The following is a 113851-nucleotide window of genomic DNA, read 5'->3' as shown; positions in this document are numbered from 1 at the left end:
CCCTTGGTCAGCACGCCCTCGTCCACCGTGCTGCGCCCGACCCCGGCGATGTCCAGATGCGCCCACGGCCGCTTGCCGGCGAACTCCCGCAGGAACAGCGCGGCCGTGATCGACCCGGCGCCGAAGCGGTTGCCGCTCTCGATGTTGGCCAGGTCGGCCACGGACGACTCCAGCGCCGGCCGGTAGTCCTCGATCAGCGGCATGCGCCACAGCCGGTCGTCGCTGGCCTGACCGGCGGCGAGCAGCTCGCGGGCCAGGTCGTCCGTGGAGGCGTAGACGGCGCCCACGTTGCGGCCCAGGGCCACGCTGATCGCGCCGGTGAGCGTGGCGATGTCCACGATGGCGTCGGGAGCGAGCCGGTCGTCGGCGTAGGCGAGGGCGTCGGCCAGGACCAGGCGGCCTTCGGCGTCGGTGTTGAGCACCTCGACCGTCCGCCCGCCGTAATGGGTGATCACGTCGCTGGGCCGCTGCGCGCTGCCGGAGGGCATGTTCTCGGCGGCGGCGACCAGCCCGGTGACCCGGACGCCGGCCCCCAGCTTGGCCAGGGCGGAGACGACGGCGATGACGACCGCGCCGCCGGCCATGTCGGTCTTCTGCACCTTCATGTTGTCCGACGGCTTGAGCGAGAGCCCGCCCGAGTCGAACGTGATGCCCTTGCCCACGAGCACCACGTGCCTGGTGGCGCCCGGCGGGTCGTAGGAGAGCTGGATGAGCCGCGGCGGGTGCGCCGAGCCCCCGCCCACGCCGAGGATGCCGCCGAAGCCGCCGGCGCGCAGGTCGGCCTCGTCCCACACCCGCACCGGCAGGCCCTGCTCGGCGGCGCGCTCGGCCATCCAGGCCGGGTTCTTGACCGACGCGGGCGTGTTGGCCAGGTCGCGGGCGAGCGCGACGGCCTGGGCGACGATCTCGCCCCGCCGTACCGGCTCCTCCGCGGCGCCGGCGAACACCAGCGCGCCGACCGGCTTCTTGCCGGGCGCCGAGGTGACCTTGAAGGTGTAGGCGGCGAGCAGCGCGGCCTCGGCGAACGCGGCGGCGTCGCCGTCGGGAACCACGACGGTGAGCTCGGCGCGGCCCTTGGCCCGGCGCGTCAGGGCCGCGGCGGCCTTGCGCAGAGCCTTCGGCGAGCCGTCGCCGACGCCGTAGAGCAGCACCCGCCCGACGCCCGTGCCGCGCGCCACGGGCACGTCGACGATCTCGCCCGCCTCGCCCTTGGCCTCGTAGTGCGCCAGCAGCGCCGCCGCCGGCAGGGGAAGGTCGGGGGCCGCCGCCGGGCTCAGGTCGGAGGTGTACGGCACGGCCAGCAGTTCGGCCTCGGCGGGGGCGGCTGCGACCACGGACGCGGTGGTCTCGATGGGCACGGGTTCATCTCTCCAAACACATCAATGGCCCTGGCGCGGAGGCACGCCAGGGCCCTCGATCGAAGCTTTCTCGGGCAGTCTCAGCCGACGACGTTCTTCAACGCCTCGCCGAGCGCCTGTGCCTCGTCGGCGGAAATCTCCACGACGAGCCGGCCGCCACCCTCCAAGGGGACCCGCATGACAATGCCGCGTCCTTCCTTGGTGACCTCGAGCGGACCATCGCCGGTCCGCGGCTTCATCGCCGCCATGCGTGTATCCCTTCCTGCCTTGGGCTCCCGCGGCCCGCGACCGCCGGCCCCCCAGGAGGGCGGTCGGCGCATTCACGTCTTCTGTGATGTCCTATTCTCCCGCATCGAGAGCCCTCATGGGTAACGATCTCCTCCCAGAATGCGTTGTCCAGGGGTGCGAAGACGGCCAAACTGGACTTCGTGCACGCTCGCGCCGCTCTGTTCGACCTGTACGGAGACCACCTGCGATCACGCGGTGGACAGGTGTCCGTCGCCGCCCTCGTACGGCTCATGAAGCCCCTGGAAATCGCCGCTCCGGCCGTGCGCACGGCCGTTTCGCGCATGGTCAGGCAGGGCTGGCTGACGCCGCTCAGGCTGCCGAACGGACCCGGCTACGGACTCACTCCGAAGTGCGTCAGGCGTCTTGATGAGGCAGCACTGAGAATTTACCGAGCTGGGACGCTCGGGTGGCGGGGCCGCTGGCACGTGATCGTCTTCGGGCCGGTCAGGGACCGTCCGCGGCGGGAGCGGCTGCGCGCGGACTTGACCTTCCTCGGGTACGCGGCGTTGTCGGAGACCACGTGGATCGGTCCACGCTCCTCGGTCGAGCTGGACATCCTGCTCGAGGGCGAGGGAGTGGTGGCCGACCGCTTCGACGCCGCGCTGGAGGGCGACCCGCGCGAACTCGTGGCCCGCGCCTGGGATCTGGACGCGATCGCCGCCGCCTACGAGCGCTGGCTGGCCGAGGCGGAGACCCTGGTGGGCGCGCTGCCGGACGACGCGCCGGACGATCGCGTCTTCGCCACGAGAAGCCTTCTGGTGCACGGCTGGCGCAACTTCCTGTTCCGCGACCCGGGCCTGCCCGCCGAGCTGCTGCCGTCGGGGTGGCCGGGCGAGAAGGCGCGGGCATATTTCGAGCAGGAGGCCGCTCGCCTGCTGCCCAGAGCCGCCGCATTCGTCGACCACAACCTGGAGATGCTGTGATCCGATACGACCTCACCGACGGGGTGGCCACCGTCACGCTCGACCGCCCCGACGCGATGAACTCGCTGACGGCCGAGCTGAAGACGGCACTGCTCGACGCGCTGCGCCGGGCGGCGGAGGATCCGGCGGTGCGGGCGGTGCTGCTGACCGGCTCCGGCCGGGCCTTCTGCGCGGGCCAGGATCTGCGTGAGCACGCCGGCAACCTGGAGGCGGGCCGCGGCCTGGCCGGGACCGTGCGCGAGCACTACAACCCGATCGTGGAGCTGATCACCACGATGCCGAAGCCGGTCGTGGCGGCGGTGAACGGCGTGGCCGCCGGGGCGGGCGCCTCGCTGGCCTTCGCCTGCGACCTGCGGGTGGCCGCGGAGAAGGCGAAGTTCGCGATGGCGTTCTCCGGGATCGGCCTGGTCCCGGACTCGGGCGCCTCCTGGACGCTGCAGCGCCTGGTCGGCCCGGGCCGCGCGGCCGAGCTCCTGCTGCTGGGCGAGCCGCTGGAGGCCGGGCGGGCGCTGGAGCTGGGTGTGGTGACGCGCGTGGTGCCCGCGGAAGACGTGCTGAAGACCGCCCACGAGCTCGCCGTACGGCTGGCGCAGGGCCCCACCAAGGCGTATGCGGCCACCAAGCGTTCGCTCGCCTACGCCGCCACCCACACGCTGCCCGAGGCGCTGGAGCTGGAGGCGGTGCTCCAGGACGAGTGCGCGGCCACGGAAGACCACCTCAACGCCACCCGCGCCTTCCTCAACAAGCAGAAACCCGCCTTCGAGGGACGCTAGACACCGACTTTGGTCGGTCCCCGCTAGCCCGACGGCCGATCCGGACCGCCCGCCGTACTGCCTAGGGTCGGAGGCATGTCACTCAAGGGCCTGCCACCGGCGCTGGGACTGCTGGTCCTGGCTCCGCTCTGTGCCGAGTACCTCAGCGGCTACGACGCGGCCGCCCTGCCGATCCGCGAGGCGGCTCGCCGGGCGGGCCGGGGCTGGCGGCCTGAGCGCCTACCTGTCGCTGCACTGGATCGCCGGGCACGTGATCTTCAGCATCTGCGCGCCGATCCCGATCGTGGAGTCGTTCGTGCGGCCGGAGCGCAGGACCACGCCGTGGCTCGGCTGGTTCGGCACGCTCGTCACGGCGGTGGCCTTCATCGGGGCCGCCCCGTTCGTGGTCCAGCGGCATCTGGAGACCGAGGACTTCGTCCCGTCCACCGGTCAGCTGGCCGGCGCGGGCGCGGTGGTGCTGGGCAGACTGGTCCCCGGTCCATCGGCTGGCCACCGCGGGCGCGGCGCTGCCGATCTCGGCCGTGGGCGCGTTCGTCACCGAGCCGCTGGGTGACGTCTCCACCGCGGCCAAGCTGGGGCACAATATCGCCTTCGCCCTCGGGCTGGTCATCCTGATGGTCCTCGCCCGAATTCTTCTCGCACGAAAGAAAGCACGATGCCTTCCTCCTCCGACCCGACCGTCGTGACGCTGCCGGTCCTGCACCGCGTCCTGATCTGGCTCGGCGCCCCGCTGGTGGGCGCCGTCCTCGGCTGGCTGCTGAAGCTGGCGATCGAGTGGGCGGCGACGTGGCCGTGGGTCCCGTTCGAGAAGCCGATCAAGCTCGTGGCCGGGCTGAGCGAGCCGCACCTCACGATCGGCGCGCTCGCGCTGGGCCTCGTGGCCGGGCTGGTGCTGGCGTTCCTGTTCATCGCCGACTACGTGGGCGTCGTGGTCGATGACGACCGGGCCGTGTTCACCCACGGCGACGACCGCCAGGAGGTACGGCGGGCCGAAGCGGCGGCCGTCTTCCTCGACGGCAAGCACCTCGTGGTCCAGGGACACCAGACGGAGGAACTGGTCAGGACGCGCGGCGAACTGCCCGAAGCGGCCGACCTCGAGCGTGCCTTCCTGGCCCACGGCTACCCGTGGGTGAGCGGGGACCCTCTGGCGGCCGAGTTCCGGCTGTGGGCCGACGGCCATCCCGACCTGGACGCCGCCGCCCACTCCTACATGCGGCTGCGGGCCAGGGCCCTGGAGAAGGACCAGAAGGACGACGCCGGCGAACTGCGGGGCGAGCTGGCCCGGCTCGGCGTGGTGGTGCGCGAGGAGGGCAAGAAGCAGTACTGGCGCCGGCTGCCTAGCGGCCCGTCCTGACCACGCAGCCGGCGATGTGGTCGTTGACCAGCCCGATCGCCTGCATCAGCGCGTAGGCGGTGGTCGGGCCGACGAAGCGGAAGCCGTTCTTCTTCAGTTCCTTGGCCAGCGCCTTCGAGCCCGGCGTGATGGCGGGGACGTCGGCCATCGACGCCGGCACCGGGGCGTCCGGGTCGGCGTGGCGCCACACCAGCTCCGACAGCCCGCCGGGCAGGTCCAGCGCCGCCTGCGCGTTGGCGATGACCGCCTCGACCTTGGCCCGGTTGCGCACGATGCCCGCGTCGGCGAGCAGCCGCTCCACGTCCCGCTCGGTGTAGGCGGCCACCTTCTCGATCACGAACCCGTCGAAGGCGTTGCGGAAGTTCTCCCGCTTGCGCAGGATCGTCAGCCACGACAGCCCCGACTGGAACGCCTCCAGCGAGACCCGCTCGAACACGAGGTCGTCGCCGTGGACGGGGCGGCCCCACTCCTCGTCGTGGTAGGCGGTGTACATCGGGTCCGCCATGCCGGTCCACCAGCAGCGGATCACCTCGGTCACGGACGCTCGTCCTCCGCCTTGGGCTCGCCCTTGTGCACCAGCACGTCCCCGGGCCGCGGCTGCGTTCGGTCGGAGGGCTCGTCCACGGGCGCTTGGCCGGAGGCGTCGGCATGGGGCGCGGTGCCGTCCTCAGGTGCTGTAGTGCCTGTAAGACCGTCCTGGGGCGGGGCGTCGCCAGGCTGAAGGTCCGCGCCTTCCCCGACCGGCGGCGCCTCCACCTGCTCGGCAGGCTGCGTGTCCGCGGGCGCTGCGGGCTCGCCCTGCTCGGTCAGCGTCCGGTCCACCGCGGGCGGCTCGTGCTCGGTGCGGATCCCGGCCCCCGGCGCCGCGTACACCTCCTGCCGCGCCTGCAACCGCCCGGCCAGCAGTTCGGAGACGCGCTGCTCCAGCACGGCGATCCTGGTGTCGCGCTCGCTGATGGCGCTGGCCGCCCGCCGCAGGGTCTCATCGACGCTCTGCGTGTGGTATCCGACCAGGTTGACCGGCAGCTGAAGCGCCATGAAGTCGACCGCCGTCAACTGCCCGGGCTCGGGCAGATCGAGCGGCGGGACATCCGGCGGGAACTCGGTCAGCTCACCGCCCTTGCCTAGGGAGACCAACACCACACAGGCGAGGATGGCGAGCGCGGCGATGGCGAGTACGACCAGCACATTGGCATCGTACTCATACGATCGAGACATGCAGCCCACAGTTCTCGCGCCGGGCACGCGAGTCGACCCCTCCTGGACGCCGGTCAGCTCCCCCGCCGAAGCCGCCCACCTGGTCTCGGCCGGGGTGACCGTGGTGGTGGAGCTGCCGTCCGGCCTCAACGCGGCCCTGGCCGTGGCCTCCGTCTTCCGCTGGTACGGCGCGCAGGTCTTCGTCACGGCCCATCAGGACGAGGTACGGCAGGCGCTGGACATGACCGACTCCCTGGCCGGCCGCCGCCCGCCCGCGCTCACCCGGCGGGGCCTGGCCTAGGGCTCCTCGAGCTCGGCGACGCTGGGCCGTACCGGCTTGGCGCTGCCCTCGAGGTGGGCGAACGCCTCGTCGACGGTCGTGGTCCAGGCGATGGCGTCGAAGACGTCGGCGCGCGTGAACCCGGCCTCGTGCATGTTCTCGATCAGCCGGCGGAGCGGGTCGTAGAGGCCCCAGGGGTCCAGGATGACGAGCGGGCGGTCGTGGATGCCGAGCACGCGGGCCGTCCAGATCTCGAACAGCTCCTCCAGCGTCCCGATGCCGCCGGGCAGCACGAGGAAGGCGTCCGAGCGGGCGTCCATGGCGGCCTTGCGCTCGCGCATGCCGGTGGTGACGATCAGCTCGTCGGAGTCGTTGTCGGCCACTTCGATGTCGACCAGCACCTGCGGGATGACGCCCACGGTGCGCCCGCCGGCGGCCCGGGTCGCGGCGCCGACGGCTCCCATGCAGGAGACGGTGGCGCCGCCGCTGACGAGCGTGTGCCCGCGGCCGGCCAGCTCGGTGCCCACGTCGGTGGCGAGGTCGATGTACTTTTGGTCAATTTTCTGGCTGGAAGCACAAAAAACGCAGACATTCACGACATGTCAGCTTATGCGGCCTTGTTGACCGGCTACTGCGGCTCGGCGGGCTGGGCGGCCACGGCGCGCAGTTCCTCGCGGCGGGCGGCATCGGCGTCGGCGATGATGCGGACGGCCTCGTCCACGTCGTCGGTCAGGTGCATCAGCTCGAGGTCCTGAGCGGCGATCTTGCCGGTGCCCAGCAGGGTGGTCTTGATCCAGTCGACCATGCCGCTCCAGAAGGACGTGCCCATGAGCACCACCGGGAACGAGGTCACCTTGTGCGTCTGGACCAGCGTCAGCGCCTCGAACAGCTCGTCCAGCGTGCCGAAGCCGCCAGGCAGCGCGATGAAGCCGCACGAGTACTTCACGAACATCGTCTTGCGCACGAAGAAGTAGCGGAACTCGATCCCGAGGTCCACGTAGTCGTTCATCTTCTGCTCGAACGGCAGCTCGATCCCCAGCCCCACCGAGACCGCGCCGTCCACCTCGGTGGCACCCCGGTTGGCCGCCTCCATCACGCCGGGACCGCCGCCGGTGATGACCGCATAGCCGGCCTCGGCCAGCGCGCGGCCGAGGTCCACGCCGAGCTGGTAGTCCTCGGCGTTCTCCGGCGTGCGGGCCGAGCCGAAGACGGTGACCGCCGGCGGCAGCTCGGCCAGCTGCCCGAAGCCCTCCACGAACTCGGCCTGGATGCGGAGCACCCGCCACGGATCCATGTGCACCCAGTCGGTGCTGCCCTGCCGGTCGAGCAGGCGCTGGTCGTGGGTGGATTCGGGGACGAGCTTTCCGCGTACTACCGCCTGACCCTGGCGGCGCTCGGGACGTGACTGCTTCATGCGGGTCACGCTATCCCTCCGGGCCGCGCATCCGGGCGAATCCCGGCTTACGGCCGCACGAAGAGGGCGAAGCCGCAGGTCAGCGCCCAGGTGAAACCGATCAGAAAAATCTTTGAGGAAGGAGGAACCGAAATTCGCGGACCCTGCGTCTAATCGGCGAGGGTGCTGCTCGGGACTGAAAGTGGCTCTCCCCGCCAAATGGCCGGCGAGGAGAGCCACTTTCACGTTTAGGCCCGGATCCTACGCCAGCCAGTCCAGCATCGCACGCTCTCCGTCGGCGATCTGGGCCAGCGACACGTACTCCCCTTGCTGATGGGCGAGGTTCGGATCCCCGGGACCGTAGTTCACGGCGGGGATGCCCAGCGCGGAGAAGCGAGCCACGTCGGTCCAGCCCAGCTTGGCCCGCGGCTCGCCGCCCACCGCGGCCGTGAAGGCCGCCGCGACCGGATCGGTCAGCCCGGGACGGGCGCCGGGGGCGGCGTCGGTGAAGCTCACCTCGAAGCCGTCGAAGACCTCCAGCACGTGCCGCTGCGCCTGCTCGACCGTGAGATCGGGGGCGAAGCGGTAGTTCACCGTCACCACGCACGCGTCCGGGATCACGTTGCCCGCCACGCCGCCGCGCACGGCGACCGCGTTCAGCCCTTCGTGGTACTCCAGCCCGTCCACCACCGGCAGCCTGGCCTGGTAGGCGTTGAGCCTGGCCAGCACCGGCTCGATGCCGTGGATGGCGTTGACCCCGAACCACGACCGGGCGCTGTGGGCGCGCTTGCCCGGCACGTGGACCTCGGCCCGCAGCGTGCCCTGGCAGCCGCCCTCGATGACGCCGTCGGTCGGCTCCATGAGCACGGCGAAGTCGGCGGCCAGCAGGTCCGGGCGCTCGGCGGCGACCCGGTTGAGCCCGTTGCGCTCGGCCTCGACCTCCTCGCAGTCGTAGAAGACGTAGGTGACGTCGCGGTTCGGCGCGGGCAGCAGGGCGGCCAGCCGCAGCGCGACGGCCACGCCCGCCTTCATGTCGGAGGTCCCGCAGCCGTAGAGGCGGTCGCCCTCGACCCGGCTGGGCAGGTTGCCGGCGACCGGGACGGTGTCGAGGTGCCCGGCGATCAGCACCCGCTCCGCCCGCCCGAGCGCCGTGCGCGCCACGACCGTCTCCCCCAGCCGCTCCACGCTCAGGTACGGCAGGGCGCGCAGGGCCTGCTCGACCAGGTCGGCCAGGGCCTTCTCGTGCCCGCTGACCGACTCCACGTCGACGATCGCGGCGGTCAGCGCGCCCGCGTCCAGGCTCAGGTTGAGCATGAGTCCCCTCTTCTCAGGCGTTGACGCCGTGCTCACGCAGCACGTCGTTGAGCGCGGCCTTGTCGTGCCGCTCCCCGGGCTCCAGCTTCTTCAGCACCAGCACGCAGGGCAAGCCGAAGGTGCCGCCGGGGAACTCCTTCTGGCGCGTTCCACCGACGGCCACGCACCAGTCGGGGATGCGCCCGCGGCCCAGTTCCTCGCCGGTCCGCACGTCGATGACCGGGATGGAGGCCGACAGGATCGTGCCCGCGCCGACCACGGCCCCGCGGCCCACCCGGGCGCCCTCGACGATCATCGCCCGGCTGCCGATCAGCGCGTCGTCCTCAACCACCACCGGCACCGCGTTCGGCGGCTCCAGCACGCCGCCGATCCCGGCCCCGCCCGACAGGTGCACGTTCTTACCGATCTGCGCGCACGAGCCGACCGTGGCCCACGTGTCCACCATCGTGCCCTCGTCGACGTAGGCGCCGATGTTGGTGAAAGAGGGCATGAGCACCACGCCGGGCGCCAGGTAGGCGCCCCAGCGCGCGATCGCGCCCGGCACCACCCGCACCCCGTCGAACGTCGTCTTCAACGGCTGCCTGTCGTGATGCTGGAAGTCGCCGACCTGCGACCTGGCCATCTGGAGCACCTTGAAGCTGAGCAGGATCGCCCGTTTGGCCCGCTCGTCCACCAGAACCTCGCCGTCCTCCACCCGGGCCACCCTCGCCTTGCCGGTGTCCAGCAGGTCGATGGCGGAGACGATCACGTTGCGCGCCGTGAGGTCGCCCGGCGACAGCTCCGCGCGACGCTCCCACAGCTCATCGACCGCGGAAGGCAGCGGAGAGGACATGCTCTGGTGACTCATGGCCCCGGAGCCTATCTGGCCGGGTAGGTTTTTCAGGGTGCGCCTGCGCTACTCCCGTGGAGTCCTGACCATCGCCGCGATCGTCGTCGTGCTGGCGGTGGCCATCACCGTGGGCTTGATCAACTTGCTCAGGACGGTGACGCCTCTGCGCGAGGTCGTGGCCGGCTGCACCGTCCGCACTCCCGAGGGCGAACTCGACCTCGACGTCGAGCAGGCCCAGGTCTCCGCCACCATCGCCGCCGTGGCGGCCCGCCGTAAGCTGCCCGAGCGGGCGGTGGTGATCGCCTACGCGACGGCGCTGCAGGAGTCGAAGTTGTTCAACCTCGACCACGGCGACCGCGACTCGCTCGGCGTCTTCCAGCAGCGCCCCTCCCAGGGCTGGGGCAAGCCCAAACAGCTGATGGACCCGGTGTATGCGACGAACAAGTTCTTCGCCGCGCTGGTGAAGGTGAAGAACTACCGCAAGCTCCCGCTGGCCGAGGCGGCCCAGGAGGTTCAGCGCTCGGCGGGAGGCTACGCCTACGCCCCGCACGAGCCCGACGCCAAGATCCTGGCCGCCGCCTTCACCGGACGGGTCCCGAGGGCGCTGCACTGCACCTACCCGGAGCCGGCCGCCACCCCGAGCCCCGCGGCCCGGCCCCGCACCGACGAGGCCCGCCGCCAGCTCGCCCGCGCGCTGGGCAGCACGGCCGTCACCACGGAGAAGCGGGGCTGGCTGGTGGCCGCCTGGTCGGTCGCGCACGCCCAGAAGTACGGCTTGCGGAGGGTCGATTACCGCGGCGTGTCCTGGCGGGTCGAGGAGGTCAGCGACGGCTGGAAGCCCGGTGGGAAGTCCTCCACCACCGAAGTCGTCCTGTCCTGAATCCCCCGCCTCCGGGCACGGGCTGCGAGGTTGCCCGCAAGGCCGGGCAATGCGCGGCATTTGCCGGCAATCGCGCAAGGATTGCGCTAGGGACCGGTGCTGACGATGGCGATCGAGCCCGGGGTGAGCGGCTGCGCGTAGGCGGCGGTCCAGGGGGCGCCCTGGACCCGCTCGAAGGAGAGCAGGCGGCCGTCGGCGGCGCGGTAGTCGGCGAAGTCCAGCAGGCCGCGGTCGGGGTGGCCGGTGTCGCCCTCCGAGCGGAAGGCGGCGGTCCCCCGATCCACCGGGAAGAACTCCACACCCTCCATGATGATCATACTCTTGGCCGGGATCATGCCCTGCGTGGGCACCTCGGTCCAGACCAGGACCTCCAGGTGGGGCGGGTCGCCGGAGACCAGGCCCTGGCGGACCTCCACGGTGAGCCAGCGGGCGACCCGGCTGCCGTCGTCCAGCAGGAACTCGGTCCACTGCTGGCCCTGGAGGGAGACGTGCAGGGCGCCGCGCACCCGCGACCGGACGCCGTGCACCTCGACGCGGTCGCCGACCCGGATCTCCCGCGGATCGTCGTAGTCGGCGCCCGTCTGCGCGGACGCGCTCACCGGAGCGGGCATGGGGCTCGGCACCACCACGGACTCGATGGACGGAGGCGTGGCCGAGCGGCCCCTCCTGTCCTGCCGCATGGTGGCGACGAAGGCACCCAGCAACAACAGGACGGTGGCGATGCTCAGCCCGAGTACGACCCAGGAGGTCACGCTCATCGTCCAGCTCGCTCCGCTCGCGGTCTGCCTCGGCAAACGCCCTGTATCTACTTATGTCTACGTACGACGCGCGATCCTACTGGAGGCGGCGCACCGCCGCACCGATGCGCTCGTCGGTGGCCGTTACCGCGATGCGAACATGCCGTTCACCTGCGGTTCCATAGAAATCCCCCGGCGCGACCAAAATCCCTATTTCGGATAGCCGTCCCACCTGGTCCCACGCGGGCTCGCCGTTCGTGGCCCACAGGTACAGCCCGGCGGTCGAATGCTCGATCTGCCAGCCCGCCTTCTCCAGCGCCGGACGCAGCAGCGCACGCCGCGCGGCGTACCGCTTCCGCTGCTCGTCGGCGTGGGCGTCGTCGCCGAACGCGGCGGTCATCGCCGCCTGGACCGGCCGCGGCATCAGCATGCCCGCGTGCTTGCGCACCTCCAGCAGCCGCTTGACCAGCGCGGGATCACCGGTCACGAACCCGGCCCGGTATCCGGCCAGATTGGAGCGCTTCGACAGCGAGTGCACCGCCAGCAGCCCCTCGTGGGAGCCGTCGCAGACGTCCGGGTGAAGGATGGAGATCGGCCGCTCCTCCCAGCCGAGCTCGAGATAGCACTCGTCGGAGGCGACCACGGCGCCACGCTCACGCGCCCAGGCCACGACCTTGCGCAGATGCTCGGCGGGCAGCACCCGGCCCGTGGGATTGCCGGGCGAGTTCACCCAGACCAGGTCGACCGGCTCCGGCCCGAGCGCGAGCAGCCCGTCGGCCGCGGTGCCCTCGGCCCCGGCCAGCCGCGCGCCGACGTCGTAGGTCGGGTAGGCCAGCTCGGGAAAGACCACCCGCCGCGCCCCGAGATAGGTCGGCAGCCAGGCCACGAACTCCTTGGACCCGATCAGCGGCAGCACGTCGTTCTGCGCGACGCTCACCCCGTGCCGGCGCGCCAGCCACCCGGCCGCCGCCTCCCGCAGCTCCTTGGTGCCATGGGTGAGCGGATAACCGGGGCTGTCGGCCGCCTCGACGAGGGCGTCCTGCACGATCCGCGGCACCGGGTCGACCGGGGTGCCCACGGAGAGGTCCACGATCCCGTCGGGGTGCGCGGCGGCCCGCGCCTTGTGCGGCTCCAACCGGTCCCACGGGAAGTCAGGCAGGCTGTTCACGCCCCTCACCCTAGTGGCAGCGCCGGGCTCGTTCTTTCCTTACGGCGAAGCCCTCACGCCGCCTGCCGGCTCCTCCTTTACGGCGAAGCCGCCCCCACGCCACCCGCCGCAGCGGGCGGGCGCCGATCGTAGGGTCGCTTCTCACGTCGGACGGGGTCCCCGCCGCCACGGCGCACCTGAGCCATGGCGACGGGAACCCCGTCCTTGCCGGTCGAAGCCGGTGAAGTCGTTGCCCACCCAGGTGGTCAACGTGAGCCGTTGCGGCGCTCAGCCACGTCCGACGTGAGAAGCGACCCCCACGACCTGGGCCCGCTCACGGCGGCGGGTGGCGTGGGGGCGGCTTCGCCGTACCGGATAGCGCCACGATCGGCGGCGCTGTCACGACGGCGGGGCGCCGGAACGGCTAGTGCTCGTCGGTGGCCTGGGGTGGCAGGGCCGCGATCAGAGGATGGTCGCTTTCGATCTTGCCGACCTTGGACGCGCCCCCGGGCGAACCCAGTTCCTCGAAAAAGTCGACGTTGGCCTTGTAGTAGTCCTTCCATTGGTCAGGAAGGTCGTCCTCATAGAAGATCGCCTCGACGGGGCACACAGGCTCACAAGCGCCGCAGTCCACGCACTCGTCGGGGTGGATGTAAAGCATGCGCTCGCCCTCGTAGATGCAATCGACGGGGCATTCCTCGATGCACGCCTTGTCAAGGACGTCCACGCAAGGCTGCGCGATGACGTAGGTCACCTCGAGCTCCTTCTTCTCCGCACCATGGCATGACTTCGACCGCGGTTTGCTAGCCCTAGTATTGCCGGGCCAGCCCGGTGGCCGGAACGGAGGGTGCCAAACTCATGGCCGCTCGCTTCACAATCAGGGTGACACCTGCGGATGTTGGGGGACGGATCACCACACGGAGGCGGGTTCCGGGCGGGTTCCGCGATGCGGTAGGAATTCTCGAATCGTGGGACGACGGTGTGCTCAAGGTTCGTAAACGGGACGGCACGCTTGTGGAGATTCCCGAGGATTCCCTGGTCGCGGCCAGGGTGGTCCCGGCCGCGCCTCCTCGACCTGGGCGGATGTAGCGGCAAGTATTCGTTGTGTGACAGTACGTACCTGCGCCGCCGTAACCGCCCTTCTCGTCAGCGCCGGGTGCGGCGCGTCGACGACCCAGGAGAAACCGCTGCCGCCGGTGAACGTGAAGGCCGCCTCGATGAAGGACGGGTTCACGAACATGGAGCGGCTCGTCCAGTCCGCCCAGAAGGAGGGCGCGCTCAACGTCATCGGGCTCTCCCGCGACTGGGTCAACTACGGCGAGATCATCGACACCTTCGCCGACAAGTACGGCATCAAGGTCAACGAACTCGAGCCCAAGGCCAGCAGTGCCCGCGAGATCCAGGCGGCGGCGCAGCTGAAACCGGACGTGTTCGACCTGACCCTGGACGTGGCCGTGGCCGGCGCGGCCGGGTTCGCGCCCTACAAGGTCCAGGACTGGCAGGATCTGCCGGACCACGTCAAGGACCCGAAGGGCGCCTGGTACGGGGCCTACGGCGGGTACATGTCGATCGGCTACGACCCCCGCAAGGTGAGCGCGCCGGCCTCGTTCGCCGACCTGGCCCGCCCCGGCTACACCGTCGCCCTGGCCGGTGACCCGCTCAAGGCGGCCTCGGCGTTCAACGGCGTGATGGCCGCCTCGATGCGGTCCGGGCCGCCGATGCCGGAGCGCGGCGTGGACCTGTTCGCCAAGCTCAAGCAGAGCGGCAGGCTGACCGAGCCGGCCACGGCCAACGTCGTCGTGGACTGGGATCACCTCAACGCCGCCCGCGCCGCCGAGAACCCGGAGGCGTGGAAGGTCACGATCCCGCGCGACGCCGCGCTCGGCGGCTACTACGTGCAGGCGATCAGCAAGGAGGCGCCGCACCCGGCGGCCGCCCGGCTCTGGCAGGAGTTCATCTTCTCCGACGAGGGCCAGAACCTGCTGCAGAAGGGCTTCGCCCGCCCGGCCCGCGGCGAGGCGATGCTGATGCGCGGCACCCTCGACACCGAGCAGGCGGCCAAACTCCCGGTTGCGCCGGGTCCGCCGCTGCTTCTCACGATTCCGCAGGCAGATGCCGCAAAGTCCTATCTGAAGCGTGAATGGACTCACAACGTGGGATGAGACCCATGTGACGGGATATGTCGTGAGAGACGTTCAGCATCTACAGTGAGCGACAGCACGGCCACGGGGGCCCGATGTCTGAGATTGTGAGCTGATCGTCTTGCGATACGACGCACCGAGCTTGGAGCGGTGGACCAGTCGCACATTGGACAACAGCTTCGGCTACGTCTCCGCCAGGGGCGCGCCCCTGGTCGACCTGCTGGACCCGCGACCCGGCGAGCGTGTGCTCGACCTGGGCTGCGGGACCGGCGTCCTGACCGCCGAGATCGCCCTGCGGGGGGCCGCGGTGCTGGGCATCGACGGCTCCCCCGCCATGATCGAGAAGGCGCTCGCCCAATACCCCGGCATCGACTTCATCGTCGGCGACGGGCACGACTTCACCGTCGCCCAGGCGTACGACGCCGTCTTCTCCAACGCCGCGCTCCACTGGATGAGCCGCGACCCCACCGCGGTGATCTCCAGCGTCCGCGAGGCGCTCCTGCCCGGCGGGCGCTTCGTCGCCGAGATGGGCGGCGCCGGCAACTGCGCGGAACTGACCGCCGCCATGCTCACCGCCTGGCGTGAGTACGGTCTGCGCGAGCCCGACCTGCCGTGGTACTTCCCCACGCCCGCCGAGTACGCGGCCCGCCTGGAGCAGGAAGGCTTCGTCGTCCGCCTGCTGGAGTACTTCGACTGCCCCACCCCCATCGACGAGTGCCCCGGCGGAGCCGCGGACTGGGTGCGGATGTTCGCCGGCTCCGTGCTCGACGGCGTCCCCCTCGACCTGGTCGACCCGCTGTTGCACCGGGTCAACGAGCTGGCCGCCCCCGCCCTGCGCAGAGAGACCGGGTGGATGGCCGACTACGTGCGTCTACGCTTCGCTGCCGTTAAGCGCTGATGCGTAGTCCATGATGCGTAGGGGCGTTTTGCCAGACTATGGTCTGTTGCGTGGGCTGCGAATGTATGGCGGTACTCCTACGCCGTCGTGAGGGACGGGTGAACACAACAGGATGAATTTCTGCCTGAGCGACCTCGTACCACCGCTGAGGTGGAGCGACGCGTCGGCGATCACACTTCTCCACGGGCAGCCGGACCTGCCCGAGGCCTGGTGGCGTAGCCTGCCGATGCCGCGCGTCCTGGCCGCGATCGGGCCCGAGTCCCTGGGCGAGCTGCTCACGGAGATCGCGCTGGAGCACTGGCCGGCGGCCGCCGTCGGCGACGTGCTGCCCGCCCTCCACGTGCTCGACCCGGACGACGCCGACGAACCCCAGGTCGCGATCGCCCTCGACCGCGCGGGCTCCTGGCCCGGGCTCCTGGCGCTGACCAGCCGGGAGCTCATGGACCAGCCGTTCATCCAGGCGCGTCCGGTGCTCGCCACGCTGTTCTCGGCAGTCCTGGTACGGCTGGCGCCGTCCGGCCGGGTGGAGCGCGCGCTCACCCGGGCCCCGCAGCCGGTGCCGGAGAAGGCCCCGGTCGTCGCCGGGCAGGAGGAGCCCGAGCCCACGGTCCCGGACGAGGCGGAGGAGCGCGAGAGCGCCGGGTCGGCGCGGGAAACCCCGGCCGCCGAGCTCGGCCAGGAGGCTCCGGCCGAGGAGGAGGCCGACGCGGCTGCGGACGCCGAGCCTGCCCAGGTCGCCGGTTCTGCCCAGGTCGCCGGCCCTGACCAGGTCGCCGGCCCTGACCAGATCGCCGCCCCTGCCGAGGTCGCCGACGCTGACCAGGTAGCCGACCCCGGCGAGGAGACCGGGCCTGCCGAGGAGGCCGCGTCTCCCGAGGGGGCGGTGCCTGCTGACGAGGCCGGAGCCGCCGACGCGCCGGAGCCCGAAACCCAGCCTGAGCCCGGCCCTGAGCCGGAACCCGAATCCGAGCCGGAGGCCGAGCCTGGCCCGGAGGCCGGACCCGAGGCCGAGGTCGAGTCCGAGGCCGAGGCCGAGGCCGGCCTCCAGGCTGAACCCGAGGCCGGGCCTGGGCCGGAGGCCGAGGTCGCGCCGGGTCCCTCGCTGCCCGCGCTGATCGAGGCCGCCTTCGCCGACCTGGACGACAAGAGCTGGGCCGTCGCCCAGAACCGGGTCTTCACCCACCAGCCGTCGGCCGTGGAACAGCTGGCCAAGCTCTTCGCCGTGACCCCCGCCGAGATCAACGCCACCGAGATCGCCTTTCGTTCACGTGTCGACCGGTGGCTGGCCAGCGACGAGGCGGCGCCGTACCGGGAGCATCTGGACGCGCTGCGCGGCACGGTCGGCGAGTCACCGGCCCGGGAGCAGCTGGTGGGCGCCGCGGAGTGGCACGCGGTGGAGATCAGGGCGCTGGAGGTCCCGGCGTGGCAGTTCGTGATGGCCACGCTCGCGAGCACGTCCGGCGCGGCGGCCGCGGACGTTCAGGCGCCCACGCAGGCACCGGAGCCAAGCCACTCGGAGCCGGTCACCCCCGGCCATTCCGAGCCTGCGCCCCCTGAGGCCGCGCAGGCGCCCCAGGAGCAGGTCAGGTTCGGCGCGTTCGACCCGCAGGAGCAGGTGGAGCAGAACGGCGAGCCGGCCCATCAGTCGTACCAGCCGCTCAAGGACGTCTCCCAGACGCGCCGCTGCTTCCGGCAGCCCGACGGCCGCTGGTATCTGCGGGTGGACGTGACAGGCGAGCACCTGAACGGCGGCGAGTGCCTGCTGCCGACCGGGTTCGCCGCATATCTGGGTCTTTCGCCGGGCGAGAGCCGTACGGTCAGAAGTGCGGCGGGCGAGTTGACGATGAGCTGGCACGGCCGCCCGGTGCTGGAGTCCGTCGCGCGGTTGCTGCTGGACGTGGGGGCGAAGGAGGGCGGGCACGTGTTCCTGACGCTGTCGGACGAGGGCGTGCTGCGGGCGCGGCACCTGCCGGTGGCGGCCCCGAGCGCCGACAAGATCACCAAGGCGCTGCGGCTGGTCTGCTACACGGCGCCGGACGCGGGGCTGGAGGTGGCGGCGAGGGTGATAGCGACCAGGATCGGCATGACGGGGCCGGTGGCTCTGAAGGATGTGCTGGCCAGGCTCCGCGAACGCGGGGACCGCGACCTGCTCGCGCTCTTGGACTGAGCCCATGCCGCGCCTCGCGATAGGCCCCGACTTCCCGCGCGGACTCAGCGCACTGGCACTGCCGGAGCGCGCGATCGCCGTGAACGCCTTGCGGCGGTTCCTGCTGACCGAGAACGGCGCGCCGCATCCGGAGCGGGTGCGGGGCGCGCGGGACGCCAGGGTGGCCACGCTGCGGCTGGCCCAGGGTCGGCGTGGCGTGCTGGTACGGCAGCGCGAGGTGTACTGGCTGCGTGCCCTGCTGCCGGACCCGGAGGCGTGGTCGTTCGCCCAGAGCCACCGGTATGGCGTCAATCCGGTGATCGGGGTGCTGGAGGAGTGGGACGCGGCGGCGCTGGAGCGGGTGGAGCCTGCCTTGCGGCGGTCGGCGGGCGCCTCGCGGTTGTTCGACCCGATCTGCGACGGCGACCTGCTGGCGCTCGGGCTGGATCCGCGGGTGTTGCCGCTGGTGCGGCTGATCACGACCGAGGCGGACGTGGCGGCGCTGGAGCCGCTGCTGCCGCCCACGCAGCACCTGCCGCTGGCGGTGCTGGGCCGCGGGGGTTCGATGTCGGAGGCGTGGCGGGAGCTGGACGGCTGCCGCGCCGTGGACGATGACATCAGCCGCGTCGACCAGGACGACCTGCACGCGGCGCTGGTGCGCAGCCCGGACCGGGCGGTGTTCGCGGCCGACACCGACGAGCTCGACCGGGTGCTGACGGCCCCCGACTGGTGCACGTTCCTGCATCCGCCGCAGCACCGGCTGGCCAAGGCGGCCCGCTACGACCACCCGGTGCTGGTGGTCGGCGGCGCGGGCACCGGCAAGACGCTGCTGGCCCTGCATCGCGCCGCCCATCTGGCCGAGCACGGCGGCGGGCCGGTGCTGCTGGTGACGTTCTCGCAGAGCCTGTGCGAGGACCTGTCGGCCCGGCTGGACCAGATGATCCAGGACGAGATGATCCGCAAGCGGGTCGAGGTGGACAACGCCGAGCGGCTGGCGGTGCGGATCGTGGCCGACGCGGAGGGGCGGCGACCGGCTCTGGTGGGGCCGAAGGCGCGCTCGCTGGCGCAGCTCACGGACGAGGCGCTCCGGCTGCTGTCGATCGCCACGGGAGATCTGCTCGACGATGTGGATCCCGGGCGCAAGCCGTACCGTCACATGGTTGTGGACGAAGCGCAAGATGTCTCTCCTGCGCAGTGGCGGCTGCTGCGGGCGGCGGTGCCGCACGCGCCCGACGACCTGTTCGTCGTCGGCGATCCGCATCAGAGAGTGACGGACACGCGGGTCTCGCTGAGCTCGGTGGGGATCCCGGCGGTGCAGCACGCGCTGCACGTGTCCTATCGGCTGCCGGAGGAGATCCTCGCGTTCGGCGTCAGGCTGCGCGGTGGCGGGCCCACGGATGGGCTGGTCAAGGGGCTGGCGGCGATGTTCGGGCTGCGGGGGAACGGGCACGCGCAGCGCCCGCGGGTGCTGGCCTACGACACGTTCGAGGCGGAGCTGGCCGGGCTGGTGGCCACGGTGCGCTCCTGGCTGGAGGAGGGTGTCGCGGCGGGCCAGATCGCCGTGGCGGCGCGGACGATGAAGCTGGTCAGGGCGGCCAAGAAGGCGCTGGGCGGGCTCAACGTGGCGGTCGCGCCGTTCCATCACCTCAAGGGGCTGGAATTCGAGCGTGTCGCGCTCATCGGGGTGACGGAGGGTGTCGTACCGGAAACCCCGCCGGAGGACCCGGCCGCCCGTGCCCGGGCGCTGCAGCGCGAGCGAAGCGTGCTTTACGTGGCCTGTACCCGGGCCCGCTCCATGCTCTATATATCCCATTCGGGAAGAGGAAGCCCATTTCTCTCCCTCTGATCACATAGTCTGAACTGCGGATACTTCCCTTTGCCGGTTGGACCCCAATGAATCTCAGCTTGAGCGACCTCGCGCCTCCGCTGCGCTGGACATCCCCCAGCCAGATCGCGCCGATCGCGGAAGAGCCACAGCTGCCCGAGGCATGGTGGCACGCGATCCCGATCGACCGTGCCTGCCTGCTGGCCGGCACCCCGACCGTCGCGGGCAACCTCGCCGACCTCGCCGTGGCCTTCTGGGGGCACCTCCCCCTGGGAGACATCCTGCCGTTGCTGCGTTTCTCCGACCCCGTGGAAGCCGAGCGCACCCCGGAGTCGCTGGGCCGCGACGCCGTGCTCAAGTTGTTCGTGCGCGTCTTCGAACGGCTGATGGAGCCCGTGCCCGAGCCGCAGCAGGCCCCCCGGGCCGACCGGCCGGTGCCCGAGCTGATCGACGCGGTGTTCGCCGCGCTCGACGAGCGGCAGCGTGCCATCGCCCGCGACCGTCTCTACGCCGCCCACCGCGCCACCCTCGACGAACTGGCCCAGCGCTTCTCCGTGACCCGCGAGCGCATCCGGCAGATCGAGCGCGACCTGCGCGACCACGTGGAGAACTGGCTGGGCAGCCCGGAGGCGGCGCCGCTGGTGGCGCACGTGACGTGGCTGCGCGGGCGGCTGGGCTCCGCCGTACCCGCGGACGACCTGGCGGCGGCGGTGCCGTGGCACCGCGGCGAGCTCACGACGCTGAACATCCCCACCTGGCGCTTCGTGCGCACCCTGCTGACCGGCTACGAGCAGGCCGACGACTGGCTGGTCGCGGGCGGCGGCGACGAGCTGCGGGAGAAGACCCGGCAGTTGTTCGCCGACGGGCCCCGGCCGATGGGCGAGGCCGTCTCCATGGTCACCCAGCTCGGCGTGCGCGAGGACGTGGCCGAGCGGTGGATCCTGGCCGTGCCGCAGCTCCGGGTGCTCGACGGGCACGTGGTGCCGTGGCCGCGCAGCATCAACGAGAAGGCCGAGGCCGTCCTGGCCGTCGCCGGGCGGCCGCTGTCGCCGGAGGAGATCCAGGAGCGCATCGGCGAGGACTACAGCCTCGTCGGCATCCGCAACCAGCTCACCGCCGACGAACGCTTCCTGCGCGTGGACCGGAACAAGTACGGGCTGACGCGCTGGGGCGGCGACGAGTACCTGGGCATCCGGGAGATGATCGCCCGGGAGATCGAGCGGGCCGGCGGCGAGGCGTCGGTCAGCACGATCGTCACCAACCTCACCTCCAAGTACGACGTCAGCGAGAGCTCGGTGCGCGCCTATTCGGGCGGCCCCGGGTTCGAGCGCACCCAGCGCGGGTGGATCAGGGTCGCGGGTACGGCGCCGCCGGGTGAGGCCGCGGCCGAGCCGTACCAGCCGCGCAAGGACGTCTCGGAGACCCGGCGCAGCTTCCGCAGCCGCGACGGGCGCTGGTGGCATCGGGTGGACGTCAACGCCGAGCACCTGCGCGGCTCGGGTTCGCCGCTGCCGACGGGGTTCGCGGCCTATCTGGGGATGGCGCCGGGCGGGCAGCTGACCGCCTCGACGCCCTCCGGCGACGTGGTGATCAGCTGGCACAACCAGCCGACCATGGGCTCGATCCGCAACGTGCTGGCCGACTTCAAGGCGGGCGAGGGTGACCACGTGTTCCTCACCGTCTCCGACGGCGGCGAGTTGCTCACGCGGTTCCTGCCCGCGGCCAACCTGGCGCTGACGCCGCTCGGCCGGGCGTTGCACCTGATCGGGTACACCGCGCCGGTGAACTCGGAGCTGGAGGGGCTGCAGCTCATCGGGGCGCGGATCGGGCTGCCGGAGTCCTCGACGCGGGACGAGGTCATCGGCCGGCTGCGCGAGCGGGGAGATCGGGACATCCTGGGTTTTCTGGGGGTGTGAGTTCTAAGCTCGGGTCATGTTGCGGATCTATGACACGAGGACCAGGAAGGCGGAGACGATTTCTCCCACGTCCGGCGTTGTCCGGATGTACTCCTGTGGTCCGACCGTGTATCGGTTCGCGCATGTGGGCAACCTGCGCACCTACCTGCTGTCGGATCTGATCCGCCGGGTGCTCGAGGCACGCCGCATGCGCGTGCGCACCTGCCAGAACATCACCGACGTGGGCCATCTCGTGGACGACGCGGAGACGGGCGAGGACAAGATCCTCATGCAGGCGCGGGCCGAGGGGAGGTCCACGCTGGACGTCGCGCGCTTCTACGAGGACGCCTTCCGGCGCGACTGCGCGGCCCTCAACGTACGGCCGGCCGACGTCACGCCCCGGGCCACCGAGACCATCGACCTGATGATCGAGCTGATCGTCAAGCTGATGGAGAAGGGCCATGCCTACGCGGTGCCCGACGGCTCGGTGTTCTTCGCCGCCGAAACCTTCCCCACCTATGGCGAAATTTCCGGAAACCGGCTTGACGCCCTCAAGCCCGGCCACCGCGAAGGCGTCGACCCGCGCAAACGCTTCCACGCCGACTGGGCGCTCTGGAAGCAGTCCGACCGGGACTTCACCTGGCAGACCCCGTGGGGCGGCACCGGCTTCCCCGGCTGGCACATCGAGTGCTCGGCCATGTCCATGCGCTTCCTGGGCGAGCACATCGACATCCACACCGGCGGCATCGACCTGCGCTTCCCCCACCACGAGGACGAGCGGGCCCAGTCCGACGCCGCCGCCGGCCACGAGGTCGTGCGGCGCTGGGTGCACGGCGAGCACCTGCTGTTCGACGGCAGGAAGATGGCCAAGTCCACCGGCAACGTGGTGCTGCTGCAGGACGTGACCGACGCCGGTCTGGATCCCCTGGCGCTGCGGCTGGCGTTCCTGGAGCAGCGCTACCGCCAGCAGGTCAACCTGAGCTGGGACATCCTGCGGGCCGCCGACCGCACCCTGCGGCGCTGGCGGTCCCGGGTCGCCGAGTGGGCCGAGTCGCCCAGCGCCCCCCTGTCGGCCGGGCACGCCACGCGGGTACTGGACTCCTTCGAGGACGACCTCGACACCCCGGCCGGGCTGCGGGTCCTGCGCGAGCTGGAGCGGGATCCCGCGGTGCCGCCGGGCGCCAAGTTCGAGACCTTCCTGCATCTCGACCACCTGCTCGGGCTCGACCTGTCCAGCGAGATCGGCAAGGCGCCCGCGCTGCCGCCGGGCGCCGCCGAACTGCTCGACCGGCGGGCCCGCGCCCGGGAGGCGCGTGACTGGGCGGCCGCCGACCGGCTCAGGGACGAGCTGTCGGAGATGGGGGTGAAGGTCGCCGACACGCCCGGCGGGCAGACCTGGGCTATCGAACGATGACCGGCGCCTTCGGCTGCTCGGCCAGAAACGCCTCCCACGTGCGGGCGCCGCGCTCGCCGTCCGCCGTGAGGTTGTCCCCGGCCCGGTAGGCCCTGCCCGCCTTGCCCGGCATGCGAATCGGCAGGGTGAGCCGTCGCCGGCCGGTGGCGGCCAGGTAGCCGGTCAGCAGGTCGGCCAGGCCGTACACCGTGGGTCCTGCGAGATCGGGCACGAGGCCGGCCGGGCTGCCCAGGGTGAGCTCGGCCAGGCGGGCGGCGACGTCGCGGGCGTCGACCGGCTCGAAGCGCAGCCCGCCCGGGATCGGGACGACGGGGAGCTTGGCCATCGCCTTCACCACGTTGAGGGCCAGGTAGTGGAACTGGGCGGCGCGCAGGACGGTCCAGGGCAGGCCCGAGCCCATGATCTCCCGCTCGGCGGCGAGCTTGCCGCGGAACCAGGCGAGCGGCACCCGGTCGGCGCCGATGACCGAGATGTGGACCAGGTGGCGCACTCCGGCCCGCTTCGCCGCCCGCACGAGGTTGCGGGCGGCCACGTCGTCGCCCTTGGCGCCGCCGGCCAGGTGGAGGATGGTGTGGACGCCCTCGACCGCGGCGTCCACCCCTTCGTCCTTGAGCAGGTCGCCGCGGACGTAGGTCACGCCGGGCTCGGCCGGGCGCTCGCCACGCGTCAGGACGCGGAGTTCCTGACCGGCTTCGCGCAGGAGCGGCAGGACGAGCCGGCCGAGGGCGCCGGTGCCACCGGTGATCAGGATGGTCATGACTGTCTCCAAGGTCGCGCTGTGTGCTTCTGTCACGTTGACGGAGCGCGTGGGAGAAACGTGACGGCCGTTCCTCCCTGATATGGCCATGCCGGTATGGGCACCCTCCGGCATTTCCCCAGGAAAGCGGTGATCTCGGCAACCTGCATGCAACGTCGCCCTGCTTACGTTGCCCAATGGCGCACTGTCCTCCGCGCCCCCGCAAAGAAGGAGGCGTGCGCCCTCGGGCGGACGGTCCCTGCCATGCCGTCCGCCCGAACCCGGATCAGGGCTTCTGACCGGTCTCCTCCACGATCGTGCCTTTCGGGTGTCCGTCATGACACGCGTTATTGCCCCGGGCCGCGCGGCTGGTTTCCCCATATTTCCGGATGGCAGAGATCCTCTCCGCATCGGCCTTCGCACTCACTCGCTGGTGCCACACTGGTGCGAGCTGGCGAGATGGAGGTATTCGTGAGGGTTAGGCCCTATGCGGGGTTGCCATGGCCGCTGCGGTGGCTGGCGCGGCTGCTGACGGTGGTCCTGGCACTGGGCCTGGTGCTCGCGGGAGTCGTCGTGGTCATCGTCCGGCAGTCGTTCCCCCAGGTGGAGGGGGAGCTCAAGATCGCGGGGCTGACCGGGAGCGTGGAGGTCAAGCGTGACCGCTCCGGCGTCCCGCACCTCTACGCCGACACCGCCGAGGACCTCTTTCTCGCCCAGGGCTTCGTCCACGCCCAGGACCGCTTCTGGGAGATGGATTTCCGCCGCCACGTGACCGCCGGCCGGCTGTCGGAGATGTTCGGCGCGGCCACGCTCGGCAACGACAAGGCCATCAGGACCATGGGCTGGCGCCGGATCGCCGAGCAGGAGCTGTCCATGCTCAGCGAGCGGACCCGGCGCTACCTCGACTCCTACGCCAAGGGCGTCAACGCCTGGCTGGCGGCCAACCCCAACGCCTCCGACCGCAGTCTCGAGTATTCCGTGCTCAAGCTCCAGAACTCCGCCTACCGGCCCGAGCCCTGGTCGAAGCTGGACTCGGTGGCCTGGCTCAAGGCGATGGCCTGGGACCTGCGTTCCAACATGGAGGACGAGATCGACCGGGCGCTGGCCGCCGCCAAGCTGCCCAGGGAGCGGGTCGATCAGCTCTATCCCGGCTACCCGTTCGCCAAGCACCAGCCGATCGTCACCCAGGGCGCGATCGCGCAGGACCGCTTCGACGAGAAGGCCGAGCCGCGCGTCAAGGGCGTGTCCGCGCTGACCGGGGCGGCCGAGGCGTTCGACGCCGTGCGCAGCACGATGGGCACGCCCGAGCGCGAGGGCATCGGCTCCAACTCGTGGGTGGTCTCCGGCGAGCACACGGTGAGCGGCAAGCCGCTGCTGGCCAACGACCCGCACCTGTCGCCCGCGATGCCCTCGGTGTGGTACCAAGCCGGGCTGCACTGCAGGAAGAAGTCGGAGGCGTGCATGTACGACGTCACCGGCTTCACCTTCTCCGGCGTGCCCGGCGTCATCATCGGCCAGACCGACAGGTTCGCCTGGGGCTTCACCAACCTCGGGCCCGACGTCGCCGACCTGTACCTGGAGCAGGTCAAGGACGACACCTACCTCTACAAGGGCGAGTGGGCCAAGCTCGAGACCAGGAAGGAGCAGATCAAGGTGGCCGGCGGGGCGCCGGTGACGATCACGGTCCGCTCGACCCGGCACGGGCCGCTGGTCAACGAGGTCATGGAGAGCGTCAAACCCACCGGAGAGGCCACCGCCGTGGCTCTGCAGTGGACGGCCCTGATGCCGGGCCGTACCGTCGATGCGATCTTCGACCTCAACCAGGCGACCGACTGGCACGAGTTCCGGGCGGCGGCGGCGTTGTTCGAAGTCCCCTCCCAGAACCTGATTTATGCCGACACGGAGGGCAGGATCGGCTACCAGGCGCCCGGCCGCATCCCCGTCCGGGAGAAGGGCGACGGCACCTGGCCGGTGCCCGGCTGGACCGGCGAGTACGAGTGGAAGACCGCGCCCATCCCCTATGACCAGCTCCCGACGGTCTCCGACCCCTCCGAGGGCTACATCGTCACGGCCAACAACGCCGTCATCGACCCCGGGCGCTACAAACCGCTGCTCACCAAGGACTGGGCGTACGGCTACCGCTCCCAGCGCATCGCCGGCCTGCTGGAAGCCGAGATCAAGAAGGGCAAACTGGACGCCGCCGCCATGTCCCGCATCCAGCAGGACACCCGCAACGGCTTCGCCGAGACGCTGGTGCCCGCGCTCATGAACGTGAACCTGGCCGGCCCCGCCGTCGAGGCCCGCCGGATGCTGAAGGACTGGGACGGCTCCCAGACCCTCGACTCGGCCCCGGCCGCCTACTTCAACGCCGTCTGGCGGCACCTGCTCAAGGGCCTGTTCGACGACGACCTGCCCGAGGCCGCGCGGCCGGCCGGCGGCGACCGGTGGTACGAGGTCGTGGGCGACCTGCTGGAGCGCTCCGACGACCCGTTCTGGGACGACACGACCACCAAGGAACTCACCGAGACCCGCGACGGCGTCCTGCGCCAGGCCATGGCCGACGCCTACCAGGAGCTCGCCGACCGCCTCGGCGCGGACGTCAGGCAGTGGCGCTGGGGCGAGCTGCACACCCTGACGCTGACCAACGCCTCCTTCGGCGCCTCGGGCATCGCTCCGATCGAGATGTTGTTCAACCGCGGCCCGCTGAGCCTGCCCGGCGGCAAGGACGCGGTCAACGCCACCGGCTGGAACGCCCAGCGGGGCTACGAGGTCAACGCGGTGCCCTCGATGCGCATGGTCGCCGACCTCAGCGACCTGGGGAAGTCGCAGTGGATCAACCTGACCGGCGCCTCCGGCCACGCCTTCCACGACAACTACGGGGACCAGTCGGAGGTGTGGGCCCAGGGCCGGCTCATCCCGATGCGCGCGCCGGCGGCGCACACGCTCACGCTCCGCCCGTGAACCCCCGCGTCTCCCCCACCGCCAGGTCCCACAGGGCCTCCCGGGGGAGTCCCTGCTCCGTCCAGGCCGCCCGCGCGGCCTGGACCGGGGCCAGCAGCGGCTCCCCCGACAGCAGGAACGTGCCCCAGTGCATGGTGGCCATCCGCCGCGCGCCCACGTCCAGGAAGCCCTGGACGGCCTCGGCCGGGTTGACGTGGGAGGTCTTCATGAACCAGTTGGGCTCGTAGGCGCCGACCGGCATCAGCGCCACCTCGAGGTCCCCGGCGTACCGCTCGCCGATCTGCTTCAGCCGATCGCCGTAGGCGGTGTCACCGGCGAAGTACACCGAGCCGCCGATCACCCAGCCGCCCCACAGGGTCTTGCAGGTGTCCCAGATCGTGCGCCGGCTCCAATGGTGGGCGGGCACGAAGTCGAAGCGCACCTCGCCGAGGTAGGCCGACTCCCACCAGTCCAGCTCGTGCACGCGGCGGAACCCGCGCCTGGTGAACCAGGGGCCGAGCCGGGCGGGCGCGAAGATCGCGGTGTCCCTCGGCAGCCTGCGGATCGTGGGCGCGTCGAGGTGGTCGAAGTGATTGTGGCTGATCACCACGGCGTCGACCTTGGGCAGGTCGCTCCAGGCGACGCCGGGCGGCGTCAGGCGCTGCCGGGTACCGGGGATGCGGCGCGACCACACGGGGTCGGTCAGGATCGTGAGCCCGCCGACCTGCAGGACGAAGGTGGAGTGGCCGACCCACGTGACCGTCGTCTGGCCGGTCCCGGCGCGGGGCAGGCCGCCGTTGCGCAGCACGGGGATCTGGTCGGCGTCGCCGGTGTCGGGACGGAAACCGCCGTGCCAGGCCGCGCTCAGCAGTTCGCGGAACTCGGGCAGGGGGCCGGTGAGCCGGTCGCGGAAGTCCTCCGGCCACTGCGGCCTGTGAACGGTCTGCGTCATGAGCTGCCCCCTGCTCCCTGTCACCGAACTGTCACCGAGCGATCACACTTGTTGATCCCCATTTGGGCGTCTTCTCCACCAGGGGGCCTTCCTGGGGTATCCGCCGTCCTCAAGGTTGGCGAGGCGTTCGAACACGTTGTAGGAGGCCTGGTGTCCACAGATGAGCAGGGAGGTGAACATGGCGAGCAGATAGAGCGGGAGCATGGGCAGCCCGGCGCAGCACGCCCACTGGGTGGCGTGGCGGCCTTCGTGCCGGATGAGGCGTTCGTCCAGGCTGTGGTGCCTGGTGAGGACGACGTTGCCCACGGTGAAGGCGCCCGCGATCGGGAAGCGGTAGCGGTAGCCGAAGGCGAGGATCAGCCCGTCGGGACCAGGCTGCCTGACGGCGCCGCCGGCCTTGGCGATGAGCAGGCCGAGGGGCGTCGCGAGGGTCACGAGGTTTACCGCCCGGCGAATCCGGTAGGTGATGTTGAGACTACTCACCCCTTGACCAATCTTGACAAGTCGGAATAATGATCCACGTCCTGAAATCTCCCCAAAGAGCAGGATCATGCGATTCACCACCTGGACCGCGGTAGCCGGAACGGTGGCTCTCGCCACCGTCGGCGGCGTCGCGGTCACCCAGACGTCAGCATCGGACCCCCTACGAGACGCCGGCCACCCCATCGGCGCGCAGGTCGCCTTAGCGGCCACACCGAGCGCGACCCCCTCGACTGGGACGTACACCGCCAAGACGAAGGTCGTCAAGAAGAAGGGCGTCTCCTATCTGGACGTCGCCATCCGGTACGGCGGAGCCGCCCGCTTCACGGTCAAGCAGCGGGTGTGCAAGGCCAAGTCATGCCGGACCGCGACCGCGGAGCTCCCCGTGACGACCGGGGCGGGGCAGGCCAGCAAGAAACTCGGCAAGGGTTCGTTCAAGAAAAAGGGCAAACCCGCTGTCAGCATGAAGAAGCTGCCGTGGCCCACCAAGACCGTCACCGCGACGGCCCCGGCTCCGCCCGGCGCCACCGTCACGGCCACGGTCACCGCGCCGCCCGTCACCAGCACCGTCACCCAGACCGTCACGGTCACCGAGCAGGCCCCGGCGCCGCCGCCCGAGACGGTGACGGTGACCGCGACGTTCACCTGCCAGCCGGCTCCGCCCGTGCCCACCGGCACCGCTACCCCCGGCCCCGGCACACCGGGGACGCCCGCCGTACCCGCACAGCCCGGCGTGCCCGACGCGAGCACCCCGACCCCGACCCCCACGCCAACCCCGACTCCGACCCCGACTCCGACCCCGACCGGCACTCCGACGCCGAGCGACCCGGGCACTCCGACGGATCCGGGCACCCCGACGGACCCGGGGACCCCGACCGCCACCGACGTCCCGACGTGCCCGGACCCGACGGCCAGCGTGCCGCCGACCGAGCCGACGCCGGAGCCCACCGAGCCGACGCCGGAACCCACGCCTTCGGTTCAGTAGGTTCCGCCAGACCACGAGGGGGCAGCCGCCCGCAGACCGGCTGCCCCCTCGTCCTATTGCGGGTTGCCCGGCTCGTGGCCGCGCAGCAGCCACGACCCGGAGGCCGGTGAGGACGGCGCCAGCAGAAAGGCCACGACCAGCGCGACGGCGCCGCCGTACAGATAGACGTAGCCCGCGACGTCGGCGGCGATCACCAGATCGCCCGCGGCGCGCTTGATCGAGAACAGCATCGAGACCAGCAGCCAGCCCACGGCGATCGCGGCGGCGGCCAGCTTGGCGCGCATCATCCTGCCCGCCCCCAGGCACGCCCCCAGCAGCAACAGCACCCAGACGATCGCCGCGGCCGGGACCGGCCCGAGGTACCACGCGTGGGTGAACCCGCCGACCAGGCCCATCGCGAGGCCCAGCACGAACAACATGCCGTAGGCCGCGCCACCCAACGCCGACTGCTCCATGGCGAACGAGGTTAGTGGATGCCGGAGAACAGGTCGCTCTCGCGGGTGTACGGCTCGCCCAGGCCGCCGGCCTCGACCGGGGCGCCGGGCAGGGCCCTGCCCTTCTCGCCCCGGTGCAGGATGAAGTGTTCCACGCCCGCCGCGCGCTGGCCGATGGTGTTGGACAGCGCGAAGAACGGCTCCTTCACGATGATCTGGGTGGCGTGCGCGCGCATGGCGTCCAGCTTGGCGCCCAGCCAGGGACGTGCGTCGATCTCGGTGGTGATGTCCTCGTCGGCGCAGCCGAACGGCTGGTCGTCGGGGTCCTCGACGAGGAAGCCGGTGCCCGCCTCGCGCAGCGCCTCGGCGTCGCGGCGCATGACCGACTTGGCGGTGGCCGTGTAGTAGAGCTTGGCGACCTGCCACGGCTGCCCGGAGCCGTGGGCGGGGTCGGCGGCCAGCTCGAACGCGCGCACGGCCACCCGGTTGGCCTGGATGTGGTCGGGATGACCGTAGTAGCCGTTGTCGTCGTAGGTGATCAGGACCTGCGGGCGCACCTCGCGGATCACCTCGGCCACGCGTCCGGCCGCCTCGTCCACGTCCGCGCGCCAGAAGGCGGCCTCGAGGTCGTTGGCGGCCGCGCCCATCATGCCGGAGTCGCGGTAGCCGAGCAGGCGGTGGTCCTCGACGCCGAGCGCCTTCAGCGCCTCGGCCAGTTCCCTCGCGCGGTACCCGCCCAGGTCGGCGGAGCCCTCCAGATGGGCCAGCCGCGGCGGGATCACCTCGCCCTCCTCGCCGAGTGTGCAGGTCACCAGCGTGACGTGGGCGCCCTCCGCCACGTACCGCGCCATCGTCGCCCCTGTGCCGATCGTCTCGTCGTCCGGGTGCGCATGCACGAGAAGCAGCCGCCGATCAGTCATATGCCAGAGACTAACCAATCCCCCCTTGCTGGCAGGATGAGGACCATGAGTGAGAGTTTCCCGCGCCTGTCGGCCAGGACCCGCCGCTTCACCCTCGGAGTGCCGAGGGGCTTCACGATCTCTCCCGACGGCGGGCGGGTGGTCTTCCTGCGCACCCAGTCGGGTGTGGACCCGGTGACCTGCCTGTGGGAACTCGACACCGCCACACACGTCGAGCGCCTGGTCGTCGACCCGCGCAAGCTCTCCGGCGCCGACGAGGAGAACCTCCCGCCCGAGGAGCGCGCCCGCCGCGAGCGCAGCCGTGAGCAGGCCGGCGGCGTGGTCGCCTACTCCACCGACGCCGACGTCACGCTGGCCGCGTTCGCGCTGGCCGGCGGGCTCTACCTCACCGAGCTGGCCTCAGGCCGCACCAGGAAGATCGAGACGGCGGGCGCGGTCGTCGACCCCCGCCTGTCCCCCGACGGCCAGAGCCTCGCCTACGTCTCCGGCGGCGCCTTCCACGTGCACGACCTGGCCTCCGGCCGCGACCGCGCACTGGCCGCCCCCGAGTCCCCGACGGTGACGTACGGCCTGGCCGAGTTCATCGCCGCCGAGGAACTCGAGCGCATGCGCGGCTACTGGTGGTCGCCCGACGGGGACAAGGTGCTGGTCGAGCGGGCCGACGAGGCGCCGGTCCCGGAGTGGTACATCGCCGACCCGGCCAATCCCGACCGCCCCGCCGTACCTCAGCGCTATCCCGCGGCGGGCACCCGGAACGCGCGCGTCGAACTGTTCGTCCTCGGCCTGGACGGCTCGCGGGTGGCGGTGCCGTACGACGACGAGTATCTCGCCGCGGCCGCCTGGGACTCCCACGCGCTGTCGATCGTGACCATGGCCAGAGACCAGAAGTCGCTGCGCCTGCTGACCGTCGACCCGCTGACCGGCGCCTCGGCGATCGTGCGCGAGGAGCGCGACGCCGCCTGGGTGGAGGCGTTCGGCGGCGTGCCGGCGCACCTCGACGACGGTTCGCTGGTCTGGATCGGGGCGCTGGACGGCGGCAACCGCCTGTTCGTGGGCGAGCGCGCCGTCACCCCGCCCACGCTGCAGGTGCGCGAGGTGCTCGCCGTCGACCACGACAGCGTGCTCTTCCGCGCCAGCGGCGGCGACCCCAGCGAGATCCAGCTCTGGACCTGGGACGGCGCCTCCCTCCTGCCGGTCTCCACGCGCTCGGGCGTCTTCACCGGCCGCATGGCCGGCGGCGTGGGCGTGCTGAGCGAGCAGACCCTGGACAACGAGGGCGTCTCGACGACCGTGGTCCGCCGTGACGGGATGGCGGTCCCGATCCCGTCGCTGGCCGAGCGCCCCGGCCTCGACCTGCGCGTCTCGCTCGGCCGCTCCGGCCGCAGGGAGCTGTCCACCGCGGTGGTGCTGCCCTCGTGGTACGAGTCCGGCTCCGGCAAGCTGCCCGTCCTCATGGACCCGTACGGCGGGCCGCACGCGCAGCGGGTGCTGTCGGCCCACGGCGCCTACCTGGCCAGCCAGTGGTTCGCCGAGCAGGGCTTCGCGGTGATCGTGGCCGACGGCCGGGGCACGCCGGGCCGCGGCCCCGCCTGGGAGCGCGCGGTGCTCAACGACCTGGCCGGGCCGGTGCTGGAGGACCAGATCGACGCCCTGCACGGCGTGGCCGAGCAGTACGCGGGCGACCTCGACCTGACCAAGGTGGCGATCAGGGGCTGGTCGTTCGGCGGCTACCTGGCCGCGCTGGCGGTGCTGCGCCGGCCGGACGTCTTCCACGCGGCCGTGGCCGGCGCCCCGGTGACCGACTGGCGGCTGTACGACACGGCTTACACCGAGCGCTACCTCGGTCACCCGGACGAGCAGCCGGAGGTCTACGACCAGTCGTCGTTGTTCGCCGACGCGGCCAAGCTGGAGCGCCCGCTGCTGCTGATCCACGGTCTCGCCGACGACAACGTGGTGGCCGCGCACACGCTCCGGCTCTCCTCGGCGCTGCTGGCCGCCGGCCGTCAGCACAGCGTGCTGCCGCTGTCGGGAGTCACCCACATGACGCCGCAGGAGGTCGTGGCGGAGAATCTGATGCTGCTCCAGGTGGAGTTCCTGAAGCGGTCACTGGGCGTGTAGGGATTTGTCGGTACCGGCGGCTAGTCTGCGCCGGTGCGCGAAACCATCACGATTGTCGGGGCCAGGGAGCACAACCTCAAGGATGTCTCCCTGGAGATCCCCAAGAACCAGATCACCGTGTTCACCGGCGTCTCCGGCTCCGGCAAGTCCTCGATCGTCTTCGACACCATCGCGGTCGAGGCTCAGCGCCAGCTTTACGGGACTTTCAGCTGGTTCATCCGTAACCAGCTGCCCAAGTACGAGCGCCCCCACGCCGACTCCATCAGCGGGCTGACCACGCCGGTCATCGTCGACCAGAAACCGGTCAGCGGCAACGCCCGCTCCACCGTCGGCACCATGACCGACATCATGCCGATGATCCGCGGCCTGTTCTCGCGGGAGAGCGGGCTGCCGGTCAACCTCTTCTCCTTCAACGACCCCAAGGGCATGTGCCCGGAGTGCGATGGCATCGGGCGATCGGTCCAGCCGATCCTGGAGCTGATGGTCGACCGGGACAAATCGCTCAACGAGGGTGCGATCCTGCTGCCGGGTTACAAGGTGGGCGGCGCCGCCTGGCAGGTGTACGGCAAGCACGAGCGGCTCGACCCCGACAAGCCGGTCAAGGACTACTCGCCGAAGGAGGAGCACGAGTTCCTGCACGGCACCGGCAAGGTCTCGGTCGGCGGCATGTTCAACATGACCTACGAGGGCCTGCTGGACAACTTCGTGCGCACCAAGCTCAAGCGCGAGACCAGCGAGAAGACCCGCGAGCAGATCAGGCCGTTCATCACCGAGGGCGTCTGCACGCTGTGCCGCGGCGCCCGGCTCAGCCCCGAGGCGCTGGCCCCGCGCGTCAACGGCAAGAACATCGCCGAGTACGCCGCCATGCAGATCACCGACCTGATCGAGCACCTGGGCGGGCTGGGCAACCCACTGGCCGACGGCGCCCGGGTCGCGCTGGAGCGGGTGGCCGGCATCGGGCTCGGCTACCTCAGCCTCGACCGCGCCACCGCCACGCTCTCCGGCGGCGAGGGCCAGCGGCTGAAGCTGGTCAAACACCTCGGCAGCACGCTGATCGGCGTCACCTACATCTTCGACGAGCCCAGCACCGGCCTGCACCCGCGCGACGTGGGCCGCCTCAACACGCTGCTGGCCGCGCTGCGCGACCAGGGCAACACCGTGCTGGTCGTCGAGCACGACCCCGACGTCATCGCGGTGGCCGACCACGTGGTCGACGTCGGCCCCGGCGCGGGCGCCCACGGCGGCACGATCGTCTTCCAGGGCACGGTCGAGGAACTGCGCGCGGCCGACACCCGCACCGGCGCCGGCCTGCGCGCCACGGGCACCCTGAAGGAGCGGGTCCGCACCCCCGACGGCAAGCTCCCCATCGAAGGCGCGAGCCTGCACAACCTGAAGAACGTCTCGGTCAGCATCCCGACCGGCGTCCTGACCGCGGTCACCGGCGTGGCGGGCTCCGGCAAGTCCAGCCTGATCGCCGACGTCTTCATGACCACCTACCCCGAGTCGATCTTCGTCGACCAGTCGGCCATCGGCGCCTCCACCCGCTCCACGCCCGCCACCTACATCGGCGTGATGGACACCGTCCGCTCCTTGTTCGCCAAGGCCAACGGCGTGCCGCCCGGGCTGTTCAGCTTCAACTCCGACGGCGCCTGCGAGGAATGCCAGGGCAGAGGTGTCATCATCACCGAGGTCGCCTACATGGACCCGGTCACCACCCACTGCGACACCTGCGACGGCCGCCGCTTCAAGGAGGCTGTGCTGGCGCACCGGCTGCGCGGCAAGTCGATCGCCGACGTGCTGGAGATGCCCGCCGAGGAGGCGGTGGACTTCTTCACCGAGAAGGCCGTGCGGCCCAAGCTGCAGGGGCTGATCGACGTCGGGCTGGAGTACCTCAGCCTCGGCCAGTCGCTGAGCAGCCTGTCCGGCGGCGAACGCCAGCGCATCAAGCTGGCCACCCAGCTCCAGCGCACCGGCGGCGTCTACGTCCTCGACGAGCCGACCACCGGCCTGCACATGTCCGACGTCGGCACCCTGTTGGCGCTGATGAACCGCCTGGTCGACCAGGGCAACACGGTCGTGGTCATCGAGCACAACCTCGACGTGATCATGCACGCCGACTGGATCGTCGATCTGGGTCCCGACGGCGGCAAGGACGGCGGTGAGATCGTCTTCGAGGGGACCCCGGCCGACCTGCTGGCCTTCCCCGGCTCCCTGACCGGCGAGGCGCTCCGCCGTACCGTGGGCTGACATACCCCAGTCGGACCACGGCCTGTTTTCTTCAGACCGTGGTCCGACGCCCTCCCAGGCCGCTTACCCGGATCCTTGACGGCATGCTTCGAACCCTGGCCACCGTGCTCCTGGCCCTGACCCCCGCCCCCACGCCGTCTGCCCTGCAGTGGACCCCATGCCCGGGCGACAAGATCGGCATGGAGTGCGCCGACCTGACGGTCCCCGCCGACTGGCACAAACCCGACGGCCGCACGATCACCCTGAAGGTGGGCCGCCTGAAGGCGACCGGCAGGTCCGAGGGATCCGTCCTGATCGCGTACGGCGGGCCCGGCGGCCCCGGCATCGCCCTGACCCAGCGCACGGCCGAGAGCTGGGCCGGCCTGCGCCGCCGCATGGACCTCCTCACCTGGGACACCCGCGGCTACGGCGAGCAGTTCCAGGGCCTCAGCACCGGCCTGTCCTGCGTCTGGACCAGGATCCCGCTCTCCCCCGTCCCCCGCGACGACGCCGAGTTCGGCCGCCTGGCCGCCACCAACCGCAGCTACGCCGAGACCTGCCGCAACAAGGACCCCGAGCTCTTCGCCAACATGAGCTCCGCCGACCACGCCCGCGACATGGAGGCGATCAGAAGGGCGACCGGCGGCGCCAAGCTCAACTACTACGGCGCTTCGTATGCAGGCTTCTACGGCCAGGCATACGCCCGCCTGTTCCCCGGCAACGTGCGCACGATGGCCCTGGACGGCACCTGGAACCACAGCGCCGCCGACTGGAGCACCGAGCAGGACGCCATGGCCAGGACCAACGAGCAGTTCGCCGCCCGCTACTTCACCTGGAAGGGCAGCGGCTCGGCCCGCCGGTGGCAGTCGCTGGTGGCCGCCGCCAACCGCACCCCGATCCCCGCCAAGAGCTCCCCCGGAGTCGCCTACAACGGCCGAGACCTCCAGAACCTGTTCCTGGGCCTGACCCGTGGCGGCCCCGCGGCCTGGGGCAAGCTGGCCAAGGCGATCGACGACGCCCGCCGCGGGGATGCCTCCGGCTTCGTCCCCGAGCAGGGCGGCCGCTACCCCGACCAGCTCACCGGCGTCACGGAGTGCACCGACTGGCCAAGGGCCACCACCCGCGCCTCCCTGACAACCGAGGTGAATCGCCTGAGGAAACTGGCCCCCAGCACCGGCGAAGCCGGCACCTTGGCCGCCGGCACCCTGGCCTGCATAGGCTGGCCGGCAGGGGTGACCAACCCGCCCACGCCACTGCCCAAGGGACTGCCCCCGCTCCTGGGCACCGGAGCCTGGGGGGAGTCGGACGCGGTGCAGCGCGTGGTGAACCAGGTCCCGGGCAGCGCGGTGGTCCGCCACGAAGGCCCCGGTCACACGCTGTACGCGTTCAACCCCTGCGCCCGCACCCACATAGACCGCTACCTGACAGACACGAGACTCCCCCCGGCCCCCGACACGAAATGCTGACGAAAGTAGAGCAACCCACCTGCCGATAGAGGGATGCCCCGGCCTCCGCCCCCTGGGCAGAGTCGCCCCCATGCTCCTCCCGGGAAACCGCATCGCCGCACTGACCCTGATCGTGGGCCCGCTGACCTGGTGCGCCGGCCTCCTCCTCCGCTACCTGCTCACCGAGGTCATCCTCACTCCCGGCCAACGCCAGTGGGCCGCAGCCCAGGACTTCGCCGGCCCAGGCCAGCTCCTGGCCTACTCCCTCAACCCCGACCTGGTCACCCTCGCCTACGCCGTCTTCGTCCTGGGCGTAGTCCTCCTGTTCCCGACTTACCTGACCCTCGCCCAGCTCATCGGCACCCGCCTGGCCTACTGGGGCGCCACGCTGGTGATCGCCGGCCTGTTCGCCCGCCTGTACTTCGCCGGCGCCGACCAGACCGCCTTCCAGCTAACGGAGGTCCTGGGCGTAGCAGAGGCCACCACCACCGTCATGTCCCAATACGTCGACATCTCCTACGGCCCTTGGCGCGTCCCCGTCTGGTGCTCAGCAGGCCCCTTCCTAGGCGGCATCCTCCTGGCCGCAGCCGCCTGGCGCACCGGCCTGTTCGGCACCGCGCGCGCCCTGCTGATCGTCCTACCCCACCTCACCTGGATGGGCGTCCTGAAGGCCGCCACCCTCTCCGACCCCATCGTGACGATCCTGCTCACCGCCATCCTCGCCCCCATCGCCCTCCACCTCCACCGCTCCGGCCCACCACCCCTCCCCAAAACCCGCCCCACCCTCCTGAGCTGGTGAACCCCGCCTCCTTGACCCCACATCCCCACTCGCTCGCGCCCTTGTGGATCCTGCCGCGCCCTGGTTTGGGACCGGCCGTGCCCTTGTGGGGACCTGCCGCGCGCCTATTGGGACCTGCCGTGCCCTTGTGGGGACCTGCCGTGCCCTGGTTGGGACCTGTCGCGCCCTGGTTGGGACCTGTCGCGCGCCTATCGGGACCTGCCGTGCCCTTTCGGGTCCTGGATCACGAACCCTCTCCGAGACCACCACCCGCCTGCCTTGGTCTACCTGGCCTCGCCGCTCATCCACCTGACCCGGTATGCCCACCTCGCCCACATGCCGTTGTTGCCGTCCAGCTCTGCCCCACCTTGCTCGTCCCGCTCCGCCCTCACCCTTCCCGGCCAGCTCCGCCCACCCCGCCCCCTCGCCACGCCCCCCGACTTTGCCCACCCCCGTCACACCCCGCTGGCGCCCGTCACACCCCGCTGGCGCCCGCACACTGTCCGCGCCCTCCCGCCTGACTCCGCGCCGCCCAGGTTTGCCCCGCCCACCTCACGCAATCCCTGTCCCGCCTGCCCCGGGCCCCTGACTTGCCCCACCCACCTCGTGCTATCCATCTCCCAACTGCCTTCGGGCCCCGACTTGCCTCGCCCAACTCGTGGCGTCTGTCTCCTGCCCTGCCCGGCACCGTGGCGCCTCCCGCCCTGGCCGACCCCACGGCGCCTCCCGCCCTGCCCGGCACCACGGCGCCTCCCGCCCTGCTCGGCCCCGCGGCGCCTCCAACCTGCCCCCTCCACCCACGCAGTCGACCTCCCATCGCCTAGCCCCGCGCCCCCGAACCTGACCCCACCCCGAACTGACCCCACCACCCACAGCTAACCGCTCTCGGCCAGCCGCAGCCCGATCCGGCCAGCACACAGGAACGGCCGGGACCCAGGGGTGGGTCCCGGCCTTCGGAGGCGGTGAGTCCAGGGGCTGGCGCTCGTCGGGGTGGAGGTGGTTGGGGTGGAGATGGGGTGGTCTGAGGGGGCTGGGGTGGCTTGTGGGGGTGGGAGGGGTTAGCGGGTCCAGGTGGGGGTGCGGCCGAGGTAGCGGAGGAGGGTGGCGACGGCGTCGTCGCCGGTCTCGGGCTCGAGGGCGGCGGCGAAGTAGCCGTAGGCGCGGGGGCCTTCGACGATCTGCTGGGCGATCGGGAGCAGGTCGCGGGCCAGGTCGGCGGTGAGCGGGGAGGGGCGGCCGGTGGCGACGGCGATGTCCCAGGCGTGGACGGCCGCGTCCAGGGCGCAGGCGCCTGCGCCCACGGGGGCCGGGAGGTTGAAGGGCGGCACGGGGACGGGGACGTCTTGGGCGTCGCGGTCTACGGCTGCCCATGCGGAGCTGGCGGCCTGCAGGGCGTTGTCCAGGAGGTCGCCGGCGGGGGCGGACAGAGTGCCGGAGGGGGCGAACGGGTCCTCTTCGGGGCGCGGGGTGTCGCTCAGGAAGCTGGCGTAGCCGAGCTGGTCGCCCACGGCGTGCTGGAACACCTGGGTGACGGTCCACTCGGAGCAGGGGGTGGTGAGCTGCCAGCCGTCCTGCGGGATGCCGGCGACGGCCTGGCGGAGCGCGGTGTGAGCCTGGTCGAGGATGGTCCACTCAGTCATCAGGGTTCCCTTTCGGTGCCGTTCGATGGCTCTACTATATCAGAACGGAATGCTCTATTCCAATAGCTGAGCTGGAGAAGAGTGAAGCCACATGATGCCTTCTTGAAGAGGTACTCGGCGCGCTCGTACGACAGGCGGCCACGGCCCGTGTCCGGGCACAGATCCTCGGGCCTGGGCATGCGGGCGGGCACCGGCCGCCGGTCCGCCAGGAACAGCGGGCCCCTGCTGCGCCCGGACAGCAGGGAAGGCAACAGGGCAGCCGTCTCGTCACCCCAGGTCAGCCAGCCCTTTCCAGCACCAGGGGCGCGGCGGGCAGCCAGGTCCAGGTCCTCCACGTTGAGCGCGAGGACCGCACCGGCCCCGCCGCCCGATTCGTAGATCAGGCGCCACAGCGTCCTTTCTCGCAGCGACGGGTGCTGCCACAGGTCCGCCAATCGGCCGGCGTCCACGGGCGGGCGGCGTTCGCGGGTCTCCGGCCTGCGTTCCAGAGCGGCCGCGAGGTCCGAGATGTCCCCCCATGCCTGCGCGTCCCCCCAGGCCACCGAAACCGCTGAGGCTGCCGCGTCCGCCGAGGCCGCTGCGTCGGCCGAAGCCGCCGAAGCCGCCGCGTCCGCCGAAGCCGCTGAGGCTGCCGAGGCCGCTGAGGCCGCTGCCCAGGCCGAGAAGGAGCGTACGGCGGCGCGGTGCCGATTCCAGGTCTTGGGCGCCGCCGTACCCCATGCGAGGGCGAAGACCTGGGCTACCTTCGCCGGGGTCACCTCGGAGAGCGGCGTACGCGGGCCGATGTCCATGCGCAGGCGGCGCATCGTCTGGCCGTAGGAACGGATGGTCTGTGCGTCCAGGTCGTCCCGAGCCAGGAACCGCTCCGCCGCTTCACCCAGGCCGATCGCAGCACCGGCGCCACGACCGGCCGCCTCCCCCGACGCAGGCGCAGGGGCAGGCGCAGCGTCTGGGACCAGACCGGACTCCTGGCCCGGGACGAATGCGCCGCCTGCGGCCAGGCTGTCCACTTCGCCCGAGGTGAGAGCGCCGCCTGCGGTCCGGCTGTCCACTTCGCCCGAGGTGAGAGTGCCGCCTGCGGCCAGGCTGGCGGCGTCGCCCACGGTGGAACCGGTTGCCTCGGTGCCCGGGGCGGGGATGCCACCGGACTCCTGGCCTGGGGTGGGTGTGGTGCTGGGGGGATCGGGGTGCGGGGGCAGGGGGGTGGTGGCGCGTTTGAGGAGGAAGGCGCGTTCTGCGGTGTTGCGGGTCAGGGCGGCGGCGCGTTCGAAGGCGGTGCCGGCCTCGGCGTGGCGGCCGAGGCGGGCCAGGAGGTCGCCGTGGACCACCGAGAGCGGGTGGTAGTCCTTCAGGGCCGGGTCGGTGGTCAGGTCGGTCAGCAGGTCCAGGCCGGCTTCCGGGCCTTCTGCCATGCCTACGGCTACGGCTCGGTTGAGCTGGACCACTGGGGAGGGGACCAGCCGGACCAACGCGCCGTACAGGGCGGCGATCTGGGGCCAGTTCGTCTCCTCCGCGCTGCCCGCCTGGGCGTGGGAGACGGCGATGGCGGCCTGGAGGACGTACGGGCCCAGGGCGCCCCCGGACTCGCGGGCGCGCAGCATGGAGGCGAAGCCCTGGGCGATGAGGTCGCGGTCCCACTGGGAGCGGTCCTGCTCGTGGAGTTGCACGGGTTCGCCGGAGGGTCCGGTGCGGGCGGCGGCGCGGGACTGCTGGATCTCCATGAGGGCCACCAGGCCGTGGACTTCGGCCTCGGACGGGGCCAGCCCGGCCAGCAGGCGGCCCAGGCGGAGGGCTTCCAGGGCGATCGCGGGGCGCATGAGGTCGTCGCCCGCGGTGGCGGAGTAGCCCTCGTTGAAGATCAGGTAGATGACCTCAAGGACGGAGGCCAGGCGGGCGGCGAGTTCGGCGGCGGGTGGGAGTTCGAAGGGGATCTGTTCTTCGGCCAGGGTGCGTTTGGCCTTGGCGATGCGCTGGGCGACCGTCTGCTCGGGGACCAGGAACGCGCGGGCGATCTCCTGTGCGGTCAGGCCGCCCAGCAGGCGCAGCGTGAGGGCGGTCCGCTCCTCGGTGGGCAGGACCGGGTGGCTGGAGACGAACATCAGCCGCAGGATGTCGTCATCCAGCACCACCCCGTCCCAGCCGTCCCGCCCCGGAACCGTCTCGTCTTCGCCGCCCTGCGCCGGGGTCACCTCGTCGCGGGCGTCCTGTTCCAAGGTGCGGGCGAGTTCGGCGTGTTTGCGGTCCTGGCGTGCGGTACGCCGGAGGTGGTCGACGGCCCGGCGCTTGGCGGTGGTCATCAGCCAGGCGCCGGGGTTGCCGGGCACGCCGCGATCCGGCCATTGTTCGAGGGCGGCGACCAGGGCGTCCTGGGCGAGTTCCTCGGCCAGGCCCACGTCGTGGACCATCCGGGTCAGGCCCGCGATGATCCGGGCGGACTCGGACCTCCAGACCGTGTTGATCGCCGCGTGGACGTCGCCCGTCATCCGTAGATCTGCTGGATGCGACCCTCGCCGTCACCGATGATCGCGAAGAAGCGCTTGGAGAGCTCCAACGCCTCCTCCTTGGAACCGACCTCGATCAGGGCGAACCCGCCCGCCATCTCCTTGGCCTCGGCGAACGGCCCGTCCGTGACCGTGATCTCGCCGCCCACGGACGTGATCACGCTGCCGCCCAGCTCCATGCCGCCGGTGGCGATGAGCATGCCCGCCCGGGTCAGTTCCTCGACGAACTTGCCCATCTCGATCTGGAGCGTCTCGTCGGAGTTCGCCGTGCCCACGCTCGTCATCAGAAACCTCATGGGCCCGACCTTAGCGTTCCCTGTCACATCGCCGGAACGACGCGTAGACAGAAGCCACCGAAAGGAACCCGGACCATGAACACCACCACCACCGCCTCCACCCGCCCCCTCCTGACCGCCGCGGCCCTCGCCGCGCCCGTGTGGGTGGTCGTCTGCCTGGCCCAGGTCCTCACCCGCGAGGGCTTCGACCTCACCCGCCACCCCCTCAGCCAGCTCGCCACCGGCGGCCTCGGCTGGATCCAGATCGCCAACTTCGCGACCGTGGGCGTGTTGTTCATCGTGGGCGCGTTCGGTCTGCGCGGTGCCATGTACGGCAGGCCCGGCGGCACCTGGACCCCGCGCCTGGCCGGGATCGTGGGCGCCGGGATGATCGCGGCCGGGGTGTTCACGATGGACCCGGGTGACGGCTTCCCCGCCGGCACCCCGGCCGGCCCTCCGGCGGGCATGAGCTGGCACGCGATCGCCCACATGGCGAGCGGGTCGGTCGCGTTCATCGCGCTGGCGGCCGCCGGGTTCGTCCTGGGGCGCTACTTCAGCCGCGCCGGTGACCGCACGGCCGCGGTCGTCTCCCGGCTGGCGGGTGTGGCGGTGATCCTGGGCGACGGCTGGGCCATGAGCGGCGGCCGGATGGGTTCCGTGACCCTGGCGGCCGGCGTCACCTCCGCCCTGGTCTGGCTCTCCGTGGTCGCCTACCGCCTGCGCGGGGACGCCTGAGGCCACGTGGGAAAGAGCCCCGCTCCGCACACCGGAGCGGGGTTCTCCACGTCGAACAGGGTCAGCGTGGCGCCGGGCTTCCGTGCCAGCTCGACCACAGGGCCGCGTAGGAGCCGCCCTGGGCGACCAGCTCGTCATGGCTGCCCAGCTCGCTGATGACACCGTCCTCCACCACCGCCACCCGGTCGGCGTCGTGGGCCGTGTAGAGCCGGTGGGCGATGGCGATCACGGTGCGCCCTTCCAGCACGGCGGCCAGCGACCGCTCCAGATGCCTGGCCGCCCGCGGGTCGATCAGGGACGTGGCCTCGTCGAGCACCAGCGTGTGCGGGTCGGCGAGCACCAGCCGGGCCAGCGCGAGCTGCTGGGCCTGCGCCGGTGACACGCTGAGCCCGCCGGATCCCACCTGGGTCTCCAGCCCGTCGTCCAGGGCCGACACCCAGTCGAGCGCGTCCACGGCCGTCAGCGCCTGCCGTACCTGATCGTCGGTGGCGTCGGGGCGGGCGATGAGCAGGTTGTCGCGGAGGGTCCCCTTGAAGACGTGGTGTTCCTGGGTGACCAGGGCGACGTGCCCGCGTAGGTCGTCCAGGGGCAGGTCCACCAGGGGGACGTCGCCCACGGTGACCGAGCCGGTGCGCGGGCCGTGGATGCCGGCCAGGAGGCGGCCGAGCGTGGACTTGCCCGCGCCGGACGGCCCGACCATGGCCAGGCGCTCGCCGGGCGCCACGGTCAGGGTGACGCCGTGCAGGACGTCGCGGCCGGCCCGGTAGGCGTACCGGACGTCGGCCGCCTCCAGCCGTTCCCCGGCGGGCCGGGCGCCGGTGGCGGCGCGGTCGTCGGGGACGTTGGCCACTCCCAGCAGGCGGGACATGGCTGCCCCGCCGACCTGCAGCTCGTCGATCCACATGAGGAAGCGGTCCAGCGGGTCGATGAGCTGCTGGGCGTAGAGCATGCCGGCGGTGACCTGGAACAGCTCGACCCAGCCGTTGACGTAGAACAGGCCGCCGAACAGGAGGCTGGCCACGACCGGCAGCACGTAGCCGAGTTCCACGGAGGGGAACCAGACGGTGCGCAGGCCGAGGGTGTACCGTTCCGCGGCGTACGAGGCGGAGATGTCGCGGTCGGTACGCTCGGCCCGGCGGGCCTGCAGGCCGAGGGCCTCGACGGCCCGGGCGCCTTCGACGGTTTCGGTCAGCCCTTCGGTCATGTCGGCGTATGCGGCGTTCTCCCGCAGGTAGCCGTCGCGGGCCCGCCTGAGGTACCAGCGCGTGGCGATCCACAGGATGGGGACGGCGATCAGCATCGGCAGCATGAGCAGCGGCCCGACCAGGATCAGCGCGCCGAGTGTGATCACGAAGGTGACGGCCGCGATCAGGGTCTCGGGTACGGCGTGCCGCACGGTCCTGGACAGCGAGTCGACGTCCCGTGAGGTCCGGGTGATGAGGTCACCGGATCCGGCGCGTTCCACGGTGGACAGCGGCAGGCCGAGCACCCGGTCGACGAACTCCTCGCGCAGCTCGGCCAGCACCCGCTCGCCCAGCCGGGAGGAGGCGAGGACGGCGAAGCGCACCAGCAGCGCCTGCATCAGCAGGAAGCCGCCGATGGCCGCACCGACCAGCCAGACGTTGACGTCGACGCCGTCCTGCACGTTCTGCACGAGCCGGCCGAGCTGCCACGGTACGGCGAGGCCGGCGACGGCGGCCAGGCCGTGCAGTCCCAGGGCGACCGTCAGCTCGCGCGGGTACTTGAGCGTGAGCCGGCGGGCATAGGCGCGAACCTGTTTCTCGTCCGCGACCGGAAGGATCTCGCGGGCCATCTCTAGTCCTCCCCTCTCGTGACGGTTCCGGCGTAGGCGGCGGAGGTGGCCAGCAGCTCGCGGTGCGGGCCTTCGGCGAGGACGCGGCCGCCCTCGACGTAGACGACGTGGTCGGTCCGGTCGAGCACGAGCGGGCTGCTCGTGCAGATCAGCGTGGTACGGCCGGCGCGGGCCTTGGCCAGCCGGTCGGCGATGCGGGCCTCGCTGTGGGCGTCCACGGCACTGGTGGGCTCGACGAGGATGAGCACCTCGGGGTCGGCCAGCAGGGCGCGGGCCAGGCGCAGCCGCTGCTGCTGGCCGCCGGAGAACTCACGGCCGCTCTCGGCGACCACGGTGTCGAGGCCGTCGGGCAGGGCGTCCACGATGTCCTCCGCGCAGGCGGTGCGCAGTGCCTGCCGTACCTCGTCGTGGCTGGCGTTGCCGCGCACGTCGAGTTCGTCGCGCAGGCGGCCGGAGAACAGCCGGGCGCCGTTGTCGGCGACCAGGATGCGCTCGCGCACCTCGGGGATGGGCAGGTCGGCCAGGTCGACGCCGCCGAAGGTGACGTCGCCCGGCACGTAGCGGCCGAGGCGGTCGGCGATGTCGATGGCCTCCTCCGGAGTGGCGGCGGCCAGCGCGGTCACGGCGCCGGGCTGAAGCGTGACGCCGCTGTAGGAGTCGCGCAGGACGCCACCGTCGGTGGTGCCGGCGCCGCCGCTCACCTCGGGTTCCATGCCCAGGATGCGGATGACGCGGCGGGCGGCCACGTGGCCCTTGGTCAGCTTGTCGGCGGCCTCGGTGAGGGTGCGCATGGGGCCGATGAGGAAGACGGCGTAGCCGTAGAAGGCGACGAGCTGGCCGGGGCTGATCTGGCCGCCCAGCGCGAAGGAGGCGCCGATGCCGGTGACGACGGCGATGAGCAGGCCGGGCAGGAAGATCTGGGCGCCTTCGAGCAGCGACTCGATGCCGGCCACGCGCACGCCGGCGTGGCGCACGCGCTGTGACTCCTCCCGGTAGCGCTCGGCGAAGACCTGCTCGCCGCCGATGCCGCGCAGTACGCGCAGGCCGGAGACGATGTCGGCGGAGCGGGTGGACAGCTCGCCGAGCAGGTTGCGGTGGGTCTTCTGGCGCTTGTGCAGGGGCTTGAGCAGCGGGCCGACGGCGACGGCCATGAGCGGGACGCCGAAGAGCACGAGCAGGCCGAGCGGCAGCGAGGCGGAGATCAGGTAGACGGTGACGGTGATGATCGCCACGATGGAGCCGGTGCCGCGCAACAGGATGTCCATCGAGCCGCCGATGTGCGCGATGTCGGAGTTGCCGACGCTGACCACCTCGCCGGTGGACAGCCGCTTGGGCAGCGTGGCGCCGAGGCGGGCGGCGTGGCGGGCGGTGACCTGGACGGTCCGGTAGGCGGCGGCCAGCCAGTTGGTGACGGCGAAGCGGTGGCGCATGATGCCGGCGAATGCCTGGAGGAGGCCGAGGCCGAGCAGGATCGCCGACCAGATGAGCAGGTCGCGGGTGTTCTTGGCGGTGAGGGCGTCGATGCCCTTTCCCAGGACGGCGGGGACGAGGGCCTGGCCGAGCCACCAGAGGGTGGCGAAGCCGATGCCCGCGGCGAGCGCGGACTTCTGCCGCCGCGCGTTCCACAGCAGGTAACGGAAGGGCGTGCGTATGTCAGGGGTGCCGGGATCGGCTTCAGGCAGGGAACGCATAGCCCGTCAAGGCTGTCAAAAGTCATCTTGACCAGGCAAATCATTTTCCGAAGGCGCGGACCGTGTACGTCACGGCGACCAGGGCGGTCAGCGCGAGCAGCAGGTAGCCGATCGTGTAGGCCCCGGTCGCGGTGTAGACGGCGCCCATGACCAGCGGCGGGAAGTACCCGCCGAGGCCGCCTGCGGCGCCGACGAGCCCGGTGACGGTGCCGACGCGCGGGGCCTCGACGAGCCGGGCGACGAGCGCGAAGACGCCGCCGGTGCCGAGGCCGAGGAAGAAGGCCATGAGCACGAAGCTCGCCCCGGCGGGGATCTCCAGCGGCGGCTTCAGCGCGAGGACGAGGGCCATGACGAGCGCTCCGGCGAAGGAGATCGTCAGCACGCGGATCGGCCCGATCCGGTCGGAGAAGATGCCGCCGAGCGGGCGGGCGATCACGGCGGCGATGGAGAACCCGGCGGTACGCAGGCCGGCCTCGGTCTGGGCGAAGGCGTAGACGTTCTGCAGCAGCGTGGGCAGGTAGGTGGAGAAGGCGACGAACCCGCCGAAGGCCACCGCGTACAGGAAGGCGCACTGCCAGGTGGCCTTGATCTTGAGCGCGTCCTTCATCCTGGGCAGCGCGGGCTCGGCGGACGGCGTCCAGCCGGGCGCGTTCCGGCCGAGGGCCAGCACGATGACGCCCGTGACCGTAAGCGCCGCCGCCATGATGACGTGCGTGGTGGGCCGCCCGAATGATTCGACCAGCCGTGGCGTGAAAAATGCGGACAAGGCGGTGCCGCCCATCCCCGCCCCGAACACCCCGGTCGCGAACCCCCGCCGCGCCGGCTCGTACCAGGCGTTGACGAACGGGATCCCGATCGCAAACGACGTGCCCGGAATGCCCAGCAGGAACCCCCAGAACAACAGCCACCCGTAGGAGCCCGCCCAGCCGACGCACAACACCGGCACGATCGAGACGAAGCAGACGATCGCCAGCATCAGCCGCCCGCCGAACCGGTCGGCCAGCACCCCCGCCGGGATCCGCCCCAGCGAGCCGACCAGCACCGGGATGGCGACCAGCATCGACGTCTGGGTCGGCGACAGGTGCAACGCCTTGCTGTAGCTGCCGGACAGCGGGCCGATGAGGTTCCACGCCCAGAAGGTGACGGCGAAGGCGGCGGTCGCGAGCACCAGGTTCCGCACACGCATGACACCCTGTGTAACAGATCGCCACACAGTGTGATGAAGTGGGGGTATGAGCGAGGCGGATGACTTCCTCCTGAAGACCGGCCGTTTCTTCCGCAGGGCGGACACGGGCCCGGACCTGCGGACGGTCTATCTGTCCGGCGGGCGGGAGGGCGACGCCTACTACCGGGACCGCTGGAGCCACGACAAGGTCGTCCGCTCCACCCACGGCGTGAACTGCACCGGCTCGTGCTCGTGGAAGGTCTACGTCAAGGACGGCATCATCACGTGGGAGACGCAGCAGACCGACTACCCCGGCGTCGGCCCCGACCGCCCCGAGTACGAGCCGCGCGGCTGCCCGCGCGGCGCGGCCTTCTCCTGGTACACCTACTCACCGACCCGCATCCGCTACCCGTACGCCCGCGGTGTCCTGGTCGAGATGTACGGCGAAGCCCGAAAAACCGGCAAAAATCCAGTAGAAGCCTGGGCCGAAGTCACGACAAATCCGGAAAAACGGGAGATCTACCAAAGCGCCCGCGGCCACGGCGGCCTCGTCCGCATCACCTGGGACCTGGCCACCGAGATGATCGCCGCCGCCCACGTCCACACCATCAAAACCTACGGCCCCGACCGCGTCGCCGGCTTCTCACCCATCCCCGCCATGTCCATGGTCTCCCACGCGATCGGCTCCCGGTTCATCTCGCTGATCGGCGGCACCATGCTCAGCTTCTACGACTGGTACGCCGACCTGCCCGTCGCATCCCCCCAGGTGTTCGGCGACCAGACCGACGTCCCGGAGTCGGCCGACTGGTGGGACGCCGCCTACCTGATGCTCTGGGGCGCCAACGTCCCGGTCACCCGCACCCCCGATGCCCACTGGATGGCCGAGGCCCGCTACCGGGGCCAGAAGGTCGTGGTCATCGCCCCGGACTACAACGACGCCGCCAAGTTCGCCGACGAGTTCCTCGCGATCAACCCGGGCACCGACGGCGCCCTGGCCATGGCGATGGGCCACGTGCTGCTGAAGGAGTGCTTCGTCGACCGCCAGGTGCCCTACTTCCAGGACTATGTCAGGAAATATACGGACCTCCCGTTCCTGGTACGGCTCCGCGAACACGACGGCGCCTACCTGCCCGACAAGTTCCTGACCGCCGCCGATCTCGGCGACACCGGGGAGGCGGCCGAGTGGAAGACGGTCGTCCTCGGCGCGGACGGCGAGCCCGTGGTGCCGAACGGCTCGGCGGGCTTCCGCTGGACGGAATCCGGCACGGGCAGATGGAACCTCGAACTGGACACCGTCCCCCGGCTCACCCTGGAGGACGCGGAGCCGGTGGAGATCCGGCTGCCCCGCTTCGACGCCGACGGGGTGCTCACCCGCGCCGTCCCGGCCAAGCGGATCGGCGGCCATCTGGTCACCACCGTCTTCCACCTCATGCTCGCCCAGTACGGCGTGGGCGCGAGCTACGACGACGCGGCGCAGCCGTACACGCCGGCCTGGCAGGAGCCGATCACGGGCGTCCCCGCCGAGCGCGCCGTCAGGATCGTCAGGGAGTTCGCCCGTACGGCGGAGCAGACCCAGGGCCGGTGCATGATCATCCTGGGGGCGGGCACCACCCAGTGGTTCCACGGAGACACGATCTACCGGGCCTTCCTGGCGCTGCTCATGCTGACCGGCTGCCAGGGCCGCAACGGCGGCGGCTGGGCGCACTACGTGGGCCAGGAGAAGTGCCGCCCGCAGACCGGCTGGGCCCAGCTCGCCTTCGGCCTGGACTGGAGCCGCCCGCCCCGGCAGACGCCGGGCACGCCGTTCTTCTACCTGCACACCGATCAGTGGCGCTACGACCGCTTCGACGCCGGCGAGCTGAGCTCCCCGCTCGGCCCCGGCGTCTTCCGCGGCAGGCACACCGCCGACCTGGTGGCCGAGGCGGTCCGGAACGGCTGGATGCCGATGGCGCCCGCGTTCGACCGCAACCCGCTGGAGCTGGGTGAGGCGGAGGATCCGGTCGAGGCCACCCGGGAGGCGCTGGAGAACGGCACCCTCAGGCACGCGGCGCAAGACCCGGACGACCCGCGCAACTGGCCGCGCGTGCTCACGTTGTGGCGCTCCAACCTGCTCGGCTCCAGCGCCAAGGGCAACGAGTACTTCCTGCACCACCTGCTCGGCGCCGGGTCCAACCTGCCGGCGCCGGACGAGCGGGCGCCACGCGGCAAGCTCGACCTGCTGCTGACGCTGGACTTCCGGATGACCTCCTCCACGCTCTTCTCCGACATCGTGCTGCCCGCCGCGACCTGGTACGAGAAGCACGACCTGTCCTCGACGGACATGCACCCGTTCGTGCACGCGTTCAACCCGGCCATCGCGCCGCCCTGGGAGACCAAGAGCGACTTCCACGCCTTCCACGCCGTCGCCCGCGCCTTCAGCACGCTGGCCAAGGAGCATCTCGGGGTCAGGAAGGACGTCGTGGCGCTGCCGTACCAGCACGACACGCCCGGCGAACTGGCCTGCCCCGGCGGCCGCGCGCCCGATCGGCCCGTGCCCCAGCTCGCCGTGGTCGAGCGCGACTACGGCGCGATCGCCGAGAAGATGGGCGCGCTGGGCCCGCTGGCCGAGCGCAAGGGGCTGGCCGTCAAAGGCGTGGTGTTCACGCCCGACGAGGAGGTGCGCTGGCTCGGCGAGCGCTGCGGGCTGGTGCCGCGCGGGGTGGCCAAGGGGCGGCCGATGCTCGACACCGAGGCGAAGGCGTGCGAGACGATCCTGGCGCTGTCGGGCGTCAGCAACGGCCGGCTGGCCGCGCAGGGCTTCGCGCAACTGGCCGAGCGGACCGGCACCGACTTCGGCGAGCTGATCCACACCGACCACCGCATCGTCTTCGCCGACACCCAGTTCCGGCCGGTCCACGTCGCCTCCAGCCCGGAGTGGTCGGGCAAGGAGGCGCACGACCGGCGCTACTCGCCCTTCACCATCAACGTCGAGCACCACAAGCCGTGGCACACGCTCACCGGGCGCATGCACTTCTTCCTCGATCACGACTGGATGCACGAGTACGGCGAGGCGCTGCCGATCTACCGGCCGCCGCTGGACATGGCGGCCCTGTTCGGCGAGGGGCAGGAGAAGGACATGCTGGTGGTGCGCTATCTGACGCCCCACTCGAAGTGGTCCATCCACTCCGAGTACCAGGACAACCTGCTCATGCTCTCGCTGTCGCGCGGCGGCCCGACGATCTGGATGTCGGTGGCGGACGCGGCCAGGATCGGCGTGGCCGACAACGACTGGGTCGAGGCCGTCAACCGCAACGGGATCGTGGTGGCCAGGGCGGTGGTCTCCCACCGGATGCCCGACGGGACCGTGTACATGTACCACGCCCAGGACCGGGTGATCGACGTGCCCAAATCCGAGGCGAACGGCCGGCGGGGCGGCATCCACAACGCGCTCACCCGGGTGCTGATCAAGCCCACCCACATGATCGGCGGCTACGCCCAGCTGTCGTACTCCTTCAACTACCTCGGCCCCACGGGCAACCAGCGCGACGAGATCACCGTGATCCGGCGGCGCACGCAGGAGGTGACGTACTGATGCGCGTGATGGCCCAGCTCGCCATGGTGATGAACCTGGACAAGTGCATCGGCTGCCACACCTGCTCGGTGACCTGCAAGCAGACGTGGACCAACCGGCCCGGCGTCGAGTACGCGTGGTTCAACAACGTCGAGACCCGCCCCGGCCAGGGATACCCGCGCCGCTACGAGGACCAGGACCGCTGGCGCGGCGGCTGGCAGGTGGACGCCAAGGGCAGGCTGCGCCTCAGGGCGGGCGGCAGGCTGCGCAAGCTTCTCGGCATCTTCGCCAACCCGCTCATGCCCACCATCCAGGACTACTACGAGCCCTGGACCTACGACTACGAGAACCTCACCCGCGCCCCGCTCTCCGACGACGTGCCGGTCGCCCGGCCGCGCTCGCTGATCAGCGGCGAGCCGACGGCCATCCGCTGGAGCGCCAACTGGGACGACGACCTCGGCGGCGACCCGTCGCCCGACCCGGTGCTGCAGAAGGTCGGCGACCAGGTGAAGCTGGCGTTCGAGCAGGCGTTCATGTTCTACCTGCCGCGCATCTGCGAGCACTGCCTCAACCCGGCCTGCGTGGCCTCCTGCCCGTCCGGCGCCCTGTATAAGCGGGAGGAGGACGGGATCGTGCTGGTGGACCAGGATCGCTGCCGCGGCTGGCGGATGTGCGTGACCGGCTGCCCGTACAAGAAGGTGTACTTCAACCACCGCACCGGCAAGGCCGAGAAGTGCACGTTCTGCTACCCGCGGGTCGAGGTGGGGCTGCCGACCGTCTGCTCGGAGACGTGCGTGGGCCGGCTGCGCTACCTCGGGGTCATGCTGTACGACGCCGACCGGGTGGGCGAGGTGGCCGCGACGGCCGACGACAAGGACCTGTACGAGGCGCAGTTGTCGGTGTTCGTCGATCCGGACGACCCGGCCGTGGCCGCCTCCGGGCTGCCCGCCGACTGGATCGAGGCGGCCCGCCGGTCGCCGGTGCGCGAGCTGATCGTGCGCCACCGGGTCGCGCTGCCGCTGCACCCGGAGTACCGCACGCTGCCGATGGTCTGGTACGTGCCGCCGTTGTCACCGGTCGTGGACGCGCTGGCCGGCACCGGGCACGACGGCGAGGACGCCGGCAACCTGTTCGCCGCGATCGAGGCGCTGCGCATCCCGGTCGCGTACCTGGCGGAGTTGTTCACCGCGGGCGACCCGGCGCCGGTCTCCGCGGCGCTGCGGCGGCTGGCGGGGATGCGCTCCCACATGCGCGCGGTCAACCTGGGCGAGCAGCCGCCGGAGACCGGGATGCGCCCGGACGACGTCCACGACATGTACCGGCTGCTGGCGCTGGCCCACTACGACGAGCGCTACGTGATCCCGTCCGCCTACGGCGGCACGCCCGGCGCGGTGGAGGAGATCGGCTGCAGCCTCGACTACGACGGCGGCCCGGGGGCGGGCGGGCCGTTCGGCGAGGGGTCGGGCCGCCCGGTGCCGGTGTCCATCGAGAGCTTCCACGGGCTCAAGCAACGCCAGACCGCCGAGGAGAGCACGCACGAGCGGGTCAACCTCCTCAACTGGGACGGCAGAGGCAAACCCGCCGGGCTGTTCCCGCCGAAGAGGGGGGAAGAGGACGCGTGAAGTACACCGAGCCGCTCTTCTGGGTGATCGTGCCCTACCTCGTGCTGCTGACGCTGGCCGGAGGGCTCGTCTGGCGCTACCGCTACGACAAGTTCGGCTGGACCACCCGCTCGTCGCAGCTCTACGAGTCGCGGCTGCTGCGCGTCGCCTCGCCGCTGTTCCACTACGGGCTGCTGTTCGTCATCGCCGGGCACGTGATCGGGTTGTTCATCCCGGCCTCGTGGACCGAGGCGATCGGCCTGTCCGACCACGCCTACCACCTGCTGGCCCGGATCTTCGGCGGCGCGGCCGGGCTCTGCGTCCTGACCGGGCTGATCCTGCTGATCTACCGCAGGCGGCGCACCGGGCCGGTCTTCCGCGCCACGACCGGCAACGACAAGGTCATGTACGCGGCGCTGGTCGTGGCGATCCTGGCCGGGCTGGCCGCCACGCTGTCGGGGGCGGAGTACCGCGACAGCGTCTCGCCGTGGTTCCGCAGCATCTTCGTGCTCCGGCCGGACGCCGAGGTCATGGCCGACGCGCCGCTGCTGTTCAAAATCCACGTGGCGGCCGGGATGGTGATGGTGGCGCTGTTCCCGTTCACCCGGCTGGTCCACGCGCTGTCGGCCCCGGTCGGCTACCTGTTCCGGCCCTACCTCGTCTACCGGAGCCGGGTTTAGGGCGCGCGTCGTGTGCCGTGTGCGACAGAATCGACTGCTGTGAGGCATGGCTACACCAACAGCACGTTCGGCGACGGCGCTCTCGTCGTGAAGTGCTATCTGGGTCCGGGCGCCGCCCATCGGCTGGACACCGAGCGGAAGATGTTGCGCCGCCTGCGCGGCCGGGTGCCCGTCCCCGCGGTGCAGTCGGTCACCGACACCAGCCTGACCACCAGGTTCGTCCCCGGCATCCACGGCCAGGACCTGCTCGACGAGGGGATGGCCAAGGAGGTCATGACCGCCTGCGGCCGGACGCTGGCCGCCATCCACGCCATGCCCGCCGCCCGGGGCCGTGTCCTGGTCCACGGCGACTACGGCCCGAACAACCTCATCATCGACCCGATGACCCACGAGACCGCCGCCGTCCTCGACTGGGAGTGGGCGCACCGGGGCGAGCCGGTGGAGGATCTGGCGTGGTGTGAGTGGATCATCCGGATGCATCACCCGGAGCACGTGGAGGCGCTGCCGTACTTCTTCGAGTCCTACGGCGGAGAGGTGCCCGAATGGCCGCGGCGGCACGAGGCCATGCTGGCCCGCTGCCGGGAGCTGCTGGAGTTCGCCGCCGACTGGGGCCGCGAGGCCGTGGAGCTCTGGGAGGAGCGCCTGGCCACGACGGCCGCATGGAGCGCGTGAGGCTCAACCGACCTGCCGGCGGGCCAGGCGGGCGCCGCGGGGGTGGTTCCAGCCGACGGCCGCGGTGACCGCCTCGCCGTTCTCGGCCAGGGCGACCCAGCGCGGCTGCTCTGGGTCGCCGTCGGTCCAGCGGATCCGGTCGTGCGGGCCGATCGTGCCGTGGACCTGGATCTTGACGCCGTACTGGTCGCTCCAGAAGTACGGGATCGTGGAGAACGGGCGCTCCTCGCCCATGATGTTCGCGGCCACGGTGAGCGCCTGCTCGGTGGCGTTGGTCCGGCTCTCCACACGTCCGTGCGGGTAGCGGGCCACGTCGCCGACCGCGTAGACGTCCGGGGCGGCCCTGCCGTACGCGTCGCACTCGACGCCGTCGTTCAGGCCCAGGCCGGTGCCGTTCAGCCAGCCGGTCGCCGGGACCGATCCGGCGGTCACCACGACCAGGTCCGCCGGGACGGTCCCGCCGCCGGTCAGCTCCAGGCCCTCGACGCGGGCCGTACCGAGGAAGGAGGCGACGCCCGTGCCGAGGCGCAACTCCACGCCCTGCTTCTCGTGCATCGCGCCGACCATGCGGCCGAGCGTGGTGCGGAGCTGGCGGGCCATCGGCACCTGCGCCGGATCGACGAGCGTCACCGGCAGGCCGAGCGTGCGGGCGGCGGCGGCGATCTCGCAGCCGAGCACGCCCGCGCCGGCCACCGCCACCCGCGTCGCGGCGTGAAGGGCCGCCCGCAGCGCGATCGCCTCGTCGATGGTGCGCAGCGTGTGGACGCCGGCCAGCAGCCGCTGGCCGGGCAGCCGCCGCGGGGTCAGCCCGGTCGCGATGACCAGCCGGTCGTACGGCAGGCGCCGCCCGTCGTCCAGAGCCACCTCGCGCACGCCCAGATCCAGATGTACGGCCCGGCGTCCCAGCACCAGGTCGCAGTCCGGCGGGTCGTCGCCGCGCAGCAGGGTGCGCTCCATCGGCCAGGACTCCGTGAGGACCTCCTTGGACAGCGGCGGCCGGTCGTAGGGACGGTGGCGCTCCTCGCCGACCAGCCGGATCATGCCGTCGAAGCCCTTGGCACGCAGCGCCTCCACGACGGTCAGGCCGCCGACCGAGGCGCCGATGACCAGCACGTTCATCAGCCCGCGTCCTGGATCTGGATGGCCGCGGCCGGGCAGACGAGCGCCGCGTCGCGCACCGCGCGGTGCTGATCGGCCGGGGGCTCGGCGTCGAGGACGATGCCGATGCCGTCCTCTTCACGCTGGTCGAAGATCTCCGGCGCGACCAGGACGCACTGACCGCCGCCGATGCACTTGTCCTCGTTGAGAGTGATCTTCATGGTCTTCACTTTCCGGGGTCGCGGTTGTAGAGCCTCTTGGCCCACAGGTAGCCGAGCAGGGCGATGACGGCGCTCCAGATGGCCGAGTGCAGGAGGCTGTCGCCGACCGGCGTGCCGTTCAGCAGGGCGCGCAGGGTCTCGGTGACGGGGGTGAGGGGCTGGTTCTCGGCGAACCAGCGCACGGCCGAGGGCATCGACTCGGTGGGGACGAAACCGCTGCCGAGGAAGGGCAGGAGGAGCAGCGGCATGGGCAGGTTGCTGGCGGCGGTCACGTCGTCGGTGACCATGCCGAGCGCCGTGGCGAACCAGGTGAACGCGAAGCCGACCATCGCCAGCACGCCGAAGACGCCCACCCACTCGACGACGCCCGCGTTCGGCCGGAAGCCGACGAGCAGGGCGGCCGCGATGACCGCGACGATCGCGATCATGGTCTGGATGAGGCTGCCGATCACGTGCCCGGTCAGCACGGAGACCCGGGCGATGGCCATGGTCTTGAACCGGGCCACGATGCCGTCGGTCATGTCGGTGGCCACCGAGATGGCGGTGCCCTGGGCCTGCGCGACGATGGTCATCAGGATGATGCCGGGCGCGAGGTAGTTGGCGTAGGCGGTGCGCGGGTCGCCGGCGCCGTTCTCGATGCCGATGCCCATCGTGCCGCCGAAGACGTAGACGAACAGCAGCAGGAAGATGACCGGGACGCCGGCCGCGGTCAGGGTCAGGGCCGGGTAGCGCCAGATGTGCCGCAGCTGGCGGCGCAGCATGGTCGCCGAGTCGGTCAGCGCGCGAATCATCGGGACTCCGTGAGGGCGAGGAAGACGTCGTCGAGGTCGGGGGTGTGCACCGACAGCTCCTCGACCTTGATCGCGTTGTTGTCGAGCCATTCGGTCAGGCCGCGCAGGGTCGTGGTGCCGCCGCTGTTGGGGACGAGAAGGGTCAGCGCCTCGTCGTTGCGGGAGATCGGGCCGACGCCGCGCAGCGCGAGCTGGTAGCCGGCGGAGTCGGCGAACTTCAGGCTGATGTGGCCGCCGGGGACCAGCCGCTTGAGCTCCTGCGCGGTGCCCTCGGCGACGATCCGGCCGCCGTTGAGCATGGCGATGCGGTCGGCGAGCTGGTCGGCCTCCTCCAGGTACTGCGTGGTGAGGAAGATGGTGACCTTGTCCTCGGAGACCAGCTCGCGCACGATCCCCCACATCGAACGGCGGCTGCGCGGGTCGAGGCCGGTGGTGGGCTCGTCGAGGAAGATGAGCCGCGGGTTGCCGACCATGGTCATGGCCAGGTCGAGGCGGCGCCGCATGCCGCCGGAGTAGGTGGAGGCCCGCTTGCGGGCAGCGGCGGTGAGGTCGAAGCGCTCCAGCAGCTCGCGGGCCTTCTTGCGGCCCCTGGACCGGCCCAGGCGGTGGAGGTCGGCCATCAGGCGCAGGTTCTCCTCGCCGGTGAGCAGGCCGTCCACCGCGGAGAACTGGCCGGTGACGCCGATGGCGGCGCGCACCGAGTCCGGCTTCGTGGCCAGGTCGTGCCCGGCCACGGTGACCTGGCCCGCACTGGCCTTGATCAGCGTGGACAGGATCTGCACCGTCGTGGTCTTGCCCGCGCCGTTCGGGCCGAGCAGGGAGAAGATCGAACCTTCCGGGATCCGCAGGTCCACCCCGTCGAGGACGCGGTGCGAGCCGTACGACTTCTGCAGGCCGGAGACCGTGATCATGTCAGGCCCAGTGGACATCGATGTCTCCGTAAGTCGTGCGGGCGTAGATGTCGGCCTTGGCGTCGGTGTGGACGGGCGCGCGGCCGGTGTCGAGCGTGTCGCGCACCTGGCCGTGCGCGGAGTTCACGTCCACGTCGGCGGTGGTGGTGCGGGGGATGCCGACGGAGACGCTGCCGTAGCCGGCCTCCAGGACGGCGTTGCCGGCGGCCAGCCGCCCGATGCGGATGCTGCCGTGCGAGGCGGTGGCCTTGACGTCGGCGCGGGCGCGGTCGATGACGATGTCGCCGTTGCCGGCGGTGATCGTGATCGTGGAGCCGGCGTCGCCGATGCGGACGGTGCCGTTGGTGGCGATGTCCACGGGCCCGATCGGCTTGTTGACGATGATGTCGCCGTGCTCGGAGCTGGCCCGCACGGTGGCGGTCTCGTCCAGCGAGATGTCGCCGTGCGAGGTGTGCACCCGGGTGTCGCCGAGGCTGCCGGCGACGCGGATGGCGCCGTAGTAGGCGTCGGCGGTCAGCTCGGACTCGGCGGGAAGCTGGACGGTCAGCACGACCGACGGCGGCTTCTTCGGCGACCAGCGGCGCGAGGTCTCGCGCGGCGCCCGCACCAGCAGCTTGCCGTCGGCGTAGGAGATCTCGGTCTGCTGGGCCAGTTGCTGGTCGGCGGCCCGGTCGGGCTCGGCGGGACGCACCTCGACCAGTGTCTCCTGCCGGTCGCCGGCGTTGACGCGAACCTCGCCGGAGCCGAACTCGATGGTGGCCTGGATGGGTCCGGGCGTGTCGAAGGTGGGCATGTCATGTCCTTTCAGCGCGGTGATGGGGAGCGGTGGTGAAGGCTGGCCCTGAGCTGGGCGCGGCCGCGGTGGATGCGGCTGCGGATCGTGCCGGTCTTGACGCCGAGCGCCGCCGCGACCGCGTCGTACGGCAGGCCCTCCACGTCGCACAGCACGACCGCGGCCCGATGGGCGGGAGTGAGCGCCTGGAGCGCGTCCTGGATGTCGGGCTCGAAGTGCAGCTCGTCCCAGACCTGCTCGGGTGTGGGCCCGCGGGCGGGCAGCCGTTCGGCCGACTCGTCGCCGAGCAGGTTGACGTTGACGCGGGCGCGCCGCCGTACCCCGTCGAGGAACAGGTTCGTGGTGATCCGGTGCAGCCAGCCCTCGAAGCTGCCCGGTTTGTAGGTCGCCAGGGACTTGAAGACCTTGTAGAAGACCTCCTGGGTCAGGTCTTCCGCATCGTGCGGGTCGCCCGTCAGCCGGAAGGCGAGTCCGTACACGCGGGCGGAGTGCGTCCGTACGATGGCCTCCCAGCTGAGGGCCGCGGTCACCAGGTCACCGGGAGGCGGTGCACCCCGAAGATGTCCTGACCGTCCCGCATGGGGACTTCCTCCACCGGTACGGCCAGCCGCAGCCCCGGGAAGCGGCTGAGCAGGGCCGGGAAGGCGGCGCGCATCTCGACCCTGGCCAGTTGCTGGCCGAGGCACTGGTGTGCCCCGTGGCCGAAGGCGAGGTGGCCGGTGGTCTCCCGGCGCAGGTCCAGGGTGTCGGCGTTCGGGAAGCGGGCCGCGTCGCGGTTGGCCGCCTGGACGGCCAGGGCGACGGTCTGCCCCGCCTTGATCTGCTCGCCGCCGATCACGACGTCCTCCGCGGCGGCGCGGGCGACGACGTTGACGATGGTGAGGTAGCGCATCAGCTCCTCGACGGCGTTGCCGATCAGCTCCGGCTCCCGGCGCAGGATCTCGAGCTGGTCGGGGTGCTCCAGCAGGGCGAAGGTGCCCAGCCCGATCATGTTGGCGGTGGTGTCCAGCCCGGCGCTGAGCAGGAAGATGCCGAGTCCGACCAGTTCCGCGTCGCTCAGGTCGCTGGTGGTCAGGTCGCTGAACACGTCCTCGGCCGGGTTGGCCCGCTTGGACTGGACCAGCTTGCCGATGTACTCGACGAGGGAGCCGTAGGCGGCGTACTGCTCCTCCGGAGGGGCTTCGACACCGCTGAGCGTGGCGGTCCACGCCTGGAACTCCGCCCGGTCGGCGTACGGCACGCCCAGCAGTTCGCAGATCACCATGGCCGGCACCGGCTTGGCGAATGCCTCCACCAGGTCGGCGCCGGGCCCGTTGGCCTCCATGGCGTCCAGGTGCTCGGTGACGATCTGCTCGATCCGCTCGGTGAGCTGGGCCATGCGGCGCACGGTGAACTTGCCGGCCAGCAGCTTGCGCAGGCGGGTGTGCTCCGGCGCGTCCATGTTGAGCAGCTCACCGGGCTCGGCCGGCGGCATCTCGATGGCGGCCGCGTGGTAGTGCCGCAGCTCCTGGCGGGCGCTGAAGCGCGGGTCCGCGACGATCTCCCGGACCACCTCGTGGCCGACCGCCAGCCAGCCTTCGTGGCCGTCGGGGAAGGTGAACGGCCACAGCGGCTTCTGCTCGCGCAGCGTCGCGTACTCGGCGGGCGGGTCCCAGGGGCGGCTCTTGGGCCGGGTCAGGGGAAGCGCCGCGAGCGACTCGGTCATAGCGTGTCCTCCAGTCTGTGCACGTCGTGCACGCCTGTGAACACTGTACGCGTGAGGATAGGTGTACGCAAGTCGCCTACACTGTGCCCTGCGGCGCACGCAAAAGGGCCGCACCCCGTCCCCGGGATGCGGCCCTTTCTTCTGCTCCGCTACGCCTTCAGGTAGTCGGCGTTCATACGCGCGATGGTGTCCAGCGGGATGCCCTTCGGGCAGACCGCCGTGCACTCACCGGTGTTCGTGCAACCGCCGAAGCCCTCGGCGTCCATCTGGTCCACCATGGCCTTGGCGCGGCTCAGCCGTTCCGGCTGGCCCTGCGGCAGCAGCGACAGGTGAGTGATCTTCGCCGCGGTGAACAGCGAGGCCGAGCCGTTCGGGCAGGCCGCCACGCAGGCGCCGCAGCCGATGCAGGTCGCCGCGTCGAAGGCGTCGTCGGCGTCCTCCTTGCGTACCGGGATCGAGTGGGCGTCCGGCGCCGAGCCCGCCGGGACCGAGACGAAGCCGCCCGCCTGGATGATGCGGTCGAACGCGCTGCGGTCCACGACCAGGTCCTTGATGACCGGGAACGGCGCGGCCCGCCACGGCTCGATGGTGATCTCGGCGCCGTCCTCGAAGTGGCGCATGTGCAGCTGACACGTCGTGGTGGCCCGCTGCTCGCCGTGGGCCACACCGTTGATGACCATGCCGCACATGCCGCAGATGCCCTCGCGGCAGTCGTGGTCGAAGGCGATCGGGTCGTCGCCCTCCATGATGAGGCGCTCGTTGACCACGTCGAGCATCTCGAGGAACGACATGTCCGGCGAGACGTCCTTGGCCAGGTAGGTGACCATGCGCCCGGCGTCGTCGGGACCGCTCTGCCGCCAGACCTTGAGAGTGAGATCCATTACTTGTAGCTCCGCTGGCTCATCTTGACGTACTCGTACTCGAGCGCTTCCTTGTGCAGCACCGGCCCGTCCGCCGCGCGCTCCCATGCCGACACGTGCGCGAAGTGCTCGTCGTCACGCAGCGCCTCGCCGTCGGCGTCCTGCGACTCGGCGCGGAAGTGACCGCCGCACGACTCCGTGCGCACCAGCGCGTCCAGGCACATCAGCTCGGCCAGGTCGAAGAAGTCGGCGACCCGGCCGGCCTTCTCCAGCACCTGGTTGAGCTCCTCGGCGGTGCCGGACACCTTGACGTTGCGCCAGAACTCCTCGCGCAGGGCGGGGATGAGCTCCAGGGCCTTGCGCAGCGACTCCTCGGTGCGCTCCATGCCGCAGTAGTCCCACATGATCCGGCCGAGCTCGCGGTGGAAGGAGTCCGGCGTGCGATTGCCGTTGACCTTCATCAGCCGGTCGATCTTGGCCCGGACCTTGATCTCGGCCTCGGCCACGGCCTCCTCGTCCACCTCGGCGAACGGCCCGTTCGCCAGGTAGTCGCCGAGCGTGGTCGGCAGCACGAAGTAGCCGTCGGCCAGGCCCTGCATCAGCGCCGAGGCGCCCAGGCGGTTGGCGCCGTGGTCGGAGAAGTTGGCCTCGCCGATCACGAACAGGCCGGGGATCGTGGACTGCAGGTCGTAGTCCACCCACAGGCCGCCCATCGTGTAGTGGACGGCCGGGTAGATGCGCATCGGCTGGGTGTAGGGGTCCTCGCCCGTGATGCGCTCGTACATCTCGAAGAGGTTGCCGTACTTCTTCTCCACGGCGTCGCGCCCGAGGCGGCCGATCGCGTCGCGGAAGTCCAGGTAGACGCCCAGGCCGCCGGGACCGACGCCGCGGCCCTCGTCGCAGACGTTCTTGGCCGCGCGGGAGGCGATGTCACGCGGGACCAGGTTGCCGAAGGCCGGGTAGATGCGCTCCAGGTAGTAGTCGCGCTCCTCGTCCGGGATGTCGCCCGGCGCGCGGTGGTCGCCCGCGTTCACCGGCACCCACACGCGGCCGTCGTTGCGCAGCGACTCCGACATCAGCGTCAGCTTCGACTGGTACTCGCCGGAGACCGGGATACACGTCGGGTGGATCTGCGTGTAACAGGGGTTGGCGAAGTAAGCGCCCTGCTCGTGGGCCCGCCAGATCGCCGTGGTGTTGCACCCCTTGGCGTTCGTGGACAGGTAGAAGACGTTGCCGTAGCCGCCGGTGGCCAGCACGACCGCGTCGGCGGTGTGCCGCTCGATCTCGCCGGTGACCATGTCGCGCACGATGATGCCGCGGGCCCGGCCGTCGGAGACGATCAGCTCCAGCATCTCGTGCCGGGTGAACATCTCGACCGTGCCGGCCTTGATCTGCCGCTCCAGCGCCTGGTAGGCCCCGAGCAGGAGCTGCTGGCCCGTCTGGCCGCGGGCGTAGAAGGTCCGCGAGACCTGGGCGCCGCCGAAGGAGCGGGTGTCGAGCAGCCCGCCGTACTCGCGGGCGAACGGCACGCCCTGGGCCACGGCCTGGTCGATGATGTTCACCGAGACCTCGGCCAGGCGGTAGACGTTCGACTCGCGGGCGCGGAAGTCGCCGCCCTTCACGGTGTCGTAGAACAGCCGGTAGATCGAGTCGCCGTCGCCGCGGTAGTTCTTCGCGGCGTTGATGCCGCCCTGCGCGGCGATCGAGTGCGCCCGCCGGGGCGAGTCCTGGTAGCAGAACGACTTGACGTTGTAGCCCAGCTCGCCCAGGGTCGCCGCGGCCGAGCCGCCGGCCAGGCCGGTGCCGACCACGATGACGTGGAGCTTGCGCTTGTTGGCCGGGTTGACGAGCTTGGCGGCGAACTTCCGCTTGGCCCAGCGTTCCTCGATGGGGCCGGTGGGCGCCTTGGCGTCCAGGATCGGCTCGCCCTCGGTGTACTCGATCACTTCACCACTCCGAACATGATGGCCAGCGGCGGCGCCAGGAATCCGAGCACCACCACGGCCGAGACCAGCAGCGCGCCGAGCCGTACCACCCGGCGGCGCTCCCCCTTGAGCCAGCCGAGCGTCTGGAAGGACGACCAGATGCCGTGCCGCAGATGCAGGCCGACCAGCAGGACGGCGATCACGTAGATGGCCGTGACCCACCAGCGCCCCGGCTGGAAGCCCTCGATCATGCGGTCGGCCGGCGTGGAGTGGAACCCGGCCGGGTTGACCACGCCGAACGTCAGGTCGAGCAGGTGCCAGACGATGTAGAGCGCGATGGTGACGCCACCCCACCGCATGATGTGGGTGGCGTACCCGGTGGCCTGCGACTTCTTGGCCACGTACTTCACCGGCCTGGCCTTGCGCGCGCGCCGGGTCAGCGTGATGGCCGCCCACATGTGCAGGACCACGGCCAGGACCAGGCCGACCTCCAGCAGGGTCAGCACCGTCCGGTACGGCACGAACGGCTCCAGCAGCGTCCGCAGCCAGTGCGCGTACTCATTGAACGAGTCACGGCCGAAGAAGATCTTCAGGTTGCCCAGCATGTGCAGGACGACGAAGCTCACCATCACGGCACCCGTGACGGCCATGACGACTTTCCTGCCGTTCGACGAGCTCAGGAACCCGCGGGACTTCTTGGGCGTTGGAGGAGCCGGAGCCTTGCCGGTCCCGGTCTTGGGGGTGCTCACGGGCGCCGTCGCGGCCCCGCGCTCTATCGTGGCGGTCACATCAGGAAACGCTAGGTATCCAGGGATGATCCGTCCAAGTCATCACAGGTCTGGTTTCCATAGCCTCCGGCTATGACCCTTGGTTTCGTACGGCTGGCGACACCAACGGCCCAGCACCCATGCGAGGAAAATCACAGAACGGCGATAGCCGTAGGCTATGGAAATCATGCAGTTGCAGCAGCTCGCCTACTTCGTCGCGGTGGCGGAGACCAGGCACTTCACCCAGGCCGCCGAGCGGATGCGCGTGGCCCAGCCGTCGCTGAGCAAGCAGATCAAGGCGCTGGAGGCCGAACTGGGCGCGCCGCTGTTCTCCCGGGCCCGCGGCAACGTCACGCTCACCCCCGCGGGCGAGGCGCTGCTGCCGCTGGCCAGGCGCATGCTCGCCGACGCCGACACCGCCCGGCAGGAGGTGGCCGAGCTGGCCGGGCTGCGCCGAGGGCGGGTCCGCCTGGGCGCCACCCCCTCGCTCTGCGCCGGGCTGCTGGCCGACGTGCTGGCCCGCTTCCACCGCGACTACCCCGGCATCCAGCTGCACGTCGAGGAAGGCGGCTCGCGCGACCTCGTCAGGGCGCTGGCCCGCGGCCAGATCGACCTGTCGCTGATCATCACCCCGCTCCAGCACGACGACCCGGCGCTGGTCACCGAGGAGATCCTGCGGGAGAACCTCGTCGTCGTCGCCCCCAGCCACGAGCGCACGCGCAAGCCGTACGCCAGGATCGAGGACCTGCGCGGCCGGCCGATGGTGATGTTCCGGCGCGGCTACGACCTGCGCGAGACCACGCTGACCGCCTGCCGGCAGGCGGGCTTCGAGCCGCGCTTCGCGGTCGAGGGCGGCGAGATGGACGCCGTGCTGCGGTTCGTGGAGGCCGGGCTGGGCGTGGCGGTGGTGCCGTCGATGGTCCTCGACGGGCGGCCCGGCCTGAGCGGCACGCCGCTGGCGCCGCCGGGGCTCAGCCGGACCATCGCGCTGGCCGCCCGCAAGGACGTCGAGCCGACCCGGGCCGCCCAGGCGTTCCGCGCCACCCTGCGCACCTTCCTTCTCGAAACGGCTCAGGACGGCACCCTCCCCCAGGGGGTCGAGCTCATCGCGGAGTGAGCCGGGGCGCGGATATGTCGCCAAGACACCGGTCCTGACGTGCGAACGTGACAGGAATCACACGGGGGCATCGAAAAAGTGAGTGACCCTTGTCACAAAACGTGATGCCGTCGTCGTAACGTATCCCCCACCAATGCGCGGCTGAGCGTGAGACGCCCGCGCGCCCAGATACGAACCCGGACCCCAGGCGAGCAGGGTCCGCGGGAGGTGGAGAGGTCCGCGATGACCCAGACGACGCCTGAAAGCCCGGTAAGGAGGCAGCGCGCGCAGCTCAAAGTGCGCACGCTTCGCACCGACAACTGGTGGCTGGCCCCGCTCTTGACGTTTCTCGGGCTCAGCTCATTTCTTGTCTACGGCGTATGGGCGATCTTCGATGGCAGCTACTACTACGCCCCGAGCGAGTACATAGCCCCGTTCTCGTCGCCGTGCCTGGCGACGTCATGTCCCGAGGGCGCCCGATTCCTCGGGCTGGCGCCCTTCGGCGACTGGTACGCCCTACCGCCCGGCCTGCTGATCCTCGGTCTGCCCGGCGGTTTCCGGCTCACCTGCTACTACTACCGCAAGTCCTACTACCGCTCGTTCTGGCTGTCGCCGCCCGCGTGCTCGGTGCAGGAGCCGCACGGCAAGTACACCGGTGAGACCCGCTTCCCGCTGATCGTCCAGAACATCCACCGCTACTTCTTCTACGCGGCGATCCTCATCGGCCTCATCCTGGCCTACGACGCGGTGCTCGCGCTCATCCACACGCCGACGGGGCTCGGCACCTGGATCCTCATCCTCAACGCGGTGCTGATCAACCTGTACACCCTGTCCTGCCACTCCTGCCGGCACATCACCGCCGGCCGCCTCAACCACTTCTCCCGTCACCCGGTGCGCTACAGGGCCTGGACCTTCGTCTCCAAGCTCAACGCCAAGCACCAGCCCCTCGCGTGGGCCTCGATGTTCTCGGTGATGGGCGCCGACTTCTACGTCCGGCTCGTGGCCAAAGGCATCGTCAACTTCCCGTTCGCATAAGGAATACCTGTGGAAATCGAGCGTCACGAATACGACGTCGTCGTCATCGGTGCGGGCGGCGCCGGGCTGCGGGCCGCGATCGAGGCCAGGCAGCAGGGCAAGCGCACGGCGATCGTCTGCAAGTCGCTGTTCGGCAAGGCACACACGGTCATGGCCGAGGGCGGCGCGGCCGCGGCCATGGGCAACGTCAACTCCGACGACAACTGGCAGGTCCACTTCCGCGACACCATGCGCGGCGGCAAGTTCCTCAACAACTGGCGCATGGCCGAACTGCACGCCAAGGAGTCCCCGGACCGCGTCTGGGAGCTGGAAGCCTGGGGCGCCCTGTTCGACCGGACCAAAGACGGCAAGATCAGCCAGCGCAACTTCGGCGGCCACGAATACCCGCGCCTGGCCCACGTGGGCGACCGTACCGGCCTGGAGCTGATCCGCACGCTGCAGCAGCGCGTCGTCGCGCTCCAGCAGGAGGACCACGAGAACCACGGCGACTACGAGGCATACATCAAGGTCTTCGCCGAATGTACGGTCACCCGCCTGCTCAAGGACGGCGACCGGATCTCCGGCGCCTTCGGCTACTGGCGCGAGAACGGCAACTTCCTCGTCTTCGACGCGCCCGCGGTCGTGCTGGCCACCGGCGGCATCGGCAAGTCCTACGTCGTCACCTCCAACTCCTGGGAGTACACCGGCGACGGCCACGCGCTGGCCCTGCTGGCCGGGGCGAACCTCATCAACATGGAGTTCATCCAGTTCCACCCCACGGGCATGGTCTGGCCGCCCTCGGTCCGGGGCATCCTGGTGACCGAGTCGGTCCGCGGCGACGGCGGCGTGCTGCGCAACTCCGACGGCAAGCGCTTCATGTTCGACTACATCCCGGACGTATTCAAGGACAAGTACGCCACCACCGAGGAGGAGGGCGACCGCTGGTACACCGACCAGGCCAACAACCGGCGCCCGCCGGAGCTGCTGCCGCGTGACGAGGTGGCCAGGGCCATCAACTCCGAGGTGAAGGCGGGCCGCGGCTCACCCCAGGGCGGCGTCTTCCTCGACGTCTCCACCCGCCTGCCGGCCGAGGAGATCAAGCGGCGGCTGCCGTCGATGCACCACCAGTTCAAGGAGCTGGCCGACGTCGACATCACCGCCGAGCCCATGCAGGTCGGCCCCACCTGCCACTACATCATGGGGGGCGTCGAGGTGGACGCCGACACCGGGGCCGCGGCCGTGCCCGGCCTGTTCGCCGCGGGCGAGGTCTCGGGCGGCATGCACGGCTCCAACCGCCTGGGCGGCAACTCGCTGTCCGACCTGCTGGTCTTCGGCCGCCGGGCCGGTCTCGGCGCCGCGGAGTACGTCAACGCGCTCGGCGCGCGGCCCGCCGTACACGAGGAGTCGGTCGAGGCCGCGCACGCCGAGGCCGTCGCCCCGCTCGAGCGCACCGGCGAGAACCCGTACGAGGTCCACCACGAGCTCCAGCGGACGATGAACGACCTCGTCGGCATCATCCGCAAGGCCGAGGAGGTCGCCGAGGCCATGGAGGTCGTCGAGAAGCTCAAGGAGCGCGTGCAGCTCGTCGGCGCCGCCGGATCGCGCATCTACAACCCCGGCTGGCACCTCGCCCTCGACCTGCGCAACATGCTGCTGGTCTCGGAGTGCGTGGCCCGCGCCGCGCTGCTGCGCGAGGAGAGCCGCGGCGGGCACACCCGCGACGACTTCCCGGGCATGAACCCCGAGTGGCGCCGCAAGCTCCTCGTCTGCTCGACCGCGGACGGCTCTTCGGTCACCGTGGAGGAGAAGGTCCAGCCGTCGATGCGCAAGGACCTGTTCGACCTGTTCGACCGGGACGAGCTGAAGAAGTACCTCACCGATGAAGAGCTGGGGAACGCGAAATGAGTTACAAGGCGAAGTTCAAGGTCTGGCGCGGTGAGGGCGGCGAGGGCAAGCTCGAGGACTTCACCGTGGAGGTGAACGAGGGCGAGGTCGTCCTCGACATCATCCACCGCCTCCAGGCCACGCAGGCGCCCGACCTGGCCGTGCGCTGGAACTGCAAGGCCGGCAAGTGCGGCTCCTGCTCGATGGAGATCAACGGCAAGCCGCGGCTGGGCTGCATGACCCGCATGTCCACCTTCGAGCAGGACGAGACCATCACGGTCACCCCGATGCGGACCTTCCCCGTCATCAAGGACCTCGTGACGGACGTGTCGTTCAACTACCAGAAGGCCAGGGAGGTCCCGTCCTTCACTCCGCCCGCCGACGTGCGGCCGGGCGAGTACCGCATGCAGCAGGTGGACGTGGAGCGCTCGCAGGAGTTCCGCAAGTGCATCGAGTGCTTCATGTGCAACAACGTCTGCCACGTGATCCGCGACCACGAGGAGAACAAGCCGGCCTTCTCGGGGCCGCGTTTCCTCATGCGCATCGCGGAGCTGGACATGCACCCGTATGACGTGGCCGAGCGGAAGGACTCGGCGCAGGAGCAGCACGGGCTGGGCTACTGCAACATCACCAAATGCTGCACGGAGGTCTGCCCTGAACACATCAAGATCACGGACAACGCGCTCATCCCGATGAAGGAACGCGTGGTGGACCGGAGGTACGACCCGCTCGTGTGGCTCGGCAACAAGATCTTCCGCCGCCGGACGTCGTCGTAGCGATTCCTTACGGCGGGCCGGCGTAACGCCACCCGCCGTCGCCGGTTTCCGCCGATCGGGGGGATCGCTTCTCACGTCGGACGTGGTCCCCGCCGTCACGGCACGACGTAACCGCCCACGTGGTTCGTGGGCGGTTCCTTTTTGCCCGCCGGCCTAGCGGTTGCGGAAGAGGTCGTCGTCGCCCGGTTCGGCGGCGGAACCCGGGGACAGCGGCATCTCGCGGGTCGCGTCGTAGGGGCCCGATCCGCCCGAGGGGATGTCGCCGGGCGGCTCGGGCTCCGGCGGGACCAGCGGCTCGAACGCGCCGCGGACCTTCTCCTCCTCCGCCGGCTGCTCATGGCCGTAGGAGACGAACTCGTCCGGGTGCAGCACCACCGGCTCGGGCATGGGCTCCGGCTGGTAAGGCTGCTGGTACGGCTGCGGCCCCGGGTAGGCCGGCTGCTGGGCCGGATACGTCTGGACCGGGACGAAGCTGATGATCGGCGCGTACGCCGTGCCGCCCGGGTAATGGGGCTGCTGCGTGTAGCCAGTCGGCGGGTAGGACGTGTAGCCGGGCCCCGCCGGATAGCCGTGGGGCTCGGGGGTGACGGGGCCGGCCTTGCGGACCGCGGCCGCGTGCGCCAGGCGGCGCAGCCTGCCCTCGTAGATCAGCACGGCGAACAACACCAGCAGCACCAGGACGAGCGCGGGGATGCTGAGCCGCTGGGTCAGCCCCCGCTGGTCGAACTCGGGAGCCGCGTTCTTCAGCTGCAGCTCCTGCGTCTCCTCGCTGGGCGACTCCGACGGCGAGGGCGAGAACGGCGTGGCCGGGGGCTGCGAGCTCGCGACGGTCGGCAGTTGCACCGACTCCTCCGGCGTCGACTCCGGCGTGGGGGTCGACAGCGGGAGGTTCTCGCTCGGCGGGGGCACGATCGGCTGGAAGGTGGTCGCGGGGGCCGAGGTCTTGGGCGTCGGCACCGCCTTGGTCGTCGGCGTCTTCTTCGGCGTCGTGGGCTTGGACGTCGGCGACTTCGTGACCGTCTTGGTGATCGTGGTCTCGGGCTGGGTCGGTTCCGGTGTCTGGGTGATCGTCTGGGTGATCGTGACCTCCGGGTCACAGACCTCGCCCGCGTCGCACCCTTCCACGGGCGGCGGCGGGTCCATCACCACGGCCGAGGCGCTGGCCGCCTGGAGCACGAAGGGTGAGACCGCGATACCGGTGAGTGCGATGGCCAGGATCAACGCGGACACGGCCGTCGCTCGTGTGCGTGCCACCGGAGTCCTCCGCCGAAAATCCGGAACCATGGTCAACGGAATACTAGTCAGGTCAAAGCACCAGTAAAGCCCCGTTCCCCGATGTTGTCACGCTGTTACCCGGTGTGGAACGTGTCAACCGCCCGAACGCGCGATCCGGCGACGCTGCGTACGCGCGGCGAGCCAGAGCGCGGTCAGCAGGACCCCGATGCCGCCCGCGGTCACGGGCACGCCACGCGGGCCGGTGAGGAGATCCAGCGGCTTGCCCGGGTCCAGCCTTCTGTGGGCCACCGCGATCTGGCGAGGAAGCGGGGCTCCGGCCGCGGGTGGCGCGGGTGCGGCTTGGGGCAGGCGGAGGTTCGGGTCACCCCCCGGGCCCTGCGGCGGTGCGGGTTGCTGGGGCTGGGTGGCGGGTTGCTGGGGTTGCGCGACGACCGGCGGTGGAACAGACCCGGAAATATAGGGACTCGTTCCACTCTCCGCATACCCACCGCTCGGCATCCCGCCCGTCTGGTACGCGCTGCCGCCGCCTTGTTTCCCGGTCGCGAGGCCCCGGTTCTGCTGCCGCGTGGCCTTCTCACCAGATTTTCCAGGCCGTACCGGGACAGCGGGCGCAGAAGGCGGCGTCACCGGGGCAGGCGGCACCGCCGTACCAGCCGTGTCCTTAGCAGGCGGCGCCACAACGCCGGCAGCGTCCTTGGCACGCGGCGCCACAACGCCGGCAACGTCCTTAGCAGGCGGCGCCACAACGCCGACAGCGTCCTTGGCAGGCGGCGCCGCAACGCCGGCGGAGTCGGTGGGTGGCGCGGGGGCCGTGCTCGGCGCGGGGTCCATCAGGCGGGCGCCCACCGCGGTCCGGGCGCTTCCGCTCAGCGTCGCCAGCCCCGAACTCCCCCGCACCTGCGCCACCGCCGCCAGGACGACCTCCGTCACCCCCTGAGGCACGGTCAGCAGCACGTCCACGGCCCGCTCTCCGGCCACCTTCCCCAGCCGGCACACCTCCGCCCCACGCGTCACCACGACCTGCGGCGGCGTGCTCCCGGCCAGCATCGACCCAAACGGCGAAGGCGAGGGCGACGGCACCGCACCGGCCGACGCCGGAGCAGGCGGCGCGGGGAAAGGAGCGGGGAAAGGAGCAGGGGAAGGAGCGGGGAAACACGCCACCGTGGACAGCGCCTCCCCCGGGCTCGCCGCCACGGCCAGCCGGGCGTCCCGGGCCTTGCCCGCCAGCCGTACCCGGAAACGCAGCACGTCCCCGGTGCGCACCCACTTGCCGAGCTCGCGGTCCGGGTCGTCGAGCCGGTCGAAGACCAGCGACACGTCGCCGGCCATCGCCGCCGTCACCGTGGACAGGGTCGCCAGCATCAGCGCACCGGCCCCGACTGCCGCCGCGACCCCGCGGGGCCGCCTCCGTCCGAACATGCCACTTCCCCCGAATGCGGACACAACTCGTAGTGGTTATGTCACGCAACGCAGTGGCTTAACCCTGTGCCAGCAGATCCGCCACCGCCTGCATGACCGGCAGGTCCGCCCCGAGCCAGTCCACGGCGAAGTACTCCTGCGGCGCCAGCCAGCGCAGCGCCAGGTGCTCCTTGGCCGCCGGCTCGCCCGCCTCCACCGTGGCCAGCCACGCCCGCATCACGTAGCCGGGCGACAGCGGCCAGTCGCCGCCCACCCGCGCGCCGACCGCGATCTCGACCCCGAGCTCCTCCCGGCACTCGCGGACCAGCGCCTCCTCCTCGCTCTCCCCCGGGTCCACCTTCCCGCCGGGAAACTCCCACCCGCCGGCCAGCTCAGGCGGCTCCGCACGCTGCGCGGCCAGCACCCGACCGTCCGAGACGATGACCGCGGCTACCACGACAATGCTCATAGGGCCGCATTCTCCAGCTTCTTCACCTGTTCGAGGACGGCGGGGTTCTGCAACGGCCGGGTGAAGCCCATGAGGCTGTCGCGCCGGTAGCTGGTCACCTTGATCGGCCCGCACAACCGGCAGCGCGCCTCGATCATCTTCCCCTTGGAGACGACCATGCCGACGTGCCCGGGGTTGTTCGGGCCGGTGCCGGGACCGGCGTTGAAGAAGACCAGGTCCCCCGGCTGCTCGGTGCCCGCCTCGATCTTCACGCCGAAGGGCCACTGGCCGAACGTGGTGCGCGGGATGTCCAGCCCGACGTTGCGGTAGGCCATGTAGATGATGCCGGAGCAGTCGAAGGCGTCAGGTCCCGTCCCGCCCCAGAGGTACGGCTTGCCGCGCTGGGCCAGCGCATAGGCGAGGATCTTGGCCACCACGTCGCTCGGCGCCGCCTGCACCAGCGGCTCGTCGCAGTTCGGGTCGGCCTGCGGCGGCAGCTTCACGTCCCCGGACTTGGCGTACTTCTTGGCGATGGCCTCGACCTGGTCGACGTACCACCAGGCCCGGTTGTAGACGAACAACGCCCGCCGTACGTTCTCGGGAGCCCCGTTGCGCTTCAGCATGCGCGCGGCGCCCAGGATGGCGTCGGCGGGGTTGTAGACGTCGGCGATGCCGTCACCGTCGCCGTCGGAGGCGTAGCCGTTGAACTGCGACGGGATCGGGATCCTGGCCTTGCCGCCCCACGTGCTGATCAGGAACTGCATCGGCCCGGCCGCGCCGGCGTAGTTGGTGCCGCTCTTGACGCCGGGCAGGTTCGAGCGGAAGTGGTCGGTCTCCCGCTTGCCCACGGCCGCCAGGACGTTCCACTGCACGCCGATCTTCTTGCCGTGCTTCTTGTACAGCTCCAGCAGGTCCGGCGGGATGTCGGAGGCGGCCGAGTCGGAGACCTCCTCGGTCTGGACGTCGTCCTCGCAGTCGGTGGCCGGGTTGGTGCCGATGAAGGAGGGGATGCCGGGCATCATCAGCATCGGCGAGACGATGATCAGCCCGAGGAGCAGCAGGCCCGCCACACCGACGGCGATGCCGATCCGGGTACGAGAGGAGGCGTTCACCCTTCAGGATCTCCGCTTTGGGGGTCGCCGTCCTGACCCTCACCGGCCGGCTGAACGTCGAAGACCCGCCAGTCGTTGCCCACCGGGGTCAGCGTGACCGCGAGGTCCTCGGCCCGCTCGCTGACGCCGGACTTGCCGGCGAGCTTCTGCGTGCTGGTGATGATGAAGACGATCGAGGTCTTGCCGACCTGCCTGATCTCCTTCATCCTCGCCGTCGCCGTGGCCACGGTCTGCTCGTTCTTGTTCTGCTCGATGCTGCCCGGGGAGGTCAGCGCCTTGGTGAGGTACGTGGCCAGCTCGCCCGTGGTGAACGCCTTGACCCGGTTCGCGTACACGGCCGGCTCCTCGTCGTAGCGGAACGTGCCGTAGCTGGCGGTGAAGCGCTCGGCCAGCTCGGCCGCGGCGGCCAGCTGCTGCCGCGACATCGGCAGGTAGGCGTAGATGTCGAACGGCGCGTTGCTGGCCGTGGCCAGGGGGGCGCTGGTCGCGGGGGGAAGCGGCGCCGCGGAGGTGGCCGGGCCGGGCGTGGGCTCGCTGCCCCGGGCGCCCGGCCACATCGTCACATAGAGGCCGACCGCGGCGACGACCACCACGATGGCGGCGAAGACCACCCCGCGCTTGTCACCTGACTGGGCCATCTCAATCCTTGTCGGAGTTGGGCTTCAACCAGAACGGCACCGGCGGCTCGTCACCGCCCCCGCCACCGCCGCGCCGGCTCGGCAGCCAGAGCGGGGGCGCCTCCGAGGAGCGCGCCCTGGGCACGTCTCCGGAGCCGCCGAAGATGCCGCCGCCCGAGGAGCCGCCGGACCCGCCGAAGATCCCGCCGCCGGACGACCGTGAGCCGCCAGAACGCCCGGAGCCCGAGGCCGACCGGCCGGAACCGCCGCCGCGCCCGGAACCGCCACCGAAGATGCCGCCGCCGGAGCCGCGTCGCGAACCGCCCGAGCTCGCCCGGGACGCGCCCGACCTGGAGCCCGAACCACCGCGTGACGCCCAGCCGCCGCCGGAGCGCCCGCCGAACCAGCCGCCGCCCGACCCACCGGACCCGGCCCCAGAACCACCGGAGCCTCCGGCCGCCGGAGTGCCGCCTGCGCCGCCCGGCCCGCCGGAGCCCGGCCCCCGGCCGCCGGGGCGGCCGGTGCGGGTGGGTGCGCCGCCGCCCAGGTTGAGCGGCGGGGCGGAGCCGGTGCGCGCGGCGGGAGCCGTACGGGCTCCTCCCTTGGCGCCCTTCTCGTCTGGATTGAGCGGAGCCGGGGTGGAGGGCATCCGGTTGCCCGACGGTGAGCCGGGTGCGCCGCCTTCGGCGCCGGCCGCGGCTCTGGCCGCCGTTCCCGCCACCGCGCCCGTCGCTCCGGCCATGGCCGCCGCCTGCAGGGCCGGCTCGGCCTTGCGCACGCCCCAGTTCTTGATCTTCTGGGCGGCCACCGGAGGCAGCACGTTCGAGGCCCGGTTCAGCACCGGCGCCGTGGTCGCGTCGCCGAGCATGCGGGTGGTCAGCGTGTGCCCGTTCATCGAGGCGAACAAGTGCTGGAACGGCCGGCGGTAGAAGAACACCGCGATCGTCAGCAGGGCCATGAACAGGATCTGCATGCCCCAGGGCAACGCCGTGGACATGATCAGCGCGTAGCCGTACACCAGGACGCCGAGCACGAGGGCCAGCACCGCCTGCCTGAGCAGGGTGCCGACCAGCATCTCCACCCAGCGCATGGCGATGATGCGCCCGCTGCCCGGGTGCACGCCGAGCAGCAGGAAGACCGGTCCCATGATGAGCAGCAGCAGGAAGCCGACCTTGAGCACCAGCAGCGAGACCGCCACCAGGAAGATCAGCAACCCGGCGACCAGGGCGGCGATGAGGGCGCCGATGGCCACGCCCACGCGGCTGGTCCACTCCTTGCCCTGGAAGACGAAGTAGCGCGGGTCGCCCTTGAGCTTGTCGGCGTACTCGGCGTACTTGGCCTGGTGGGCGCCGTTGTCCCGGCTGCCGCTGGCCAGCTCGGCGGCGTCGAGCGTCTGGATCTCCAGCATCGCCCGGCCGTAGTCGCGCACGATCGGCTGGTTGGGGTCGGCGGTGCCGAACATGCCCATCAGCCACGGCTTGCAGACCAGCGTGGACCACAGGGCGTCGGCGTTCTGGTCCACCGTGGGCGTGCCCGTGTGCGCGTAGCCGCCGGTCTTGACCTCGGGGCTGGTCTGCCCGGGCCCGGGCAGGCAGGAGGTCCCGCCGGCGCCGGGCAGGCCGGAGAAGGCCGAGTTGACGACCTCGCCGGTCTTGTCCGTGACGACCTTGCCGAGCCCGGTGAAGTCCTGGGGGCGGCTGAAGAACCAGGTGGCCACGGTGACCGCGAGGACCATCCAGATGATGCCCTCGGTGGTCGTGGTGGCCCGTTTGCGGATCAGGCCGTACCACGCCAGCCAGATCGCGCCGAGGATCACGACCGGCCGCAGGTAAGGCCAGTACATCGCCTCGGACAGGTTCGTGACGATGTCGTCGACCACGTCCTTGATCGCCGCCAGCGGGCCCTCGGTGGCCGCCGCCTGGTAGGTGGTGATCGTCAGCCGGTCGATCGCCTTGGCCCACAGGAAGACCTGGTTGGCCCAGGCGTTGCCGGCCCAGGCGCCGAAGTCGCAGCCGATGTCGTAGGTGTGCCAGAACTGGCCGGCGGTGCCGAACTGCTGGTAGTTGGTGGCCGGCGGCGGCGCGGTGGCGCCCTGGGCCGCCGGCGCGCCGGCGCCCTGGGCAGGCTGCGGCGGCATGAGGAGTCCATCCATGCCACCGCCCACGATCTCCGGAGCGAGCGTCCCGGACAACTCGCACGGAGCGGCCGCCGCCGGCGACATGGCACCCATGACCGCGGGCAACACGATGATGCCCGCGAGCAGTGCCAACGCGACAGCCAGCCGCCTGGCTAGCCGTACTTTCATGACCGCACCTCCTGCGCCCTGCCCACGCCCCCTTGAAGATCATTCCCGCTGTCGCCGGGTTTGTCATGCGTCGGATTCGTGTCGAGCCAGCGCAGCAGCTCTTCAGAGATCAGGTCTACTGCAATGCGTCCGGCCCTGCCATCCAGATCACGGAATACGCATTCGCCGTTGCCCAGCGAGCGCAGCACGGCCTTGTGCTCCTCGGACCCGTCCACGCCGAGCAGCGACATGACGTGATCGACCTCCACCCGTTCGGTCGAGCGGAAGGCGAAGACGGACGACAGGCAGTTGGTCACCTGCTCGTTCAGCAGGTCGCCGGCGTTCTGGGAGACGAGGACCAGCGCGGTGTTGCGGGAGCGGCCCATGCGGCTGACCTCGGGCACCAGCTTGGCGCCCTCGGGCGTGGAGGTGATGGCCCACGCCTCGTCCAGGAAGATCGCCTTGGGCGAGCGCCGGTCCAGGCCGTTCATGAGCCTGCGGGCGAACTGCGAGACGAGGTAGAGCAGGGCCACCGACAGCCGCTGCTCGTAGGAGTAGTCGTCGCGCCCGGTCGTCACGTCCGGCAGGGTCAGCCCGCCCAGCGTGAACACCGTCGTCCAGCCCTCGGTGTCGATCTGCTCACCGCCCGAGGGGTCGAAGCAGAGCCGGGCCAGGTGCATCTCCGACATGGAGCGCAGCACCGCGCCCAGGTTCTTGGAGGCGGCGTCCTCGGACTCCTCCAGGTGGTCCACGACCTTGCCCAGCGACGGGTCCGGCGCGTTCGAGACCGCGGCGACCGCCTGGATCATCGCCGACTCGCGTTCCTCGGACATGCGCGGCAGCAGCAACCGCAGCGTCTCGGTCGCCATCGTCTTCTTGGCCGCGATGTCGTCGCCGAAGGAGAACGGGTCCAGCAGCCCCGGCGCCGCCGAGCCCAGCGGGATCACCCGCGCCTTGCGGTCGCGCTTCTGCAGCAGCCGCACCAGCGACTCGGCGTCGCCCTTCGGGTCGATCACCGCCACCGTCACGCCCCGCAACGCCATCTGGTAGATCATCAGCAGCGCCAGCGTGGTCTTGCCGCCGCCCGGCTCCCCGGTGATCGCGATGGCCGTGGGCCTGTTGCGCATCGCCGCGACGAGCGGGTCGAAGTGCACGATGCTGCGCGCCCTGCCGACGGTCTCCCCGATGTACGGCCCCAGCCAGCCGCTGGCCGGATCCTCCATCCGGTCGCCCAGATCCACCGTGGCCGTGGCCATGCCGCCCGCGATCGTGCGCAGCGGCTGCCGCTGGGCGTAGGCGTTGACCCGGACCTTCTCCCCCGGCAGCGTCTCGCAGAACAGCGAGAACTGGTCGCCGGTCGAGTTCACCACGTCGATGCCCATGTCCCGGTAGTGCTCCACGACCGCCTCGACCCGCTGCACGCAGATCTCCTCGGTCGGGGCGCTCACGATCAGGCGGTGCCAGCCGTACACGAACGGCAGGCGCTCCTTCGTGATGCCGTGCTCCAGCATCCTGGCCGCGTCGATCTGCTCGGCCAGCGCGATCGGGGCCTCCGCGCCGGCCTCCCGGATGTGGATGTCCATGTCACGGGCGTGCGCGAGCTTGCGCGCCACGTCCTTCGACGCCTTGACCGGCGGGATCAGCCGCATCCGGCTGGAGATCTCCACCGGGAACGGGAGTTGGTCGGAGAAGTGCATCCACGGCTCGCCGTCCGGGAACGGCATCAGGTCGGGGAAGCGGGCGAACGACAGGTAGGCCACATAGGAGTCACCCTGCGGCTGCACCAGGCGCAGCAGCGACCTGCCGTTGTGGATCTCGCCCTCGACCAGCGACTCGATCTCACCCCTGCCCCAGCGGCGGCGCGGGCTGGCCGACGGCTGCGGGTCCCCGACCGAACCGGAGGCGGCGTGCTGGAACAGCCACGCCACCTCGGTCGAGGTGGCGTGCCGGGCGTAGAGAGCGCTTGACGCGAGTGCTCTGCCCAGTCTTTCCGCCTGCTCGGTCCATCTGCTGATCTCACTGTCCGGCACATGATCGTCGTCGAGGCCCAGCACCTTCTCGGTGCGCTGGTAGAAGCCGAACAACTGGGCCAGGACTCCCTGCCCGATCTGCCGGCCGCGCGAGCCCAGCCGTACACCGAGATAGACCTCTTTGGACCAGAAGTCCTTGGCCCAGACGTGCCGGTACATCTCCTCCAGGTAGTCCCGCCAGCCGGGACCCTCGTCGGAGGTGCCGTTCAGCGCCATCGCCCACTCCGCCGCCGGATAGGTCCGGTGCGCCACCCTCAGGTGCACCTCGGCGTCGGGCATGCGGATCGCCGCGAGCGCGATCGTGATGTTGGTCGCCAGAGCCTCGCGCTCTTCGGGGGTGACGAACTCATAGCTGACCGTTGGAAGCCGGAAATATGCCCATGCGCAGGTATCGGTGAGCAGGATGCGGTCGTCGAAATAGCGGACCGCAAGACGCTGATGCGCTCGCGACGCCCTGCTCATGCCGCCCCCTCGACGCATGAACGGGCCTGACCTGCACGCATGTTCACCTAACGCTCACCGATTCTCGTGCCCGGGGGGTCACTGGCCAACTCCTCCTCGCTCGCTCGGACCATCTGTGCCGCGAAGCCCGCGACCACGACCCCGGCGAGAGCCAGATACGCTCGCCGCCCGGCCGCGCGCAACTGCCCCGGATCGACCGCGTCGACGCCGCCCGGCGCCAGCTCGTCCTCCCAGGGGACCCTCACGATCGCCCGGCACCTGCCACGGGCCACCGCCTCCGCCTGCTCGACATCGGCCATCGAGCGCCTGCTCACGCCGTTCACCACGATCACGGCCCGCCGGCGCAGGTCCGCGCAACCGTGCCCGTCGAGCCACTCGAACGTCATCGCCACCGCCTCGGCCGCCTCCTCACTGGCCGGGACGACGAGCACCAGCTGGTCCGAGTACGGCAGGACGCGGGCGGCCAGCGCCGCCGCCGGGTCGATCACCGCAAGCTTGTAGTGCCGGTCGAGCAGCTGCACCGCCTGGCCGAGCCGCTGGTCGGAGAAGAGCGTCCGATCCGCCAGCCGCTGCTCCGCCCCCGCGTCGGTGTCCGCCCCGACGACTTCCAGCCCGGAGGGCGTCCGGCTGGTGTACCCGCGCATGCCCAGATACCCGCTGACCCGATCCAGCCCCGAGAGCAGGCTGGTGAGCGTCTCCGGGGACTCCGGCTGGATCCGGCTCGTCAGCGTGTTGGCGCCCGTGTTGGCATCCACCGCGACAATCCGGTCATCGCGCACCTTGGCCAGCGTGTGCCCGAGCATGAGCGCCGTCGTACTCTGCCCGGCGCCCCCGGTACACCCGAGCACCACGACCCTCCGGCTGCCCCCGAACACCGCCCTGGCCCGGGCCTCGTCGATCTCCGACCCATCCGTCCTGGGCCCGCCGCCACCTACCACGACCTGCGCGATCCGCCGCCAGCCACCGGAGTCCCGCCCCACGACCGACTCGATCCGCCGCACCCGCCCTTCACCACTCCGCGGCCCCGGCACCCGCTCGTCCGGTACGGCAGGCCGCCCTCCCGCCTGGCCGATGGGGAGGTCGGGGGCCAAGGCGGCCGGCTTCTGGGTGACCGGCGGCCTGACGTCCGCAGGGGGGCCGGCCTGGGGCTCGACATCCGCGGGCAGGTGCGCCGCGGGGATGGCCGGTTTGCCCGCCTCGGGGGCGACGGGGCGGAAGGCAGGCTTGGGCTGCCCGGCGGCAGGGCGGAACGGCTTGGGCACCTCGACCTGCCCGGACCCGACAAGCTCCGGCAGCGGCGCCACAGCCTTAGGCCCGGCGGCCTCCAGCGAAGACACCACAGCCTCGGGCGCTCCGCCTTCTGGCGCAGACAAGTCGGCGTTGGAGCTGCCTTCCACGTCGGGCGCGGCTTCCACGGAGGGCGCTTCGGCCATGGGCGCGGAGGTTTCCGGGGAGGCGGCGTCACCAGGTGGCGCGACAACCTCCAAGACGGCCGGCTCCGAGACGACCGGCTCCGAGACGGCCGGTCCCAAGACGGTCGGCTCCGAAGCGGCCGGTCCCGAGACGGCCGGTCCCGAGACGGCCGGTCCCGAGACGGCCGGCTCCGAGACTGTCGGCTCCTCCGGTGTGGGGCTCGCGGGCTTCGCTCCCGGTACCGGCGCCACCGGGAAGAAGTCGTCGGCCTTGGAGGCCGAGATCCCCGGGAACTCGAGTCCCGCCGAAGCCGACGGGCGAACCGGCGGCAGGTTCTTGGCGTCTGTGCCGGCCGGAGGCCACGTGCGCTGCCCACCGGGCAACGACAACGGAGCCCCCTGCCGGGGCGGCTGTCCCTTGCGGTGCTGCGACCGGGCATCGTCCTGCGCCTGGGAGCCGTCCGCCCGTGCGGGCGCCTCGGGCCGGCGCGGCGACTCCACGCCCGGCGTCCCGGCCCCCGACGACAGCGCCCCGTCCAGCGCCTGAGACCCCGGCAGCACGGTCAGGCCCTGCCCCTCGGACGGCCCCGCCAAAGCCTCCGCCGCAGACCCGGACTGCCCATCCGACCCTGCGGCAGCGGACGGCACCGCCGTATCCGGCGCTTCAGTCCTGGGGCCCGCATCCGACCCCGCAGGACCGGGTGGCAGGCCCATGCCCGGCGCCTCAGCCCCGGGCTGCGCGTCCAACCCCGCAGAACCAGACGGCGTCGCCGTACCCGCTGCCTCAGACCGAGAGCGCGCGTCCAACCCCGACGCCGCGGTCTCGGACGCGGACGGCACCGCCGTACCCGATCCCTCGGGCAGGGACGGCAGCGTCGTGTCCGAGGCCGTGCGGCCCGGCGGCAGCGTCGTGTCCGAGGCCGTGCGGCTCGACGGCACTGACGTGTCCGAGGCCGTGCGGCCCGGCGGCAGTGTGGTGTGCGGCGGCGTGGCCGCGGCCGGAGTCGTGTCCGCCGTGGCGGCCAGGCGGCGCAGCCTGCGGAGGGCCTCGGCGTCGATCGGCTTGGCCGAGGCCACGGACTTCTCACCTTCTGGTGCGCTCCTGGAACCCCAGGAGACCGCGGGAAGGTCGTGGCCGAGGGCGGCCGCCTCGTCTGGGGTGGCGCGTCGTTCCGTTCTGGGGCGGGCACTCGGGGTGGCCGTGGCCGGCGGAGTCCCGGTGGGTGGCAGGGCGGCCGGGCGGTGTTCCTCCGCCGGAGTGTCGACGGTGCGGAGCTGGCCGTCGGCCGGGAGGGCGGGGGCGGCGCCGCGGCGGGGCGGGGTGGCGGCGCCCCAGCGGGTGGGCGGGGCGACCGGGGCGGAGGTGGCGGCCGCCGCGGCCGCGGCCACCGCTGGGCGGACGGCGCGGGCCGACGCCGTGGCGGGGACGGCTGCGTGCTTGCGCTGCGTGTGGCGAGCCTTCTTCTGGGCCTTCGCGGCCTTCGCGCGTGCCGGGAGGACACGCCAGACGCGGCCGGAGAAGGTGACGGCCTCGGGTTCGGTGGCGGGGGCCATGCGGGTCCAGGCGCGTGGTTCACCCATGTAGCGCAGCTGGGACTGCATGAGCTCGGTCAGCCGCTTGTTCTCGATGACGGGGCGGGTGGACAGCCAGGTGACGATGCCGGGCGGGACCAGGTAGACCACGTGCCAGGGGGTCGCGAAAGGGAGGCCGACCAGCCAGAGGAGGAAGGCCCAGGGCGCGAGCACACCGGCGAAGACACCGATCCAGACGATGGGGAGCGGCGTCGGCAGCCGTAGGTCGTACAGCTTGTAGAGCCGCTTCTCAATTCGCCAGATATTGGTATACGTGGGCAGGTCCACGCGGCCCTCCTCTCCACCCGCTCGCTCGTTCAATGACCGCCGGGGCGCGGCTTCAACCCTCTACCTGATACCCAGAGCGCCTGCGATCGCCTTGGCCGTGACTTCGATGATGTTGGGAACGTAGAAGATCACGCCGATCGCCACGGCCAGAATCAGGAATTGCACGAATCTGGTGATCTCGCGGGTGAAGAGGAAGAAGAGCGCGACCACGGAGACGACGACGAGGAAGAGCGGGGCGAAGAAGCCGCGCAGGAAGTTGGCGAGCCCCGAGGTGTCGGGGCCCGTCGGCGCGGGCGACGGCGTCAGGGCCGCCACCTGGTCGATGAGGGTGAGCACTACGGTCTTCAAGATCACTTCTTGTCCTCCCGGGGGGGTGCCGATCAGCAACGCTGGTGTGCGTCTATCCAACGGCTCGACCGGCGCCGCGGATGTCTTTGACGTACCACTTGTCGCCTTGCTTCTCGACAGTGAGGCGATATGCCTGCTCCAGTCGGCCGCCGACCGCGCTGGGGTCGGCGGTCGGGTCGGCCGAGGGTGTCGCGCCGGTCGGCACGATCCACACCACGACCACCTCTGCCTGGATCTCTCTGGTGGCACCCCCCACAGGCACCACGACGCCCTTGAGCTCGCCGAAGGTCAGCGCCCCGCCCAGGTCGGGCAGGGTCTTCCCGGCGACGAAGTAGCGCTTGAGCGACTGGGTGTCACCCTGCGCGTACGCCTTGAAGAAGGCTTCGAGCTGCGGCTTGAGCTCTGCCTCCGCCGCCGCGTCGCTTTCCGGGCCGGCGAGCTGGGGCAGGTCGGCGGCGGCGGGCGCGGGCAGCAGAGCGGGCCGGCCGGACACGACGAACTTGCGCCCGGCCTCCTCGCCCGAGTAGTAGACCGGCACGGACAGCACCAACCGGCGGCTGCCCGTCTGGAAGACCACCGAGACCACCGCGTTCTGGGCGTCGATGACCTCGATGTCGTACGGCTGGATGCCGACCGCGCCCAGGCGGCCGTAGCCGTCCCAGCCGAACTGCTGGTCGGCGCCGTCGGGCAGGAACGGGCCGAGTTTGCCCGCCCGGCTCGCGGCGTCCGCCGCCGTGAAATTCAGGTAAACGCCGGCGAACTGCGCGGCGAACGCGGACGCGCGGTCGCTGGGGAATCCCGGCCCGACCTGGGAGGTTCCATTCGCCGCCGGGGTATTGGCCGCCGTCGCCCGCTCAAATAGGGCACGAACCCCATTAACCACGATAACGATAATAAGTGCCCACAGAATGGCGCGGCCGGTCCATACCAGCCAGCGTCCGCCGCCGCCTGACCAGCGTCCGCGGCGCGGCCGGGTGGCCGGCGCGGCGTAGTCGGGCGCGTCAGGGCGCGCGGACAGGTCAGGATCGCCAGTGGTCCGAGGACCTTGCTGGACGGTTGACCTACGAGCCATCACGCCTCCGCTCGCGCCCGTCCCCCCGGCTGGCGCGGTGTCGTCCGTTGCCGATCCCCATCATCCGTGGTGAAGGTGTCACCCTATCCGGTCCTGCCAATTGTTCCAGGAAAGCCACGCCCATGCTGCAGGCATCGCCGCTCGGGGGCAAACCGAGTCCGTATGACAGGACGGAGTGCCGGCTCCTGTCCCATTCCTGTGGAATTGGCATTCGACCAGGCTAGACGCACATCGCCCATTACCTTCCGGACAGAGATTGCTGTCCAAATGGCTCAGCGACTGTCCCGAGCTGCGCATTTGCCATAAAACACGACAAACCGCACCCCCGGGACGGGAGTGCGGCCGGCCGAACCACGCCTGGTCAGGCGGGTTCCGGATCCTCCGAGGAACGGCGTCCGTGCAACTCGACGACGTTGCGGCCACGAAGATCGATAACGTTGCGCCGGGAGCCCAGGTCCACGACCTTGTGCCGGGGCACCGCGCGCTCCAGCGAGTCGCGCAGCCCGGCCAGCATGTCCGCGGCGTTGGCGCCGCTCAACCGCGCGGCCGCCTCGGCCCGCTCGTCGACCTTCCTGCGAAGGTATGCCTCACGGTTCACCCGCAGGCCGTACATGAGCTCGACCCTGAGCAAGGCGAGCTCCTCCTCCATGCTGATGCCGGCCAGCGACGGCGCCGGGCGTCGTTTGCGAAGTATGCGACGGATCATCAGGCCCTCCCGAGTCAGCGTGAACGCCGTGACGATTCGACGCATGAGCGCCGGGAGGGGTTGACGTAGATGGTCAAACGTTGAAGCGGAATTCAACCACGTCGCCATCGCGCATGACGTAGTCCTTACCCTCGATGCGCGCCTTGCCCACCGAGCGTGCGCTGGCGATCGAGCCCGCCTCGACGAGATCGTCGAAGGAGACGATCTCGGCCTTGATGAAGCCGCGCTGAAAGTCGGTGTGAATGACGCCGGCCGCCTCGGGCGCGGTCGCGCCCTTCTTGATCGTCCAGGCCCGCGTCTCCTTGGGGCCGGCCGTCAGGTACGTCTGAAGACCCAGCGTCTCGAAGCCGACCCGGGCCAGCTGCGACAGCCCCGACTCCTCCTGCCCGACGGACTGCAGCAGCTCCAGGGCCTCCTCGTCGTCGAGCTCCACCAGCTCGGACTCGATCTTGGCGTCCAGGAAGACCGCCTCGGCCGGCGCCACCAGGGCCGACAGCTGCTCGCGCAGCGCGGAGTCGACCAGCTCGTCGGCGTCGAGGTTGAACACGTAGAGGAACGGCTTGGCCGTCAGCAGGTGCAGCTCGCGCAAGCCGTCCAGGTCGAGGCCGCTCTCGAAGATCGTCTTACCGGTCTCCAGCACCTTGGCCGCGGCCTCGGCCGCCTCCAGCGCGCTCTTCTTGTCCTTGTTGTTGCGCGCCTCCTTCTGCAGGCGCGGGATCGCCTTCTCCACCGTCTGAAGATCGGCGTAGATGAGCTCGGTGTTGATCGTCTCGATGTCCCGCTTGGGGGAGATCTCACCGTCGACGTGCGTCACGTCGGGGTCGGCGAAGACCCGGATGACCTGGCAGATCGCGTCGGTGTCGCGGATGTTGGCCAGGAACTGGTTTCCCCGCCCCTGCCCCTCCGAAGCGCCGCGCACCAGCCCCGCGATGTCGACGAACTCCACCTTCGCCGGCAGGATCTTGGCCGAGCCGAAGATCTCGGCCAGCTTGGGCAGCCGGTCGTCGGGCACGCCCACGATGCCCACGTTGGGCTCGATGGTGGCGAACGGGTAGTTGGCCGCCAGCGCGTTGCCGGTCTTGGTCAGCGCGTTGAAAAGCGTGGACTTGCCGACGTTGGGCAGGCCGACGATGCCGATGGAGAGACTCACGCGACCGACTCCGTCGTTCGCGCGAGCCTTTGACTGCTGTGTCTAATGGTTCGCTCGCTGCGCTCACTCACGATGGCCGAGTTTACTTGCTCACAAGGTGCAAGCAGGTCACCGGCCGATAGGCGCCTCGGGCGCGGAAGAACCGGTCGGAACCCTTCGGGCAGCCGCGTGCCGACTTCTCGATGCCGGTGACCCGGGCCCAGGCGCGGGACGAGGCGCAGGGGACGCCGGAGATGGCCGAGCGCCTGACCACGCCCTTGCGCGGCGCGGCCACGCACATGCCCGCCGCCAGGACGCCGCCACCCTTGCCCAGGCAGACCACGGCGTCGGGGGCGTCCAGGGTGTCGAGGGTTCCCGGCGGGCAGCTGGTGGCGTCGCCGGTGACCGCCACGGCTCTGCCGTACCACGACGCGGACGAGCACGGGCGCTCGCGGCCGTCGAGTGCCACGCAGTCGCCCGCGCGCAGCACGCCGCCGCCCTGCCCGGGACGTCCGGGGTGGGGCTCCTGGAAGTTGCGGACGCAGGCGGTGCGGCCCCCGCCGAGCCGTACGACCTCGTCGGTGTCGTCGGGGCAGTCGCCGCGGCCCGGAGGGTCGGCGGCGAGCGTGAGGACCTCGGCCTGGCCGCGCGCGCAGGGCGTCAGCGAGAAGCGGGCCCCGTCGCGGGCGGCGCAGGAGCCCGGCGACCACATCAGCGTCTGGCGGGGCATGGCCGACGGCGACGGCCGGGCACGGCCCGCGATGACGGTGCCCGCGGCGGCGACCACGACGGCGGCCACCGCGATGGTGGCGGCGAGCGAGACCATCATGCGCGAACCGGTAGCCATATGGGTACTCTGAGTGACGCGAGATGTGCCGCACAAGCGGAATGCGCAAGCGTGTCGGGAAGATCCGCGCCGCGTGTCGTGGGACGATGCCTGGAGTGGACGTCGTCTCCCTTCTCATCGGACTGGCCGCCGGCCTCGCCATCGGGTTCCTGCTGGCGCGCACCAGGATGGCCGTCAGGGTCGCGGAGGCCGACGCCCGCGCGAAGGCGGCCGGCGACAAGCTCGAGTACGTCGAGGAGCAGCTGGCCGAGCGTTTCCAGGCGCTGTCCACGCGCGCCCTGGACGTCAACAACCTCCGCTTCCTCGAGCTGGCCGAGACCCGCCTGGCGGCCACCCGCGCCGAGGCCAGCGGCGAGCTGGAGCAGCGCAAGCAGGCCGTCGAGCACCTGGTCGAGCCGCTGAAGGACCTCCTGGCCAGGGTCGAGGCGCAGCTGCGCGACACCGAGTCGGGCTCACGCGCCGCCCGCGCGGAGCTGGCCAAGCAGATGGAGTTCGTACGGCAGAGCAACGAGCAGCTGCGTTCCCAGACGACGGCGCTCGTGCGCGCCCTGCAGCGGCCGGAGGCGCGCGGGCGCTGGGGCGAGCTGCAGCTGCGGCGGGTGGCCGAGATCGCCGGCATGCAGCGCCACTGCGACTTCGACGAGCAGGTCACCGAGGGCGCCCAGCGGCCCGACATGGTCGTACGGCTGGCCGGCGGCAAGAACATCGTGGTCGACTCCAAGGTCTCGCTGGCGGCCTATCTGGAGGCGGCGGAGGCGTCCGACGAGTCGCTGGCCTCGGTCCGGCTGGACGCCCACGCCAAGCACGTGCGCCAGCACATCGACCAGCTGGCCGGGAAGGCGTACTGGCAGGCGTTCAACCCGACGCCCGAGTTCGTGGTGCTGTTCATCCCGGGCGAGGCGTTCCTGGCGCCGGCGCTGGAGCGCGACCCGGGGCTGCTGGAGTACGCGATGACCCGGCGCGTGCACATCGCCACCCCGACCACGCTGATCACGATGTTGCGCACCGCGCACTACGCCTGGCAGCAGGCGGCGCTCAGCGAGAACGCGCGGGCGGTCTTCGAGCTGGGCAAGGAGTTGTACGAGCGGCTGTCGTCCCTCGGGCGTAACGTGGACTCGCTCGGCAAGTCGCTGACCCGGGCCGTGGAGACCTACAACAAGACGGTTGGATCGCTCGAAAGCCGTGTTCTGGTCACCGCGCGCAAGCTTCACGACCTAGGAGTTGTCGACGGCGAGCTGGACGCTCCGGAGATGCTCGAAGGGCTGCCCAGGCCCCTCGCCTCGCCCGAACTCCTGGAAACGTCGTCTCTGATTTCGCAGGCGAACGGTAAGTTGGCCAACGGGTCGCAGTAAGGGGGGCGAGACCGGTGAGTGGGAAAGGCAGGCGTTCGGCTGTGAAGCTGACCGCCCGAGGCGCGATCGCGCTCGCCTTCGCGGCCACCATTGCAGGATATGTCCTGACATCGTGGCTCGGGCTGGGGTTCCTGATCGGGCTGTTCTTCGTCGCCGGCAGCCTGCTCGGCGTCATCCTGGCGAACCGGCGCGAGCTGCTGTCACTCGTGGTGACGCCGCCGCTGGTGTTCTTCTGCGCCACCTTCGTCGTCGAACTTCTGCGCGCCTTCAGCTCCGCCTCGATCGTGGGCTCGCTCGCGCTCGGCCTCTACACCTCGCTGTCGGCGGGGGCGCCGTGGCTGTTCGCCGGATCGGCCGTCGTCCTGGCCGTCGCCTGGCGGCGCGGGCTGCGGGACAACGTCCGCGACCTGCGCGAAGAGCTGCGGGCCGGAGCCGAGGTGCCACGGCCGCGCAGGGAGCAGACGTTCGCGCCCGAGCCCGAGGGCTACTTCGAGCCGCGCGTGTACGGCACGGCCCGCCGCGAAGAATAGGCGTCAGGGAAGCTTCTCAGACAGGTCAGGCGTCAGGAGGCGCGCAGGTCCTTGCGCAGCTCGTGCGGCAGGGCGAAGCGCATGCGCTCGTCCACCGGCTGCACCTCGCGCACGTCGTCGAAGCCGAACCCGGCCAGGTGCGCCAGCACCTCCTCGACCAGTTCCTCCGGCACGGACGCGCCGCTGGTCACGCCGACCGTGGTGACGCCCTCCAGCCACTCGTCACGGATGTCGCTGGCGTAGTCGACCAGGTAGGAGGCGTCGGCGCCGTAGTCCTTGGCCACCTCGACCAGGCGCTTGGAGTTGGAGGAGTTCTCCGAGCCGACCACGATGACCAGCTGCGACTCGGCCGCGATCTCCTTCACCGCGACCTGGCGGTTCTGGGTGGCGTAGCAGATGTCGTCGCTCGGCGGGTCCATCAGCGTCGGGAACCGCTCCTTGAGCCGGGCGACGGTCTCGTTCGTCTCGTCCACCGACAGGGTCGTCTGGGACAGCCAGACCAGTCGGCTCGGGTCCTTGACCTGGACGTGCTCCACCGACTCGACGCCGTCGACCAGCCGAACGTGGTCAGGAGCCTCACCCGCGGTGCCCTCGACCTCCTCGTGGCCCTCGTGGCCGATGAGCAGGATGTCGTAGTCCTGGCCGGCGAACCGCTTGGCCTCGTTGTGCACCTTCGTCACCAGCGGGCAGGTGGCGTCGATCGTGCGCAGCTGCCGCTGCCTGGCCTCCTTGTGGACCGCCGGGCTCACGCCGTGGGCGGAGAACACCACGATCTCGCCCTCGGGCACCTCGTCGGTCTCCTCCACGAAAATCGCGCCCTTGGCCTCGAGCGTCTTGACCACGTGGACGTTGTGGACGATCTGCTTGCGCACGTAGATGGGCGCGCCGTACTGCTCGAGAGCTTTCTCGACCGCGACCACGGCTCGATCGACTCCGGCGCAGTAGCCACGCGGCTTGGCTACGAGGACGCGTCGGCTGGTGGGGGTCTTCGGCTCCATGCTCCCTATGCTACGTGGAGCGGCGAACCGGCCGGAGCGTGCGGGGTACCTCGCACGTTTGCCAGACTGCCGTCCCAACCGGGCCCCCGCCCCGTGTAACCCCAGGGAGTGCTCATGTCCCTCAGCGACGTGATACGGAACATCGCCAAAACCGTCACCGACAAGGAGAAGGCCAAGGAGCTTCCCCTCGTCGTCATCCAATCCACGCTCAGCGCGGCCGGGCAGGCACTGCTGTTCGTGGACCGGGTGAAGAACACCATCAAGGGGCTGGCCAAGCAGGAGACGGAGGAGGAGTCCGCCACCCGCCCCGCCGCCGACCAGCTCACCGACGCCGACGAGCCGAAGCCGCGCAGGGAGCCGGTCATCTTCGCGCCTCGCCCCTCCTCCACCGGTACGGCGGAGCCCAACGGGACCGCCCCGAAGACCAAGGTGGAACCGGTCATCTTCACCCCGGCCAAGCCGGCCGAGGCCCCGGCTGCCGAGGCAAAGCCCGAAACCACCGCCTCCACCGCCACGGCGAGGCCTTCGGGTGGGTCCGCGGCTGAAGCAGCGAAGCCCGAGGCTGCTGAGGCGAGTGCTGCGAAGCCCGCGGCTGCTACGACGAAGCCGGAGGCCGGCGCTGCCTCGGTTGCCGAGGTGGAGCCCAAGACCGAGGCCGCGGAGCCCGAGGCAGATGTGGCAAAGCCCGCCACCGGTGCTGGAAAGCCTGAGGCCGCCGCGGATGTGGCCGCGAGTGCCGAGGCGAAGCCGGCGGCCGACGCGGCCGTTGCGCCGCCCTCTCCTGAGACCGAGGCCGCCGCGACGGCGCAGCCGGAGCCCTCCACCGAGGCGAGGCCCGCCAAGCCGGCCAAGCCCCGGGCCACCCGGCGGACGGCAGCCAAGCCCAAGCCGGCGGCCGACGCGGCCGTTACGCCGCCCTCCTCCGAGGTCGAGGCCGCCGCGACGGCGCAGCCGGAGCCCTCCAAGTCCCGGGCGGCCAAGGGTGCCAGCAAGGCCCAGGGCAGGGAGCCGTTGGAGGGGTATGACGGGCTGACCGTGGCGTCGCTGCGGGCCAGGATGCGGGGTAAGAGCGCCGGGCAGATCCGGGAGTTCCTCGCCTACGAGCAGGCCACGCAGGCGCGTCCGGCGGTCGTGAAGATGTACGAGAACCGCCTGGCCAAGCTCGAAGCCGGAGAATAGTCGGCCCCGCCCCGTAGTCTGGCCGCCATGAGCTCGAAGACCTCCCCCGAGTCACCCTTGCCGATCCGCACGGTCCTGCAGATGGTCGGCGGCTGGATCGGCAAGCTGGGCACGGTCTGGGTCGAGGGCCAGATCACCGATCTGAGCGCGCGGGGCGGGACGGTGTTCCTGACCCTGCGGGACCCGGTGGCGAACGTCTCGGCGCGGGTCACGGCGCCGCGTGGCGTCTACGAGGCGGCCGTGCCGAGGCCGGCGGACGGCGCCAGGGTCGTGGTCCACGTGAAGCCGGACTTCTGGGTCAACCGTGGCTCGTTCGCGTTCACCGCGCTGGAGATCCGGCCGGTCGGCGTGGGCGAGTTGCTGGCCAGGCTGGAGCGGCTGCGGCAGTTGCTGGCGGCCGAGGGGTTGTTCAACGCCGACCGCAAGCGCAGGCTGCCGTTCCTGCCGGGCACGATCGGGCTGATCTGCGGCCGCGATTCGGCGGCCGAGCGTGACGTGCTGGAGAACGCCCGGCGCCGCTGGCCGGCCGTGCGGTTCAAGGTGGAGGAGGTGGCCGTCCAGGGCCCTTACGCCGTGGGCGAGGTCACCGAGGCGCTGACCAAACTGGACGCCGACCGCGAGGTCGAGGTGATCGTCGTCGCCCGGGGCGGCGGCTCGCTGGAGGACCTGCTGCCGTTCTCGGACGAGAGCCTGGTCAGGGCCGTGGCCGCCTGCCGTACGCCGGTGGTGAGCGCGATCGGCCATGAGCAGGACAGCCCGCTGCTCGACCTGGTCGCCGACGTACGCGCCTCGACGCCCACGGACGCGGCCAAGAAGGTCGTGCCCGACGTGGGCGAGCAGCTGACGCTGGTGCGGCAGCTGCGTGACCGGGGGCGCCGGATGATGGGCGGCTGGCTGGATCGCGAGATGTCCTGGCTGACGTCGGTGCGCTCGCGGCCGTCGCTGGCCGATCCGGTGCGTGAGCTCGAACGCAGGGCCGAGCAGGTGGACGCGCTGCGCGAGCGGACCCGGCGCAGCCTGACCGGCTCGCTCGACCGGGCCGCCGACTCGCTGTCGCACCTGCGCGCCCAGCTGGTCGCGTTGTCGCCGGCGGCGACGCTGGAGCGCGGGTATGCGATCGTGCAGCGTCCCGGCGGCGAAGTGGTGCGGCGGGCCAAGGACGTGGCGGCGGGCGACACGCTGACGATCCGGCTGACCGACGACCGGCTGACCGTGCGCGCGGAGGGGGAGCCCGCCCGCCCCCGCAAAGCGCGCAAGAAGCCCGAGCCCGCCGGGGAGAGCCTGCTCGACGAGCCCGATTCCTAGAGACTCCTAGGCGAACCAGGTCATCGCCGGATAGGGCTGGGTGAAGCCCAGCGAACGATAGAGCGGTTCGCCGTCGGCGGTGGCGTGGAGGTCGACGCGGGTCACGTCGTTGTCGCGGTACCACGCCATGAGGGCGTTCATGATGGCGCGGCCGTGGCCCCGGCGCCGGTGGCCGGGGTCGGTGGCCATGCCCAGGATGTAGCCGAACCGCCCGTCCCACCGTCCGGGGCCGGGGAAGCGCTGAAAGACGAACCCGATCCCGCATGCGGCCAAGGTGCCGTCGGTGTCGCCGTCGATGACCAGCACGGCCACGTCCGGGTCGCCCAGGCGCTCGTTCAGGCTCGTGGCGTAGGGTTCCTGCCAGTTGTCGTCGGCGGGGTGGCCGGCGTCCTCGGCCATGCGGTCGGCCAGGACTTCACGCAGGCGGACGAGTTCCGGAATGTCAGCACGGGTGGCGGCACGGACAGTCACATCAGCTCCCTCGCGAACGGTCACATCAGCGCCCTCTTCGGCGGGCCAGGGCGCGGTTGTCGGTGTCTGACTCTAGGGTGGGTCGCGTGGCAGACGAGAACGCACCCGGCCCTACGCCGTCCTACGAGCAGGCCCGAGAGGAGCTGACCGAGGTGGTCCGCCGCCTGGAGACGGGCGGGCTCACCTTGGAGCAGTCGATCGAGCTGTGGGAACGCGGGGAGAAGCTGGCGGCGGTGTGCGAGGAATGGCTCCAGGGGGCCCGCGTCAAACTAGCCGCCGCCATGGCCCGCCGCCCCGACCCGACCGACGACGCGCCCTTCTGACCGCGCTTCCGAGCTCCTGATTCCTGCGCCCGTCCCCGTGTACTGCGCGCCGCCTGCGCCCGTCCCGGCGTCCTGGACGCCTCCTGCGCCCGTCCCGGCGTCCTGCGTGCCTTCCGCGATCGTCCCGGCGTCCTGCGCGCCCCTCCTTTACGGCGGAGCCGCCCCCACGCCACCCGCCGACGTGGGCGGGCGCCGATCGTGGGGGTCGCTTCTCACGTCGGACACATACCCCGCCGCGACGGCCCGTCGTCAGCCCGTTGCCGCACCGGGCAGGCCCCCGAGGCGTCCACCCGGTGCATCCCGGACTGTCAAGGGAACTCCGTATCAGGCTGGCCCCTGACCTGCTGCCGCCCGTCGTGTGCCCGCTGACCTGCTGCCGCCCGTCGCCTGCCTGCTGACTGGCCGCCTGTCGTGTGCCCGCGCCGCGTGGTTGGCTGGTGACCACGCGGGTGACCACGCGGGTGGCCGGCGGGGCGCTCGTGTCGGCGGCCCGCCATGCACGGTGGACGACTGTTTCCCTGGAATGTCCTCAGCCACGTGCGGCGGTTGGCGTGCCCTTGGCTTCGCCGTAAAAAGGACCGGAGGAGGTCCCGCAGAGGACGCGTCAGGCGGTGCGGTGGAAGGCGAGGACGGGGATGCGGCGGGTGGTCTTGGCCTCGTATTCGGCGAAGCCCGGGGCGATGGCGACCATGCGGGCGTACAGCGCGTCGCGCTCCTCGTCGGGCACCTGCTCGGCCTTGGCGGGGAAGGTTTCGGTGCCGATCTCGGCGGTGAGGTCGGGGTTGGCGACCAGGTTGTGGTACCAAGCGGGGTGGTGGTCGGCGCCGGCGTTGGAGGCGATGATCACGTAACGGTCGCCGTCCTTCATGTACATGACGGGTGAGGTGACCTGCTTGCCGCTCTTGGCGCCCGTGGTCGTGAGGAGGACGAGGTCGCTGCCCTCGAAGTAGCCCCCGACCTTGCCGCCGTTCGCGCGGAACTCGTCGATCACCTGCTGGTTGAAGTCGTTAGCCATGACAACCTCCCAAGAGACAAAGAACCGGAGACCTCTCCGCATAGCTTAACCGGAGAGCTCTCCGGTTGTCATGGCTATGCTCAAGCTGTGCGCGAACGCCAGCAACTCCCCGTGCTCGGACAGCCCCAGCCAGAACGCGCCGACGCCGCCCGCAACCGGCAGAAGATCGTCGACTGCGCCGCCCGGATGGTCGCCGAACAGGGCGCCGAGCAGCTCTCCCTCGACGAGGTGGCCCGCGCGGCCTGTGTCGGCGTCGGCACGGTCTACCGGCGGTTCGGCGACCGGGCGGGGCTGATCTACGCGCTCATCGACGAGCGCGAGCGGCACTTCCAGGCCGCGTTCCTGACCGGGCCGCCGCCCCTTGGGCCCGGCGCGGCCCCCGAGGAGCGGATCGCCGCGTTCCTCCGAGGGCTGGTGGATCATGTCTTCGGGCAGGAGGAACTCTTCCTCCTGCTGGAGAAGAGCTCGCCGAAGGCCCGCTTCACCGGGCCGTACGCGGTCTATCACACCCACCTGAGCGCCCTGCTCACCCGCATACGGCCGGCCGCGCAGGCCCGTTTCCTGGCCGATGCCCTGCTTGCCCCGGCCGGCGCCGGGCTGATCCACTTCCAGCGCACCGAGCGCGGGCTCACGGTGGACCAGATCAAGGACGGGCTGGACGACCTGGCCCGGACCGTGTTCCGGGGCCTTCGGCCTAGGTGATGTAGCCGACCACGTTGCCTTCCGAGTCCTCGAACGCCGCCAGCCAGATCTCCGCGCCCGCCCGGCCGAAGGTGCCGTCGTCGGTGAAGATGACGTGCGGTTCCTCGACGATCGGCACACCCCGCTCCCGCAGGCGCTCGACGTCCGCCCGGACATCGTCAACGGCCAGGTAGAGACGGGCAGGCGGGGCGGCCTTCTCGATCAGCAGCCGGACCCCGCCCAGGTCGAAGAAGACCAGGCCCGGAGGGTCGAACGTGGCGATGTGACGCAGGCCGAGGACGTCCCGGTAGAAGGCGGTGGCCCTGTCCAGGTCATCGGCGTGCTGGGCAACCTGTCCGAGTCCGGTCATGCCTCGACGTTAGACGGCTCAGGAGGGCTTGGGGAGTTCCTGGAGGGAGGCGGCGAGCTGGGTGAGCTCGGGCCAGTCGGCGGTGCCGGTGACCACGAGGGTGACGCCGGGCAGCGTGCGGATCAGGGTGCGCTGCTTCTTGTCCTCGCGGAAGCGCTTGTCCCACGGCTGGCCGTTGATCTGCTCGGTGCCGATGGACCTGTCGCTGTTGGCCATGCGGTTGCCGAAGCCCGCGGCCGGCTGCTCGCCGGACTGGGCGAACATGGCGTGCTCGCGCTTGGCCGTGGCGAAGCCGAGGTAGAGGACCTTGGCGCCCGCGGAGCCGTCCGCGATGCGGTTGCTGTTGGCGATCCAGCCCGCAGGGTCCTGCGACGGACGCCACACCCTGTACGGCACGGCCCGGTTGAAGTTGGCCACCGTGATCGTGTACTCGCGCTTGGGGATGTGCTCGGTCCGGCTCTGCGGCGTCATGAGCAGGAACACGCCCACGCCGGCCAGGCAGACGAGCATGGCTACGACGTAGCCGTAGAAAGTCTGGGTCAACCGCACAACTGTTGAGGCTACCCTGCCGGGGCGACGGGTCGGAGACGGCCGATGATGGTCAGGACGTCGTCGGCCAGCTTGCGGTCGCCCGTCAGCGTGACCTCGTTCACCGCAGCGGCCAGGGCGCCCGTGATCGCGACGACCAGCGCGGGCTGGCCTTCGAAGAGGGCGGCGTTGCGGGAGGCCCAGGTGCGCAGGCGGTCGCGCATGACCACTTCGAAGCCGGGCGGTCCGTCGCCGCGCAGGAAGAGCACGGCGAGGTCCCGCTCCTCCAGGCAGCCGTCCAGATAGGCGCGGGCGGCGCGCAGGAATACCCGCATGGGGTCGTGTTCGCCCGCATCGCGGGCTTCCCGGGCGGCGCGTTTGGTGCGCTGGGTCTGTCTCGCCTGGAATTCCTCGAACAGCGTGAGATAGAGGTCGGCTTTTCCGGAGAAATGGTGGTAGAGGCTGCCGACGCTGGCGTTGGCGCGGGCCACCACATCGGTGACGCCGGCCTCCGCGAAGCCCTTCGAGACGAAGACCTCCTTGGCCGCCGTGAGGAGCCCGACGCGTGTCGCCGCGCCACGGCCCGTCACCGCACGTTCCACATCGCTGCTCATGAGAGGCACATTATCCTCCGCTGACCGGGGAAAGAGGGGCAACTACGATCGAGACAGTTGTCGACGAGGAGGCCGTAACCATCATGTCCGATCAGACGTCTGTACCCGCAGCGCTGGCCACAGGCGAGCACGCCCCTGATCGCAACCTGGCTCTGGAGCTCGTCCGCGTCACGGAGGCGGCCGCCATGGCCGCGGCCCGCTGGGTGGGACGGGGCGACAAGAACGGCGCCGACGGCGCCGCGGTGAACGCGATGCGCCAGCTCATCAACACCGTCTCCATGAACGGCGTCGTGGTGATCGGCGAAGGCGAGAAGGACCATGCGCCGATGTTGTTCAACGGCGAGCGGGTCGGCGACGGCAGCGGCCCCGAGTGCGACGTGGCCGTCGACCCGATCGACGGCACCCGGCTGACGGCGCTCGGCATGCCGGACGCGGTCTCGGTGATCGCGGTGAGCGAGCGCGGCTCGATGTATGACCCGTCGGCCGTGTTCTACATGGAGAAGCTGGTCACCGGCCCGGAGGCCGCGGGCGTCGTGGACATCGAAGCGCCCGTGGCGGCCAACATCCAGGCGGTGGCGCGGGCCAAGGGGTCCTCGCCCGCCGACGTCACGGTCGTCATCCTCGACCGCCCGCGCCACGAGCAGATCGTGAAGGAGATCAGGGAGACCGGGGCGCGGATCAAGTTCATCCCCGACGGCGACGTGGCCGGCGCCATCATGGCGGCGCGCGCCGGCACCGGCATCGACCTGATGCTGGGCATCGGCGGCACGCCGGAGGGCATCGTGGCCGCCTGCGCCCTCAAGTGCCTGGGCGGCGTGATCCAGGGCAAGCTCTGGCCGCGCGACGAGGACGAGCGCCGCCGGGCCCTGGACGCCGGACACGACCTCGGCCAGGTCCTGACCACGAACGACCTGGTCAAGTCGGACGACGTCTTCTTCGCCGCGACCGGCATCACGCAGGGCGAGCTCATGCAGGGCGTGCGCTTCCGCGGCGGGGTGGCGGTCACCCACTCGCTGGTCATGCGCGGACGTTCCGGGACGATCAGGAAGGTCGAGAGCGAGCACCAGTTGTGGAAGCTGCGTGCCTACTCGGCCATCAACTTCGACACCGCGGGCTGAGCGGCTTCTGGGTCCGGTACGGCGGGGCCGTACCGGACCCAGCCCCAACCCGAGACCCCTGCCGGCCGGCGGCCGATCTGCTTTGACACGGACCTGATCGGCGGGCGGGTGGCCTCCGCTACGCGGACGCGGAGAGCAGGAACTCCAGCAGGGCCGCCGCGAGCTCGTCCGGAGCCTCCTCGGCCATGTGATGCCCGCTGTCGATCGCCCGGCCGGTGACGTCGTCGGCCCACTGGCGCCAGATCTGCAGCGGGTCGCCGTACAGCTCCTGCATGTCGTCTTCGGCGGACCACAGGAACAGTGTCGGGCACCTGATGCGGCGGCCCGCCAGCCGGTCGGCGTCGTCGTTCGCGCGATCCACCGTCAGCCCAGCGCGATAGTCCTCACACATCGCGTGGACGGTGTCCGGATCGTGAATCGCCCGGTGGTAGTCCTCGTACGCCTCCTGGCCCATCTGCTCGGCCGAGGCCGTGTACCACGCGTCCGGATCGGCGTTGATGACGCGCTCGGCGGGTTTGTCGGTCTGGCCGAGGAAGAACCAGTGCCACCAGGCCGCGGCGAACTTGGCGTCAGCACGGGCCAGGGCCTCGCCGATGGGGATGCCGTCCATCACCACCAGCCGCGTGGCGACGTCGGCATGGTCAGCGGCGAGCCGATGAGCCACATAGGAACCACGGTCATGCCCGGCCACCGCGAACCGCTCGTGACCCAGCGCCCGCATGAGGGCGACCATGTCGGCCGCCATGGCGCGCTTGGAGTAGGGAGCGTGATCTGCGGTCGTGGGCGGCTTTCCGGAACGGCCGTAACCACGCAGGTCCGGGCAGATCACGCTGTGACGCGAGGCGAGGATCGGCGCGACACGGTGCCAGGTCGCGTGCGTACGCGGATGGCCGTGGAGCAGCAAAACCGGAGAACCCGAGCCCCCGTACCGGACGAACAGCTCCGTCTCCCCCACATCAACCACATCAACCGCGAAGTCATCGAACATCCACGCCCACTACCCCGATCGTCCGCTGCTTCACTCCTGACCCTGTGCATCCAGGCGCGCTCGCCCTCGCCCAGGCGGGCGGCCGCGACGGCCGGCTGCCGGCGCTCGCCTCGACCAGGTCGGCCCCGCCGAGCCGCGTGCTCAGCTGCCGCAGCTGGGCGGCGCAGCCGGCCCTCTGGACCCACCCGGCACCAAACCGACTACGAAGACTTGCTGCTGCCCCAGTCGAAGGACTTCGCCGAACAGGCCCGCGCGGCGGGCGCGGCGATCACAACCGACTTCCACGGCCCCGGTATCGACGGCGGGGCGGCCAGCAGCCTCACGACGGCGCTGGACTTTCCCGTAGGGCTGTCTCAGCGCGGACCTATGCTCGTCGCCATGCCGATATCCGCCACCCCCGCATCCCTGTCCTATGCCGACGCCGACGCCCGTCTGAGCGGCGCGTTGTCCGCCGCGTTCGAGAGTGAAGGAGAGTCGTCCGACTATGACAGCGTGCTGTTCTTCGACGGCGATCTCGCGGTCGACGGGGACTTCCTGGACGCCGTCAATGCCCTGCGAAGCGGGGACGACGAGGACGACGTCGAGCTGATCGTGATCACCGGCAATCTGACGGTCAACGGCCCGATCGCGCTCTATGAGGACCAGCCCGGACTCTACGTCGGCGGTCGCACCGAGGCCGAGACCCTGGAGGCCGGCGACTGCGAGATCTACATCCACGACGGCGCCTTCACACACCTCGTCTACGGCTATTACAACCACGGCCGGCTACGGACCGGGACCGTCGAGACCCCTTGGGTGATCGACTTCGACCACGCCATGGACGTGCATGCCGTCGGCGGGCGCTGGGTGGACAACGTCGGCGACGCCAAGGACGCCGACTACACCAAGCCGGGCATCGTCGAGGCGTTCGTGCCCGAGGTCGTCGACGCGGAGGAGCGCTGTCTGGACGTCGATGCGTTCCTGGGCCGGCTGCGGGCCGGGCTGCCGGTCCTGCGGCCCGGAGCCCGGACGGCGGCCGAGTCGGCCGAAGCCGAGGTGTCCCGGTCCCAGGCCGACCGGGTGGAGCACCTCGACCTGACCGGGCGCAAGCTCAAGGAGTTTCCCGCCGAGGTGCTCCAGATGCCGTGGCTGCGCACCCTGATCCTGGACGGCAACCCGATCGGCGAGCTGCCCGAGGCGCTCGGGACGCTCACCCGGCTGGAGCACCTGTCGGTGCGCAACTGCGAGCTGACCGCCCTGCCGGAATCGATCGGCGACCTGGCCGCGCTCCGGGTGCTGTGCGTCGCCGGCAACCGGGACACGGACCTGGACACGGTCGAGTTCACCCTGCCGGCCGCCATCGGCCGGCTCACCGCCCTCGAGGAACTCGACATCTCCTACCTGTCCGTCTCCGTCGACACGGGGTCGGGGTCGGGGTCGGAGTGGAACCTGCCGGAGGTGACGCGGTTCGTCCTGCCGGACGCCTTCGGCGACCTGGTCGCGCTGCGCAAGCTGGTCGCCGACGGGACCGACGTCGTGTTCCCCGACTCCGCGCACGGGCTGGCCGCCGTCGAGGAGGTGTCCATAACCGGCGGGAGCCACTACTTCCTGCGGACCTTCCCCGAGGCCGTCACCACCTTCCCGAACCTGCGCCGGCTCGACCTGAGCGGCAACTACTTCGACACCGTCCCCGACAGCCTGCTGCGGTTGACCCGCCTCGAAGAGCTCGACCTCGGCGACAGCCTCGGTCTGCTGCGCGACCCGCTGCCCGACCTCGGCCGCCTGCCAGCGCTGCGGGTCCTCGGCTTCGGCGGACACAGCCGCCGCGCTAGCACGCCCCTGCCGTCGCACGATTTCCTGCGGGAGCTGTTCGCCATGGAGCTGCCCGGGCTGGAGGAGCTCCGGATCAGCCGGTGGCAGCGCAACACCAAGCGCCTCAAGCTCAAGCCCGAGCACTTCGCCGGGATCGGGACGTTTCGTCGGCTGCGGATCGTCGACCTGAGGTTCAATCAGCTCAACGACCTGCCGGCGGATTTCGACACGCTCCCCGATCTGGCGGTGGCCAACTTGTACGGCAACCTGTTCCCAGGGGCGGTCCGCGACCGGATCACCGCCGCACACCCGACCGCCCAGATCGACTTCGAGTAGGCGTTCGAGGTCGGCGTGGCCGGCATGACAGCGGAGCCGGCCGCCGGCCACGGCCCGGTGCCGCTTGAGCCGGTTGATCCCGCACTCCACGGCGTGCCGCAGCTTGTAGTCCTCCCGGTCCAATACCGGCGGTCGACCGCCGGGCGCTGCCGCGATGTTTCCGCCCGACAATCTGGTCGCGGCGCTCCGGGATCGTGGCCCGGATGCCCCGACGTCGCAGGTAGACGCGGTTGGCTTCGAGCAGTACGCCTTGTCGGCCCGCACCCGATCCGGGCGGCAGCGGGACGGCCGGCACCCGGGCGGGGCACCCGAATCGCCTCCAACACGGGCACGAACTGTGGACTGTCGCCGCGCTGCCCAGCGGTGACGACCAGGGACAACAGGCGCTGTCCGTGTTCGCAGGCCAGATGAATCTTGCTGGTCAGGCCGCCGCGGGAGCGGCCCAGGCCGTGGTCGGCCGGCCCGTTGCCGCCACCGGCAACAACGGCTCCAGCACCGCCCACTGCGCATCACTCAAGCTCCATCGCGCCACACCGAGATCATCCCGGCGTGGCGCGATCAACGCGACAGGGTTCTAAGACACGCCCTAGCGGCGGCGCTTGCGGCGGGGTGGTTCCTTGACCTTGACCTCGCCCAGGAAGTTCGTAGTGCGGACCTCGACCACCGGCGCGTCGGGCTCGGTGGGCTGCTTGGTGAGGCGGACGATCTTGTCCTTGACCACGCGGATCACCTCGAGGCCCTCGGGCACGTGGATCTCCAGGCCGCCGAGGACGAGCGTGGCGTTGATGATGATGCGCCGGTTCTGCAGGATGGCGTCGCGCAGGTCGAGCTTGGTGGTGCCGAACATCGCGGTCACGCCGAGCTCGGCCGGGACGACCCAGCGTCCGCCGCGTTCCTCCTTCTTGAAGATCGCCGCGACCGGGCGGCCGTCCAGGAGCAGCGGCTGGTCCTCGGGCGGGAGCAGGTCGCGGGTGAGGCCGGCCAGGTCGCCGAGGGTGCGGGAGGAGTAGAGGACGCCGAGGCGTTCTTCGAGCTCGTCCAGGGTGATGCGGCCGTCGGCGTGCGCGTCCTGGAGCACCTGGGCGATGCGCTCCCTGTCGTCGTCCGACGCCCGCAGTTCGTGGGGCTGCGGCAGGTCGCCGGGGCGCTGCTGGGCGCGCGCCGACTGCCACTCCTCGGCGAGCCGTTCGCCAACTTCGGCCAGTTTCGGCAGCCAGGATCCGGGACGTTCATTCACACTTCGACGATATCCGGCGCGCGGACGAAACCGTCGGTGCCAATGCCTATGGTTTCGGCTCAGTGGAAGGTCGGGCCGCTGACGTCCAGGGTGGCGAGCGGCTCGCCGTCCTCGGCGAGCGCCTCCACCAGCGGCGCCCGCCGCCCCGACCAGACCACGATCAGAAACCCGTGGAAGGGCACCTCGATGAGCCGTCCCCGCACCCTGACCCGGCTGACCTCGGCCGAGGCGGTCAGGTCGGCGTGGCGCAGATACCAGCCGGTCCAGGGCAGGCGGTGCTCCGGGTTCATCAGCACGCCGCCGTTACCCGGGCAGCGCAGGTAGTCCTCCTGGCCTTTGGCCGGGGCCCGCTGGATCAGGGGATAGTCGATGGTTCCCGCGCCGCCGCCGCCCCGGTGCTCCCAGTCGCCGCCGCGCTTCTTGAACAAGTGCACCATGATCATCGGGTCGCCGTGGTGGTCGGAGAGCACGGCGACCGCGCCGCCCTCGCCCGAGCGGTCCATGGCCAGCGGTAAATAGCCCCGGCCCGCCTCGAACGTGGTCCGGGCCTCTTGCGGCATGCCGTGGTCGAGCACCCGGCGGCATTCGGCAAGCATCCCCTTGTCCATCTACCGAACGTAACCCGGCCATGGCTCTCGGGTTAACCCCCCAGTGCCGAGATGCGGGCGAACTGCTCGTCGGTGAGGCTCAGGCGCAGGGCGGCCAGGTTCTCCTCCAGGTGGAGGGGTGAGGAGGTGCCCGGGATCGGGATCATCGTCGGCGAGCGGCGCAGGAGCCAGGCGAGGGCGACCTGGGCGGGCGTGGCGTCGAGCTCCTTGGCGATCTCGGCGAGCGGGCTTTCCGGGCCCGCGTGCTCCCCCACCGCGATCGGGAAGAACGGGAGGAAGGCGATGCCGTACTCGGCGGTGTGGTCGACGACGTCCTCGTATTGGCGGGTGGCCAGGTTGTACATGTTCTGGACGGCCGCGATCGGGGCCGTCTTCTCCGCCTCCCTGAGCTGGTCGAGGGTCACCTCCGACAGGCCGATCCGGGCGATCTTGCCTTCTTCCTGGAGCTGCTTGAGGGCGCCCACCTGGTCGGCGATGGGCACGGCCGGGTCCACGCGGTGCAGGAAGAACAGCTCGATGCGCTCGAGGCGGAGCCGGCGCAGGCTGCCTTCGGCCTGCTGGCGCAGGTATTCAGGGCGGCCGAGCGGGACCCACTCCGCGGGGCTCGGCCGGGTCACGCCGGCCTTGGTGGCGATCACGAGGTCGCCGGCATACGGGTGCAGCGCGTCGGCGATCAGCTCCTCGTTGGCGCCAAGGGAGTAGGCGTCTGCGGTGTCGATCAGTTGGACGCCGAGCTCGACCGCCCGCCGGAGCACCGCCTTGGCCGCCCCGGGGTCGGCCGGGCCCTGCCAGATGTCGGCGTCGGCCAGCCGCATGGCTCCGTATCCGATCCTGTTGACCTGCATCATCACACGTCCCCTTACGTTCTTGAACTCTCAAGCACCGGCCAACTCGACGGTTCGCCGGATTGTTCCCGGGGCCGGGGACGGTGTCGTCAGCATGAAGAAGGCGATCCGACCAGGTTGCCGGACCGGGTGAGCATGGTCTGCGCGATCGAGGACCTGGTCGTGCGCGCCACACGGCACCCCTTCCGGCCTGGCCGAGGGGCTCGACGAGGCGGTGGCGGCCGGCCACGAGCCGGTTCCGGCCTAAGTGCATGAGATCGACGACAGGAGATCGTCGACGTAGCCGCGGAAGACGGCGGACATGTTCACGTTCTCGGGGTCGAGCAGCCATTGGGTCTGCAGGCCGTCCATCATGGCGATGAGCCGGTCGGCGTGGGCCTCGGCGTCGAGGTCGGGGCGGAATTGGCCGGTTTCGGCGCTGCGGCGGAGGACGGTGCTGATGTCGGTGCGCAGGCGCCGGTAGCGGTCTTTCGCCCATTCGTTGCCGGGGTGCCCGGCGGTAACGGCTTCGCCGTTGATGACGGAGAACAGCTGGACGAGGCCGGGGACGCGGGAGTTGTACTCGACGACGTCCACCATGACCCGGAACATCTGGGGGCCGTCGCACTCCTCGAAGTTGTAGCGGCGCATGTCGATCTCGTCGCGGTAGTCGAGGACGGCCAGCAGCAGGCGTTCCTTGCTGGTGAAGTGGTGCAGCAGCCCGGCCTGGGTGAGTTCGACGCGTTCGGCGATGCGGGCGAGCGACGCTCCCCGATACCCGTTTTCGGCGAACTCGAGCAGAGCGGTGGCGAGGATGCGCTCGCGTCGTGCCTCACCCGTGGCGTATCCCCGGCGTTTCACCCGGGCACCCTACCAGGTCACATAATTGCAACAAATCTACCAAGCGCTCGGGACGAAGAATAACATGACGCGACCTCATGTCTGAGCGTCTGATCCAGGAGGCAGCGGTGACCACCCCCCGAAACCGCATGGCCCGCACCGGCACGTTCCTCGCGTTCGCCGTGCAAGGACTCTGCTTCGCCACTCTGCTCACCCAGGTCGCCGCGATCAAGGGGAAACACGGACTCGACGAGGGCGAGCTGACCCTTCTGCTGCTGATCGTGCCCGTGCTGGCCGGTCTGGGCAGTGTCGGCGCGGGCGTGCTGGCCGCCCGCATGGGCAGCAAACGGCTGCTGCGCCTGGCCCAGCCGGTGGTCGCCGCCGCCGTCGTGCTCGCCGGGTTCGCGCCGAACGTCCCTGTGCTGCTGGTCGCCCTGCTGGTGTTCGGGCTGGGCGTCGGCGCGGTCGACGCGGGCATGAACATGCAGGGCGTCGCGGTCGAGCGACGGTACGGCCGGCCGGTGCTCAACGGCTTCCACTGCGTGTGGAGCGTGGCCGGCCTGGCCGGGGCGTTGTGGGCCGCCGCGCTGGCCACCACCCTGAACCTCTCGCTCACGATGGCCCTGCCCATGATCCTGGCCGTCGCCGGCTCGCTGATCGCCGGCCCGCTCCTCTGCACGCCCGAGGAGGAGAAGACCTCCGAGCCCGCCACGAAGGCCACCGGCCGCTTCCCCTGGAAGCCGATCATCCCGCTCTGCCTGGCCATGGCCTTCCTGTACGTCGGCGACGCCGCGGTCTCGAACTTCTCCACCGTCTACATGCAGGACGTCCTGGCCGCCTCCGCCTCGGTCGTCCCCCTCGCCTACGCCGCCTATCAGGCCACGACCCTGCTGGTCCGCCTCGCCGGCGACGTCGCCGTCAGAAGGTACGGCCCGGCCGCCATCGTCCGGATCGGGGGCGCGATCGCCGCCCTGGGCTTCGCCGGCGTCGTCCTGGCCCCGAGCCAGCCGGTCGCGGTGATCGCCTTCGGCCTGACCGGGGTGGGGCTGTCGGTGGTGGCGCCGCAGTCGTTCTCGGCCGCCGGGCGCCTGGACCCGGCGGGCACCGGCGTGGCCATCGCCCGGGTGAACCTCTTCAACTACGTGGGCTTCATCGTGGGCGCCGCGCTGGTCGGCGGCCTGGCCGAGGCGGTGAACATGCAGGTGGCCTTCGCCGCCCCGCTGGTGCTGGCGGCGGCGATCGTCGCGCTGGCGCCCGGGTTCGCGCCAAAGCCGGCCGTACTGCGCTGAGGCTGCACCTTGCTGCAGGTCAGGAGTGCAACAAGCTGAAGCGCAGCGGTCTGGCGCCCGGGCCCGGTGGTGCGTCAAGGTACGTTCGCCCGCCGTACCGCACCACGGAGAAACCAGAACGTTGAAAGCACTCAGCACGCTCTCCCTCATCCTGTCCACGCTCAGCGCCGGGCTCATGGCCGGGCTGTTCGCGGCCTTCGCCTACGCGGTGATGCCCGGACTCAAGCAGAGCAGCAGCCGCACCCTCGTCGAAGCCATGCAGCGGATCAACGTCGCCATCCTCAACCCGGTCTTCATGAGCGCCTTCATGGGCGGCCTTCTGTTCATGCTGGCGGCGGTGATCCTGCACTGGCGGGCCGACCTGCGGCCGGTGCTGCCGTGGGTGATCGCCGGGTTCCTGCTGTATCTGGTGATGTTCTTCGTCACCGCCGGGGTGAACGTCCCGCTGAACGACCAGCTCGCCAAGGCGGGCGCACCGGGCGAGATCGCCGACCTCGGCGCGGTCCGCGCGGCGTTCGAGGACAAGTGGGTGGCCTGGAACGTCGTGCGCGCGGTGGCCGCGACCGGGTCGTTCGGCTGCTTCATCTGGGCCCTGATCAAGCATGGGGCAAAGTCTCAGTAAATCCCGGCAAATCGTGAAATTTCGGGCTACGGTCTGGCTTCCTCTGGCGTTTCAGCAGGTGAGAGGGAGGGAGGCCGCTGTGGAGCCTGGATTCTTCATCATCATGCTGGCCCTCGGTGTGCTGGTCGTGGGCGGGATCGGAGTCGCCACCGTCTTCATCGTGCTCAGCGGCATCAAGAGCGGCCAGTGGCCGACGCTGAAACGCTAGCCGGAGAGGACACCTCAGGCGGGCGCCGCGCGGTGAGCCCGGCCACGATGCCGGCGATCACCAGCCCCGCGCCCAGCAGGTCGTAACCGGATGGTGTGGCGACACCCAGCACCATCCCGGTCACGATCGCCCCGACCGGGATCAGCCCGGCGAACAGTCCCGCGCGCCCCGGCCCGAGCCGGGGCAGCGCCGTGTACCAGAGGAAGAACGCCCCCACGGTCACCACGATGGCCAGGTAGAGCAGCCCGAACACCTCCGGCGGCGTGGGCACCCGGAACATCGACCGCCCCTCCACCACCACCCCCGCCACGGCCAGCATGGGCACCGCCAGCGCCGTCGAGTAGGCCGACACCCGGATCGCCCCCAGCCTGGGCAGCAGCGGAATGGCCAGCAGCGAGAAGCTGACCTCGCCCACCAGCGCGCCCAGCGCCCACAGGAGCCCGGTGACGCTCCCGGTGCCGAGCCCGGTGGCCAGCGTGGCCCCCGCGACCACGACGACGGCCCCCGCCAGCAGCCGGGGCGCGGGCCGTCCGCTGACCAGGGCGAGCGCGAGCGGTACGGTGCCCAGCACGGTCCCGACCAGCGCCGGGCCGGAGTCGCGGGTGGACTCGATGACGGCGACGTTGAAGAACACCAGCCCGAGGACGGCCAGCCCGGCCAGGCACAGGAACTCCCGCCCGGTCAGCCGGACGAAGCGCAGGCCGAGGACCCGGGTCACGACCAGCAGAACCGCCGCGGCCAGCAGGTAGCGCACGACCTGCCCGCCGTACACGGGATAGTCCTTGATCAGGCCGGAGACGGCGGCGAGCGTCCCCACCATGAACATGGCGGTGGCCGCCCCCAAAGCTCCGTTTCTCATGCCAGCATGCTAGAAAGGCAATGGCTCGCCGAAAGAGTCCAATTTCCCACGATAAATGGGGACCATTGTGACGGACCTTCATGTTCGCCTCGATCGGCACAAAGGCGGGCTCGCCGCCCAGATCGCCGCCGAGCTGCGCAGCTCCATCCGCGACGGCCGCCTCGCGCCCGGCACCCGCCTGCCCGCCAGCCGCGACCTCGCCGCCGACCTGGCCGTCTCCCGCGGCGTGGTGGTCGAAGCATACGAGCAACTGGTCGCCGAGGGCTTCCTGATCTCGCGGGTGGGCAAGGGCACCCACGTGGCCGCCGGCGTCACCGCCCCGCGCGAACCGGTCAAACCCTGGCAGGACGGCGTCTGCGCGCCCTTCTACGGGCACCGGCCCACCTCCCCCGACCTCAGCGGGTTCCCGCGCGAGCGCTGGCTGGCCTCGGTCCGGCACGTGCTGGCCACGCTGCCCTCCGGCGCGCTCGACTACGGCGACCCAGGCGGCGTCCCCGAGCTCAGGGAGGAACTGGCCGGCTACCTCAGGCGGGTCAGGGCCGCCGACGTGCGCCCCGAGAACCTCGTCATCGTCGGCGGCGTCGCCCAGGGACTCAGCCTGAGCCTGCTCGTGCTCGGCCCCGACCGCCTGGCCATCGAGGACCCGAGCAGCCCCCGGCAGGTGCCGCTGCTGCGCCGGGCCGGAGTGGAGCCGGTACCCGTGCCCAGCGACGAGGCCGGGATCAACGTGAAGGCACTGGCCGCGACCGGCGCCGGGACCGTGCTGCTCACCCCGGCACACCACTTCCCGACCGGCGTCGTGCTCTCCCCCGGCCGCCGCGCCGAGATCATCGAGTGGGGCGGGACCGTCCTGGAGGACGACTACGACGCCGAGTTCCGCTTCGACCGCGACCCGGTCGGCTGCCTGCAGGGGCTGGCGCCCGACCGGGTGATCCTGGCGGGCAGCGTGAGCAAGTCGCTGGCCCCCGGCCTGCGCCTGGGCTGGGTGGCCGGCCCGGAAGGGCTCGCCGCGGCGGTACGGCAGGCGCGCGGCGAACTCGACCTCGGCTCACCGGTGATCGAGCAGTACACCCTGGCCCACTTCCTGCGCACCGGCGCCTACGACCGGCACCTGCGGCGCACCCGCCGGGAGTACCGCAGGCGCAGGGACGCCCTGGTCACCGCGCTGCGCGAGCAGCTGCCCGACGTCCGGGTCGGGGGCATCGAGGCGGGCCTGCACGTGTATCTGGAGCTGCCCGAGGACTGGGACGAGCTGGCCGTGGTTCAGGCCGCGCAGAGCCTGGGGCTGGCCGCCGAGCCCGTGGGGCCGATGCGGTTCAGCCCGGGGCCGCCGGCGCTGGTGGCCGGGTTCGCCCGCGTGCCGGTCCATCGGGCGGCGGAAGCCGTACGGCAGCTAAAAGTCAGAATGTCTGGACAAATGAGAGGCTGAAGCCTACAAAGAGAGCCATGCGCGTTGGACTGCTCGGCCTGGGCCGGATCGGTGCCTTCCACGCGGCCACTCTGGCCGCCCATCCGCTGGTCGACGAGCTGATCTGGGCCGACCCGGTGCGCACGTCCGGGCACGGGAGGGCGGGCGACCCCTTCACCGCGGACGCCCTGGTCATCGCCACCCCGACGGGTACCCACGCCGAGCTGCTGACCAGGGCCGCCGGGCTCGGCATCCCGGTCTTCTGCGAGAAGCCGGTGGCCGCGACGGTCGAGGAGACGCTGGCCGTGCGCAAGCTCGCGGCGGAGGCGCACGTGCAGATCGGGTTCCAGCGCCGCTTCGACCCCGGCTTCGCCGCCGCCAAGCAGGCGCTGGACGCGGGCGAACTCGGCGAACTGCACCGGGCGCACCTCATCACCGCCGACCCGGCGCCACCGCCCGCCGCCTACATCGCCACCTCGGGCGGGATCTTCCGCGACTGCCACATCCACGACTTCGACCTGCTGCGCTGGATCACCGGCCGGGAGGTCGTCGCGGTCTTCGCCACCGGCGCCAACCGGGGCGCGGACTTCTTCGCCGCGGCCGGGGACGTCGACACCAGCGCCGCGCTGCTCACCCTCGACGACGGCACGCTGGCCACCGTGCAGGGCTCGCGATACAACGGCGCCGGCTACGACGTGCGGGTGGAGCTGGCCGGGAGCAAGGCCACGCACGCGGTCGGGCTCGGCCCGCGCGCCCCGATCAGCGGGTTCGCCGGCCCGCCCTGGCCGGACTTCGTCACCCGCTTCGCGGAAGCCTACGCCCGCGAGATCGACGCGTTCCTGCGCAGCACCCACAGCCTCTGCACGATCGAGGACGCGCTGGCCGCCCTCTACGTGGCCGAGGCCGCCGAGCTGTCCCGGCGTGAAGGGCGGCCCGTCGAGGTGGCCGAGGTGGTCTCCCTCAGAACGCCGTGATGCTCGCCGGCGCCCGCTCCGCCCGCGTCAGCGCCCGCATCACCTCCGTCGCCCCATGACGGCGTACGGCCAGCCGCGTCAGCAGGCCGAGCACCGCCTCCATCGCGCTGCCGGGAAGCGGCGGCGCCGGCACCCCGACGCTGACCGCGAGGTGGTCGTTGTGCACGGCCACCTCCATCATGCGCGTGAGCAGCAGGTCGTCCAGCGCCACCGACCAGGGGCCCCAGAACCGCAGGCGCACGGGCCGGTTCGGCGCCTCGGGCAGCGTCTCGGCCAGGTCCTCGATCGCCGCGTCCAGCGTCTCCAGCAGTGCGCCGGCGCCGTCGGCCGCCACCTGCTCGCCGCCGTCCCTGATCCGCACGTTGACCGGGTCGTCGAGGGAGGCGTCGATCCAGCCGGCCCGGTCGTAGTGGCTGCACAGGTCGACCGTCTCCTCCTCGGGGACCGGGTCGGCCAGCGCCTGCCGTACCGCGAGGACCTGGAAGGCGAGGTGGCCGGACAGGCCGCGGACGGTGAACTCGGGCAGCGCGCTCGGCGCCGTCCACGCCGCGGCCACCTCGGGGGCGCGCAGCAGGTCCGCGGCGGCGCGGGCCGAGGCCAGGAAGTCCTGTCGGATCATGGTTCCTCCTGCGTTATCGGGGACTGTCAGTGGGCGTACCCTCTAGGAGACCCGAAAGGACCGAGAGAATGCCCGAGTTCGACTACACCGACCTTCTTCCGCTTGGCGCCGACGCGACCGAGTATCGGCTGATCACCACGGAGGGGGTGCGGAAGGTCGAGGCGGCCGGGCGGACGTTCCTCGAGGTCGATCCCGAGGTCCTGCGGCTGCTCACCGAGACCGCGATTCACGACATCTCCCACTACCTGCGGGCCAGCCACCTCAACCAGCTCCGGAAGATCGTCGACGACCCCGAGTCCAGCGGCAACGACCGCTTCGTCGCGCTCGACCTGCTCAAGAACGCCTCCATCTCGGCCGGCGGCGTGCTGCCCATGTGCCAGGACACCGGCACCGCGATCGTCATGGGCAAGCGCGGCCGCCACGTGCTCACCGACGGGCGCGACGCCGAGCACATCTCACGCGGCGTGTACGACGCCTACACCAAGCTCAACCTGCGCTACTCGCAGATGGCGCCGCTGACGATGTGGGAGGAGAAGAACACCGGCAGCAACCTGCCCGCGCAGATCGAGCTGTACGCCGAGGGCGACGACACCTACAAGCTGCTGTTCATGGCCAAGGGCGGCGGCTCGGCCAACAAGTCGTTCCTGTACCAGGAGACCAAGGCGGTGCTCAACGAGAAGCGCATGCTGGCCTTCCTGGAGGAGAAGATCCGCTCGCTGGGCACCGCGGCCTGCCCGCCGTACCACCTGGCGGTCGTGGTGGGCGGCACCAGCGCCGAATACGCGCTGAAGACGGCCAAGTACGCCAGCGCCCGCTACCTCGACGGCCTGCCCACCGAGGGCTCGGCCGCCGGGCACGGCTTCCGCGACACCGAGATGGAGCAGAAGGTCTTCGAGCTGACCCAGAAGCTCGGCATCGGGGCGCAGTTCGGCGGCAAGTACTTCTGTCACGACGTGCGGGTGATCCGGCTGCCGCGGCACGGGGCCTCCTGCCCGGTGGCGATCGCGGTCTCCTGCTCGGCCGACCGGCAGGCGCTGGCGAAGATCACGCCCGAGGGCGTCTTCCTGGAGAAGCTGGAGACCGACCCGGCCCGTTTCCTGCCGGAGACCACCGACGAGCACCTGTCGGACGACGTGGTGACCGTCGACCTCAACCGGCCGATGAGCGAGATCCTCGCCGAGCTGACCAAGTACCCCGTCAAGACGCGGCTGTCGTTGACCGGGCCGCTGGTGGTCGCCCGCGACATCGCGCATGCGAAGATCGCCGAGCTGCTGGACGAGGGCGGCGAGATGCCGCAGTACCTGAAGGACCACGCGGTGTACTACGCCGGTCCGGCCAAGACGCCCGAAGGGTACGCCTCGGGCTCGTTCGGGCCGACGACCGCCGGGCGCATGGACTCCTATGTGGAGCGGTTCCAGGCGGCGGGCGGTTCGATGGTCATGCTGGCCAAGGGCAACCGCTCGAAGCAGGTGACCGAGGCGTGCCAGAAGTACGGCGGGTTCTACCTGGGCTCCATCGGCGGGCCCGCCGCGCGGCTGGCCCTGGACTGCATCAAGAAGGTCGAGGTCCTGGAGTATCCGGAGCTGGGGATGGAGGCCGTGTGGAAGATCGAGGTGGTGGACTTCCCGGCGTTCATCGTGGTGGACGACAAGGGCGACGACTTCTTCACCGACCGCACCGGCCCCGTCCTGTCCATCACCCGGCCGCCGCGTGGTCGATAGCCCGGGGTTGCGGGTGTCCTAAAATCGGGCCGTGTCACCTAGGCGGACGGCCGTCCCTGACCCCCGGAGGTCGCGATGCAGTACGCCCTCTTGATCTACGCCGAGCCGGGCTTTCAGGAGGCGTTGTCCGATGCGGAGCGTGAGAAGGCATACGCGGAGCATTTCGCGCTGGCCGACGATGCCCGGTACGGCGTCGGCGCGCAGCTCCAGCCCGCCGAGACGGCGACCACCGTGCGGGTGATCGACGGCCGGAGGCTGACGACCGACGGTCCCTTCGCCGACACCAAGGAGGTCCTCGGCGGCATCTGCCTGGTCGAGGCGGCCGATCTGGAGGAGGCGCTCGAGCTGGCGGCGCGGCTCCCGGCCGTCCGGCTCGGCGCCGTCGTCGAGGTGAGGCCGCTGGTGCGGCGCTGATGCCGCTCGAGGCGGTATTCCGGGAGGAATGGGGCAGGGTGCTGGCCTCGCTGGTCGGCTATCTCGGGGATTTCGACAAGGCCGAGGAAGCCGCGCAGGAGGCGTTCGCGATCGCGGCGGAGCGCTGGCCCGTATCGGGCATGCCGCCCAACCCGGGGGCGTGGCTGGTGACCACGGCCCGCAACCGGGCGATCGACGTGATCCGCCGCGAGCGGACCCTGGCGGAGAAGATCCCCCTGCTGCCGGTGCCGGAGGCCGCCGTTGACGAGCTCGACGAAAGCGTGATCAAGGACGAGCGACTCGAGCTGATCTTCACCTGCTGCCATCCCGCGCTGCCGCTGGAAGGTCAGGTGGCGCTCACCCTGCGCGCCCTCGGAGGGCTGCGAACCGACGAGGTCGCCAGGGCGTTCCTGGTCTCCGAGGAGACCATGAAGCGCCGCCTGTCCCGGGCCAAAAGCAAGATCAAGGCAGCCGGGATGCCGTTCGAGGTGCCCGAAGCCCACCGGCTGCCGCAGCGCCTCGACGCGGTGCTGACCGTCATCTACCTGATCTACAACGAGGGTTACGGCGGCCGCGTCGACCTCGGCGCCGAAGCCATCCGCCTGGGCCGATTGCTCACCGGGCTCCTGCCAGAGGAAGCCGAGGCGCACGGGCTGCTCGCCCTGATGATGATCCACCACGCCAGGCGGCAGGCCCGCTTCTCCGGCGAAGACCTTGTCCTGCTCGACGATCAGGACCGCTCCCTCTGGGACATGCGCCAGATCGACGCGGGACGGGCGGTACTCGACCAGGCGCTCCTTCTCGGCGGACGCGGCGCCTACGTCGTCCAGGCCGTGATCGCGTCCCTGCAGACCCACGAGCCGATCAATTGGCACCAGGTCTCCGAGCTGTACCGGCGGCTGGTGGAACTCACCGGTTCGCCCGTGGTCGAACTCAACCGCGCGGCAGCGCTCGCCCAGGCCGGCGACCCCGTCGCCGCGCTGCGCGCCGTCGACGGCCTCGACCTGCACGACTACCTCTACTTCCACTCCACCCGGGCCGAGCTGCTGCGGCGTCTCGGCCGCAAGGAAGAGGCCAGGGCGGCGTACGGCAGGGCACTGCGACTGGCGACCTCGACGCCCGAGCGCCGATTCCTCACCCGGCGGCTCGAAAATATCTGAACCGGGTTGTCCCCCTGGCGGGTCCTCGTTCGTCGCCTGGATGTAAGCGACGAACTTCGACCCCGAGGAGGGGTGGCGATGCCAACGCAGCGCGAGATGGACGAGGCCCAGATCCGCGGACTGGTCTACAAGATCGTCGATGGGATCCGGGCCAAGGATCTCGAGGGACTGAAGCAGGCTTACTCCACGGACGTCGTGTCCTTCGACGTCGAGTCGCCGCTCCAGGACGTGGGGATCGCGGCGAAGCTCAAGAACTGGGACAAGGTGTTCACCCTCTTCCAGAGCGTGAACTACGAGATCTCCGATCTGACGCTCACCGTCGGCGACGAGGTGGCCTTCGGGCACGCCTTCGGCCGGCTCAGCGGCACGTTGGCGAGCGGGCCGGCGACGAACGGCATGTGGGTGAGGGTCACCTACGGCTTCCGGAAGATCGACGGCGCCTGGTGGATCACGCACGACCAGGTGTCGGTGCCGCTCGACGTCCAGAGCGGCAGAGGCATGACCGACCTCGAGCCCTGACACCTCTGGCCGCCATGTCCGGCCTGGAGAGGGCCACCGGATGGGAACGTCCCCGAGGCCCGTCGCAAGGAGCCTTCCGGCTGATTCTCCCCTGTGAAAGGAACACCATGAGTTCAGCGTTTGAAACCCCTCGCCGTGACTTCGGCGGGGACATCATCGAACCCGGTGCGGCCGCCTACGAATCGGCCAGCCGCTCGATGCTGGTTGCGGGTAGCCCGGCCTTCGTCCTGCGGCCGGACAGCGTCGCGGACGTGCAGGCCGGGGTCGGATTCGCCGTCGGCACGGGGCTGGTGCTGTCCGTACGAGGCGGCGGCCATGGCTTCGCGGGCTTCGGCACCAACGACGGCGGCGTCGTGCTCGACCTCGGCAAGCTCGCCAGCGTGGAGATCATCGACAAGGAACGCCACCTCGTGCGGATCGGCGGCGGCGCCACCTGGGGTCAGGTTGCGGCCGCGCTGGCCCCGCATGGCCTGGCGATCTCCGCGGGCGACACCGGGAGCGTCGGCGTCGGTGGGCTGACGTTGACCGGCGGCATCGGATGGAAGGTCAGAAGGTACGGCCTGGCCTTGGACAACGTGGTCGCCGCAGAGGTGGTCACCGCCGACGGCGAGCTGCGGCGGGCGAGCGCGACGGAGAACCCGGAGCTGTTCTGGGCGCTTCGCGGCGGGGGCGGGAACTTCGGCGTCGTCACCGCCTTCGACTTCGTCGCACACCCGACGACGGACGTCTTCTTCGGCACGATCACCTTCCCGGCCGCGCAGGCGGCCACGGTGCTCCGGGGCTGGGCGGATCACCTGCGCACCGCGCCCGAAGAGCTCACCTCCATCGCGGACCTCGCCAACCCCTTCGCCGGCGGGCCCGACGCGCCGGTCGAGATCCAGGTCGCCTTCGACGGCGACGACCCCGGGCTCGCCGCCCGCGCCCTCGATCCGATCCGCCGGCTCGGTACGGTGATCGGCGACGATGTCGCGCTCAAGCCGTACGCGGACGTGCTCGTGGACTTCGCGGCCCCGCCGCTCGGCATCCACCTGGTCACCCGGAGCGCGTTCGCCGACCCCGCATCGGTGCCGGCGGTTCTGCAGATCCTCTCCGAGGCCGCGGCCTCGGCGTCCGCGCCGAAGATCTCCGTCCGTAGCGTCGGCGGTGCGGTGTCCCGGCTTCCCGGCGACGCCACCGCCTACGCCCACCGCCAGGCGGAGCTGATGCTCGTGACCACCACCGTGGGGCCGCCGCCGGTCATCGAGGCCGCCCGCCCCGCGCTGGAAGCGATCTGGGCCAGGCTCACTCCGCACATCAGCGGCGCCTACGCCAACTTCCTCGCCTCCGCCACCGAGGAGGACGTCGCCGCGATCTATCCGCCGCACACCTACCAGCGGCTCGCGGAGATCAAGCGCCACTACGACCCCGGCAACCTGTTCTCCCAAAACCACAACATCCGCCCGCGGTAACCCCTGGAACGCGCAGGCGGCACCGAGAACTGCCACTATCGAGAATGGAATGACATCATGAGCAAGGTCTGGTTCGTCACCGGCTCGTCCCGCGGCTTGGGCCGCAACTTCGTCGAGGCCGCCCTGTCACGCGGCGACAAGGTGGCCGCCACCGCCCGCAACCCCAAGCACCTCGATGACCTCGTCGCGGTCTACGGCGACAACGTGCTTCCGCTCGCGCTGGATGTGACCGACAAGGCCGCCGTCTTCGGCGGCGTGCGGCGGGCCGTCGAATACTTCGGCCGTCTCGACGTCATCGTGAACAACGCCGCCTACGGCCTGTTCGGCGCGGTGGAGGAACTGACCGAGCAGCAACTGCGCGACCAGATGGAGACCAACCTGATCGGCCCGATCTGGGTCGTCCAGGCTGCCCTGCCGCATCTGCGAGAGCAGGGCGGCGGGCACATCATTCAGATCTCCTCGGTGGGCGGCCTGACCGTGTTCCCGCTCGGCGGCGGATACGTCGCCTCCAAGTGGGCTCTGGAAGGGCTGAGCGAAACCCTCGCCCAGGAGGTGGCCGCGTTCGGCGTCAAGGTGACCCTGGTCGAGCCCGGCTCCTATGCCACCGCGGGCTACGCCACCGAACGCGCCGGCGGCGTAACGGCCGACCCCAGCCCGCTGTATGACGGTCTGCGTGCGAGCTTCGCCGAGTTCGCCACGTCACTCGACCTCGGCGACCCCGCCGCGGCGGGCCGGGCCATCCTCGAGATCGCCGACGCGGACAACCCGCCCCTGCGCGTGTTCTTCGGCATCCACGGCAACCAGATCGTCTCGCAGGTCTACGCCGACCGGCTCAAGACCTGGTCCGACTGGCAGGACCTGTCGGCGCGGGCACACGGCCACTCCCCCGCCGCCCCGGCCCGCTGACCGTCGCCCGTTCAGCAGCAGGTGACCAAGAGGAAAGACCTTGCCGTGGGGCCTCAGGCGGCGATCGGCTCGCGGTGGGGGGCGACGATCGTGCCGTCCGGCAGCAGCAACCCGGTGTCCTCGAACATCACCACGCCGTTGCAGAGCAGGCTCCACCCCTGGTCGGGATGGGCGGAGACGACGTGCGACGCCTCACGGTCGGCGGAATAGGCACTGGGGCAGGTGGGCTGGTGACTGCACATCGTGCACCTCTCAGGTGACTCCTGGAACTAGCCGGTGTTCTTCAGAAGGGCAGCTTGCGCCCTGACGGGGTGCGGAGGTCCAGGGCGGTCCCGCCGGCGGGCTTCTTCGGCCGGGGCCTGATCTGGGTCTGGCGCATGGTCTTCACGTCCCTTCAGCTGGGCGCATGCCCTCATTCTGACGATCGGGACCGACAGTTTCCGAGGGCTGTCCGCCTGCTACGTCTTCACTCTGCGCCGTACCGCTTACCGCTCGCCTACAACCCGCTGACACGGCACGACAAGGGTTTGGTAAGCACGAACAGGGGTTCCCCTACAACGGGAGTTGTGTTCTCAGGGGGGCGCCGGAGGGGCCGTGAGACGGAAGTGCGGGGGGGGGGCCACCGCAAACCCCCACCACCACGCACGAACGGAAAAAATCCCACA

General features: G+C 70.9%; 106 protein-coding genes and 1 pseudogene (1 of these 107 only partly in view). 47 read left to right on the top strand and 60 right to left on the bottom strand.

Translation table 11 applies throughout. The features are described from left to right. Both FVE25_RS25365 and FVE25_RS25360 read right to left on the bottom strand, forming a co-directional pair. Positions 1-1358, bottom strand: the 5' portion of a protein-coding gene (locus FVE25_RS25365) for a leucyl aminopeptidase (protein ID WP_157249527.1). It extends 49 nt beyond the left edge of the window; the window shows 1358 of its 1407 coding nt (coding positions 1-1358); its start codon is at positions 1356-1358; the stop codon falls past the left edge of the window. 80 nt (positions 1359-1438) lie between these two features. Beyond that, positions 1439-1606: a DUF3117 domain-containing protein gene (locus FVE25_RS25360; protein WP_181019706.1), complete on the bottom strand. Its 168-nt coding sequence runs from the start codon at positions 1604-1606 to the stop codon at positions 1439-1441. A 180-nt stretch (positions 1607-1786) separates the two neighbouring features. On the opposite strand from FVE25_RS25360, the gene FVE25_RS25355 reads away from it, so the two are divergent. From FVE25_RS25355 to FVE25_RS25340, 4 genes are all read left to right on the top strand, one after another. Then, positions 1787-2569, top strand: a complete 783-nt coding sequence (locus FVE25_RS25355; protein WP_157249525.1) for a PaaX family transcriptional regulator — start codon at positions 1787-1789, stop codon at positions 2567-2569. Then, complete coding sequence (locus FVE25_RS25350; RefSeq protein ID WP_157249524.1) at positions 2566-3342, top strand: enoyl-CoA hydratase-related protein; 777 nt, start codon at positions 2566-2568, stop codon at positions 3340-3342. Before FVE25_RS25355 ends, FVE25_RS25350 begins: the two co-directional genes overlap by 4 nt. Positions 3343-3472: 130 nt before the next feature. Next, positions 3473-3895 (top strand): hypothetical protein, encoded by a 423-nt coding sequence (locus FVE25_RS25345; RefSeq protein ID WP_219825626.1) that lies wholly within the window; start codon positions 3473-3475, stop codon positions 3893-3895. Positions 3896-3997: 102 nt separating this feature from the next. Continuing rightward, positions 3998-4696, top strand: a complete 699-nt coding sequence (locus tag FVE25_RS25340; protein ID WP_157249523.1) for a YqeB family protein — start codon at positions 3998-4000, stop codon at positions 4694-4696. Here the strand turns inward: FVE25_RS25340 and FVE25_RS25335 are convergent. Both FVE25_RS25335 and FVE25_RS25330 read right to left on the bottom strand, forming a co-directional pair. Further along, positions 4680-5234, bottom strand: a complete 555-nt coding sequence (locus FVE25_RS25335) for a DNA-3-methyladenine glycosylase I (protein ID WP_157249522.1) — start codon at positions 5232-5234, stop codon at positions 4680-4682. The genes FVE25_RS25340 and FVE25_RS25335 overlap by 17 nt on opposite strands. Beyond that, positions 5231-5884 carry a hypothetical protein gene (locus FVE25_RS25330; RefSeq protein ID WP_157249521.1) on the bottom strand — a complete coding sequence of 218 codons (654 nt, stop codon included), beginning with the start codon at positions 5882-5884 and terminating at the stop codon, positions 5231-5233. Before FVE25_RS25330 ends, FVE25_RS25335 begins: the two co-directional genes overlap by 4 nt. A 28-nt stretch (positions 5885-5912) precedes the next feature. Here FVE25_RS25330 and FVE25_RS25325 point away from each other — a divergent pair, with 28 nt between their 5' ends. Continuing rightward, positions 5913-6194, top strand: a complete 282-nt coding sequence (locus FVE25_RS25325; protein WP_157249520.1) for a hypothetical protein — start codon at positions 5913-5915, stop codon at positions 6192-6194. Here FVE25_RS25325 and FVE25_RS25320 read toward each other — a convergent pair. The 4 genes from FVE25_RS25320 to FVE25_RS25305 all read right to left on the bottom strand — a co-directional run bounded on the left by FVE25_RS25320 (position 6191) and on the right by FVE25_RS25305 (position 9727). Continuing rightward, positions 6191-6769 (bottom strand): LOG family protein, encoded by a 579-nt coding sequence (locus tag FVE25_RS25320; RefSeq protein ID WP_157249519.1) that lies wholly within the window; start codon positions 6767-6769, stop codon positions 6191-6193. The genes FVE25_RS25325 and FVE25_RS25320 overlap by 4 nt on opposite strands. Before the next feature lie 32 nt (positions 6770-6801). Beyond that, positions 6802-7587, bottom strand: a complete 786-nt coding sequence (locus FVE25_RS25315; RefSeq protein ID WP_157249518.1) for an LOG family protein — start codon at positions 7585-7587, stop codon at positions 6802-6804. Between the two features lie 240 nt (positions 7588-7827). Next, positions 7828-8880 (bottom strand): succinyl-diaminopimelate desuccinylase, encoded by a 1053-nt coding sequence (gene dapE, locus FVE25_RS25310; protein WP_157249517.1) that lies wholly within the window; start codon positions 8878-8880, stop codon positions 7828-7830. A gap of 13 nt (positions 8881-8893) precedes the next feature. Further along, complete coding sequence (locus FVE25_RS25305; RefSeq protein ID WP_157249516.1) at positions 8894-9727, bottom strand: 2,3,4,5-tetrahydropyridine-2,6-dicarboxylate N-succinyltransferase; 834 nt, start codon at positions 9725-9727, stop codon at positions 8894-8896. A 37-nt stretch (positions 9728-9764) separates the two neighbouring features. Here FVE25_RS25305 and FVE25_RS25300 point away from each other — a divergent pair, with 37 nt between their 5' ends. Then, positions 9765-10589 carry a hypothetical protein gene (locus FVE25_RS25300; protein WP_246267409.1) on the top strand — a complete coding sequence of 275 codons (825 nt, stop codon included), beginning with the start codon at positions 9765-9767 and terminating at the stop codon, positions 10587-10589. 86 nt (positions 10590-10675) lie between these two features. Here FVE25_RS25300 and FVE25_RS25295 read toward each other — a convergent pair whose 3' ends face one another. The 3 genes from FVE25_RS25295 to fdxA form a co-directional block, all read right to left on the bottom strand. Next, on the bottom strand, positions 10676-11347 hold the full coding sequence (locus FVE25_RS25295; RefSeq protein WP_181019705.1) for a DUF4178 domain-containing protein: 672 nt from the start codon (positions 11345-11347) through the stop codon (positions 10676-10678). 76 nt (positions 11348-11423) lie between these two features. Beyond that, on the bottom strand, positions 11424-12494 hold the full coding sequence (gene dapC, locus FVE25_RS25290) for a succinyldiaminopimelate transaminase (protein WP_157249515.1): 1071 nt from the start codon (positions 12492-12494) through the stop codon (positions 11424-11426). Between the two features lie 403 nt (positions 12495-12897). Continuing rightward, on the bottom strand, positions 12898-13227 hold the full coding sequence (fdxA, locus tag FVE25_RS25285; protein ID WP_157249514.1) for a ferredoxin: 330 nt from the start codon (positions 13225-13227) through the stop codon (positions 12898-12900). Positions 13228-13331: 104 nt separating this feature from the next. On the opposite strand from fdxA, the gene FVE25_RS57060 reads away from it, so the two are divergent. The 7 genes from FVE25_RS57060 to cysS all read left to right on the top strand — a co-directional run bounded on the left by FVE25_RS57060 (position 13332) and on the right by cysS (position 22792). Next, positions 13332-13562 (top strand): putative acetyltransferase, encoded by a 231-nt coding sequence (locus FVE25_RS57060; RefSeq protein ID WP_246267407.1) that lies wholly within the window; start codon positions 13332-13334, stop codon positions 13560-13562. Between the two features lie 17 nt (positions 13563-13579). Beyond that, positions 13580-14635, top strand: coding sequence for an ABC transporter substrate-binding protein (locus tag FVE25_RS25280; RefSeq protein WP_246267406.1), 1056 nt, complete (start codon positions 13580-13582; stop codon positions 14633-14635). Between the two features lie 145 nt (positions 14636-14780). Next, a complete protein-coding gene (locus FVE25_RS25275; RefSeq protein ID WP_246267404.1) occupies positions 14781-15512 on the top strand; it encodes a class I SAM-dependent methyltransferase in 732 nt (243 codons plus the stop codon). A gap of 226 nt (positions 15513-15738) precedes the next feature. Further along, positions 15739-17679, top strand: coding sequence for a hypothetical protein (locus tag FVE25_RS25270; protein WP_157249512.1), 1941 nt, complete (start codon positions 15739-15741; stop codon positions 17677-17679). A 4-nt stretch (positions 17680-17683) separates the two neighbouring features. After that, positions 17684-19504, top strand: coding sequence for a UvrD-helicase domain-containing protein (locus FVE25_RS25265; RefSeq protein WP_157249511.1), 1821 nt, complete (start codon positions 17684-17686; stop codon positions 19502-19504). Positions 19505-19563: 59 nt separating this feature from the next. Continuing rightward, a complete protein-coding gene (locus tag FVE25_RS25260; protein ID WP_246267402.1) occupies positions 19564-21399 on the top strand; it encodes a sigma factor-like helix-turn-helix DNA-binding protein in 1836 nt (611 codons plus the stop codon). Between the two features lie 16 nt (positions 21400-21415). Continuing rightward, positions 21416-22792, top strand: coding sequence for a cysteine--tRNA ligase (gene cysS, locus FVE25_RS25255; RefSeq protein ID WP_157249509.1), 1377 nt, complete (start codon positions 21416-21418; stop codon positions 22790-22792). Here the strand turns inward: cysS and FVE25_RS25250 are convergent. Further along, positions 22779-23549, bottom strand: a complete 771-nt coding sequence (locus FVE25_RS25250) for an SDR family oxidoreductase (RefSeq protein ID WP_157249508.1) — start codon at positions 23547-23549, stop codon at positions 22779-22781. The genes cysS and FVE25_RS25250 overlap by 14 nt on opposite strands. A 450-nt stretch (positions 23550-23999) precedes the next feature. Between FVE25_RS25250 and FVE25_RS25245 the strand changes: the two genes are divergently transcribed. Then, entirely contained in the window at positions 24000-26489 is a 2490-nt protein-coding gene (locus tag FVE25_RS25245) for a penicillin acylase family protein (protein ID WP_246267401.1), read from the top strand. Here FVE25_RS25245 and FVE25_RS25240 read toward each other — a convergent pair. Both FVE25_RS25240 and FVE25_RS25235 read right to left on the bottom strand, forming a co-directional pair. Continuing rightward, complete coding sequence (locus FVE25_RS25240) at positions 26473-27420, bottom strand: MBL fold metallo-hydrolase (protein WP_157249506.1); 948 nt, start codon at positions 27418-27420, stop codon at positions 26473-26475. The genes FVE25_RS25245 and FVE25_RS25240 overlap by 17 nt on opposite strands. A gap of 42 nt (positions 27421-27462) precedes the next feature. Then, positions 27463-27903: a hypothetical protein gene (locus FVE25_RS25235; RefSeq protein ID WP_157249505.1), complete on the bottom strand. Its 441-nt coding sequence runs from the start codon at positions 27901-27903 to the stop codon at positions 27463-27465. Between the two features lie 67 nt (positions 27904-27970). Between FVE25_RS25235 and FVE25_RS25230 the strand changes: the two genes are divergently transcribed. Beyond that, complete coding sequence (locus FVE25_RS25230; protein ID WP_157249504.1) at positions 27971-28885, top strand: hypothetical protein; 915 nt, start codon at positions 27971-27973, stop codon at positions 28883-28885. A 53-nt stretch (positions 28886-28938) separates the two neighbouring features. Here the strand turns inward: FVE25_RS25230 and FVE25_RS25225 are convergent, their stop codons facing one another. After that, on the bottom strand, positions 28939-29340 hold the full coding sequence (locus FVE25_RS25225) for a DUF6113 family protein (protein ID WP_157249503.1): 402 nt from the start codon (positions 29338-29340) through the stop codon (positions 28939-28941). An 11-nt stretch (positions 29341-29351) separates the two neighbouring features. Then, positions 29352-30239, bottom strand: a complete 888-nt coding sequence (gene mshB / locus FVE25_RS25220) for an N-acetyl-1-D-myo-inositol-2-amino-2-deoxy-alpha-D-glucopyranoside deacetylase (protein WP_157249502.1) — start codon at positions 30237-30239, stop codon at positions 29352-29354. 45 nt (positions 30240-30284) lie between these two features. On the opposite strand from mshB, the gene FVE25_RS25215 reads away from it, so the two are divergent. The 4 genes from FVE25_RS25215 to FVE25_RS25200 all read left to right on the top strand — a co-directional run bounded on the left by FVE25_RS25215 (position 30285) and on the right by FVE25_RS25200 (position 36827). Then, positions 30285-32357 (top strand): S9 family peptidase, encoded by a 2073-nt coding sequence (locus FVE25_RS25215; protein WP_157249501.1) that lies wholly within the window; start codon positions 30285-30287, stop codon positions 32355-32357. A 33-nt stretch (positions 32358-32390) separates the two neighbouring features. Next, positions 32391-34604, top strand: a complete 2214-nt coding sequence (locus FVE25_RS25210) for an ATP-binding cassette domain-containing protein (RefSeq protein WP_157249500.1) — start codon at positions 32391-32393, stop codon at positions 34602-34604. A gap of 83 nt (positions 34605-34687) precedes the next feature. Then, positions 34688-36049, top strand: a complete 1362-nt coding sequence (locus tag FVE25_RS25205) for an alpha/beta fold hydrolase (protein WP_157249499.1) — start codon at positions 34688-34690, stop codon at positions 36047-36049. A 70-nt stretch (positions 36050-36119) separates the two neighbouring features. Continuing rightward, complete coding sequence (locus FVE25_RS25200; protein ID WP_157249498.1) at positions 36120-36827, top strand: hypothetical protein; 708 nt, start codon at positions 36120-36122, stop codon at positions 36825-36827. Between the two features lie 1037 nt (positions 36828-37864). Here the strand turns inward: FVE25_RS25200 and FVE25_RS25195 are convergent. The 3 genes from FVE25_RS25195 to FVE25_RS25185 are packed head-to-tail and all read right to left on the bottom strand — an operon-like array spanning position 37865 to position 41243. Then, on the bottom strand, positions 37865-38446 hold the full coding sequence (locus tag FVE25_RS25195) for a TIGR03086 family metal-binding protein (RefSeq protein ID WP_157249497.1): 582 nt from the start codon (positions 38444-38446) through the stop codon (positions 37865-37867). Then, positions 38446-40929: an RNA polymerase sigma factor gene (locus tag FVE25_RS55360; RefSeq protein ID WP_246267399.1), complete on the bottom strand. Its 2484-nt coding sequence runs from the start codon at positions 40927-40929 to the stop codon at positions 38446-38448. Before FVE25_RS55360 ends, FVE25_RS25195 begins: the two co-directional genes overlap by 1 nt. Then, on the bottom strand, positions 40926-41243 hold the full coding sequence (locus tag FVE25_RS25185) for a YciI family protein (RefSeq protein WP_157249496.1): 318 nt from the start codon (positions 41241-41243) through the stop codon (positions 40926-40928). The genes FVE25_RS55360 and FVE25_RS25185 overlap by 4 nt, the downstream gene beginning before the upstream one ends. A gap of 75 nt (positions 41244-41318) precedes the next feature. On the opposite strand from FVE25_RS25185, the gene FVE25_RS25180 reads away from it, so the two are divergent. Beyond that, complete coding sequence (locus FVE25_RS25180) at positions 41319-41957, top strand: DUF998 domain-containing protein (RefSeq protein WP_157249495.1); 639 nt, start codon at positions 41319-41321, stop codon at positions 41955-41957. A 61-nt stretch (positions 41958-42018) separates the two neighbouring features. Here the strand turns inward: FVE25_RS25180 and FVE25_RS25175 are convergent, their stop codons facing one another. From FVE25_RS25175 to FVE25_RS25165, 3 genes are read right to left on the bottom strand one after another with little or no spacing between them, the layout of a single operon-like run. Beyond that, positions 42019-43770: an ABC transporter ATP-binding protein gene (locus FVE25_RS25175; RefSeq protein ID WP_157249494.1), complete on the bottom strand. Its 1752-nt coding sequence runs from the start codon at positions 43768-43770 to the stop codon at positions 42019-42021. Positions 43771-43772: 2 nt separating this feature from the next. Next, a complete protein-coding gene (locus FVE25_RS25170; RefSeq protein ID WP_157249493.1) occupies positions 43773-45461 on the bottom strand; it encodes an ABC transporter ATP-binding protein in 1689 nt (562 codons plus the stop codon). A 40-nt stretch (positions 45462-45501) separates the two neighbouring features. Then, positions 45502-46647 carry an MFS transporter gene (locus FVE25_RS25165; RefSeq protein WP_157249492.1) on the bottom strand — a complete coding sequence of 382 codons (1146 nt, stop codon included), beginning with the start codon at positions 46645-46647 and terminating at the stop codon, positions 45502-45504. A 46-nt stretch (positions 46648-46693) separates the two neighbouring features. Here FVE25_RS25165 and FVE25_RS25160 point away from each other — a divergent pair, with 46 nt between their 5' ends. The 4 genes from FVE25_RS25160 to FVE25_RS25145 are packed head-to-tail and all read left to right on the top strand — an operon-like array spanning position 46694 to position 53129. After that, complete coding sequence (locus FVE25_RS25160) at positions 46694-50197, top strand: nitrate reductase subunit alpha (protein WP_157249491.1); 3504 nt, start codon at positions 46694-46696, stop codon at positions 50195-50197. Further along, entirely contained in the window at positions 50197-51798 is a 1602-nt protein-coding gene (gene narH, locus FVE25_RS25155; RefSeq protein ID WP_157249490.1) for a nitrate reductase subunit beta, read from the top strand. The genes FVE25_RS25160 and narH overlap by 1 nt, the downstream gene beginning before the upstream one ends. Continuing rightward, positions 51795-52457 carry a respiratory nitrate reductase subunit gamma gene (narI, locus tag FVE25_RS25150; protein WP_157249489.1) on the top strand — a complete coding sequence of 221 codons (663 nt, stop codon included), beginning with the start codon at positions 51795-51797 and terminating at the stop codon, positions 52455-52457. The genes narH and narI overlap by 4 nt, the downstream gene beginning before the upstream one ends. 39 nt (positions 52458-52496) lie before the next feature. Beyond that, positions 52497-53129, top strand: coding sequence for a phosphotransferase family protein (locus FVE25_RS25145; protein WP_157249488.1), 633 nt, complete (start codon positions 52497-52499; stop codon positions 53127-53129). A gap of 3 nt (positions 53130-53132) precedes the next feature. On the opposite strand, the gene FVE25_RS25140 is transcribed toward FVE25_RS25145, so the two are convergent. The 10 genes from FVE25_RS25140 to FVE25_RS25095 all read right to left on the bottom strand — a co-directional run bounded on the left by FVE25_RS25140 (position 53133) and on the right by FVE25_RS25095 (position 62221). Next, a complete protein-coding gene (locus FVE25_RS25140; RefSeq protein WP_157249487.1) occupies positions 53133-54248 on the bottom strand; it encodes an NAD(P)/FAD-dependent oxidoreductase in 1116 nt (371 codons plus the stop codon). Further along, positions 54248-54448: a ferredoxin gene (locus FVE25_RS25135; protein WP_157249486.1), complete on the bottom strand. Its 201-nt coding sequence runs from the start codon at positions 54446-54448 to the stop codon at positions 54248-54250. Before FVE25_RS25135 ends, FVE25_RS25140 begins: the two co-directional genes overlap by 1 nt. 5 nt (positions 54449-54453) lie before the next feature. Next, positions 54454-55239 carry an ABC transporter permease gene (locus FVE25_RS25130; protein WP_157249485.1) on the bottom strand — a complete coding sequence of 262 codons (786 nt, stop codon included), beginning with the start codon at positions 55237-55239 and terminating at the stop codon, positions 54454-54456. Continuing rightward, positions 55236-56168 carry an ATP-binding cassette domain-containing protein gene (locus FVE25_RS25125; protein ID WP_157249484.1) on the bottom strand — a complete coding sequence of 311 codons (933 nt, stop codon included), beginning with the start codon at positions 56166-56168 and terminating at the stop codon, positions 55236-55238. Before FVE25_RS25125 ends, FVE25_RS25130 begins: the two co-directional genes overlap by 4 nt. Next, positions 56152-56943, bottom strand: coding sequence for a DUF4097 family beta strand repeat-containing protein (locus FVE25_RS25120; RefSeq protein ID WP_157249483.1), 792 nt, complete (start codon positions 56941-56943; stop codon positions 56152-56154). Before FVE25_RS25120 ends, FVE25_RS25125 begins: the two co-directional genes overlap by 17 nt. A gap of 11 nt (positions 56944-56954) precedes the next feature. Next, positions 56955-57473, bottom strand: coding sequence for an RNA polymerase sigma factor SigE (gene sigE, locus FVE25_RS25115; RefSeq protein ID WP_343046158.1), 519 nt, complete (start codon positions 57471-57473; stop codon positions 56955-56957). Continuing rightward, positions 57470-58648, bottom strand: coding sequence for a cytochrome P450 (locus FVE25_RS25110; RefSeq protein ID WP_157249482.1), 1179 nt, complete (start codon positions 58646-58648; stop codon positions 57470-57472). The genes sigE and FVE25_RS25110 overlap by 4 nt, the downstream gene beginning before the upstream one ends. Positions 58649-58797: 149 nt before the next feature. Further along, positions 58798-59529 carry a succinate dehydrogenase/fumarate reductase iron-sulfur subunit gene (locus FVE25_RS25105; RefSeq protein ID WP_157249481.1) on the bottom strand — a complete coding sequence of 244 codons (732 nt, stop codon included), beginning with the start codon at positions 59527-59529 and terminating at the stop codon, positions 58798-58800. Continuing rightward, complete coding sequence (locus FVE25_RS25100) at positions 59529-61451, bottom strand: fumarate reductase/succinate dehydrogenase flavoprotein subunit (protein ID WP_425489501.1); 1923 nt, start codon at positions 61449-61451, stop codon at positions 59529-59531. The genes FVE25_RS25105 and FVE25_RS25100 overlap by 1 nt, the downstream gene beginning before the upstream one ends. Next, positions 61451-62221 (bottom strand): succinate dehydrogenase cytochrome b subunit, encoded by a 771-nt coding sequence (locus FVE25_RS25095; RefSeq protein WP_157249479.1) that lies wholly within the window; start codon positions 62219-62221, stop codon positions 61451-61453. The genes FVE25_RS25100 and FVE25_RS25095 overlap by 1 nt, the downstream gene beginning before the upstream one ends. Positions 62222-62387: 166 nt before the next feature. On the opposite strand from FVE25_RS25095, the gene FVE25_RS25090 reads away from it, so the two are divergent. The 4 genes from FVE25_RS25090 (at position 62388) to FVE25_RS25075 (ending at position 66970) form a co-directional block, all read left to right on the top strand. Beyond that, on the top strand, positions 62388-63317 hold the full coding sequence (locus FVE25_RS25090; protein ID WP_157249478.1) for a LysR family transcriptional regulator: 930 nt from the start codon (positions 62388-62390) through the stop codon (positions 63315-63317). Positions 63318-63539: 222 nt separating this feature from the next. Beyond that, positions 63540-64331: a hypothetical protein gene (locus FVE25_RS25085; RefSeq protein ID WP_157249477.1), complete on the top strand. Its 792-nt coding sequence runs from the start codon at positions 63540-63542 to the stop codon at positions 64329-64331. Positions 64332-64340: 9 nt separating this feature from the next. Continuing rightward, on the top strand, positions 64341-66215 hold the full coding sequence (locus FVE25_RS25080; RefSeq protein WP_157249476.1) for a fumarate reductase/succinate dehydrogenase flavoprotein subunit: 1875 nt from the start codon (positions 64341-64343) through the stop codon (positions 66213-66215). Next, entirely contained in the window at positions 66212-66970 is a 759-nt protein-coding gene (locus tag FVE25_RS25075) for a succinate dehydrogenase/fumarate reductase iron-sulfur subunit (RefSeq protein ID WP_157249475.1), read from the top strand. The genes FVE25_RS25080 and FVE25_RS25075 overlap by 4 nt, the downstream gene beginning before the upstream one ends. Positions 66971-67123: 153 nt before the next feature. On the opposite strand, the gene FVE25_RS25070 is transcribed toward FVE25_RS25075, so the two are convergent. From FVE25_RS25070 to FVE25_RS25010, 13 genes are all read right to left on the bottom strand, one after another. After that, positions 67124-68224: a hypothetical protein gene (locus FVE25_RS25070; RefSeq protein WP_157249474.1), complete on the bottom strand. Its 1101-nt coding sequence runs from the start codon at positions 68222-68224 to the stop codon at positions 67124-67126. Positions 68225-68338: 114 nt separating this feature from the next. Next, the gene (locus tag FVE25_RS25065; protein ID WP_157249473.1) at positions 68339-69625 is read right to left on the bottom strand and encodes a hypothetical protein; all 1287 of its coding nucleotides are present in this window, start codon (positions 69623-69625) and stop codon (positions 68339-68341) included. A gap of 58 nt (positions 69626-69683) precedes the next feature. Then, complete coding sequence (locus FVE25_RS25060) at positions 69684-70073, bottom strand: (deoxy)nucleoside triphosphate pyrophosphohydrolase (protein ID WP_157249472.1); 390 nt, start codon at positions 70071-70073, stop codon at positions 69684-69686. Then, complete coding sequence (locus FVE25_RS25055) at positions 70070-71164, bottom strand: C40 family peptidase (protein ID WP_246267397.1); 1095 nt, start codon at positions 71162-71164, stop codon at positions 70070-70072. Before FVE25_RS25055 ends, FVE25_RS25060 begins: the two co-directional genes overlap by 4 nt. Next, the gene (locus tag FVE25_RS25050; protein WP_157249471.1) at positions 71161-71802 is read right to left on the bottom strand and encodes a hypothetical protein; all 642 of its coding nucleotides are present in this window, start codon (positions 71800-71802) and stop codon (positions 71161-71163) included. The genes FVE25_RS25055 and FVE25_RS25050 overlap by 4 nt, the downstream gene beginning before the upstream one ends. A 1-nt stretch (position 71803) precedes the next feature. After that, entirely contained in the window at positions 71804-74086 is a 2283-nt protein-coding gene (locus tag FVE25_RS25045) for a type IV secretion system protein (RefSeq protein ID WP_181019704.1), read from the bottom strand. Next, positions 74083-76557, bottom strand: a complete 2475-nt coding sequence (locus tag FVE25_RS25040; protein ID WP_157249470.1) for an ATP-binding protein — start codon at positions 76555-76557, stop codon at positions 74083-74085. Before FVE25_RS25040 ends, FVE25_RS25045 begins: the two co-directional genes overlap by 4 nt. A 47-nt stretch (positions 76558-76604) precedes the next feature. Continuing rightward, positions 76605-79829, bottom strand: coding sequence for a conjugal transfer protein (locus FVE25_RS25035; protein WP_181019703.1), 3225 nt, complete (start codon positions 79827-79829; stop codon positions 76605-76607). Between the two features lie 60 nt (positions 79830-79889). Beyond that, a complete protein-coding gene (locus tag FVE25_RS25030; protein WP_246267446.1) occupies positions 79890-80165 on the bottom strand; it encodes a hypothetical protein in 276 nt (91 codons plus the stop codon). A 64-nt stretch (positions 80166-80229) separates the two neighbouring features. Continuing rightward, positions 80230-81060, bottom strand: coding sequence for a conjugal transfer protein (locus FVE25_RS25025; protein ID WP_246267395.1), 831 nt, complete (start codon positions 81058-81060; stop codon positions 80230-80232). A 550-nt stretch (positions 81061-81610) separates the two neighbouring features. Beyond that, positions 81611-81955, bottom strand: a complete 345-nt coding sequence (locus FVE25_RS25020) for a hypothetical protein (RefSeq protein WP_157249466.1) — start codon at positions 81953-81955, stop codon at positions 81611-81613. A gap of 73 nt (positions 81956-82028) precedes the next feature. Beyond that, a complete protein-coding gene (gene ychF / locus FVE25_RS25015; protein WP_157249465.1) occupies positions 82029-83105 on the bottom strand; it encodes a redox-regulated ATPase YchF in 1077 nt (358 codons plus the stop codon). An 82-nt stretch (positions 83106-83187) separates the two neighbouring features. Further along, positions 83188-83931 (bottom strand): hypothetical protein, encoded by a 744-nt coding sequence (locus FVE25_RS25010; RefSeq protein ID WP_157249464.1) that lies wholly within the window; start codon positions 83929-83931, stop codon positions 83188-83190. Between the two features lie 86 nt (positions 83932-84017). Here FVE25_RS25010 and FVE25_RS25005 point away from each other — a divergent pair, with 86 nt between their 5' ends. Both FVE25_RS25005 and FVE25_RS25000 read left to right on the top strand, forming a co-directional pair. Next, positions 84018-85283 carry a DNA recombination protein RmuC gene (locus FVE25_RS25005; RefSeq protein WP_157249463.1) on the top strand — a complete coding sequence of 422 codons (1266 nt, stop codon included), beginning with the start codon at positions 84018-84020 and terminating at the stop codon, positions 85281-85283. Between the two features lie 41 nt (positions 85284-85324). Continuing rightward, positions 85325-85813 (top strand): DUF6542 domain-containing protein, encoded by a 489-nt coding sequence (locus FVE25_RS25000; RefSeq protein ID WP_246267393.1) that lies wholly within the window; start codon positions 85325-85327, stop codon positions 85811-85813. 32 nt (positions 85814-85845) lie between these two features. Here FVE25_RS25000 and FVE25_RS24995 read toward each other — a convergent pair whose 3' ends face one another. Then, the gene (locus FVE25_RS24995) at positions 85846-86811 is read right to left on the bottom strand and encodes a 4-hydroxy-3-methylbut-2-enyl diphosphate reductase (RefSeq protein WP_157249461.1); all 966 of its coding nucleotides are present in this window, start codon (positions 86809-86811) and stop codon (positions 85846-85848) included. A 114-nt stretch (positions 86812-86925) separates the two neighbouring features. Between FVE25_RS24995 and FVE25_RS24990 the strand changes: the two genes are divergently transcribed. Further along, on the top strand, positions 86926-87990 hold the full coding sequence (locus FVE25_RS24990) for a hypothetical protein (protein WP_157249460.1): 1065 nt from the start codon (positions 86926-86928) through the stop codon (positions 87988-87990). A gap of 27 nt (positions 87991-88017) precedes the next feature. Next, complete coding sequence (xseA, locus tag FVE25_RS24985) at positions 88018-89295, top strand: exodeoxyribonuclease VII large subunit (RefSeq protein ID WP_246267391.1); 1278 nt, start codon at positions 88018-88020, stop codon at positions 89293-89295. Between the two features lie 6 nt (positions 89296-89301). On the opposite strand, the gene FVE25_RS24980 is transcribed toward xseA, so the two are convergent. Next, positions 89302-89766, bottom strand: coding sequence for a GNAT family N-acetyltransferase (locus FVE25_RS24980; RefSeq protein WP_157249459.1), 465 nt, complete (start codon positions 89764-89766; stop codon positions 89302-89304). 86 nt (positions 89767-89852) lie between these two features. Between FVE25_RS24980 and FVE25_RS24975 the strand changes: the two genes are divergently transcribed. Next, positions 89853-90089: an exodeoxyribonuclease VII small subunit gene (locus FVE25_RS24975; protein WP_157249458.1), complete on the top strand. Its 237-nt coding sequence runs from the start codon at positions 89853-89855 to the stop codon at positions 90087-90089. Positions 90090-90693: 604 nt separating this feature from the next. Here FVE25_RS24975 and FVE25_RS24970 read toward each other — a convergent pair. After that, complete coding sequence (locus FVE25_RS24970; protein ID WP_157249457.1) at positions 90694-91104, bottom strand: nitroreductase family deazaflavin-dependent oxidoreductase; 411 nt, start codon at positions 91102-91104, stop codon at positions 90694-90696. An 87-nt stretch (positions 91105-91191) separates the two neighbouring features. Between FVE25_RS24970 and FVE25_RS24965 the strand changes: the two genes are divergently transcribed. Continuing rightward, on the top strand, positions 91192-91806 hold the full coding sequence (locus FVE25_RS24965; RefSeq protein ID WP_157249456.1) for a TetR/AcrR family transcriptional regulator: 615 nt from the start codon (positions 91192-91194) through the stop codon (positions 91804-91806). Here the strand turns inward: FVE25_RS24965 and FVE25_RS24960 are convergent. From FVE25_RS24960 to FVE25_RS24950, 3 genes are read right to left on the bottom strand one after another with little or no spacing between them, the layout of a single operon-like run. Beyond that, entirely contained in the window at positions 91799-92155 is a 357-nt protein-coding gene (locus tag FVE25_RS24960; RefSeq protein WP_157249455.1) for a VOC family protein, read from the bottom strand. The two genes, FVE25_RS24965 and FVE25_RS24960, sit on opposite strands and share 8 nt — an antisense overlap. An 18-nt stretch (positions 92156-92173) precedes the next feature. Next, positions 92174-92704: a DUF4245 domain-containing protein gene (locus FVE25_RS24955; protein ID WP_246267385.1), complete on the bottom strand. Its 531-nt coding sequence runs from the start codon at positions 92702-92704 to the stop codon at positions 92174-92176. A gap of 11 nt (positions 92705-92715) precedes the next feature. Next, a complete protein-coding gene (locus FVE25_RS24950; RefSeq protein ID WP_157249454.1) occupies positions 92716-93297 on the bottom strand; it encodes a TetR/AcrR family transcriptional regulator in 582 nt (193 codons plus the stop codon). Positions 93298-93380: 83 nt separating this feature from the next. Here FVE25_RS24950 and glpX point away from each other — a divergent pair, with 83 nt between their 5' ends. Beyond that, a complete protein-coding gene (glpX, locus tag FVE25_RS24945; RefSeq protein ID WP_157249453.1) occupies positions 93381-94415 on the top strand; it encodes a class II fructose-bisphosphatase in 1035 nt (344 codons plus the stop codon). Between the two features lie 118 nt (positions 94416-94533). Here the strand turns inward: glpX and FVE25_RS24940 are convergent, their stop codons facing one another. Next, positions 94534-95403, bottom strand: coding sequence for an alpha/beta fold hydrolase (locus FVE25_RS24940; protein ID WP_157249452.1), 870 nt, complete (start codon positions 95401-95403; stop codon positions 94534-94536). A gap of 210 nt (positions 95404-95613) precedes the next feature. Here FVE25_RS24940 and FVE25_RS24935 point away from each other — a divergent pair, with 210 nt between their 5' ends. Beyond that, positions 95614-97530, top strand: coding sequence for a leucine-rich repeat domain-containing protein (locus FVE25_RS24935; RefSeq protein ID WP_246267383.1), 1917 nt, complete (start codon positions 95614-95616; stop codon positions 97528-97530). A 45-nt stretch (positions 97531-97575) separates the two neighbouring features. On the opposite strand, the pseudogene FVE25_RS55355 reads toward FVE25_RS24935, so the two are convergent. The 5 genes and pseudogenes from FVE25_RS55355 to FVE25_RS24915 form a co-directional block, all read right to left on the bottom strand. Next, positions 97576-97976, bottom strand: a pseudogene (locus FVE25_RS55355) (transposase); the annotation flags it as partial. Positions 97977-98116: 140 nt separating this feature from the next. Next, complete coding sequence (locus FVE25_RS24930; RefSeq protein ID WP_157249451.1) at positions 98117-98767, bottom strand: DUF1707 SHOCT-like domain-containing protein; 651 nt, start codon at positions 98765-98767, stop codon at positions 98117-98119. Between the two features lie 59 nt (positions 98768-98826). After that, positions 98827-99375 carry a hypothetical protein gene (locus FVE25_RS24925; protein WP_157249450.1) on the bottom strand — a complete coding sequence of 183 codons (549 nt, stop codon included), beginning with the start codon at positions 99373-99375 and terminating at the stop codon, positions 98827-98829. Positions 99376-99407: 32 nt separating this feature from the next. Beyond that, complete coding sequence (locus FVE25_RS24920) at positions 99408-100223, bottom strand: aldo/keto reductase (RefSeq protein ID WP_181019702.1); 816 nt, start codon at positions 100221-100223, stop codon at positions 99408-99410. Positions 100224-100463: 240 nt separating this feature from the next. Next, a complete protein-coding gene (locus FVE25_RS24915) occupies positions 100464-101060 on the bottom strand; it encodes a TetR/AcrR family transcriptional regulator (RefSeq protein ID WP_157249449.1) in 597 nt (198 codons plus the stop codon). 107 nt (positions 101061-101167) lie between these two features. Here FVE25_RS24915 and FVE25_RS24910 point away from each other — a divergent pair, with 107 nt between their 5' ends. The 3 genes from FVE25_RS24910 to FVE25_RS56380 all read left to right on the top strand — a co-directional run bounded on the left by FVE25_RS24910 (position 101168) and on the right by FVE25_RS56380 (position 103158). Next, positions 101168-102328 carry an MFS transporter gene (locus tag FVE25_RS24910; protein ID WP_157249448.1) on the top strand — a complete coding sequence of 387 codons (1161 nt, stop codon included), beginning with the start codon at positions 101168-101170 and terminating at the stop codon, positions 102326-102328. Positions 102329-102449: 121 nt separating this feature from the next. Further along, a complete protein-coding gene (locus FVE25_RS24905) occupies positions 102450-102950 on the top strand; it encodes an anthrone oxygenase family protein (RefSeq protein ID WP_157249447.1) in 501 nt (166 codons plus the stop codon). Positions 102951-103029: 79 nt separating this feature from the next. Further along, positions 103030-103158, top strand: coding sequence for a hypothetical protein (locus tag FVE25_RS56380; protein ID WP_281367884.1), 129 nt, complete (start codon positions 103030-103032; stop codon positions 103156-103158). Here the strand turns inward: FVE25_RS56380 and FVE25_RS24900 are convergent. Further along, positions 103124-104017 (bottom strand): DMT family transporter, encoded by an 894-nt coding sequence (locus tag FVE25_RS24900; RefSeq protein ID WP_157249446.1) that lies wholly within the window; start codon positions 104015-104017, stop codon positions 103124-103126. The two genes, FVE25_RS56380 and FVE25_RS24900, sit on opposite strands and share 35 nt — an antisense overlap. A 67-nt stretch (positions 104018-104084) precedes the next feature. On the opposite strand from FVE25_RS24900, the gene pdxR reads away from it, so the two are divergent. Both pdxR and FVE25_RS24890 read left to right on the top strand, forming a co-directional pair. Then, positions 104085-105446 carry a MocR-like pyridoxine biosynthesis transcription factor PdxR gene (pdxR, locus tag FVE25_RS24895; protein WP_219825625.1) on the top strand — a complete coding sequence of 454 codons (1362 nt, stop codon included), beginning with the start codon at positions 104085-104087 and terminating at the stop codon, positions 105444-105446. Positions 105447-105463: 17 nt separating this feature from the next. Next, positions 105464-106399 (top strand): Gfo/Idh/MocA family protein, encoded by a 936-nt coding sequence (locus FVE25_RS24890; protein ID WP_157249444.1) that lies wholly within the window; start codon positions 105464-105466, stop codon positions 106397-106399. Here the strand turns inward: FVE25_RS24890 and FVE25_RS24885 are convergent. Then, the gene (locus FVE25_RS24885; protein WP_157249443.1) at positions 106386-107018 is read right to left on the bottom strand and encodes a maleylpyruvate isomerase N-terminal domain-containing protein; all 633 of its coding nucleotides are present in this window, start codon (positions 107016-107018) and stop codon (positions 106386-106388) included. The two genes, FVE25_RS24890 and FVE25_RS24885, sit on opposite strands and share 14 nt — an antisense overlap. A 68-nt stretch (positions 107019-107086) precedes the next feature. Here FVE25_RS24885 and FVE25_RS24880 point away from each other — a divergent pair, with 68 nt between their 5' ends. The 6 genes from FVE25_RS24880 to FVE25_RS24855 all read left to right on the top strand — a co-directional run bounded on the left by FVE25_RS24880 (position 107087) and on the right by FVE25_RS24855 (position 113186). After that, positions 107087-108739 (top strand): fumarate hydratase, encoded by a 1653-nt coding sequence (locus tag FVE25_RS24880; RefSeq protein ID WP_157249442.1) that lies wholly within the window; start codon positions 107087-107089, stop codon positions 108737-108739. Between the two features lie 75 nt (positions 108740-108814). Beyond that, the gene (locus FVE25_RS24875) at positions 108815-109153 is read left to right on the top strand and encodes a YciI family protein (RefSeq protein ID WP_157249441.1); all 339 of its coding nucleotides are present in this window, start codon (positions 108815-108817) and stop codon (positions 109151-109153) included. Further along, on the top strand, positions 109153-110313 hold the full coding sequence (locus FVE25_RS24870; RefSeq protein WP_157249440.1) for an RNA polymerase sigma factor: 1161 nt from the start codon (positions 109153-109155) through the stop codon (positions 110311-110313). The genes FVE25_RS24875 and FVE25_RS24870 overlap by 1 nt, the downstream gene beginning before the upstream one ends. A gap of 78 nt (positions 110314-110391) precedes the next feature. Then, positions 110392-110832, top strand: coding sequence for a YybH family protein (locus FVE25_RS24865; protein ID WP_157249439.1), 441 nt, complete (start codon positions 110392-110394; stop codon positions 110830-110832). 107 nt (positions 110833-110939) lie between these two features. Further along, positions 110940-112280: an FAD-binding oxidoreductase gene (locus FVE25_RS24860; RefSeq protein ID WP_157249438.1), complete on the top strand. Its 1341-nt coding sequence runs from the start codon at positions 110940-110942 to the stop codon at positions 112278-112280. 57 nt (positions 112281-112337) lie between these two features. Then, positions 112338-113186 carry an SDR family NAD(P)-dependent oxidoreductase gene (locus FVE25_RS24855; protein ID WP_157249437.1) on the top strand — a complete coding sequence of 283 codons (849 nt, stop codon included), beginning with the start codon at positions 112338-112340 and terminating at the stop codon, positions 113184-113186. Between the two features lie 53 nt (positions 113187-113239). Here the strand turns inward: FVE25_RS24855 and FVE25_RS24850 are convergent, their stop codons facing one another. Beyond that, positions 113240-113428 (bottom strand): DUF5999 family protein, encoded by a 189-nt coding sequence (locus FVE25_RS24850; RefSeq protein ID WP_157249436.1) that lies wholly within the window; start codon positions 113426-113428, stop codon positions 113240-113242. Positions 113429-113851 lie beyond the last annotated feature (423 nt).

The sequence above is a fragment of the Nonomuraea typhae genome, assembly GCF_009760925.1.
Classification (GTDB): Bacteria; Actinomycetota; Actinomycetes; order Streptosporangiales; family Streptosporangiaceae; genus Nonomuraea; species Nonomuraea typhae.
This window is presented reverse-complemented; position numbering and strand designations above follow the sequence as displayed.

Excerpts from the sequence above, each read along its gene's own strand:
- FVE25_RS25175 (WP_157249494.1), bottom strand. The coding sequence starts at position 43,770 with ATGGCCCGCGAGATCCTTCCGGTCGCGGACGAGAAACAGGTTCGCGCC.
- FVE25_RS25075 (WP_157249475.1), top strand. The coding sequence starts at position 66,212 with ATGAGTTACAAGGCGAAGTTCAAGGTCTGGCGCGGTGAGGGCGGCGAG.
- FVE25_RS24855 (WP_157249437.1), top strand. The coding sequence starts at position 112,338 with ATGAGCAAGGTCTGGTTCGTCACCGGCTCGTCCCGCGGCTTGGGCCGC.
- FVE25_RS25270 (WP_157249512.1), top strand. The coding sequence starts at position 15,739 with ATGCCGCGCGTCCTGGCCGCGATCGGGCCCGAGTCCCTGGGCGAGCTG.
- xseA (WP_246267391.1), top strand. The coding sequence starts at position 88,018 with ATGAGCTCGAAGACCTCCCCCGAGTCACCCTTGCCGATCCGCACGGTC.
- FVE25_RS25065 (WP_157249473.1), bottom strand. The coding sequence starts at position 69,625 with ATGTTCGGACGGAGGCGGCCCCGCGGGGTCGCGGCGGCAGTCGGGGCC.
- glpX (WP_157249453.1), top strand. The coding sequence starts at position 93,381 with ATGTCCGATCAGACGTCTGTACCCGCAGCGCTGGCCACAGGCGAGCAC.
- FVE25_RS25200 (WP_157249498.1), top strand. The coding sequence starts at position 36,120 with ATGCTCCTCCCGGGAAACCGCATCGCCGCACTGACCCTGATCGTGGGC.
- FVE25_RS25135 (WP_157249486.1), bottom strand. The coding sequence starts at position 54,448 with ATGAAGATCACTCTCAACGAGGACAAGTGCATCGGCGGCGGTCAGTGC.
- FVE25_RS25110 (WP_157249482.1), bottom strand. The coding sequence starts at position 58,648 with ATGACCGAGTCGCTCGCGGCGCTTCCCCTGACCCGGCCCAAGAGCCGC.
- FVE25_RS24870 (WP_157249440.1), top strand. The coding sequence starts at position 109,153 with ATGCCGCTCGAGGCGGTATTCCGGGAGGAATGGGGCAGGGTGCTGGCC.
- FVE25_RS25215 (WP_157249501.1), top strand. The coding sequence starts at position 30,285 with ATGAGTGAGAGTTTCCCGCGCCTGTCGGCCAGGACCCGCCGCTTCACC.
- FVE25_RS25005 (WP_157249463.1), top strand. The coding sequence starts at position 84,018 with ATGCCTGGAGTGGACGTCGTCTCCCTTCTCATCGGACTGGCCGCCGGC.
- FVE25_RS25325 (WP_157249520.1), top strand. The coding sequence starts at position 5,913 with ATGCAGCCCACAGTTCTCGCGCCGGGCACGCGAGTCGACCCCTCCTGG.
- FVE25_RS25010 (WP_157249464.1), bottom strand. The coding sequence starts at position 83,931 with ATGGCTACCGGTTCGCGCATGATGGTCTCGCTCGCCGCCACCATCGCG.
- FVE25_RS25060 (WP_157249472.1), bottom strand. The coding sequence starts at position 70,073 with ATGAGCATTGTCGTGGTAGCCGCGGTCATCGTCTCGGACGGTCGGGTG.
- FVE25_RS25295 (WP_181019705.1), bottom strand. The coding sequence starts at position 11,347 with ATGAGCGTGACCTCCTGGGTCGTACTCGGGCTGAGCATCGCCACCGTC.
- FVE25_RS25085 (WP_157249477.1), top strand. The coding sequence starts at position 63,540 with ATGACCCAGACGACGCCTGAAAGCCCGGTAAGGAGGCAGCGCGCGCAG.
- FVE25_RS25130 (WP_157249485.1), bottom strand. The coding sequence starts at position 55,239 with ATGATTCGCGCGCTGACCGACTCGGCGACCATGCTGCGCCGCCAGCTG.
- FVE25_RS24860 (WP_157249438.1), top strand. The coding sequence starts at position 110,940 with ATGAGTTCAGCGTTTGAAACCCCTCGCCGTGACTTCGGCGGGGACATC.
- FVE25_RS55360 (WP_246267399.1), bottom strand. The coding sequence starts at position 40,929 with ATGACGGGCGACGTCCACGCGGCGATCAACACGGTCTGGAGGTCCGAG.
- FVE25_RS25040 (WP_157249470.1), bottom strand. The coding sequence starts at position 76,557 with ATGAGCAGGGCGTCGCGAGCGCATCAGCGTCTTGCGGTCCGCTATTTC.
- cysS (WP_157249509.1), top strand. The coding sequence starts at position 21,416 with ATGTTGCGGATCTATGACACGAGGACCAGGAAGGCGGAGACGATTTCT.
- FVE25_RS25205 (WP_157249499.1), top strand. The coding sequence starts at position 34,688 with ATGCTTCGAACCCTGGCCACCGTGCTCCTGGCCCTGACCCCCGCCCCC.
- mshB (WP_157249502.1), bottom strand. The coding sequence starts at position 30,239 with ATGACTGATCGGCGGCTGCTTCTCGTGCATGCGCACCCGGACGACGAG.
- FVE25_RS25140 (WP_157249487.1), bottom strand. The coding sequence starts at position 54,248 with ATGAACGTGCTGGTCATCGGCGCCTCGGTCGGCGGCCTGACCGTCGTG.
- FVE25_RS25090 (WP_157249478.1), top strand. The coding sequence starts at position 62,388 with ATGCAGTTGCAGCAGCTCGCCTACTTCGTCGCGGTGGCGGAGACCAGG.
- FVE25_RS24885 (WP_157249443.1), bottom strand. The coding sequence starts at position 107,018 with ATGATCCGACAGGACTTCCTGGCCTCGGCCCGCGCCGCCGCGGACCTG.
- FVE25_RS57060 (WP_246267407.1), top strand. The coding sequence starts at position 13,332 with ATGGCCGCTCGCTTCACAATCAGGGTGACACCTGCGGATGTTGGGGGA.
- FVE25_RS24960 (WP_157249455.1), bottom strand. The coding sequence starts at position 92,155 with ATGACCGGACTCGGACAGGTTGCCCAGCACGCCGATGACCTGGACAGG.
- FVE25_RS25105 (WP_157249481.1), bottom strand. The coding sequence starts at position 59,529 with ATGGATCTCACTCTCAAGGTCTGGCGGCAGAGCGGTCCCGACGACGCC.
- FVE25_RS24990 (WP_157249460.1), top strand. The coding sequence starts at position 86,926 with ATGTCCCTCAGCGACGTGATACGGAACATCGCCAAAACCGTCACCGAC.
- FVE25_RS25250 (WP_157249508.1), bottom strand. The coding sequence starts at position 23,549 with ATGACCATCCTGATCACCGGTGGCACCGGCGCCCTCGGCCGGCTCGTC.
- FVE25_RS25050 (WP_157249471.1), bottom strand. The coding sequence starts at position 71,802 with ATGGCCCAGTCAGGTGACAAGCGCGGGGTGGTCTTCGCCGCCATCGTG.
- FVE25_RS25165 (WP_157249492.1), bottom strand. The coding sequence starts at position 46,647 with ATGCGTGTGCGGAACCTGGTGCTCGCGACCGCCGCCTTCGCCGTCACC.
- FVE25_RS24890 (WP_157249444.1), top strand. The coding sequence starts at position 105,464 with ATGCGCGTTGGACTGCTCGGCCTGGGCCGGATCGGTGCCTTCCACGCG.
- FVE25_RS24865 (WP_157249439.1), top strand. The coding sequence starts at position 110,392 with ATGCCAACGCAGCGCGAGATGGACGAGGCCCAGATCCGCGGACTGGTC.
- FVE25_RS25045 (WP_181019704.1), bottom strand. The coding sequence starts at position 74,086 with ATGAAAGTACGGCTAGCCAGGCGGCTGGCTGTCGCGTTGGCACTGCTC.
- FVE25_RS25160 (WP_157249491.1), top strand. The coding sequence starts at position 46,694 with ATGAGCGAGGCGGATGACTTCCTCCTGAAGACCGGCCGTTTCTTCCGC.
- FVE25_RS24940 (WP_157249452.1), bottom strand. The coding sequence starts at position 95,403 with ATGTTCGATGACTTCGCGGTTGATGTGGTTGATGTGGGGGAGACGGAG.
- FVE25_RS25120 (WP_157249483.1), bottom strand. The coding sequence starts at position 56,943 with ATGCCCACCTTCGACACGCCCGGACCCATCCAGGCCACCATCGAGTTC.
- FVE25_RS24880 (WP_157249442.1), top strand. The coding sequence starts at position 107,087 with ATGCCCGAGTTCGACTACACCGACCTTCTTCCGCTTGGCGCCGACGCG.
- FVE25_RS25240 (WP_157249506.1), bottom strand. The coding sequence starts at position 27,420 with ATGACGCAGACCGTTCACAGGCCGCAGTGGCCGGAGGACTTCCGCGAC.
- FVE25_RS24950 (WP_157249454.1), bottom strand. The coding sequence starts at position 93,297 with ATGAGCAGCGATGTGGAACGTGCGGTGACGGGCCGTGGCGCGGCGACA.
- FVE25_RS24900 (WP_157249446.1), bottom strand. The coding sequence starts at position 104,017 with ATGAGAAACGGAGCTTTGGGGGCGGCCACCGCCATGTTCATGGTGGGG.
- FVE25_RS25195 (WP_157249497.1), bottom strand. The coding sequence starts at position 38,446 with ATGACTGAGTGGACCATCCTCGACCAGGCTCACACCGCGCTCCGCCAG.
- narH (WP_157249490.1), top strand. The coding sequence starts at position 50,197 with ATGCGCGTGATGGCCCAGCTCGCCATGGTGATGAACCTGGACAAGTGC.
- FVE25_RS25265 (WP_157249511.1), top strand. The coding sequence starts at position 17,684 with ATGCCGCGCCTCGCGATAGGCCCCGACTTCCCGCGCGGACTCAGCGCA.
- FVE25_RS25185 (WP_157249496.1), bottom strand. The coding sequence starts at position 41,243 with ATGAGGTTTCTGATGACGAGCGTGGGCACGGCGAACTCCGACGAGACG.
- FVE25_RS25360 (WP_181019706.1), bottom strand. The coding sequence starts at position 1,606 with ATGGCGGCGATGAAGCCGCGGACCGGCGATGGTCCGCTCGAGGTCACC.
- FVE25_RS25180 (WP_157249495.1), top strand. The coding sequence starts at position 41,319 with ATGAACACCACCACCACCGCCTCCACCCGCCCCCTCCTGACCGCCGCG.
- FVE25_RS25170 (WP_157249493.1), bottom strand. The coding sequence starts at position 45,461 with ATGCGTTCCCTGCCTGAAGCCGATCCCGGCACCCCTGACATACGCACG.
- FVE25_RS25020 (WP_157249466.1), bottom strand. The coding sequence starts at position 81,955 with ATGATCCGTCGCATACTTCGCAAACGACGCCCGGCGCCGTCGCTGGCC.
- FVE25_RS25315 (WP_157249518.1), bottom strand. The coding sequence starts at position 7,587 with ATGAAGCAGTCACGTCCCGAGCGCCGCCAGGGTCAGGCGGTAGTACGC.
- FVE25_RS25305 (WP_157249516.1), bottom strand. The coding sequence starts at position 9,727 with ATGAGTCACCAGAGCATGTCCTCTCCGCTGCCTTCCGCGGTCGATGAG.
- dapE (WP_157249517.1), bottom strand. The coding sequence starts at position 8,880 with ATGCTCAACCTGAGCCTGGACGCGGGCGCGCTGACCGCCGCGATCGTC.
- FVE25_RS24920 (WP_181019702.1), bottom strand. The coding sequence starts at position 100,223 with ATGATGCAGGTCAACAGGATCGGATACGGAGCCATGCGGCTGGCCGAC.
- FVE25_RS24995 (WP_157249461.1), bottom strand. The coding sequence starts at position 86,811 with ATGGAGCCGAAGACCCCCACCAGCCGACGCGTCCTCGTAGCCAAGCCG.
- FVE25_RS24925 (WP_157249450.1), bottom strand. The coding sequence starts at position 99,375 with ATGGACAAGGGGATGCTTGCCGAATGCCGCCGGGTGCTCGACCACGGC.
- FVE25_RS24970 (WP_157249457.1), bottom strand. The coding sequence starts at position 91,104 with ATGGCTAACGACTTCAACCAGCAGGTGATCGACGAGTTCCGCGCGAAC.
- FVE25_RS24875 (WP_157249441.1), top strand. The coding sequence starts at position 108,815 with ATGCAGTACGCCCTCTTGATCTACGCCGAGCCGGGCTTTCAGGAGGCG.
- FVE25_RS25225 (WP_157249503.1), bottom strand. The coding sequence starts at position 29,340 with ATGGAGCAGTCGGCGTTGGGTGGCGCGGCCTACGGCATGTTGTTCGTG.
- FVE25_RS25125 (WP_157249484.1), bottom strand. The coding sequence starts at position 56,168 with ATGTCCACTGGGCCTGACATGATCACGGTCTCCGGCCTGCAGAAGTCG.
- FVE25_RS25340 (WP_157249523.1), top strand. The coding sequence starts at position 3,998 with ATGCCTTCCTCCTCCGACCCGACCGTCGTGACGCTGCCGGTCCTGCAC.
- FVE25_RS24850 (WP_157249436.1), bottom strand. The coding sequence starts at position 113,428 with ATGTGCAGTCACCAGCCCACCTGCCCCAGTGCCTATTCCGCCGACCGT.
- FVE25_RS25230 (WP_157249504.1), top strand. The coding sequence starts at position 27,971 with ATGCGATTCACCACCTGGACCGCGGTAGCCGGAACGGTGGCTCTCGCC.